102 protein-coding genes and 1 riboswitch (2 of these 103 running past the window's edge) are annotated in these 115,343 nt (G+C 45.2%); of the genes, 70 read left to right on the top strand and 32 right to left on the bottom strand.

The features are described from left to right. Positions 1-1,940, bottom strand: the 5' portion of a protein-coding gene (locus tag LYZ37_RS04465) for an insulinase family protein (protein WP_272786667.1). Its footprint begins 835 nt before the window's first position; 1,940 of the gene's 2,775 nt are visible here — the first part of the coding sequence; its start codon is at positions 1,938-1,940; the stop codon falls past the left edge of the window. 307 nt (positions 1,941-2,247) lie between these two features. Here LYZ37_RS04465 and sixA point away from each other — a divergent pair, with 307 nt between their 5' ends. The 23 genes from sixA to LYZ37_RS04580 all read left to right on the top strand — a co-directional run bounded on the left by sixA (position 2,248) and on the right by LYZ37_RS04580 (position 23,543). Continuing rightward, on the top strand, positions 2,248-2,712 hold the full coding sequence (gene sixA / locus LYZ37_RS04470) for a phosphohistidine phosphatase SixA (RefSeq protein WP_272786668.1): 465 nt from the start codon (positions 2,248-2,250) through the stop codon (positions 2,710-2,712). A 154-nt stretch (positions 2,713-2,866) separates the two neighbouring features. After that, complete coding sequence (gene flhA, locus LYZ37_RS04475) at positions 2,867-4,960, top strand: flagellar biosynthesis protein FlhA (protein WP_272786669.1); 2,094 nt, start codon at positions 2,867-2,869, stop codon at positions 4,958-4,960. Between the two features lie 29 nt (positions 4,961-4,989). After that, positions 4,990-6,468 carry a flagellar biosynthesis protein FlhF gene (flhF, locus tag LYZ37_RS04480; protein ID WP_272786670.1) on the top strand — a complete coding sequence of 493 codons (1,479 nt, stop codon included), beginning with the start codon at positions 4,990-4,992 and terminating at the stop codon, positions 6,466-6,468. Positions 6,469-6,481: 13 nt separating this feature from the next. Continuing rightward, entirely contained in the window at positions 6,482-7,369 is an 888-nt protein-coding gene (locus LYZ37_RS04485) for a MinD/ParA family protein (protein ID WP_272786671.1), read from the top strand. Further along, positions 7,362-8,096, top strand: a complete 735-nt coding sequence (locus LYZ37_RS04490; protein ID WP_272786672.1) for an RNA polymerase sigma factor FliA — start codon at positions 7,362-7,364, stop codon at positions 8,094-8,096. The genes LYZ37_RS04485 and LYZ37_RS04490 overlap by 8 nt, the downstream gene beginning before the upstream one ends. A 45-nt stretch (positions 8,097-8,141) precedes the next feature. Continuing rightward, positions 8,142-8,510, top strand: coding sequence for a chemotaxis response regulator CheY (cheY, locus tag LYZ37_RS04495; RefSeq protein ID WP_006879571.1), 369 nt, complete (start codon positions 8,142-8,144; stop codon positions 8,508-8,510). 39 nt (positions 8,511-8,549) lie between these two features. Continuing rightward, entirely contained in the window at positions 8,550-9,269 is a 720-nt protein-coding gene (locus LYZ37_RS04500; protein ID WP_272786673.1) for a protein phosphatase CheZ, read from the top strand. A gap of 9 nt (positions 9,270-9,278) precedes the next feature. Continuing rightward, positions 9,279-11,522 (top strand): chemotaxis protein CheA, encoded by a 2,244-nt coding sequence (locus LYZ37_RS04505; RefSeq protein WP_272786674.1) that lies wholly within the window; start codon positions 9,279-9,281, stop codon positions 11,520-11,522. A 24-nt stretch (positions 11,523-11,546) separates the two neighbouring features. Continuing rightward, positions 11,547-12,668, top strand: a complete 1,122-nt coding sequence (locus tag LYZ37_RS04510) for a protein-glutamate methylesterase/protein-glutamine glutaminase (protein ID WP_171322517.1) — start codon at positions 11,547-11,549, stop codon at positions 12,666-12,668. Positions 12,669-12,677: 9 nt separating this feature from the next. Continuing rightward, a complete protein-coding gene (locus LYZ37_RS04515) occupies positions 12,678-13,454 on the top strand; it encodes a ParA family protein (RefSeq protein WP_171322519.1) in 777 nt (258 codons plus the stop codon). Further along, complete coding sequence (locus tag LYZ37_RS04520) at positions 13,447-14,460, top strand: chemotaxis protein CheW (protein WP_272786675.1); 1,014 nt, start codon at positions 13,447-13,449, stop codon at positions 14,458-14,460. Before LYZ37_RS04515 ends, LYZ37_RS04520 begins: the two co-directional genes overlap by 8 nt. A gap of 37 nt (positions 14,461-14,497) precedes the next feature. Next, the gene (locus tag LYZ37_RS04525; protein ID WP_004413313.1) at positions 14,498-14,992 is read left to right on the top strand and encodes a chemotaxis protein CheW; all 495 of its coding nucleotides are present in this window, start codon (positions 14,498-14,500) and stop codon (positions 14,990-14,992) included. After that, the gene (locus tag LYZ37_RS04530) at positions 14,992-15,486 is read left to right on the top strand and encodes a DUF2802 domain-containing protein (protein ID WP_272786676.1); all 495 of its coding nucleotides are present in this window, start codon (positions 14,992-14,994) and stop codon (positions 15,484-15,486) included. The genes LYZ37_RS04525 and LYZ37_RS04530 overlap by 1 nt, the downstream gene beginning before the upstream one ends. A 189-nt stretch (positions 15,487-15,675) precedes the next feature. Beyond that, positions 15,676-16,296 (top strand): cytochrome c biogenesis heme-transporting ATPase CcmA, encoded by a 621-nt coding sequence (ccmA, locus tag LYZ37_RS04535; RefSeq protein ID WP_004748645.1) that lies wholly within the window; start codon positions 15,676-15,678, stop codon positions 16,294-16,296. Between the two features lie 2 nt (positions 16,297-16,298). After that, positions 16,299-16,967, top strand: a complete 669-nt coding sequence (gene ccmB, locus LYZ37_RS04540) for a heme exporter protein CcmB (protein WP_272786677.1) — start codon at positions 16,299-16,301, stop codon at positions 16,965-16,967. Positions 16,968-17,070: 103 nt separating this feature from the next. Next, positions 17,071-17,823, top strand: a complete 753-nt coding sequence (locus LYZ37_RS04545) for a heme ABC transporter permease (protein WP_004748647.1) — start codon at positions 17,071-17,073, stop codon at positions 17,821-17,823. A 2-nt stretch (positions 17,824-17,825) separates the two neighbouring features. Beyond that, the gene (gene ccmD / locus LYZ37_RS04550) at positions 17,826-18,032 is read left to right on the top strand and encodes a heme exporter protein CcmD (RefSeq protein ID WP_004748648.1); all 207 of its coding nucleotides are present in this window, start codon (positions 17,826-17,828) and stop codon (positions 18,030-18,032) included. Beyond that, positions 18,029-18,514, top strand: coding sequence for a cytochrome c maturation protein CcmE (gene ccmE, locus LYZ37_RS04555; protein WP_171322526.1), 486 nt, complete (start codon positions 18,029-18,031; stop codon positions 18,512-18,514). Before ccmD ends, ccmE begins: the two co-directional genes overlap by 4 nt. Then, positions 18,511-20,469: a heme lyase CcmF/NrfE family subunit gene (locus LYZ37_RS04560; protein WP_272786678.1), complete on the top strand. Its 1,959-nt coding sequence runs from the start codon at positions 18,511-18,513 to the stop codon at positions 20,467-20,469. The genes ccmE and LYZ37_RS04560 overlap by 4 nt, the downstream gene beginning before the upstream one ends. Continuing rightward, positions 20,469-21,023, top strand: a complete 555-nt coding sequence (locus LYZ37_RS04565; RefSeq protein WP_004748651.1) for a DsbE family thiol:disulfide interchange protein — start codon at positions 20,469-20,471, stop codon at positions 21,021-21,023. The genes LYZ37_RS04560 and LYZ37_RS04565 overlap by 1 nt, the downstream gene beginning before the upstream one ends. Further along, complete coding sequence (locus tag LYZ37_RS04570) at positions 21,020-21,505, top strand: cytochrome c-type biogenesis protein (RefSeq protein WP_272786679.1); 486 nt, start codon at positions 21,020-21,022, stop codon at positions 21,503-21,505. Before LYZ37_RS04565 ends, LYZ37_RS04570 begins: the two co-directional genes overlap by 4 nt. Further along, a complete protein-coding gene (gene ccmI / locus LYZ37_RS04575; RefSeq protein ID WP_272786680.1) occupies positions 21,505-22,722 on the top strand; it encodes a c-type cytochrome biogenesis protein CcmI in 1,218 nt (405 codons plus the stop codon). The genes LYZ37_RS04570 and ccmI overlap by 1 nt, the downstream gene beginning before the upstream one ends. A 65-nt stretch (positions 22,723-22,787) precedes the next feature. After that, entirely contained in the window at positions 22,788-23,543 is a 756-nt protein-coding gene (locus LYZ37_RS04580) for an MlaA family lipoprotein (RefSeq protein ID WP_272786681.1), read from the top strand. A gap of 71 nt (positions 23,544-23,614) precedes the next feature. Here LYZ37_RS04580 and LYZ37_RS04585 read toward each other — a convergent pair whose 3' ends face one another. From LYZ37_RS04585 to LYZ37_RS04600, 4 genes are all read right to left on the bottom strand, one after another. After that, positions 23,615-24,919 (bottom strand): outer membrane protein transport protein, encoded by a 1,305-nt coding sequence (locus tag LYZ37_RS04585; protein ID WP_272786682.1) that lies wholly within the window; start codon positions 24,917-24,919, stop codon positions 23,615-23,617. Between the two features lie 332 nt (positions 24,920-25,251). Further along, positions 25,252-26,559 (bottom strand): outer membrane protein transport protein, encoded by a 1,308-nt coding sequence (locus LYZ37_RS04590; RefSeq protein WP_272786683.1) that lies wholly within the window; start codon positions 26,557-26,559, stop codon positions 25,252-25,254. 266 nt (positions 26,560-26,825) lie between these two features. Next, positions 26,826-27,554, bottom strand: a complete 729-nt coding sequence (locus LYZ37_RS04595) for a DUF3379 domain-containing protein (RefSeq protein WP_272786684.1) — start codon at positions 27,552-27,554, stop codon at positions 26,826-26,828. After that, the gene (locus LYZ37_RS04600) at positions 27,547-28,053 is read right to left on the bottom strand and encodes a sigma-70 family RNA polymerase sigma factor (RefSeq protein WP_253649379.1); all 507 of its coding nucleotides are present in this window, start codon (positions 28,051-28,053) and stop codon (positions 27,547-27,549) included. The genes LYZ37_RS04595 and LYZ37_RS04600 overlap by 8 nt, the downstream gene beginning before the upstream one ends. A 646-nt stretch (positions 28,054-28,699) precedes the next feature. On the opposite strand from LYZ37_RS04600, the gene fadI reads away from it, so the two are divergent. From fadI to LYZ37_RS04615, 3 genes are all read left to right on the top strand, one after another. Further along, positions 28,700-30,007: an acetyl-CoA C-acyltransferase FadI gene (gene fadI / locus LYZ37_RS04605; protein ID WP_272786685.1), complete on the top strand. Its 1,308-nt coding sequence runs from the start codon at positions 28,700-28,702 to the stop codon at positions 30,005-30,007. After that, on the top strand, positions 30,007-32,130 hold the full coding sequence (gene fadJ, locus LYZ37_RS04610; RefSeq protein WP_272786686.1) for a fatty acid oxidation complex subunit alpha FadJ: 2,124 nt from the start codon (positions 30,007-30,009) through the stop codon (positions 32,128-32,130). Before fadI ends, fadJ begins: the two co-directional genes overlap by 1 nt. 93 nt (positions 32,131-32,223) lie before the next feature. After that, a complete protein-coding gene (locus LYZ37_RS04615; protein ID WP_069665855.1) occupies positions 32,224-32,772 on the top strand; it encodes an NAD(P)H nitroreductase in 549 nt (182 codons plus the stop codon). 50 nt (positions 32,773-32,822) lie between these two features. On the opposite strand, the gene LYZ37_RS04620 is transcribed toward LYZ37_RS04615, so the two are convergent. Next, positions 32,823-33,698 (bottom strand): LysR family transcriptional regulator, encoded by an 876-nt coding sequence (locus LYZ37_RS04620; protein WP_272786687.1) that lies wholly within the window; start codon positions 33,696-33,698, stop codon positions 32,823-32,825. Between the two features lie 241 nt (positions 33,699-33,939). Between LYZ37_RS04620 and LYZ37_RS04625 the strand changes: the two genes are divergently transcribed. The 6 genes from LYZ37_RS04625 to recR all read left to right on the top strand — a co-directional run bounded on the left by LYZ37_RS04625 (position 33,940) and on the right by recR (position 39,689). Then, on the top strand, positions 33,940-35,040 hold the full coding sequence (locus tag LYZ37_RS04625) for a response regulator (protein ID WP_272786688.1): 1,101 nt from the start codon (positions 33,940-33,942) through the stop codon (positions 35,038-35,040). 364 nt (positions 35,041-35,404) lie between these two features. Beyond that, a complete protein-coding gene (locus tag LYZ37_RS04630; protein WP_038197396.1) occupies positions 35,405-35,797 on the top strand; it encodes a YbaN family protein in 393 nt (130 codons plus the stop codon). A 168-nt stretch (positions 35,798-35,965) separates the two neighbouring features. Continuing rightward, positions 35,966-36,511 (top strand): adenine phosphoribosyltransferase, encoded by a 546-nt coding sequence (gene apt, locus LYZ37_RS04635; protein ID WP_272786689.1) that lies wholly within the window; start codon positions 35,966-35,968, stop codon positions 36,509-36,511. Between the two features lie 29 nt (positions 36,512-36,540). Next, positions 36,541-38,670, top strand: coding sequence for a DNA polymerase III subunit gamma/tau (gene dnaX, locus LYZ37_RS04640; protein WP_272786690.1), 2,130 nt, complete (start codon positions 36,541-36,543; stop codon positions 38,668-38,670). A 72-nt stretch (positions 38,671-38,742) separates the two neighbouring features. Further along, on the top strand, positions 38,743-39,072 hold the full coding sequence (locus LYZ37_RS04645; protein WP_004748326.1) for a YbaB/EbfC family nucleoid-associated protein: 330 nt from the start codon (positions 38,743-38,745) through the stop codon (positions 39,070-39,072). A 14-nt stretch (positions 39,073-39,086) separates the two neighbouring features. Then, the gene (recR, locus tag LYZ37_RS04650) at positions 39,087-39,689 is read left to right on the top strand and encodes a recombination mediator RecR (RefSeq protein WP_004748325.1); all 603 of its coding nucleotides are present in this window, start codon (positions 39,087-39,089) and stop codon (positions 39,687-39,689) included. Between the two features lie 93 nt (positions 39,690-39,782). Here recR and LYZ37_RS04655 read toward each other — a convergent pair whose 3' ends face one another. Further along, positions 39,783-40,424 (bottom strand): outer membrane beta-barrel protein, encoded by a 642-nt coding sequence (locus tag LYZ37_RS04655; protein ID WP_272786691.1) that lies wholly within the window; start codon positions 40,422-40,424, stop codon positions 39,783-39,785. Between the two features lie 92 nt (positions 40,425-40,516). After that, the gene (locus LYZ37_RS04660; protein WP_272786692.1) at positions 40,517-40,765 is read right to left on the bottom strand and encodes a YkgJ family cysteine cluster protein; all 249 of its coding nucleotides are present in this window, start codon (positions 40,763-40,765) and stop codon (positions 40,517-40,519) included. 592 nt (positions 40,766-41,357) lie between these two features. Between LYZ37_RS04660 and LYZ37_RS04665 the strand changes: the two genes are divergently transcribed. From LYZ37_RS04665 to LYZ37_RS04755, 19 genes are all read left to right on the top strand, one after another. After that, positions 41,358-41,642 (top strand): type VI secretion system PAAR protein, encoded by a 285-nt coding sequence (locus LYZ37_RS04665; protein WP_272786693.1) that lies wholly within the window; start codon positions 41,358-41,360, stop codon positions 41,640-41,642. After that, positions 41,626-42,630 carry a sel1 repeat family protein gene (locus LYZ37_RS04670; protein WP_272786694.1) on the top strand — a complete coding sequence of 335 codons (1,005 nt, stop codon included), beginning with the start codon at positions 41,626-41,628 and terminating at the stop codon, positions 42,628-42,630. Before LYZ37_RS04665 ends, LYZ37_RS04670 begins: the two co-directional genes overlap by 17 nt. Before the next feature lie 331 nt (positions 42,631-42,961). Beyond that, entirely contained in the window at positions 42,962-43,459 is a 498-nt protein-coding gene (tssB, locus tag LYZ37_RS04675; protein WP_272786695.1) for a type VI secretion system contractile sheath small subunit, read from the top strand. Positions 43,460-43,508: 49 nt separating this feature from the next. Next, positions 43,509-44,984, top strand: a complete 1,476-nt coding sequence (gene tssC, locus LYZ37_RS04680; RefSeq protein ID WP_171322871.1) for a type VI secretion system contractile sheath large subunit — start codon at positions 43,509-43,511, stop codon at positions 44,982-44,984. Positions 44,985-44,989: 5 nt separating this feature from the next. Further along, positions 44,990-45,427, top strand: coding sequence for a type VI secretion system baseplate subunit TssE (gene tssE, locus LYZ37_RS04685; RefSeq protein ID WP_171322562.1), 438 nt, complete (start codon positions 44,990-44,992; stop codon positions 45,425-45,427). A 5-nt stretch (positions 45,428-45,432) separates the two neighbouring features. Continuing rightward, entirely contained in the window at positions 45,433-47,202 is a 1,770-nt protein-coding gene (gene tssF / locus LYZ37_RS04690; protein ID WP_272786696.1) for a type VI secretion system baseplate subunit TssF, read from the top strand. Beyond that, a complete protein-coding gene (tssG, locus tag LYZ37_RS04695) occupies positions 47,166-48,182 on the top strand; it encodes a type VI secretion system baseplate subunit TssG (RefSeq protein ID WP_272786697.1) in 1,017 nt (338 codons plus the stop codon). The genes tssF and tssG overlap by 37 nt, the downstream gene beginning before the upstream one ends. A 2-nt stretch (positions 48,183-48,184) precedes the next feature. Beyond that, positions 48,185-49,666: a type VI secretion system-associated FHA domain protein TagH gene (gene tagH, locus LYZ37_RS04700; protein ID WP_272786698.1), complete on the top strand. Its 1,482-nt coding sequence runs from the start codon at positions 48,185-48,187 to the stop codon at positions 49,664-49,666. A 2-nt stretch (positions 49,667-49,668) separates the two neighbouring features. Next, complete coding sequence (tssJ, locus tag LYZ37_RS04705) at positions 49,669-50,148, top strand: type VI secretion system lipoprotein TssJ (RefSeq protein WP_171322570.1); 480 nt, start codon at positions 49,669-49,671, stop codon at positions 50,146-50,148. Positions 50,149-50,153: 5 nt separating this feature from the next. Further along, complete coding sequence (gene tssK, locus LYZ37_RS04710; protein ID WP_272786699.1) at positions 50,154-51,488, top strand: type VI secretion system baseplate subunit TssK; 1,335 nt, start codon at positions 50,154-50,156, stop codon at positions 51,486-51,488. 3 nt (positions 51,489-51,491) lie between these two features. Beyond that, on the top strand, positions 51,492-52,265 hold the full coding sequence (icmH, locus tag LYZ37_RS04715) for a type IVB secretion system protein IcmH/DotU (RefSeq protein WP_272786700.1): 774 nt from the start codon (positions 51,492-51,494) through the stop codon (positions 52,263-52,265). A gap of 113 nt (positions 52,266-52,378) precedes the next feature. After that, positions 52,379-54,904 carry a type VI secretion system ATPase TssH gene (gene tssH / locus LYZ37_RS04720; protein WP_420794626.1) on the top strand — a complete coding sequence of 842 codons (2,526 nt, stop codon included), beginning with the start codon at positions 52,379-52,381 and terminating at the stop codon, positions 54,902-54,904. Between the two features lie 2 nt (positions 54,905-54,906). Beyond that, the gene (locus tag LYZ37_RS04725; protein ID WP_272786702.1) at positions 54,907-56,502 is read left to right on the top strand and encodes a sigma-54 interaction domain-containing protein; all 1,596 of its coding nucleotides are present in this window, start codon (positions 54,907-54,909) and stop codon (positions 56,500-56,502) included. Then, positions 56,499-57,143 (top strand): type VI secretion system-associated protein VasI, encoded by a 645-nt coding sequence (gene vasI / locus LYZ37_RS04730; RefSeq protein WP_272786703.1) that lies wholly within the window; start codon positions 56,499-56,501, stop codon positions 57,141-57,143. The genes LYZ37_RS04725 and vasI overlap by 4 nt, the downstream gene beginning before the upstream one ends. 2 nt (positions 57,144-57,145) lie before the next feature. Further along, entirely contained in the window at positions 57,146-58,558 is a 1,413-nt protein-coding gene (tssA, locus tag LYZ37_RS04735; protein ID WP_272786704.1) for a type VI secretion system protein TssA, read from the top strand. Positions 58,559-58,618: 60 nt separating this feature from the next. Then, the gene (gene tssM / locus LYZ37_RS04740) at positions 58,619-62,116 is read left to right on the top strand and encodes a type VI secretion system membrane subunit TssM (protein ID WP_272787143.1); all 3,498 of its coding nucleotides are present in this window, start codon (positions 58,619-58,621) and stop codon (positions 62,114-62,116) included. A 59-nt stretch (positions 62,117-62,175) separates the two neighbouring features. Beyond that, on the top strand, positions 62,176-63,432 hold the full coding sequence (locus tag LYZ37_RS04745; protein WP_272786705.1) for a type VI secretion system ImpA family N-terminal domain-containing protein: 1,257 nt from the start codon (positions 62,176-62,178) through the stop codon (positions 63,430-63,432). A 125-nt stretch (positions 63,433-63,557) separates the two neighbouring features. After that, on the top strand, positions 63,558-63,995 hold the full coding sequence (locus LYZ37_RS04750; RefSeq protein WP_004748671.1) for a YcgN family cysteine cluster protein: 438 nt from the start codon (positions 63,558-63,560) through the stop codon (positions 63,993-63,995). A gap of 140 nt (positions 63,996-64,135) precedes the next feature. After that, positions 64,136-65,806 (top strand): mechanosensitive ion channel family protein, encoded by a 1,671-nt coding sequence (locus LYZ37_RS04755; RefSeq protein WP_272786706.1) that lies wholly within the window; start codon positions 64,136-64,138, stop codon positions 65,804-65,806. A 79-nt stretch (positions 65,807-65,885) separates the two neighbouring features. Here LYZ37_RS04755 and LYZ37_RS04760 read toward each other — a convergent pair whose 3' ends face one another. The 7 genes from LYZ37_RS04760 to gap form a co-directional block, all read right to left on the bottom strand. Continuing rightward, positions 65,886-67,778, bottom strand: a complete 1,893-nt coding sequence (locus LYZ37_RS04760; protein ID WP_272786707.1) for a BCCT family transporter — start codon at positions 67,776-67,778, stop codon at positions 65,886-65,888. Positions 67,779-67,895: 117 nt separating this feature from the next. Beyond that, positions 67,896-68,252, bottom strand: coding sequence for a hypothetical protein (locus tag LYZ37_RS04765; RefSeq protein WP_272786708.1), 357 nt, complete (start codon positions 68,250-68,252; stop codon positions 67,896-67,898). Positions 68,253-68,428: 176 nt separating this feature from the next. After that, the gene (locus LYZ37_RS04770; protein WP_272786709.1) at positions 68,429-69,370 is read right to left on the bottom strand and encodes a ChaN family lipoprotein; all 942 of its coding nucleotides are present in this window, start codon (positions 69,368-69,370) and stop codon (positions 68,429-68,431) included. Between the two features lie 75 nt (positions 69,371-69,445). Next, entirely contained in the window at positions 69,446-70,273 is an 828-nt protein-coding gene (gene rlmA, locus LYZ37_RS04775) for a 23S rRNA (guanine(745)-N(1))-methyltransferase (protein WP_272786710.1), read from the bottom strand. Between the two features lie 128 nt (positions 70,274-70,401). Continuing rightward, entirely contained in the window at positions 70,402-72,438 is a 2,037-nt protein-coding gene (locus LYZ37_RS04780) for a methyl-accepting chemotaxis protein (RefSeq protein WP_272786711.1), read from the bottom strand. 243 nt (positions 72,439-72,681) lie between these two features. Further along, positions 72,682-73,566 (bottom strand): D-hexose-6-phosphate mutarotase, encoded by an 885-nt coding sequence (locus LYZ37_RS04785; protein ID WP_272786712.1) that lies wholly within the window; start codon positions 73,564-73,566, stop codon positions 72,682-72,684. A gap of 108 nt (positions 73,567-73,674) precedes the next feature. Beyond that, positions 73,675-74,670, bottom strand: coding sequence for a type I glyceraldehyde-3-phosphate dehydrogenase (gap, locus tag LYZ37_RS04790; protein ID WP_004748683.1), 996 nt, complete (start codon positions 74,668-74,670; stop codon positions 73,675-73,677). Positions 74,671-74,981: 311 nt separating this feature from the next. Between gap and msrB the strand changes: the two genes are divergently transcribed. Continuing rightward, positions 74,982-75,410 (top strand): peptide-methionine (R)-S-oxide reductase MsrB, encoded by a 429-nt coding sequence (gene msrB / locus LYZ37_RS04795; RefSeq protein ID WP_420794622.1) that lies wholly within the window; start codon positions 74,982-74,984, stop codon positions 75,408-75,410. 47 nt (positions 75,411-75,457) lie between these two features. Here msrB and LYZ37_RS04800 read toward each other — a convergent pair whose 3' ends face one another. Further along, positions 75,458-76,282, bottom strand: a complete 825-nt coding sequence (locus tag LYZ37_RS04800; RefSeq protein ID WP_272786714.1) for a DUF2989 domain-containing protein — start codon at positions 76,280-76,282, stop codon at positions 75,458-75,460. A gap of 105 nt (positions 76,283-76,387) precedes the next feature. On the opposite strand from LYZ37_RS04800, the gene LYZ37_RS04805 reads away from it, so the two are divergent. After that, a complete protein-coding gene (locus LYZ37_RS04805) occupies positions 76,388-76,669 on the top strand; it encodes a YeaC family protein (RefSeq protein ID WP_272786715.1) in 282 nt (93 codons plus the stop codon). A gap of 46 nt (positions 76,670-76,715) precedes the next feature. Here LYZ37_RS04805 and LYZ37_RS04810 read toward each other — a convergent pair whose 3' ends face one another. From LYZ37_RS04810 to LYZ37_RS04825, 4 genes are all read right to left on the bottom strand, one after another. Next, positions 76,716-77,225 (bottom strand): YchJ family protein, encoded by a 510-nt coding sequence (locus tag LYZ37_RS04810; protein WP_272786716.1) that lies wholly within the window; start codon positions 77,223-77,225, stop codon positions 76,716-76,718. 11 nt (positions 77,226-77,236) lie between these two features. Next, a complete protein-coding gene (locus LYZ37_RS04815) occupies positions 77,237-78,454 on the bottom strand; it encodes an EAL and HDOD domain-containing protein (RefSeq protein WP_004743694.1) in 1,218 nt (405 codons plus the stop codon). 82 nt (positions 78,455-78,536) lie between these two features. Continuing rightward, complete coding sequence (gene lpxH, locus LYZ37_RS04820; protein ID WP_272786717.1) at positions 78,537-79,265, bottom strand: UDP-2,3-diacylglucosamine diphosphatase; 729 nt, start codon at positions 79,263-79,265, stop codon at positions 78,537-78,539. A gap of 43 nt (positions 79,266-79,308) precedes the next feature. Next, positions 79,309-79,803: a peptidylprolyl isomerase gene (locus LYZ37_RS04825; RefSeq protein ID WP_004743696.1), complete on the bottom strand. Its 495-nt coding sequence runs from the start codon at positions 79,801-79,803 to the stop codon at positions 79,309-79,311. 203 nt (positions 79,804-80,006) lie between these two features. Between LYZ37_RS04825 and cysS the strand changes: the two genes are divergently transcribed. Both cysS and LYZ37_RS04835 read left to right on the top strand, forming a co-directional pair. Beyond that, positions 80,007-81,389: a cysteine--tRNA ligase gene (gene cysS / locus LYZ37_RS04830; protein ID WP_272786718.1), complete on the top strand. Its 1,383-nt coding sequence runs from the start codon at positions 80,007-80,009 to the stop codon at positions 81,387-81,389. A gap of 79 nt (positions 81,390-81,468) precedes the next feature. Then, entirely contained in the window at positions 81,469-82,047 is a 579-nt protein-coding gene (locus LYZ37_RS04835) for a thymidine kinase (protein ID WP_171322612.1), read from the top strand. A 215-nt stretch (positions 82,048-82,262) separates the two neighbouring features. On the opposite strand, the gene infA is transcribed toward LYZ37_RS04835, so the two are convergent. The 3 genes from infA to aat form a co-directional block, all read right to left on the bottom strand. After that, positions 82,263-82,481, bottom strand: a complete 219-nt coding sequence (gene infA / locus LYZ37_RS04840; protein WP_001040192.1) for a translation initiation factor IF-1 — start codon at positions 82,479-82,481, stop codon at positions 82,263-82,265. An 80-nt stretch (positions 82,482-82,561) separates the two neighbouring features. After that, complete coding sequence (locus tag LYZ37_RS04845) at positions 82,562-83,260, bottom strand: arginyltransferase (RefSeq protein ID WP_272786719.1); 699 nt, start codon at positions 83,258-83,260, stop codon at positions 82,562-82,564. Next, the gene (aat, locus tag LYZ37_RS04850) at positions 83,260-83,979 is read right to left on the bottom strand and encodes a leucyl/phenylalanyl-tRNA--protein transferase (protein ID WP_272786720.1); all 720 of its coding nucleotides are present in this window, start codon (positions 83,977-83,979) and stop codon (positions 83,260-83,262) included. The genes LYZ37_RS04845 and aat overlap by 1 nt, the downstream gene beginning before the upstream one ends. 20 nt (positions 83,980-83,999) lie before the next feature. On the opposite strand from aat, the gene LYZ37_RS04855 reads away from it, so the two are divergent. Then, positions 84,000-84,455, top strand: a complete 456-nt coding sequence (locus tag LYZ37_RS04855; RefSeq protein ID WP_272786721.1) for a glycine zipper 2TM domain-containing protein — start codon at positions 84,000-84,002, stop codon at positions 84,453-84,455. 155 nt (positions 84,456-84,610) lie between these two features. After that, positions 84,611-85,891 (top strand): 3-phosphoshikimate 1-carboxyvinyltransferase, encoded by a 1,281-nt coding sequence (gene aroA / locus LYZ37_RS04860; RefSeq protein WP_004744346.1) that lies wholly within the window; start codon positions 84,611-84,613, stop codon positions 85,889-85,891. Positions 85,892-86,128: 237 nt separating this feature from the next. Here the strand turns inward: aroA and LYZ37_RS04865 are convergent, their stop codons facing one another. Further along, on the bottom strand, positions 86,129-86,377 hold the full coding sequence (locus LYZ37_RS04865; protein WP_004744345.1) for a YciN family protein: 249 nt from the start codon (positions 86,375-86,377) through the stop codon (positions 86,129-86,131). Positions 86,378-86,786: 409 nt separating this feature from the next. Here LYZ37_RS04865 and topA point away from each other — a divergent pair, with 409 nt between their 5' ends. The 5 genes from topA (at position 86,787) to LYZ37_RS04890 (ending at position 95,307) form a co-directional block, all read left to right on the top strand. Further along, positions 86,787-89,420, top strand: coding sequence for a type I DNA topoisomerase (gene topA / locus LYZ37_RS04870; RefSeq protein ID WP_272786722.1), 2,634 nt, complete (start codon positions 86,787-86,789; stop codon positions 89,418-89,420). A 194-nt stretch (positions 89,421-89,614) separates the two neighbouring features. Beyond that, entirely contained in the window at positions 89,615-91,285 is a 1,671-nt protein-coding gene (locus LYZ37_RS04875) for a GGDEF domain-containing protein (protein WP_272786723.1), read from the top strand. 385 nt (positions 91,286-91,670) lie between these two features. Then, a complete protein-coding gene (gene glgC / locus LYZ37_RS04880; protein ID WP_272786724.1) occupies positions 91,671-92,888 on the top strand; it encodes a glucose-1-phosphate adenylyltransferase in 1,218 nt (405 codons plus the stop codon). Then, positions 92,878-94,341, top strand: coding sequence for a glycogen synthase GlgA (glgA, locus tag LYZ37_RS04885; RefSeq protein WP_272786725.1), 1,464 nt, complete (start codon positions 92,878-92,880; stop codon positions 94,339-94,341). The genes glgC and glgA overlap by 11 nt, the downstream gene beginning before the upstream one ends. 153 nt (positions 94,342-94,494) lie before the next feature. Then, positions 94,495-95,307 (top strand): alpha/beta fold hydrolase, encoded by an 813-nt coding sequence (locus LYZ37_RS04890; protein ID WP_004744340.1) that lies wholly within the window; start codon positions 94,495-94,497, stop codon positions 95,305-95,307. Here LYZ37_RS04890 and LYZ37_RS04895 read toward each other — a convergent pair. The 5 genes from LYZ37_RS04895 to torD all read right to left on the bottom strand — a co-directional run bounded on the left by LYZ37_RS04895 (position 95,304) and on the right by torD (position 99,273). Then, on the bottom strand, positions 95,304-95,609 hold the full coding sequence (locus LYZ37_RS04895; protein ID WP_272786726.1) for a putative signal transducing protein: 306 nt from the start codon (positions 95,607-95,609) through the stop codon (positions 95,304-95,306). The two genes, LYZ37_RS04890 and LYZ37_RS04895, sit on opposite strands and share 4 nt — an antisense overlap. Continuing rightward, complete coding sequence (locus LYZ37_RS04900) at positions 95,609-96,301, bottom strand: TVP38/TMEM64 family protein (protein WP_171322628.1); 693 nt, start codon at positions 96,299-96,301, stop codon at positions 95,609-95,611. Before LYZ37_RS04900 ends, LYZ37_RS04895 begins: the two co-directional genes overlap by 1 nt. Before the next feature lie 149 nt (positions 96,302-96,450). Next, positions 96,451-97,041: a TfoX/Sxy family DNA transformation protein gene (locus LYZ37_RS04905; RefSeq protein WP_272786727.1), complete on the bottom strand. Its 591-nt coding sequence runs from the start codon at positions 97,039-97,041 to the stop codon at positions 96,451-96,453. 134 nt (positions 97,042-97,175) lie between these two features. Next, positions 97,176-97,262: riboswitch (cyclic di-GMP riboswitch) on the bottom strand. Between the two features lie 144 nt (positions 97,263-97,406). After that, positions 97,407-98,414, bottom strand: coding sequence for an HTH-type transcriptional repressor PurR (gene purR, locus LYZ37_RS04910; RefSeq protein ID WP_272786728.1), 1,008 nt, complete (start codon positions 98,412-98,414; stop codon positions 97,407-97,409). 211 nt (positions 98,415-98,625) lie between these two features. Continuing rightward, positions 98,626-99,273, bottom strand: coding sequence for a molecular chaperone TorD (torD, locus tag LYZ37_RS04915; protein ID WP_272786729.1), 648 nt, complete (start codon positions 99,271-99,273; stop codon positions 98,626-98,628). 237 nt (positions 99,274-99,510) lie between these two features. On the opposite strand from torD, the gene torR reads away from it, so the two are divergent. Continuing rightward, positions 99,511-100,224: a two-component system response regulator TorR gene (gene torR, locus LYZ37_RS04920; protein ID WP_004744334.1), complete on the top strand. Its 714-nt coding sequence runs from the start codon at positions 99,511-99,513 to the stop codon at positions 100,222-100,224. Between the two features lie 107 nt (positions 100,225-100,331). Here torR and elyC read toward each other — a convergent pair whose 3' ends face one another. Continuing rightward, positions 100,332-101,135: an envelope biogenesis factor ElyC gene (gene elyC, locus LYZ37_RS04925; RefSeq protein ID WP_272786730.1), complete on the bottom strand. Its 804-nt coding sequence runs from the start codon at positions 101,133-101,135 to the stop codon at positions 100,332-100,334. Positions 101,136-101,248: 113 nt separating this feature from the next. On the opposite strand from elyC, the gene cmoM reads away from it, so the two are divergent. From cmoM to mukB, 4 genes are read left to right on the top strand one after another with little or no spacing between them, the layout of a single operon-like run. Next, a complete protein-coding gene (gene cmoM / locus LYZ37_RS04930) occupies positions 101,249-102,040 on the top strand; it encodes a tRNA uridine 5-oxyacetic acid(34) methyltransferase CmoM (RefSeq protein ID WP_272786731.1) in 792 nt (263 codons plus the stop codon). 2 nt (positions 102,041-102,042) lie between these two features. Next, complete coding sequence (gene mukF / locus LYZ37_RS04935) at positions 102,043-103,377, top strand: chromosome partition protein MukF (RefSeq protein WP_004744331.1); 1,335 nt, start codon at positions 102,043-102,045, stop codon at positions 103,375-103,377. After that, a complete protein-coding gene (mukE, locus tag LYZ37_RS04940) occupies positions 103,358-104,083 on the top strand; it encodes a chromosome partition protein MukE (protein WP_272786732.1) in 726 nt (241 codons plus the stop codon). Before mukF ends, mukE begins: the two co-directional genes overlap by 20 nt. Then, a complete protein-coding gene (gene mukB / locus LYZ37_RS04945; protein ID WP_272786733.1) occupies positions 104,080-108,537 on the top strand; it encodes a chromosome partition protein MukB in 4,458 nt (1,485 codons plus the stop codon). Before mukE ends, mukB begins: the two co-directional genes overlap by 4 nt. Before the next feature lie 43 nt (positions 108,538-108,580). Here mukB and LYZ37_RS04950 read toward each other — a convergent pair whose 3' ends face one another. Then, on the bottom strand, positions 108,581-109,615 hold the full coding sequence (locus tag LYZ37_RS04950; RefSeq protein WP_272786734.1) for an AraC family transcriptional regulator: 1,035 nt from the start codon (positions 109,613-109,615) through the stop codon (positions 108,581-108,583). 174 nt (positions 109,616-109,789) lie between these two features. Here LYZ37_RS04950 and LYZ37_RS04955 point away from each other — a divergent pair, with 174 nt between their 5' ends. Genes LYZ37_RS04955 through LYZ37_RS04965 form a run of 3 tightly spaced genes read left to right on the top strand, consistent with a single transcriptional unit; the run spans position 109,790 to position 114,484 of the window. Beyond that, complete coding sequence (locus tag LYZ37_RS04955; RefSeq protein ID WP_420794627.1) at positions 109,790-111,259, top strand: coniferyl aldehyde dehydrogenase; 1,470 nt, start codon at positions 109,790-109,792, stop codon at positions 111,257-111,259. A gap of 38 nt (positions 111,260-111,297) precedes the next feature. Beyond that, positions 111,298-112,863, top strand: a complete 1,566-nt coding sequence (locus LYZ37_RS04960) for a long-chain-fatty-acid--CoA ligase (protein ID WP_272786736.1) — start codon at positions 111,298-111,300, stop codon at positions 112,861-112,863. Next, complete coding sequence (locus LYZ37_RS04965; RefSeq protein ID WP_272786737.1) at positions 112,850-114,484, top strand: GMC family oxidoreductase; 1,635 nt, start codon at positions 112,850-112,852, stop codon at positions 114,482-114,484. The genes LYZ37_RS04960 and LYZ37_RS04965 overlap by 14 nt, the downstream gene beginning before the upstream one ends. A 57-nt stretch (positions 114,485-114,541) precedes the next feature. Here the strand turns inward: LYZ37_RS04965 and LYZ37_RS04970 are convergent, their stop codons facing one another. After that, on the bottom strand, positions 114,542-115,343 hold the 3' portion of the coding sequence (locus tag LYZ37_RS04970; RefSeq protein ID WP_004744325.1) for an alpha-L-glutamate ligase-like protein. 188 nt of this gene lie beyond the right edge of the window; the window shows 802 of its 990 coding nt (coding positions 189-990); the start codon falls outside the window, past its right edge; its stop codon occupies positions 114,542-114,544.

Genomic DNA, 115,343 nt, shown 5'->3' on the forward strand with positions numbered 1-115,343 from the left:
ATTGATTCTAAGGCTTCAACTAAGACGGAGTAAGGAGGATTGTTGGGTTGTAAAATACCCGTCAGTGCATTGAAAAGCTGTGAAATTGGACGATCCTGAGCTGAATTGCGCCAGTTTCTTAGCAGCTGCTGCTTGATGGTATTAAATCGCTGGCTACTAAACTCACGTTTAGCGAACCTCTCTAAAATCTGCTTCATTAACTCAGGCTGCTTTTGGCTAAAACCTGATATTGTCAGTGTGACACCACCTTGATGGGCATACATGTTGTAACCCATCCCGGCAATCTCTGCTTGATAGGTGTCAGCAGCGAGGCTGTCTAGAAACATCTCTACACAAAGGCGCGTTTTGACGATGTTTCTAGGGGTTTCTACCGCATGTGGGCTATCTATTGCGATATAAACGACGCCCTTCGGTACGCGAAACTCATCATCTTGCAGATGCCATAGCTTAAATCCTGGCAGCTCTTCTAACACTTGAGGGGTCGCATGGGAAATCTCTAGCTCTTTAGGGTCAAGGTCATAGCAAATGAACGGGTTTTTTTCAGGCAGTTTAAAGGCTAATGGACTTGGCTCAAGGTAGTGCTCCCTTTGTTGTTGAGTAAACTCTGTCACTGAGTAAGGGGTGAAGTACCATTTGGCCGTTTTATCATATTCATAGCCATGCGCGATAAGCGTTGTGCGCAGATTCGCCGGAGAAAAGTAGTCAAGCAGCGACTTTAGCAGTGTTTCATCGTAGTGCTTCATCATGAAATCACCGTAGACGATGTCTTGCTCTTGATAGTGCTGCATATTGACCACTAAGTGGCTCACCAGATCGAGAGGGCGAGTTGGCTCTTGGAAGCGAAATGCGGATTCTAGAACCGCTTGTTTTTCTAGATAACGCCACTCATCTAATCCGCTTTCTGCGATCAAAGAGATATAGCTGAATACTGCTTGAGTAATATCGTCTACGTAATCAAGACCAAGTGGAGTAAGTGCGCAGCTGACCGTAAACTCACGATAATTGCTACCACTAGTTCCGCCCCCGGCAGATAAAGAGGTAATCCAGCCTTGATCTTTGAGCACTAACATTAAGCTTCCGGCACCTTCGTAACCGAGTAGGTGGGCAAAGTAAGACAAGGGTTTAGATTGGTAGTGCTCATCCATGCTCGGCATTGGGAAAGTTAGAATGAGTTTACGGATCTCTTTGACCGGCTCGACATTAACCAAGATTGAGGTCGATTGCTTGTCGGTATAAGGTGCAGTAATACACTTCCCTGATAGCTCATGATTGGGAATGGCCGAGAATTTTTCGTGGCACCACGCTTCTAACTCATCTAGCTCTTGAGGACCAATCACTGTGAGCGTCATTAAGTCGGCGGAGTATTGATCATAGTGGAAGCTGACAATCTCATCTCGAATCGATTGCCCATCTCTATCAGCTAAAGTCTCTAAATTACCGACTGAAAATTTGCTGAAAGGGTGGGCAGGATTAACCAGCTCTTTATGGACTTGATACAACCTTCTTGAGTCATCGTTGAGTTTTAGTTTGTATTCAGATTCGACCGCTTGGCGCTCTTTATCTAGTGCTTCTGAGTTAAAAAGCGGCGCGGTAAAAAATTGACTAAAACGATCGAGACTTGGTTCAAAAGCGCTCGGCGAGACATCAAAAAAGAAACAGGTATGCTCAGTGCCCGTCCATGCGTTATTGCTGCCACCGTGTTGATTAATATAGCTTTGAAACTCACCCACTTTAGGGTATTTTTCTGTGCCCAAAAATAGCATGTGCTCTAAATAGTGGGCGAGACCCTCTCTATCGATAGGGTCGTCGAAGTGACCAACATTCACTGCCAATGCAGCTGCGGACTTTTGCGCACTGTGATCGTGAATTAGTAAAACCCGCACACCGTTAGCTAAGGTGAGGTAACGGTACTGGTTCGTATCATTTGGACTAATGTGCACAATACACTCTCCGAACTTATGAAGTGGTCTTATAGACAATAGAGTAATTATGACTCGGATATGGGCGACTGCAAACTATCTGTTTGAGAAATATGAGCAAAATGGGTTAACGATAGTTAACAATTTGACTTTAAATAGTGTTAAGAAAGTCAGGGTCTTTGCTCAAAGAATTGATATAATTATTTACAGTTCAACGAAAATTTAGCGGTTTTATAATTTTCCGCTCAATAATAATTACGCTGTAGATAAACAGTGAGACAACAATATTCCGCATTAAAACGACAGCGGATAGTATTAGGAATATGCCATGAAAATTTTCATCATGCGTCATGGAGAAGCCGAGCATTTTGCCCAATCAGATGCCGAAAGAGAGCTCACTCAAAATGGTAGGAGTGCCTCTGTCGCGGTAGCCCGTGCTTGTGCGGAGAGAGGTTTTTCACAGTTCGATAAAGTGCTAGTTAGCCCCTATGTCCGCGCGCAGCAAACGTGGCAAGAAATATCGAGCTGCTTTCAATCTGAGCAAGTAGAAACGTGCGAAGACATTACGCCTTACGGTGAATCAGAGCAGGTTGCGGATTATGTATCGGCGCTTATCGATGTTCACAATTATGAAAGTGTACTGTTGGTGTCGCATTTACCGTTAGTCGGCTACCTGACGGCAGAGTTCGTACCTGACATTCATCCGCCTATGTTTCCAACTTCAGGTTTAACCTGCATTGAATATTCGCCAGAAGAATGCTCTGGTGAGATTTTGTTTAATATTCAACCCTAATTGCTGCGGTTGGCAGGGAAAGCTTACCTCCCTGCTAAGCCACTCTTCACTATGCTGAATCCTCAGTCAGCCATTAATTTGACAGAGTAGATGGACTAGATATTGCATAGCTAGTCCAAGTTCTTCTTTTTCCGACTATTGTAGCTACTCAACTATGAAGTTTTCTTTGCCGTTTGCGGACAAGTTACCACCAATTCCTCAAAGAGCGATGCCTGCGATTGGCGCGCCAATCATGGTATTGGCTACATTGGCAATGGTTATCTTGCCAATTCCAGCACTCTTGCTCGACTTATTCTTTACCTTCAACATCGCTTTAGCCATGGTTGTCTTGTTGGTGACGGTATACACCCGCAGACCCCTCGACTTTGCAGCATTTCCTACCGTACTGCTGATATCGACACTTTTACGTCTGGCGCTAAACGTAGCGTCAACGCGTGTGGTACTGCTTTATGGCCATGAAGGTTCAGGAGCGGCTGGTAAAGTAATTGAAGCCTTTGGTAGCGTCGTTATTGGTGGTAACTATGCCGTGGGCCTTGTGGTGTTTATGATCTTGATGATCATTAACTTCATGGTTGTGACCAAAGGTGCAGGACGTATCTCTGAAGTAAGCGCACGTTTTACCTTGGACGCTTTACCGGGTAAACAGATGGCGATTGATGCCGACTTAAATGCCGGACTGATTGATCAAGACCAAGCGAGAACGCGTCGTCAAGAAGTGACCAAAGAGGCGGATTTCTACGGCTCGATGGATGGTGCTTCAAAATTCGTAAAAGGTGATGCCATTGCCGGTATCCTGATCCTATTTATCAACATCATCGGTGGTCTATCCATCGGTATGGCCCAGTATGACCTTGGCTTTCAAGATGCACTCCAAATTTACACCCTGTTGACGATTGGTGATGGCTTGGTAGCTCAAATCCCATCGTTATTACTTTCAATCGGTGCGGCGATCATGGTAACTCGCCAAAACACTGATGAAGATATGGGTCAGCAGGTTGTCTTCCAAATGTTCGACAACCCGAAAGCCTTGATGATCACCGCAGCTATTCTTGGCGTAATGGGCTTAGTTCCGGGAATGCCACACTTTGCGTTCTTGTTGTTAGCCATTATTGCTGGTGGCGGTGCTTACTGGATTTACCGCAAGCAGAAGAAAGCAGCAGAGCAACCAGCGACTCCTGCAACGACCGAACAAGAAACGGCGACACCCAAAGAGCTTTCTTGGGATGACGTTCAACCGGTCGATATCATCGGTTTAGAAGTGGGCTATCGACTTATCCCTCTGGTTGATAAAGACCAAGGTGGCGAGTTGTTGGAGCGGGTCAAAGGGGTACGTAAAAAACTATCGCAAGATTTCGGATTCTTAATTCCAGCAGTGCATATCCGCGATAACCTAGAGCTCACACCAAATAGCTATCGTATTACCCTGATGGGGGTGGCAGTCGGTGAAGCCGAAATTCGACCAGATATGGAACTTGCCATTAACCCGGGGCAGGTCTATGGGATGATTGAAGGTGAACCGACAATCGACCCTGCATTTGGCCTTGAAGCGGTTTGGATACGCGAAGAGCAACGTGAGCATGCGCAGGCGCTCGGTTATACCGTGGTCGACTCATCGACGGTACTAGCAACCCACTTAAGCCAGTTGCTGACCAACAATGCTTCACAGCTAATTGGCCATGAAGAAGTGCAAAATCTGCTAGAGATGCTGGGTCGAAGCACACCTAAGTTGGTGGAGAGCTTTGTGCCAGATCAGCTTCAATTGGGTGTGGTAGTGAAAGTGCTGCAAAATCTGCTTAATGAAGCGGTACCAATCCGAGATATCCGAACCATTGTTCAGACCTTGTCCGAGTACTCAAGTAAGAGTCAAGAACCCGACATTCTAACTGCTGCGGTTCGTATCTCGCTTAAACGCTTAATTGTTCAGGAAATCAATGGGATAGAGCCTGAGTTACCAGTAATTACTCTTATTCCTGAGTTGGAACAAATATTGCATCAGACAATGCAGGCTTCTGGCGGGGAATCAGCGGGAATTGAGCCAGGCTTAGCAGAACGACTACAATCATCATTAAGCCAAGCGACTCAAGAGCAAGAGCTAAAAGGTGAACCTGCGGTGCTTCTAACATCTGGTGTGTTACGTTCTACGCTTGCCAAGTTTGTTAAGAACACGATTCCTTCACTAAGAGTTCTCTCTTATCAAGAAGTCCCTGACGAGAAACAAATTCGCATTGTTCAGGCTGTCGGAAACTAAGTCTAATGCGTTGATATACGGTACTTAATTTGAAGATTAAACGATTTTTTGCCAAGGATATGCGCACCGCCTTACTCCAAGTGAAAGGGGAGTTAGGCGATGATGCGGTGATCATGTCAAACAAAAAAGTCGCGGGCGGTGTGGAAATTGTCGCTGCGGTTGATGGTGCTGAAGGAGCAAAACGTCAAAGCAACGGTTATAACTCTAACCCTCGCCACAATAATACTCGCCAGGCACCTGCTAGTATTCCTACTCCGAATCAACGCGCACTGGATGATGACCGTGTGAGCTTGCAATCCCAAGCAGATTCAGGTCGCTCTATGACCAAGCGTTTCGCTAACATGCTTAAACAGTACAGCAATGGCGCAGACGGTTCTGAGCAAGAGCGCGAAGACAACCCTGATTCACTGTCCGCGTTACTCAAAAGGCAGTCGGCGACACGTGACCCATCACGTGAAAACGTCCAAATTAAAGAAGATTCCCCATTAGCGCGTTTAATTGCTGAAGATCGCCGAGTTGAAAGGCCAGCAGCCAAACTCGATCCAACGCGTTATGAGCGTCAACGCCGTGAAGACCCTGCAGTGTCGAATGAAGACCTAGAAGAGATGAAAGAAGAGATGACGTCGATTCGTCAGCTTCTAGAACATCAGGTTTCAGGCTTAATGTGGCAAGAGGTGGAGCGTCGTGAACCATTGCGCGCGATGCTTATCAAGCGCCTAGAGCGTATGGGGGTCTCTTCTGACCTCGCTGATCAGCTCGCCTGTTATATTCCTGAAGATACGCCACCGACAAAAGCATGGAAAGCGCTGCTTGGCTTGGTTTCAGACCAGATCCCTATTTCTCGCCAAGACATCTTAAAACGTGGTGGCGTGGTTGCACTGTTAGGCCCAACAGGAGTGGGTAAAACCACAACGGTTGCGAAACTGGCGGCACGTGCGGCGATGGAGTACGGATCAGACAACGTAGCACTGGTTTCGACGGATACCTATCGTATCGGTGCACACGAGCAATTGGCGATTTACGGAAGAATTATGGGATGTCCTGTAAAAGTCGCTAAAGATTCCAATGAGTTAGCCGATGTAATATATCAATTAAGAAATCGTCGCCTAATTCTGGTTGATACCGCAGGTATGGGACAGCGTGATGTAAGGCTGTCTGAACAATTAGATACGCTTATGCATGAAAGTGGAGAAATGATTCACAGCTACTTGGTTTTGCCTGCAACCGCGCAACGAAAAGTACTGCAAGAGACCATAGATCACTTTAAACGCATACCGCTATCAGGGTGCATTATGACTAAACTGGATGAATCGCTGAGTCTCGGTGAATTTGTCAGTGTCGTTGTACAGAATTCTCTGCCCGTTGCTTACATAGCGAATGGACAACGAGTTCCGGAAGATATTGTAATAGCGCAACCGAAGTACATGGTCGCTAAAGCAAACGAATTATTAGAGAAGTCGACAGATGATGAACCTCACTACTGGAATAGTGAAGCGGAGAGGTTCTAGGCGGCGGACGATTATGACTAAAGATATGATACAAGACCAAGCAAGCGGATTACGCCGCTTAACACAGCCATCATTGACCAAGGTTATTTCTGTAACCGGTGGTAAAGGCGGTGTTGGTAAATCAAACGTAACGTTGGGTATGGCTATCTCAATGGCTCGCCAAGGCAAAAAAGTCATGGTACTAGATGCTGATTTGGGATTGGCAAATGTCGATGTAATGCTCGGTATTCGGCCAAAGCGTAACCTAGGCCATGTGCTCGCAGGCGAATGTGAACTTAAAGATGCGATTGTAGAAGGTCCGCATGGTATTAGGATCATTCCAGCGACGTCGGGAACCCAGTCGATGACCGAGCTATCGCATGCTCAGCATATCGGTTTGATCCGAGCGTTTGGCAGCTTAGAAGATGAAATGGACGTTTTGCTGATTGATACAGCGGCGGGTATTTCAGACATGGTTGTGAGTTTTTCTAGAGCTGCGCAAGATGTTGTTGTCGTAGTTTGTGACGAACCTACGTCAATCACTGATGCATATGCTTTAATTAAACTGTTAAGCAAAGAACATCAGGTGCAACGTTTTAAAATCGTTGCAAATATGGTCAGAAGCTATCGAGAAGGCAGAGAATTGTTCGCAAAGTTGACCTTGGTCACAGAGCGATTCTTGAATGTGAGCCTAGAGCTCGTAGCATGTATTCCGTTGGATGATAAAGTTAGACAATCTGTTAAGAAACAAAAGATTGTTGTAGACGCGTTCCCAAGATCTCCGGCGGCTCTCGCGATTGGTTCCTTAGCGAATAAAGCGCTTACGTGGCCAATTCCGAAAACACCGAGTGGACATCTGGAGTTTTTTGTCGAACGCTTACTCAATAGACCTGAGATTCTAGAGGAACCATTTGGTGAATAAGGCTTTGACCTATGAACAGTATGCGAATCAAGATAGCCAACGAGCGTTTCTAGAGAAATACTCGGTGTTGGTGAAGCGTATTGCTCATCATTTGCTAGGGCGTCTCCCGCCTAGTGTACAAGTAGAAGATCTTATTCAGGCAGGTATGATTGGCCTGCTCGAAGCACAAAAAAACTACGATGGTAGTAAAGGTGCGAGTTTTGAAACATATGCGGGTATTCGCATCAGAGGTGCTATGCTTGACGATATACGTCGAGGAGATTGGGTACCCCGTTCGGTACACAAACATAATCGTGAGGTGAGCCAAGCAATCTCTACTCTCGAAGGTGTACTAAATCGAGATCCTACTGATGCAGAAGTTGCACAGCACCTTGGGATCAGCCTAGAGCAATATCATACAATTTTAACGGATATTAACTGTTCACGTTTAGTTGGAATCGAAGATCTCGGTGTATCAGAAGATGCGATTTCCCCTGAGGATACAGATCAAGAGAATCTTCCATTTCAGGGTGTGGCAGACGAATTTTTCCGAAAAGCGCTAGTAGATTCAATTAAATCGCTTCCAGAACGTGAAGCTCTAGTACTTTCGCTTTATTATGATGAAGAGTTAAACTTAAAAGAAATCGGCGAGGTGATTGGTGTTAGCGAGTCACGCGTTAGCCAAATACTAAGCCAGTCAATGCAGCGTCTACGCACAAAGTTAAGTGCTTGGACAAATAACGAGTAAAAATCACTGATCTCGAACTCAGTGGAGGCAATTTTGAATAAAAACATGAAAATCCTTATTGTTGACGATTTTTCAACAATGCGTCGTATTGTTAAGAACCTACTGCGCGACCTTGGGTTCAACAATACTCAAGAAGCGGATGATGGCTTGACGGCGTTACCTATGCTTAAGAAAGGTGAGTTCGACTTCGTCGTGACAGATTGGAATATGCCAGGCATGCAAGGTATCGACCTTCTAAAGCATATTCGTGCTGACGATGAGCTAAAGCATCTACCTGTTTTGATGATTACTGCTGAAGCGAAACGCGAGCAGATCATTGAAGCGGCTCAAGCAGGCGTTAATGGCTACATTGTCAAACCATTTACTGCTGCAACACTAAAAGAAAAACTAGATAAAATTTTTGAACGTTTATAAGTCAAGGTATTGACTTAAGGCGCTAAAGGCCAATTCAGAATGATTTCATTAGAACAGGCAAAGCAACTCGTAGAGATGTTGGAAGCAGATCAGCAGCAGGAAGCGGATCTTCTTGTGAAAGACATCTACCAAAACAACTCAAATCCAATGTTTCAAGAAATTGGGGAGTTGACTCGTGACTTACATGAGTCAATCAAACATTTCAGCATGGATGACCGCATGAGTGAAATTGCCAATGACGAAATCCCAGATGCAAGGGATCGCCTCCAATACGTCATTGACAAGACTGAGGTTGCCGCCAATAAAACTATGGATGCAGTTGATCGCTGTATGCCTATTGCGGATAACCTCCATGAAGGGCTGCTGCAAGTTCGCCCTCAATGGAATGAGCTTATGCATGGTCGAATTGAACTCGCTGAGTTTAAAGCACTCTGTCACCGCATCGATGATCTACTTGGTGAGGTTGAAGGAGACAGCTCAGAGCTTCGCGGGCAATTGACTGAGATTCTAATGGCTCAAGACTTTCAAGATCTGACCGGTCAAATCATTCGCCGCGTGATTACCTTAGTCGACGAAGTCGAAGGTAGGTTAGTCGAAATACTAACAGCGTTTGGTTCGAGTCAGTTGGAAGAAAGCACGAATAACAAGAACAAAGCATCTACGGATCCTGAAGGTCCGATCCTTAACCCTCAAGAAAGGGATGATGCCGTTTCATCACAAGACGAAGTCGACGACTTACTCTCAAGTCTTGGGTTTTAGAGGTAACATATGAGCTACGATTTAGACGAAGACATCCTACAGGACTTTTTAGTCGAAGCAGGAGAGATATTGGAACTTCTCTCTGAGCAGTTGGTCGAGCTGGAAAACAATCCTGAAGACAAAGATCTCCTCAACGCCATTTTCCGTGGTTTCCACACGGTAAAAGGTGGTGCGGGATTCCTTGCACTCACCGAACTCGTTGACACCTGTCATGGTGCAGAAAACGTGTTCGATATTTTGCGAAATGGACAACGCTCAGTTACTGCAAGTCTAATGGATACCATGCTCCAAGCCTTAGATACGGTTAATGAGCAGTTTAGGGCCGTCCAAGATCGTGAGCCGCTTCCTCAAGCAGAACAATCTCTTTTAGATGAATTACATAGACTTTGTAAGCCAGAATCTGAAGATGAAGCCGTAGCAGATGCCCCAGCCGCTGAAGCGCCTGTGGTGGAAGAACCTGTCATCGAAGAGCCCGCGCCAGTTGAAGCACCTCAAACGGAAGTTTCAGCAGGTTCTATTGATGAAATCACCCAAGACGAATTTGAGAAGTTACTCGATGAACTGCATGGTTCAGGCGCGGCGCCAGGTGCTAGTCAAGCTGCTCCTGAAGCCGTCACGCCACCGCCGGCCGCAGCACCTGCTGCTGACCTCGATATGAGCGGTGATATTACCGATGATGAGTTTGAAAAACTTCTAGATGAACTGCATGGTGCAGGGCAAGGTCCGGGCAAAGGCGATGCCGCGCCAGTGGCTCCATCTGCGCCTGCGGCACCATCTACACCAGCGCCAACGGCTCCTGCAGTCGGTGCTGGCGACAGTGATTTAATGACTGATGAAGAGTTCGAGAAGCTTCTCGATGATCTTCATGGGTCAGGTAAAGGGCCTTCTATTGAAGAGCTAGACGCGGCGACTAAGCCTGCTGCGACTAACCCAACGCCGCCTCCGGCTCCTGAGCCAAAGGCTGCGCCTGCACCAAAACCGGCTCCAGTGGCTAAAGCCGCACCAAAAGAAGAGCCTAAGCCGCCAGCGAAGAAAGAAGCCGCTGTCCCGGCAGCGCAAGCTAAGAAGCCGCAAGCAGAAGCGACGGTACGTGTTGATACTTCAACACTTGATACCATCATGAACATGGTTGGTGAGCTTGTACTGGTTCGAAATCGACTGCTTAGCCTAGGGTTAAACAGCAACGATGAAGAAATGTCGAAAGCGGTCGCTAACCTCGATGTTGTTACTGCGGACCTTCAAGGCGCGGTAATGAAAACGCGTATGCAGCCAATCAAAAAGGTATTTGGCCGTTTCCCTCGCGTTGTTCGAGACTTAGCACGTAGCTTGAAAAAAGACATTAACCTTGAAATGCGCGGTGAAGATACCGACCTAGACAAAAACTTGGTTGAAGCGCTTGCCGATCCATTGATTCACTTAGTTCGTAACTCGGTTGACCATGGTATTGAAATGCCTGACGCTCGTGTCGCAGCAGGAAAATCCAAAACGGGTAAAGTGATACTTTCTGCTTCGCAAGAAGGTGACCATATTGAACTTGCCATTGTCGATGATGGTGGCGGTATGGACCCAGACAAGCTTCGTGGTATTGCGGTTAAACGCGGTATCATGGACGAAGACGCGGCTTCCCGATTAACAGACAAAGAGTGTTTCAACCTGATCTTTATGCCTGGTTTCTCTAGTAAAGAGCAAATTTCAGACATCTCTGGTCGTGGTGTTGGTATGGACGTTGTTAAGACAGCGATCAACACGCTAAACGGTTCAATCGATATTGACTCTGAAATGGGTAAAGGCACCAAGATAACCATCAAGGTACCACTAACGCTCGCGATTTTGCCAACACTTATGGTTGGTGTAGCGGGGCACCCATTTGCGCTTCCATTGGCAAGTGTGAACGAGATTTTCCACTTAGACTTGAGCCGTACTAACGTAGTTGATGGTCAGCTGACCATTATCGTACGTGAAAAATCGATTCCACTGTTCTATCTACAAAACTGGCTAGCGCCTCAAGCAGGTCAAGTCGAGTTACGTAAAGGACATGGTCACGTCGTGATTGTGCAAATCGGCAGCCAACGTGTTGGTTTTGTCGTCGATACACTCATTGGGCAAGAAGAGGTGGTGATCAAGCCATTAGATAACTTGCTACAAGGTACACCAGGTATGGCTGGTGCAACCATTACCAGTGATGGCCACATCGCACTGATACTAGATGTGCCAGATTTGCTTAAGCAGTATGCCGCTGCTTCTCGAATCTAAATCGCGAAATATAGAAGGACAAATATGGCGATCAAAGTATTAGTTGTCGATGATTCGAGTTTTTTCCGCCGCCGAGTGAGCGAAATCATTAACTCTGAAGCGCGATTAGAAGTTATTGATGTTGCGACTAACGGTAAAGAAGCGGTAGATAAAGCCCTGCGTATCAAGCCTGATGTCATCACCATGGATATTGAAATGCCGGTTATGGACGGCATTACCGCAGTTCGCGAAATCATGGCAAAAAGCCCTGTGCCTATCTTGATGTTTTCTTCGCTTACCCATGATGGGGCGAAGGCAACATTAGATGCGCTCGATGCAGGTGCGTTGGACTTTTTGCCAAAGAAATTTGAAGATATCGCGCGTAATCGCGATGAGGCTGTAACCTTACTTCAGCAGCGCGTGATTCAAATTGCATCAAAGCGTGCAATGATGCGCCGCAGTATGCCAAAACCTGCGGCACCAAGTCGTCCAGCATCACAACCAGCGACAACTCGCTCGTCTCTTCGTCCGGCGCCAGCGGCTCCTACTGCTAAGCCTACGGTAGCCACACGTTTTAAATCGAGTGGTAAAAAGTATCAACTGACCGCTATTGGCACCTCTACCGGTGGGCCAGTAGCGCTACAGAAAATTCTCACTAAGTTACCTGCAAACTACCCTCATCCGATCGTGCTTATTCAGCATATGCCAGCTACATTTACGGCGGCATTCGCAAGTCGATTAAATTCCTTGTGTAAGATTCAGGTTAAGGAAGCGGCTGATGGTGATCCATTGAAACCTGGCGTGGCTTATTTAGCTCCGGGTGGCAAGCAGATGATGATTGAAGGTCGTCCCGGTTCGGCAAAACTGCGCATTATTGATGGCGGCGAACGCATGAATTACAAGCCGTGTGTTGATGTTACTTTTGGTAGTGCAGCGAAAATCTATTCTGATCAAGTCTTGTCAATGGTACTGACCGGAATGGGCGCAGATGGTCGAGAAGGGGCACGTATGCTCAAAGGTGCCGGCTCAACGATATGGGCTCAAGACGAAGAAAGCTGTGTTGTTTATGGCATGCCACAAGCAGTCGCAAAAGCGGGGATCTCAACAGAGGATCTGCCGTTAGACAGAATTGCTGAACGTATGTTAGTCGAAGTCGGTCTAGCATAGAGGTAAACCATGATTGTTTGGAGCATCGCAAACCAAAAAGGTGGGGTTGGAAAAACCACCACAACGATTACTTTAGCTGGATTGCTAAGTAAGCAAGGTAAGCGTGTTTTATTGGTGGACACAGACCCTCATGCTTCGTTGACGACTTATCTCGGCTATGACTCTGACAATGTACCATCGAGTTTATTCGATCTTTTCCAGCTTAAGGAATATACCGAGCAAACCGTGATGCCGCTTGTGATGCAATCTGATATCGAAGGGATTGATTTGATCCCTGCGCATATGTCACTGGCGACACTAGACAGAGTGATGGGCAACCGAAGTGGTATGGGATTAATTCTCAAACGTGCGTTGATGGCGATTAAACAGCGCTACGATTATGTTTTGATCGATTGTCCACCTATTCTTGGCGTAATGATGGTCAACGCGTTGGCTGCAAGCGACCGAATTTTGATTCCAGTGCAGACAGAATTCTTGGCGATGAAAGGTCTTGAGCGAATGATCCGCACCTTGGCTATCATGCAGAAGTCTCGTAATAAATCGTTCAATGTCACGATCGTTCCGACGATGTACGATAAGCGAACAAGAGCGTCATTGCAGACCTTACAACAGCTTAAGAAAGATTATCCTAATCAGGTGTGGTCATCTGCGGTACCAATCGACACTAAATTTAGAGATGCAAGTTTAAAACATTTACCTGTATCTCATTTTGCGTCGGGTAGCCGAGGCGTCTTCGCTTATAAGCAGTTGTTGATTTATCTAGAGAGGTTAGCGATAGATGACTAACCAATCTTTGCTTTCAAGTGAACAAGCGTTAGATGATTACTTCTCTGCTTTGTTAGAGGAGTCACTTGAAGCTGAAGTCAACGACCTTGAGCAAGATCAAGTTCCTGAATTGGAGTTGGTTGCTGAAGCTCACGACGAACATGAGTTAGAACCTATGGTTCAATCCGTCGCTGAGAAGAGCTATTACCAAGCACCAACAACAGAGATTGAAGTACCCAATTTAGAAGATGTTGAGCGTCTTCTAGAGCAGTTAGAAAGCACTAACCCAGTTGCAGAGCTTGAACTGGAAGAGGTGATGGAGCAAAACACAGCTGATATTGCTCAAGTTCAGACTCAAACTGCCGTTGAAGAGATACAAGACTGGGTAGTTGAAGAACCTGAAATATTGGTCGAAGAGCCCGAGCTTAAGGTTGAAGTTCCCGAGCTTGATGAAGTCATCACTGAACCAGCGATTGCTGAGCCTGAAGTAGAAATTGATACCAGCATCGAAACCGAGCCAAGTCTAGAGACTCAAACTGGTGGCAGCGATATTGGCATTTGGCACTCAACGCAAAGAGATGTCGAGTTTCAAGTGCTCTATTTTGATGTCAATAGCGTGACGTTTGCCGTCCCGCTTGATGAGCTTGGTGGTATCCATAGAATCGCCGAGCTAAACCATTTAATTGGTCGACCTGATTGGTACTTAGGTTTACAAACCAGTCGTGAAGCTCAGCTTGATGTCGTTGACACCGCTAAGTGGGTGATGGCAGAGAAGCTGCAAGATGACAGTTACAAAGAGCAGTACCAGTATATTGTCATGTTAGGTGCAAGTATGTGGGGCTTGGCTTCCACGCAGCTAATGGGTACTGAAGCATTAAATCCAGAAATGGTACGCTGGCGAGAAACGGCAGGGAAACGCCCTTGGCTTGCTGGTATGGTAAAAGAAAAAATGTGTGCTTTGATCCACGTTGAAGCATTGATAGCTATGCTTAATGCAGGACTTGATGTTAAAGCATTAGATAAATAGAACATTTGTGCCGATTTTGGCTTAGAGAGGATAAGGTATGTCTCAAACAAATGAAGTAGAAGTAAGAAAAGAGCAGTCGAACGACGAAGTGCTTCAGTGGGTGACGTTCCAGCTAGAAGAAGAAACTTATGGCATCAATGTAATGCAGGTTCGCGAAGTACTTCGTTACACTGAAATTGCGCCAGTTCCTGGAGCTCCTGACTACGTACTCGGTATCATCAACCTGCGTGGTAATGTCGTGACGGTTATCGATACACGCTCGCGCTTTGGTTTGATGGAAGGTGAAATCACTGATAATACTCGTATCATCGTGATTGAGTCTGAACATCAAGTGATCGGTATCCTAGTTGATAGCGTTGCAGAAGTGGTTTACCTACGTTCATCAGAGATCGATACCACACCGAGTGTGGGTACCGACGAGAGTGCTAAGTTTATCCAAGGTGTTAGTAACCGTGATGGTAAGCTACTTATCTTGGTTGACCTTAACAAGCTACTGACTGATGAAGAGTGGGATGAGATGGCTCACCTATAATGGACAGTAGTTGGATGACCAGTGCTCCAGTTATCGCTGGAGCAGTCGCGTTAGTTTTTTTGTTTATCTGCTTAGCCTTGTTTCGACTCAAACGAGGTCAGATCCGTTCAGCAGAGCATTTACGCCAACAAAACCGTCATCTAGACAAAGAGCTACAAAAAGCGAATAAACAATTACTTGAAGTACGCTCAGTGGTTGTTGGGCTTGGTCAAAAGGTCAGTGAGCAGCAAGATATCATTCAGCATTTAAATGAGCGCATTACAGAACTAGAACAAGCTGATAGTGATGGTCGCCTTTACTCAAGGGCAAGTAAGATGGTTCAGCTAGGTGCTGACGTCAACGAGCTTATTCAAGAGTGCGAGTTACCTAAAGCTGAAGCTGAGCTGATGATGTCTTTGCAAAACAAAATCTCTGGTAAAGAGAAAGTCCCTCCTCTAGAAACTCGTCCTCCGCAGCAAAAATTTGCTGCAAAAAAACGAAGTGCCAAAAGATAGGTTGCTTAAAAAGTGTCTTCGGACACTTTTTTTATTTTTGAATGTAACCATTTAGTGGTAGTTAATAAGATTTATGTTTGAATATTAACAGATTCTTACTTAGTTTCGTGATTCGTATAGGTCTAATTCTATTTTGTGGTTAAAAGGCTGTGGTAAGATACTAGCTCGAAGTTTATCTAGTGATAGCAAATGTTAGAAGTATCTCAACTGACAGCAATAAGAGATGAAAGAATTCTCTTTGAATCCCTTTCTTTTACTATAGATTCTGGTGAATTAGTTCAAGTCGAAGGACGTAACGGAACAGGTAAAACCACGCTACTACGCATCATCACTGGGCTTGGTGACCGCGACAATGGCGAGATCTACTGGAACGGTGAGAACATTGAGTCCAACCGAGATGCTTTCCACCAAGACCTTTTATTCCTTGGTCATCAAACTGGTGTGAAACGTGAGCTTACCGCTTATGAAAATTTGCGTTTCTATTTAAGCATCCATTCACGTAAGCCTGTCGACAAACAAACCATTTATAACGCATTGACTAAGGTAGGGCTTGCAGGTCGTGAAGACGTACCCGTGGCTCAGTTATCTGCGGGGCAGCAGCGTCGAGTCGCTTTAGCACGTTTGTGGCTAAGTGATCACAAATTGTGGATTCTTGATGAGCCTTTGACTGCAATTGATAAGCAAGGTGTGAAAGTACTTGAGTCGCTGTTTCTTCAGCATGCAGAAAACGGTGGCATTGTCATGCTTACCACGCACCAAGATATGTTTGCGGATAACCCTAAACTCAGAAAAATTAAACTAGGTAACTAATCATGCTCGGCACCATAAATAGTATTATAAGACGCGAGCTGCTGATTGCCTTTCGTCGTCAAGCCGATATTTTTAACCCTCTGTGGTTTTTTATTATTGTTATTACGCTGTTTCCATTAAGTATCGGTCCAGAGCCCAACTTGCTGGCTAGAATCGCAGCAGGGATTGTTTGGGTTGCAGCGTTACTCTCTGCTTTATTGTCTCTTGAACGTCTGTTCCGTGACGATTTTCAAGATGGCGCATTGGAGCAGATGATGCTTATGCCTGTCCCTTTGCCGATTGTGGTCATTTCAAAAGTGATTGCGCACTGGCTTTTGACAGGTTTGCCATTGATTCTGATAAGCCCACTGTTGTCCATATTGCTGTCTTTAGACTTCAATACTTGGTTAGCCGTGGTATTGACGCTACTTGTTGGCACGCCAACACTCAGCTTTATTGGTGCTATTGGTGTTGCGCTGACAGTAGGGTTGCAAAAAGGGGGCGTGTTGCTTAGTTTGCTCGTTTTACCGCTATATATCCCAATTTTGATTTTTGCGACGTCGGCGATTGATGCTGCGTCACTGGGGATGGCGTATAACGGACAGTTAGCAATTCTCGGCGCTATGTTTATGGGGGCAATGACCCTCACGCCGTTTGCAATAAGTGCTGCACTGCGAGTAAGTGTCAATTAGTTGTTTTTGATCAAGCACGAAAATTCCCCTTTCTATAAATTACAAAACTAATAATTGTTTAACGAAAAAGTTAAACGAACTTGAAGTAAGAGTGAGAACGACGATGTGGAAATGGCTCCATCCTTATGCCAAGCCCGAATCAGCCTACCAGCTTTGCGGTAAGCTTTTGCCCTGGTTCTCTGTACTGGCGCTGGTGTGTTTAACCGTCGGCACAGTATGGGGGTTAGCTTTCGCACCTTCTGATTATCAGCAAGGTGATAGCTTTCGAATCATCTATATTCATGTGCCTTCTGCTATTTGGTCTATGGGCGTTTATATGTCTATGGCTATCGCAGCTTTCATTGGTATCGTCTGGCAAGTTCGTTTGTCAGATATGGCAGCGTCTGCCATGGCACCTATTGGTGCGGTCTACACCTTTATTGCGCTACTAACTGGCGCGATCTGGGGTAAACCAATGTGGGGTACATGGTGGGTATGGGATGCGCGTTTAACTTCTGAACTTATTCTTCTTTTCCTCTACTTGGGTGTTATTGCTCTTTACCATGCGTTTGATGACCAAAAAACAGCAGCAAAAGCGGCGGGTATTTTGGCAATCGTCGGTGTGGTGAACTTACCTATCATTCACTTCTCTGTAGAGTGGTGGAATACCCTTCACCAAGGCGCAACCATTACTAAGTTTGAGAAACCATCTATCTCAAGCAATATGTTGTGGCCTTTGCTACTGAACATTTTTGGCTTCGCTTTCTTCTTTGCTTCCGTCACCATGATTCGTTTCCGTAACGAAATTATTAGCAAAGAGAGCCATCGCCCTTGGGTGATCAAGTTAGCAGCAGATAAGTCTCAGAGAGGGAGTTAAACATGCATTTTGAATCTTTGAGTGATTTCTTTGCCATGGGCGGCTATGCCGGTTATGTCTGGACAGCATTTGGTGTCACGTTCGGTGTGATGATTGTCTTGTTGGTATTGAGTGTGAGAAGAGGTCAATCTCTCCTCGGCGAAGTACAAGCGAAAATAGACAGACAAGCGCGAATTGATGCGGCGAAAAATTTGGAGAACACATTATGAACCCAAGACGTAAAAAGAGGCTCGGCATTGTTCTTGCGATCTTTATCGGTATCAGTGCCACAATTGGTTTGATGCTGTATGCATTGAACCAGAACATGGACCTTTTCTACACCCCGACAGAGCTTGTTAACGGTAAACCGGATGGGACTAAACCTGAAGTCGGTCAGCGCCTTCGCATTGGTGGCATGGTTGTGGTTGGTTCCGTTAAGCGTGACTCTGAGTCTCTACGTGTATCGTTCGATCTACATGATGTCGGTCCAACAGTAACGATTGTTTACGACGGCATTCTTCCAGATTTGTTCCGTGAAGGGCAGGGTATTGTTGCTCAGGGCGTTTTAAAAGATGCGACAACAGTAGAAGCTTTTGAAGTATTGGCTAAGCACGATGAAGAGTACATGCCGCCAGAAATCGCAGAAGCAATGAAGAAAACCCATGAACCATTGCAATACACAGAACAACAAAAACAAGGAAGCGGTCAATGATTGCTGAAATTGGTCACTTTGCACTGATCATCTCACTGGCATTAGCGGTACTGCTAAGTATTCTGCCTTTGGTTGGTGCGTCTAAAAACAACACTTTACTTATGAATAGCGCCAGACCTTTGTCTTGGGGCATGTTCTTGCTACTTGCCGTTTCATTTGCAATTTTGCTATGGGCTTTCTATACCAACGATTTCACGCTTAACTATGTTGCGAGTAACTCGAACAGCCAGTTGCCGTGGTATTACCGTCTAACCGCGGTCTGGGGCGCGCATGAAGGCTCATTGCTACTTTGGGTATTGATCCAAGCAGCATGGACGGTCGCGGTTGCGACGTTCAGTCGTGGTATGCCACAAGAATCGGTTGCACGTGTACTTGCAGTTATGGGCATGATCACAGTGGGGTTCCTACTGTTTATCATTCTAACCTCGAACCCATTCCTGCGTACTTTACCGTTCTTCCCGGTTGATGGTCGCGATCTAAACCCACTGCTTCAAGATCCGGGCTTAATCATCCACCCGCCAATGCTGTACATGGGTTATGTTGGCTTCTCGGTTGCTTTCTCATTTGCGATTGCTTCTCTGATGACAGGTCGTTTAGATACTGCATGGGCACGCTGGTCTCGTCCTTGGACAACCGCAGCTTGGCTATTCCTAACCTTAGGTATCGCGCTTGGTTCTTGGTGGGCGTATTACGAGCTTGGCTGGGGTGGCTGGTGGTTCTGGGATCCAGTAGAAAACGCCTCATTTATGCCTTGGCTTGCGGGTACCGCTTTGATGCACTCATTAGCGGTTACCGAAAAACGCGGTACATTTAAAGCGTGGACAGTATTATTAGCTATCTCTGCATTCTCGCTGAGTTTGTTAGGCACCTTCTTGGTACGTTCAGGTATTTTAGTATCGGTACACGCGTTTGCTTCCGATCCATCGCGAGGCATGTTTATCCTTGGCTTCCTAGTCTTTGTTATTGGCGGCTCATTACTTCTATTCGCACTAAAAGGTGCATCGGTAAGAGTACGTGGTAATTTTGACCTCGTGTCACGTGAAAACGCATTGTTGGCTAACAATGTTCTGTTGATTGCTGCGCTTGTGGTGGTGCTAGTTGGTACACTTCTACCTCTTGTACACAAGCAGATTGGTTTAGGCTCCGTATCCATCGGTGCGCCATTCTTTGACATGCTATTCGCGTGGTTGATGATCCCATTTGCATTCCTATTGGGCATCGGTCCGCTTATCCGTTGGAAGCGTGACAACCTATCAGCGCTTAAGAAGCCAATGCTAATTTCAGGGATTATCTCACTGGTACTAGCCGGTGTGTTTGTGACTATCTTCTCTGAACACTTCCTATTTATGGCTTACCTAGGCTGGCTAATGTCACTGTGGATCATCTGCTTACACGCTTTCGAATTGTACGAGCGTGCGACCCACCGTCATCCATTTATGGAAGGTGTTAAAAAGCTACAACGCAGTCACTGGGCAATGATGTTAGGCCATCTTGGTTTAGCGGTGAGTGTTATCGGTATTGCGATGGTGCAAAATTACAGCATCGAGCGTGATGTTCGTTTAGCGCCAGGTGAACATATCCAGATTCAAGGCTACGATTTCCACTTTGAAGGTCTTCGTGACAAAGATGGTCCAAACTATGATGGTTACATCGCGGACTTTAAGATCACGCGAGAGGGTAAATACATCAACACTCTGCATGCAGAGAAACGTTTCTACACCACAGCGCGTTCTATGATGACGGAAGCGGCCATTGATCGTGGTGTCACTCGTGACCTATACATCGCAATGGGTGAGCGTCTTGATGACAACAAATCATGGGCGGTGCGTATTTACCACAAACCGTTTGTTCGCTGGATTTGGGCTGGGTCATTGTTGATGGCACTAGGTGGTGCAATCGCAATCAGTGACAAGCGCTATCGCTTTAGAAAAAGTGCTAAGAAGCAGGAGGCATAATGAATAAGAAGTTTTTATTTATCCCCTTAGTGGCATTTTTGGGCTTGGTCGCAGTTTTTGCGACCCAGCTAGTTAAAAACCAACATGGCGACGATCCAACGAAACTTGAGTCGGTGTTAGTAGGTAAAGAGGTTCCAGAGTTTCGTTTAGAAGACTTAGCCGAACCGGGTAAGCTTTACGATCAAGCGATCTTTAAAGGTGAGCCGCTATTACTTAACGTATGGGCGACTTGGTGTCCGACGTGTTATGCCGAGCACCAATACTTAAATGAACTGGCAGACCAAGGCGTCAAAATCATCGGCTTGAACTACAAAGATCAACGCGATAAAGCCGTTGGTTGGTTGACCGATCTTGGTAACCCTTACCTGATTAGTTTGTTCGATGGCAATGGCATGTTAGGCCTAGACTTGGGTGTTTATGGCGCGCCAGAGACCTTCCTTATCGATGCCAATGGTATTATTCGTTACCGTCACGTCGGTGATGTTAATGATCGCAACTGGAATGAAACGCTTAAGCCGATGTACGAAGCGATGCTAGCGGAGGCGAAATCATGAAGAAATGGATGATTGCGTTAGTGGCAAGCTTAAGCTTTGTAATGTCAGCGCATGCAGCGATCGAAATTCACGAGTTCGATTCTTTAGAGCAAGAGCTTCAGTTTAAAGAGCTCGGCGATACACTGCGTTGCCCTAAGTGTCAGAACAACACCATTGCTGATTCCAACGCTGAACTTGCGGTTGATTTACGCCAGAAAGTCTACGAAATGACTAAAGAGGGTAAATCTAAGCAAGAGATCATTGATTATATGATTGCTCGCTACGGCAACTTCGTTACCTATAATCCACCATTCACGATTGCGACGTCTATCTTATGGATTGGTCCGATTGCCGTCGTGCTATTTGGGTTTGGATTTATCCTAGTTCGTAGTCGCAAACGCAAAGTAGACGTTACAGAAGACGACGAACAGCAGTGGGATTCAGAAAAAGAAGCACGTCTAAAAGCGTTGCTTGATGAAAAGAATGATGGAGATAAGCAGTAATGACACTATTTTGGATAGCTTCTGTCATTCTAGTTGCGGTGAGCGTTTTGCTGATTGCACTACCTTTTATCAAGAAGAAATCAAACAACGATGAGCAGCTTCGTGACGAACTCAATAAGGCGTTTTACAAAGACCGCTTAGAAGAGTTAGAAGAAGAGACAGATGAGGGCTTAGTTGAAGACCAACAAGAGTTGATCGAAGATCTTAAACAGTCGCTGCTTGATGATATTCCAAGCCAAGAGAAGCAAAAACAAGAGAGCAGCATCTCTGCAATGGCAGTGCTTGTTCCTTCAACGCTATTGGTCATTGGTCTGTCGTATGGCTTGTACTTCAAGTTTGGCGCGTCTGAAGATGTGCAGCAGTGGCAAGAAGTTAGTGCTAACTTACCTGCGTTATCTAAAAAGCTAATGTCACCAGATGGGACGGCTCTTAGTGATGATGAAATGCAGGATCTTACTCTGGCGTTACGTACACGTCTTCACTATCAACCAGATGATTCAACTGGCTGGCTATTACTAGGTCGTATTGCATTGGCTAACCGCGATGTCGGCACAGCAGTGGGTGCGATGAAGAAGGCATACAACCTTGAGTCGGACAATCCTGATGTGATGTTGGGCTATGCTCAGGCGCTAATGCTATCGCAAGACGATACCGATCAAGATAAGGCTCGCCGTTTATTAGGTCAGCTAGTACAGCAAGATTATGTTGATTTGCGAGTATTCTCACTTTTGGCATTTGATGCGTATGAGCGAAAAGATTATCCTGCAGCGGTCCGTTACTGGAGCGTTATGCAGCAAATGATTGGCCCGCAGGATAGCCGTTACGAAATGCTATCGAGAAGTATCGAGAACGCACAGAAGCAAATGGGTCAGCAAGTCGGCACAGGTAAATCTGTATCGGTAAGCATCACACTCGGTGATGCGGTTAACGCTGATCCTAACTCTTCTCTGATTGTTTCGGTTCATACTGCTGATGGTTCGCCAATGCCAGTAGCGGCAGCAAGATACCCGCTAGGAACTTTCCCACGTACCGTTGTCTTAGATGATGGCAATAGCATGATAGAAGATAGAAAGCTCTCTTCACTTGAATCTTTGATGGTGCGCGTACGTATAGATAGTGATGGCAACGTTGCAACCAAACAAGGGGACTGGTTTGGTGAGAGCGAAGCCGTTAGAATGGGCGAACCAGTTGAAGTTATGATTGATAGTCAATATTAATAGTTATTGATTATGAGTTGACGAAGGCCGGTAACATTACCGGCCTTTTTTATGGATTAATAATAATGAGAAAAATAAAGCCGCAGATATGGATATTGTTGCTAACCCTTGGGCTAGCCGGGTGTGCGTCAGTGCCCGAAGACGAATCTGCATTTAGCGAACCTGAAGTCTATGACCCTATGGAGAGCTTTAACCGCTCAATGTGGGCAATTAACTACGAATACCTCGATCCTTATTTTGTACGACCTGTCTCTTTAGCGTACGTAAATTATGTCCCTTCGCCGATTCGAACTGGTATTAGCAACTTTTTAGGTAACCTCGATGAACCAGCGAGCATGGTCAACAATCTGATTATGGGTAATGGTGAAAAGGCGCTCGATCACTTTAATCGCTTTTGGATCAACTCCACTATCGGTGTTGCAGGTTTAATCGATATTGCTTCTGAAGCGGGTATTACCGATCACAACGAAAAATCATTCAGTGATGCTATTGGACATTATGGCGTTGGCAATGGTCCTTACGTGATGGTGCCCGGATATGGTCCTTGGACTGTGCGTGAAACCGCTGATTTAGTGGACAAAACCTATGTGCCACTCTCTTTACTTAACTTCTGGGCAGGTCTAGGTAAGTGGGCATTAGAGGGGATGGAAACTCGCGCCGCTTTAGTTAATCAAGAAGCTTTACTCGACAATTCTCCTGACCCGTATTCAGTGGCTCGTGACGCTTATCTTCAGCGTCAAGACTACAATGCTGAGATAGAGAAAGATGATTACAATCATGAAGAAGAAGAGTACTTGGACGAATATTTGGAAGAGTTTTAATCGTCGATAGATTGATAGAAGAAAGGCTTGGGTTAAACCAAGCCTTTTTGCTTTCTATAGTGTTCTTTTGATTAGAAAGTGTAGTTCGCTTGTAGGCCGATTAGCCATACATTGCCCGAGACTTCACCGTTGAATGCACCACCAATTGCCGCGGCGGTTTGGTCAGATGAGTCGCGAGGTTCGTTAATTGGCGCATCTTTAGCAATGATGTAAGTAAAGCCTGCATCAAGCGTAAGAGCCTTAGTCGCTTGGTAAGTTGCACCTAAACTCAGCCATGTACGATCGGTTTCTGGAATGGTCGCAGTACGGTTTTTATCAGACACTGCTGACATATCGTAGGCAATACCAGAACGTAGCGCTAGTTTTGAATCTAGCTGATAGGTGGTACCCAAAGCAAAGCGGTAGTTGTCTTCCCAGTTTTCAGATTTAATTAGGTCAGAGCTACCATCGTTAAACTGAGCATTAAGTTCCTTGAAAGAGCTCCAGTCTGTCCAGTTAATACTTGCATGAATCGCAAGTTGCTCAGACAGTTGGTGAAAACTAGCGATCTCGGCAGTGGCAGGAAGAGCGATCGCTAGCTTACCTGGTTTGTGGTTGCCAAAAGTCAGACCTTTCGCGTAGCCTTCAAAGTCCATCATCACTTCTGATTTGTAAGCAAAACCTAGGCGGTGAGCATCATTGATCTGCCAAGCTGTACCGACTTGCCAACCCCAAGACGTATCGTCACCTTCCATATATTTGAGTGTTGTACCTTGCGGAGCTGAAATTGGTTTGTTCGAACCTTGTTCTATACCTACAATATTTTTGCTAGGCGCAGTGGCACCGAAGCTACCTTCACCCATAACATAGCGAACGCCACCACCCACACTCACGTCGTCATTCAGTTTGTAAGCTAGGTTTAGGTTCGCTTCCATTGTGGTAATGCTGGCTTCGTTACCAAAATGAGAGGCCGCGAAATCAGTGCCTAAATTGGTTTCCATACCGTAGTTAGTACCTAAAGCGAAACCAACAGCCAGTTTGTCCGAGTAGCGATGAGAAATGTATAGGTTTGGAATGATTGCATCGTTAGCAAAATCGTTCGCCGAAGCTGAGGTGCTTCCTAGCGCCTGATGAGATACTTGGCCATTAACATCGATGTTCGGGTTTACATAAATCGCACCAGTAGAGATCTGTGTACCTTCTAGGTAAGTCAGCATAGCAGGGTTGCGCCACTGTGCGCTTGCGTTGTCTGCCATCGCAGCTTCACCAGCGTAAGCACGGCCTAGACCTGTTGCTGAGTATTCTGCTAGCTGAAAGCCCGCTGCGTTTACGCTTGTAGAGGTAGCCACTAGGCCACATGCAACAGCAAGTGATAGAAGAGTCTTATTTGTTTTCATTGTAATGTTCGCTGAACTGATTGTATTTGTGTCGAGCGATCATAGAGTTAGAGCTATTACTTTAAAAATTAAAAACACTGTACCGACGCTTTTTGGAGCTTTATATAGGTATTGCGTGGCTTTGTAGTGGTAAATACTGGATGTTAACTTAATGTTTTGATTTTTCAGCGAACATTTGTAGTGCCAATAGCGCTTATGGAGTACGGGTGTAAGCTAAAATTTTGGGATTGGTACAGCTATTCAAACTGAGAAAGATCAGAGTGTAAAGCGAGTTAACTCTAAAGAAAAAGGCCAGCAAGCGCTGGCCTTTGGGTAGGTTTTGTAAGCTGAGCTTAGAACTTATGAGTGTATTGAACACCGAACAGCATCGCTGTTGCTTTAGTCGTAGTGTCAAGCTTAAGCGTCGTTGCACCACTTGTGATAGTGTCATTAACTTGCTTGTCTTTACCTACTAGGTATGTAAAGCCAACATCGATCGCTTGGTCTTTGTTGATGTGGTAAGTTGCACCTGCAGAGAACCATTGACGGTCAGAATCTGGTACAGATACTGAAGTTAGCTCATCCTGTACACCTTCATCAAACATGTAGCCTACGCGCGCTTCCCAGTTCTCATTGACGTAGTAAGTACCACCGATTGAGTAGTGGAAAGTATCCTTCCATTTGTACTCTTTAATTTCAGTACCGTTTGTAGTTACTAGGCGGTCAAATGCGCTCCAACCGATCCACTGTACGCTGTAGTGAACAGCAAATTTAGTGTTTTCAATACGGTGGTAACCAGAGAATTCAAACATATCAGGCAGTGGGATCTTTAGATCGCCAATATTTGATTGGGTATTGTAAGTCACAGTACCACTTACTTCTTTTTCTGGGCTGTAGTGGTAGCTTAAACCGAAACGGTTGTTTTCATCCATTTCAAATACAGTACCTAGATTGAAGCCAACTGCCCAACCAGAAGCATCAATATTCATTAGCTCGGCATCTGTAGTTCCGCCTAGAATAGTATTGTTCATCGTGGTAGTGCGTTTTAGCTCACCTTCACCATAGATAATATCTAGACCACCACCAACACTCCATTGCTCGTTGATACGGTATGAGCTAAGAAGAGCAATATTAGTCGTTGTTACGTTAGTGATACCACCAAATGCATCAGCACCAGGAACCGGAGTAGGAGTTGAACCTTGTAATACGACAGCACCTGTTTTTGAGCCCCAGTTGCTATCGAACTCGTTGGTTGTACCAAAGTTTGAGTAAATACCTAGGCCAACAGCAAATTTGTCGTTAACTGGATGGACCAAGTAAAGGTTTGGTACTACTGAAGTAGCATCGTTGGTAGTGTCGGCGACAGATTGAGAACCTAGAGGAGAAGTATAAGTTGAATCTGAGATCTTAACTTCAGAGTCAATTACGTTAAAACCAACAGAAATTTCAGTACGATCAAATAGCGACATTGCAGCTGCGTTGCGCGACATAACTGAAGCGTTATCAGCGATAACAGCATCACCTGCAAATGCACGGCCTAGGCCCGTTGCTGATTGAGAGTTAAGTTGGAAACCGGCAGCGAGAGCTTGCTGCGAAGCTAGAGAAGTTGTTGCGATTGTCACTGCTAATAGTGATTTTTTAAACAGACGCGTCTTGTTCATTTTTGCTTTTTCCTTTTTGTTCGTCTCTAAGTGGACGATAAAATTTGAGCAAAAGCTCAGTGGTGGCTGATACTAGACTCAAGTATAAGATATAGAAATCCGACCATTGCCGATTAGGGTGATAAAATTATGGAAATGATGGTTATCTGGCAGGAAAATGCTGCAAAAAACGTCTTTTTAGAGTCTTGACTCTAATTTTGTGCTAAAAAAATGGCTCAAACAGATTGTTCAAGCCATGACGTGGGTCACAAATTGTTGCGGTTTTGTTAAATCATCGGTTTGATGATTTTAGATATGCTTTCAGCGATCTTAGCCACATCTTCACCTTCGTCACCGACGATGATCATGCTGGTATCTCCCATTGGTTCCACAACTCCAGCCATACCGTCTTCATTGAAGTCGACCGTTTGGTTAGATGGAATCCCGGTTAAGAACAATGTAACTTTGCCTTTTTCGCCTCTGAATACCATATGTAGCGCATTCGACTTGCCGAAACCGCAGTGATTTAAGTAATACACATGGTACGGAAAGGTTTCCGAAAGCTGGTGATCAAACGGCATCATCTTAGCGTTGATTTGCGATGATTTAACCTGCTCGTCAAGATTTTGGATAAACGGCTTCTCATCAACAACATGCTGAAGCGCCGTCGTTGCCAAGCTCGCTTGCGCTGGAGACACCACCAGATTACTCCAATTTAGCTGGCCAACCAGTAAACCTGCTACAAAGGCTACCGAAGCTGCCATTGCCATCGCTTTGCGAGCAAAGTTAGGTCGCACGACGTTATCTCTGGCAACGGACGTCTGATTAAACAAAATCTTATCAGCCAGATCTTCAGGTACATCGACTGCCATTGCTTTTGCAATCTGCTTGTCGAGATCAAGGATTTCATCAGCGAACTGTGCGTTTTGTTCACTTTCTTTTATCGCCGCACTTATCTCACTATCTCTTTGTTTAGGATCGGACATGATGCGTCGGCGAAATTCTAATTCATCCATTTTGCTGCCCCCTATGTGTATTCTCTGAATCTAACATCTCTTTCAATTGGTTCCTCGCTCTAAACAGTCGAGTCATTACCGTATTTTTATTAAGACCGAGTATCTCACCGATTTCTTCGCCGCTGAATCCGCCCACAACTTGAAGGAACAGTGGCTCTCGGTAATCTTCCTCAAGCTTCATGATCTGAGCTTGAACCCATTGTGTTTGGTGGTGAGGATCATCCGAAACCTTAGCATCGTTGCCATGGTCGTCGATATCTACCAGATCAAACTGTTTGCGTTCAAAACGGCGCGCATTTTCTCGTCTTAATATGGTGATAAGCCAAGATTTAGCTGCTTTTTCGTCTTGCAAGCTATCTAGAGATTTCCATGCACGTAGGCAAGTTTCTTGTACAAGGTCTTCTGCAATGGTTGGATCTTTACACAACCAATAGGCGTACCTGTATAAGTCTCTGTGATAAGCTCTGACAAGCGCTTCGTATTTTCTTTGTCTGTCCATATCCGAGTTGACCGGATCATTGGACTTTTTCTTTCCAAAAAAATTGATGATTGACACAGGAGCCTCCCTCGTTGCTCTGTGAATTTATTGTTGTTGTCACTGCGATAAGTGGAGCAGTGGTACTCATTCATTTCTTAGCAAGCTAAAGTTATCGCTTGAATAAAAGCGTAGCAATTGATGTTGTGAATAGTTGAAGTGAAATATAACAGCATCTGTTCGCCAGTATTCCACTTAAAATTGATCTATTTCAAAATCTGGCCAACTCGAAAGGTTATAGTAACACCTGTCATCTAGTCGGTGTTTACACTGACAAGTTGAGCAAGATGACACTTCCTTTTGAAGGCTGACTTTACTTTCTCCTAATCAGGAAACTGATTATTTCAATTGGCGTAAGTTAATTGCTTTATATATTCCAACCACACAGCTTTGTGTGGTTTTTTTTTGCCTGCAATCTCTACGACAACCATTCTACCTATAAGTTACACCTATTTTATCAAGTTATCTCTTAGTCCAGTGTTATTTATCGCTATTGGCTGATAAGCAGCGTAATCTGTTGTAAGTCACGTTTATTCAAACGACTGTTTGATTGAATTAACATTCTCGTTACAATGATTCTGGTCAGACCTCTATCTATTAAGGAGCAACAATGGGCAAGCTGGAAGTGAAAACTCGCTCAGGAGAACGTGTAGCGATTGTCGCAGGATTGCGAACACCGTTTGCACGTCAAAGTACAGAATTTAGTCAAGTCCCGGCGGTAGACCTCGGAAAAATGGTCGTGAGTGATATGCTTGCTCGCACTGAAATCGATCCAAAACTGATTGAGCAGGTTGTGTTTGGTCAGGTTGTACAAATGCCTGAAGCACCAAACATTGCGCGAGAGATCGTGCTTGGAACGGGGATGGACATTAATACCGATGCTTACAGCGTGACTCGTGCTTGTGCGACGAGCTTCCAATCAGCCGTAAACGTTGCCGAAAGCATTATGGCGGGAACTATTGATGTCGGTATTGCTGGCGGTGCGGACTCCTCTTCTGTTCTGCCAATTGGTGTTTCGAAGAAACTAGCGGCAAACCTACTAGCACTGAGTAAAACCAAGACGCTCAGTCAAAAGCTCAATATTCTTAAAACTCTGTCATTGAAAGATTTGATGCCAGTACCGCCTGCAGTCGCTGAGTATTCTACTGGCTTATCAATGGGTCAAACGGCGGAGCAAATGGCGAAATCGCATGGCATTACTCGTCAGGCGCAAGATGAACTTGCTCACCGCTCTCATACGCTTGCTGCTCAAGCTTGGAATGATGGCAAGATAGAAGGGGAAGTGATGACGGCATTCCCTGAACCTTATAAGAAGTGGATCGCTAAAGATAACAATATTCGTGAAGATTCGACGATTGAGGGTTACGCAAAACTTCGTCCAGCATTTGACCGCCAGTACGGCAGTGTCACTGCGGCCAACAGTACGCCTCTTACCGATGGTGCTGCGGCAATCATGTTGATGCGCGAAGGCAAAGCGAAGGAGCTGGGATTAGATATCATGGGTTACATTCGCTCTTACGCTTTCTCTGCAATTGGTGTAGAGAAGGACATGCTTATGGGGCCTTCTTACGCGACACCGATGGCGCTCGATCGCGCGGGTATCGAGCTATCAGATCTGACGCTAATCGATATGCATGAAGCCTTTGCGGCGCAGGCGCTTTCAAACGTTAAGATGTTCGCAAGCGATAAGTTTGCCCAAGAGAAGCTGGGTCGCTCCAAAGCGATTGGCGAAATTGATATGGATAAATTCAACGTATTAGGTGGCTCGATTGCGTACGGTCACCCATTTGCTGCTACAGGTGCGCGCATGATCACTCAAACGTTGCGTGAACTGCAACGAAGAGGTGGTGGTTTAGCATTGAATACAGCCTGTGCCGCAGGCGGTTTAGGCGCAGCTATGGTACTGGAGGTAGAGTAATGAGCGACAAAACTGCATTTAACTTATCTATTGATGATCAAGATATCGCTTGGCTCTCTATTGATGTTCCAGGCGAGAAGATGAATACCCTTCAAGCCGCTTTTGCTGAAGAAATGGAAGCGATCTTCGCTCAACTTGCGGAGAAAGGTGCGTCAATTAAAGGTTTGGTGGTTCATTCATTGAAACCAGATAACTTCATTGCGGGTGCCGACGTACGTATGCTTGATGCTTGTACCAGTGCTAAGGAAGCGCAAGCATTGGCGGAAAAAGGTCAGCAAATGTTCCAGCAGCTTTCAGACCTGCCTTATCCTGTCGTTGCCGCTATTCATGGCCCTTGTCTGGGTGGTGGACTAGAACTCGCACTGGCTTGTGATTACCGAGTGTGTAGTGATTCAGATAAAACCCGTTTAGGCTTACCAGAAGTACAGCTCGGCCTATTACCAGGCTCAGGCGGTACCCAGCGACTGCCTCGTTTGATTGGTTTGTTGCCATCACTAGATATGATTCTTACTGGCAAACAGCTTCGAGCAAAGAAAGCGAAAAAACTGGGCGTGGCAGATGCGGTCGTTCCTCACACGGTTTTGCTTGATGTTGCGAAAAGCTTTGTCGAAAAACATGCGGGTAAGAAGAAAGGTAAGCGAAAAGTTTCGACTAAAGAAAAACTTATTTCTAATACTGGCTTAGGCCGCAAAGTGATTTTTGAACAGGCGGCTAAAAAGACAAATGAAAAGACTCGTGGAAACTACCCAGCAGCTGACGCTATTTTGCAAGTGATTCGCTATGGTCTCGAAAAGGGCTTTGAAAAAGGTCAGAAGAAAGAAGCAGAGCGTTTTGGCGAGCTAGTGATGACCTCTGAGTCAAAAGCACTACGTTCGATCTTCTTTGCAACCACAGAGATGAAAAAAGAGCACGGCAGTGATGCTCAACCTAAACCTATTGCAAGAGCAGCGGTACTAGGTGGTGGCCTTATGGGCGCAGGGATCAGTCACGTCAGTGTGGCTAAAGCAAAAGTACCTGTTCGAATCAAAGATGTATCTAACGACGGTGTACTTAACGCGCTCAAATACAACTACAAACTGTTTGAGAAGCAAAGAAAACGTCGAATCCTCTCTAAAGCGCAACTACAAAGCAAAATGTTGCAGCTTTCTGGTGGGACAGATTTTACTCGCTTTAATCACACTGATATTGTTATTGAAGCGGTATTCGAAGATCTCAACCTTAAGCAACAAATGGTGGCAGATATCGAGAGTAACGCCAAAGATAGCACCATTTTCGCGACTAATACTTCGTCTCTGCCAATCCATCAGATTGCAGAGAAAGCGGAGCGCCCGGAAAACGTCGTCGGCTTGCACTATTTCAGTCCAGTAGAGAAAATGCCATTGGTTGAGGTCATTCCTCATCAAGGCACTTCAGATGAAACGATTTCAACGGTAGTGGAATTTGCGCGTAAGCAAGGCAAAACCCCAATTGTGGTTAAAGATTGTGCTGGCTTCTACGTAAACCGAATCTTAGCGCCTTACATGAATGAAGCGGCGCAAGTTCTGTTGACCGGAGAGCCAATAGAACAGCTTGATACCGCGCTGCTTAATTTTGGCTTCCCTGTTGGTCCAATCACCTTACTGGATGAAGTCGGCGTTGATATTGGTGCCAAAATTATGCCTATCTTAGTCGCTGAGCTTGGTGAACGTTTCCAAGGGCCAGATGTGTTTGACAAACTGCTCAATGATGACCGTAAAGGGCGTAAGAGCGGTAAAGGTTTCTATACCTACAAAGGCAAAAAGAAAGAAGTCGACAAGTCAGTGTATAAATTACTGAGCTTGAGCCCAGAGTCTAAGCTTGCTGAGAAAGACATCGCTATGCGTTGCGTTATACCAATGCTCAATGAAGCGGTTCGCTGTTTAGACGAAGGCATCATTCGCAGCCCAAGAGATGGTGATATTGGTGCTATTTTCGGTATCGGTTTCCCTCCATTCCTAGGTGGTCCATTCCGTTATATGGATCAAATTGGAATCGAAAAATTGGTGGAGATCATGAACGAACATGCGCAGAAATATGGCGATCGATTTGCTCCATGTGATGGCCTACTCACGCGAGCAGGCATTGGCGCTAAGTTCTACGACTAAAACCAAAGCTCTACTAAGGCGAACCAATGGGTTCGCCTTTTTCGTTTATGGGCGTTATTATCAAGAAAAACAAGACACTAAAAAGGAAGTCTCATGGATGCTCTAGATTTATTGTTGAACCGTCGCTCAATAGCAAAGTTATCTGAGCCTGCTCCTGAAGGAAAAGCGCTGGAAAACATTATTCGCGCAGGACTAAGAGCGCCAGATCATGCAGGTTTGACGCCGTGGCGCTTTGTTATTGCGCAAGGTGAGGGGCTCAACAAGTTGTCTGACATTCTAGTCAAAGCAGCACAAGCTGAGGACAGTGAACAAGCCGTTGTGGACAAGGTGAAAAATGCGCCGTTTCGTGCCCCGATGGTGATCACAGTTATAGCTAAAGTGACCGAACATGAGAAAGTGCCGGCGCTAGAGCAATACCTTTCAGCAGGTTGCGCGGTTCAAGCGATGCAGATGGCAGCGGTTGCTCAAGGTTTTCAGGGATTCTGGCGTTCGGGCAAGTGGATGTTCCACCAAGAAGTGCACCAAGCGTTTAATCTCGAAGGTGACGATGAAATTGTTGGTTTCCTTTATCTTGGTACGCCAGGTTGCACACCAATGAAAGTACCAGAGCGGGATTTGAGTAAGTTCGTCGAGTATCTGTAAGAATTAAAAAAGCTTGGTGATTACCAAGCTTTTTTACTTTTGGCGATTGTTTAGTGAAGATTGTAAGCAATAACAAAATCAATAAACAAACGTACTTTTTCTGGTAGATGATCTTTATGGTTATAGAGCATATAGATATCGCGTGGGTTAGCACTCCAGTCTTCGAGAACGCGAACTAAGCTACCATCCTCAATGTACTCCCTCAGCATGACATCAGGCATTAGAGTGATGCCTAAACCAGAAGAACAAGAGCTTCTTACCACGTCTAAGGTGTTGGCTTGAAAGCGGCCTTTATCGTTATTGATCACGGTTTCACCGCTATTGTTCGATAGCTGCCATTTAAGCAGTGGCGAGCCTTTAAGCAAAGAGTGGTGATGCAGATCTTCTGCGTGCTTAGGAGCTGGATTTATTTTTAAGTACTCAGGGCTGGCAACCAGAATATCAGCCACTGAGCTGATTTTACGCGCGATAAGACTTGAGTCACGCTGCGGACCAACGCGAAAAATGACATCCCACTCAGTTGGGTCCAACTGATCGGCGTGGTTGCTGGTCGTTAGCTCAATATTGATGTCTGGGTACTTTGCCATAAAGGCGTTGTACATAGGCATCATCATGCGCTTAGTCAGGTTTGAAGGTGCGGTAATACGAATTTTACCCGCAGCACCACGGCACTCATCAGTTAACTCCTCAGCGGCTGACGCTAAACGACTAAGCAGAGGAGAACATTCATTGTAAAAACGTTCACCTGCTTCTGTAAGGGAGAGTTTACGAGCATGGCGATTGAGAAGGCGTAGGTTCAAAGAATCTTCTAGAGCCTGAATACGTCGCGTTATAGTAGCCACAGGAATCATCGTTTTACGAGAAGTTGCGGTATAACTCCCGTTTTCGACTACCAGTCTAAATAGGTTTAGATCATCTAATTTCATTGTATCAGACACACATTTTTACGAATTTGGTTAATTTATATGTATATCAAACGTCAAAGTTTGAGTCACATCAACAAGTTTATCGAAATTTGCTATTCCATACATATAGTATGCAACAAGGCTTCAAAGTGGAAGATTTGTATAAATCGCAGTTCGAGACTACTTTTTAAGGAGTGTGTAGAACTAAATACAAGAATAACAATAAAGAGCAGTAACATTAGTTTGTGTGAGGCAAAGATTTATGCATAAAACAGTTGAAGTTGGAACCAGTGCGGCTCTGCCTGTCGCCGCTGGGCAAAAGGTGATCATGCTGGTGGATGACGATCCTATCTTCCGCCGCATCACTCTCGGTTTTCTAGAATCTCAAGGCTACAAGGTTGTAGAGGCAGAGAATGGACTCGATGGGTTACAAAAACTGCGTTCAAATGAACCGGATTTGATTCTGTGTGATCTGTCGATGCCCATTTTAGATGGTATCGAATTCGTTGAAGAGGTGAGCCTCGAATACCCCTCATTGCCGCTTATCGTCGTTTCTGCCACCGATGAAATTTCAGATGTGGCGAAAGCGCTACGTTTTGGTATTAAAGACTTTCTGCCTAAACCCATCAGTAATCATGAGCACCTAGCGTGCGCTATTGAAAACACCCTCGATGACTCGGATAACCATTTAAGCGATCAACGTGATTTTTCCAGTCAATGGTTCAGAGTCGATAGCGGTGATATGCCAGAAGAGCAAGAATTGCATTGGCATTTAGAGTACCTTGACGAGAATCCAAGCGCGGCTAAAGATTTGCTACATGCTCTGTTACCAGACAAAGATACTTCTCAAGGCGACTGGAAATGCAGCTATCGTTTGCTTCAGTCAACGGATGTGATGCCACTTGTCTTTGATTACGCATGGCTCATTAACGGGCAGTTTGCTTTTTATCTCGTTGATTCTGACAGTGAAGGGCAGCATGGAGCCGCCACCACCTTATTGGTTCGCGCGCTTTTCCATGATTATCTACGTAACCTCAAGTGCTTTAATGCCGATCTTAAAGACATAGCAAGTCTGCTAGAGAAGGGGATTAAGTGCTCCGATTGCAGTACACCTGTTAAAGCCATATTTGGGATTGCTGATTTATCAGAGGGGACGTTATCACTTCTCCCAGCAGGGTTAGACGCTCAATGGGCTAACGGGTATTTTTCTCAGCATATTCCGGCAGGAGTTATGCTAGGAGAAAATTGCGTTAAAAACTTTATTACCACTGACTTGCCCATTCAGTCAGCTTGCCATTTAACGCTAAGTCGTTTGGGCTCAAGCAGTTTTAGCTTAGATATTTATCGTGGCAGCAACGCCTAGCCACAATAGCTAGAATCATTAGCAGAGCTTGACTCATCCCGATGATGGGTATAGGGCTCAACAGACACATTTCAAATAACCCTTTTGTTAGTCGGTGTTTGTCGACTAACGATTAGGGTATAGTCCGCCATAAAACAAAAACAACCCAAGTTATTAACATTTGATTAATCTCATGGGAGTAAAGTCAACACCTATAATTAGAGAAGCAAGCTCATGGCAGACAAAGATTTTAAAGAACCTTATAATATTTACTACTTTCTTGGATTCATAGCAGTACTGCTTATCCCAACGCTACCAGCAACCTTGACTTGGATTCGCGTGCTTAATGGATATGCAGGCTTCTAAATAGCGTTCGGAGCATACCATCTTAATTCGCAGACTCTTTCTTAATTTTGTTGGTGTGCTCAGCCTAATTCTGGGCTTTATAGGTATTTTTTTACCACTCCTACCGACCACTCCGTTTATTCTTCTTGCTAGCGCTTGCTTCATGCGCAGTAGCCCCAAATTTCATCGTTGGCTGCATCAGCACAAAACCTTTGGTCCTATTCTCACTAATTGGCATCAAAATGGTGCAGTGACCGCTAAGGTCAAAAAGCGTGGTGTGATATGCATACTCATCAGTTTTGCCTTTTCAATTTGGGTCGTCCCCCACTTCTGGTTAAAGATTGCTCTTGTATTGATGCTCATCATTTTACTCAGTTGGTTTATTCGTCTGCCTGTGACTGAGTACCTTGCCGATAGAGAAGAAAATCACTAAGATTGTGAAGAAGTGTGCCCGCTTTTGAAGTGGGCGTTTGTTTTTTAGGCACAATGAACCGTGGCAGTTACTTTAGTCATTTCCAGAGGTTAGGTTGTGCTCAGAATTACGCTAGCAAATGGTAAGCGTTTAGAAAAATGCGCCAACTAGCCAATCTAAGAATGAATTATGACTACTGAAACAATCTCACAGATCAAATCAAGCATTAAAAGCATCCCAGATTACCCTAAGCCAGGCATTCTATTTCGTGACGTAACAAGCCTAATGGAAGACGCAGCGGCTTATCAAGCAACGATTCAGCTGTTAGTTGATAAGTACAAAGATATGGGCTTTACCAAAATTGTTGGTACTGAAGCTCGCGGTTTTCTTTTTGGCGCACCATTGGCACTAGAGCTTGGTCTTGGTTTTGTACCAGTACGTAAACCGGGTAAGTTACCACGTGCAACTGTTGCGCAGTCTTATGAGCTAGAATACGGCACAGACACGCTTGAAATCCACGTTGACGCGATCAATGAAGGTGACAAAGTGCTTGTTGTTGATGACTTACTTGCTACAGGCGGTACGATTGAAGCAACAACCAAGCTGATTCGCCAACTTGGTGGTGAAGTTGAGCACGCAGCTTTCGTTATCAACCTTCCAGAGATTGGTGGTGATAAACGTCTTGAAGGTCTTGGCCTTAACGTTTACAGCATCTGTGAATTTGAAGGTCACTAATCGGGTAGGTTATTTATAGGTATCGTTTCATGAGTTATCTTGCCTTAGCGCGAAAGTGGCGACCAACCAAATTCAACGAAGTGGTTGGTCAAGCCCATGTTCTCACCGCGCTTGAAAATGCGTTAGCGCAAAATCGTCTTCATCATGCCTATTTGTTTAGCGGCACTCGTGGTGTGGGTAAAACCACTATCGGTCGTCTGTTCGCCAAAGGTTTGAATTGTGAAACAGGCATTACCGCATCACCTTGTGGAGTATGTGATACCTGTAAAGAGATCGATGAAGGTCGTTTTGTTGACTTACTAGAGATCGATGCGGCATCTCGAACTAAGGTTGAAGACACTCGTGAACTTCTCGACAACGTGCAGTACAAACCTGCACGTGGTCGATTCAAGGTCTATCTGATCGATGAAGTTCACATGCTCTCACGCCATAGTTTCAACGCCTTATTGAAGACGTTGGAAGAGCCTCCTGAGTATGTGAAATTCTTACTGGCCACCACAGATCCACAAAAACTTCCCGTGACTATTTTATCTCGCTGTCTTCAGTTCCATCTGAAACCAATCAGCGTCGATAATATTCATGAGCAGCTTGATCACATCCTTCAGCACGAGAGCGTTAATGCTGAAGCGAGAGCTTTAGGTATGATCGCACATGCGGCCGATGGCAGTATGCGTGATGCGCTAAGCCTGTCTGACCAAGCAATTGCCCTAGGGAATGGTCAAGTGCTGACGGACAGCGTCGCACATATGCTCGGAACCTTAGATACCGATCAAGCTTTACATCTACTTGAAGCTATCAGTTCTAAGCAGCCACAAACGGCGATGGAGTGTATCGCAACTCTCGCTCAAAATGGTGTCGAGTGGGATGGTTTGCTCCAACAGTTAGCGACACAACTGCATAGACTTGCTATGTATCAGGCATTGCCTGCGACATTAGACCAAAACCAGCCAGATGCGGAAAAAGTTGAGCTGCTTGCGCGTGCATTAAGCCCACAAGATGTTCAGCTTTATTACCAAATTGCGTTAAAGGGACGACAAGATCTCCCTCTATCTCCTTCGGAAAGAGTGGGGTTAGAGATGGTTATCTTGCGCATGATGGCGTTTAGACCTGTCTCCCAGCCGCAAGCGAATGTCATTAGCACTCAAGTTGAAGCATCTGCTCCTGTTGAACCTAACCCTGTGAACACGGTTCCTGTGGTCAACCCAGCCCTGCGTACTCAACCTAAGGCATCAACTCCTCAACCTCAGGCTTCTCAACCTGCTCCAAGCGCGAACGCAGTGCCTCCTGTTGCGGATTATAGCTATGAGCCACCGCAATATGATGAGCCACCGATTGAGCAATACATGCCACCAAGTGAGCAGTTTGTTCCCCCTCAGCCAGATATGGGGCAGCCAGCAGCTCAACCGCAAAGACAGCCATCATCGCAGCCGAGTGAACGAACTTCTTCACCTTTGAGTGGTCTACGTCATCAGTTACGTTCGCAAAGAAAAGGGTTAAACCCTGGGCAAGGTAATGCGCCAAAAAAGGCTAATGCGACATCTGCAAAACCAGAGTCTGTTCTTGACCGTGTAGCAAAAAAACACGGTGGTTCAGCGCAGGTGTCGCCATTGTCACAACCTAATTTCAATGCAGCACCTGAGCCAGCTAAGGATGAACCATATCAATGGAAACCGACCTTACCTCAGACTCAGAAAGAATCGATAGAACTAACGCCAACGTTACTCAAAAAGGCGTTAGAACATGAGAAAACACCAGAAATGGTGCAAAAGCTTGTAGATGAAAGCTTAGAAAAAAATGAATGGGCGAAACTGATTAGCCAGCTAACAACTGCGAAGCTAACGGAGCAGCTTGCGCTAAACTCATATTATGAGAAAAGTGGCGCGTCTATCTCATTGACGCTAAGAGCGACACAGGCGCATCTGAATACCGACAAAGCGCAAAGTGAACTGCTTGGTGAGCTCAATCGCGTACTCGGAGAAGAGTGCCACCTAAGTGTCGAAGTAGGAGAGAGTGGTGAAACGCCACTGGAGCTGCGAGATAAGCTCTATCAAGGGCGTTTAAAGCAAGCTTTCACTAGCCTAGAGCAAGATCAGAATGTTCAGTTTATAGAGAAGCGCTTTGCTGCTCAGCTCGATAAAGAGAGCGTGAGACCAATATAATTGTCGGGGTTGAGTTTTACTAATTGAGCCCCATCTAATAACGAAACAAGCTAACTAACCAGAGAGATAAACATGTTTGGTAAAGGCGGTATGGGCAATCTAATGAAGCAAGCCCAGCAAATGCAAGATCGCATGCAAAAGCTTCAAGAAGAAATCGCTAATATGGAAGTAACAGGTGAGTCTGGTGCTGGCCTAGTGAAAGTGACTATTACGGGTAGCCACAGTGTTCGTCGCGTTGACATTGACGAGAGTCTAATGGAAGACGACAAAGAAATGCTTGAAGATCTTATTGCAGCAGCCTTCAACGACGCAGCACGTCGTGTTGAAGAAACTCAAAAAGAGAAAATGGCTGGTGTAACTGGTGGTATGCAACTTCCACCAGGCATGAAGATGCCTTTCTAATAGAGTAAGAATTAATGCGCACCAGTCATATGCTGGAGCAATTGATGGAGGCCTTACGTTGTCTACCTGGGGTTGGCCCCAAGTCGGCGCAGCGTATGGCCTTTCATTTGTTACAGCGTGATAGAAAAGGCGGCTTGCAGCTCGCAGATGCGTTAAGCCATGCGATGACCGAAATTGGTCACTGTAGCGAGTGCCGTACTTTCACTGAAGAAGAAACTTGCCATATCTGTACCAACCCTAAAAGACAGGAAAATGGTCAGATTTGTGTGGTAGAAAGCCCTGCTGATATTGCAGCGGTTGAGGCAACTGGCCAATTTTCCGGTCGTTACTTCGTGCTGATGGGACACCTTTCACCGCTAGATGGGATTGGTCCGAGTGATATTGGTTTAGATACGCTGGACTTCCGCCTTCGTCGCGGAGATATAAGCGAAGTGATTCTTGCCACTAACCCGACAGTTGAAGGCGAAGCAACAGCTCATTACATTGCTGAGCTTTGCCGAGAGCATCAAGTTCAAGCGAGCCGTATCGCTCATGGCGTTCCTGTCGGAGGTGAGCTAGAGCTCGTTGATGGCACAACGCTATCGCACTCTTTACTTGGTCGGCAGAAACTTTCTTAATCAAATGATAAGACCGCGGGAAACTGCGGTTTTTTTATTGGAATAAATGTTTGATAGCAATCCATCCCTAGATTGCGCGTGAGAAATAACCCGTTAGAAGCGGTAGTCGAATGAGAGGCTGATCTGATTGTTGTATGGGATTGAAACCTTGGTTGTTTCACCACTTTCCCAGTTGATGGTGTTGTCGTATGATTCAAACATATGACGGTATTGTAAATCAGCAGATAAATTATCAAGAATTTGGTATTGCGCACCAACTTGTAAACCGTAAGTGAAGTCAGTATGACTGGCTTTGTGAGAAGCGCCATCCCCTGTATCACGATTGTAAATCGACATTTCAACTCGGTTGTTAACCAACCCAACCGTAGCCCCCCCAAACAAAGATAAATCTGAAGTTAGTGCATGAAGGTAATCATAAGAAATCAGGTACTCTGTTTGAGCAAGATCGATACCTGAACTTACGTGCTCAGGTTCTTCATTTAGACGGTTACGATAGAGCGAAGAGTCAACCATGTGGTTAATCGTGGCAGTAAATCGGTGGTTCTCCTCTAAATATAAGCCGGCTCTTATATGGAATGCGCCACCCTTAGCATTATCGCTGAACGTACCGAACTCGCTATCGCTGACTTCTCCCTTTACTCCTTGATAACCACCACCTGCACCGATGAAGAACTCAGTGGCATAAACCGAACTAGAAAGGCTAGCAATCACGAGTAAACTAAGCTGTTTTTTCATTTTAACCTCCAAAGAAATGAGGCATTCATTATCTTTGGAGCTAAATTAGAGAACTAATTAATAGGCCTTATAACGCTGATAAGTCTTACTTATCAGGTTAGACTTTCAAGCTCTGTGATGTTGTCTAATGCTTGTTGATTTGATGAGCCACACACAACAGGGCATGGTTTAAATTGGTGACAGACTTTTGGCCGCCCTGGCTTCCCAAATAGTTTGCAAAGATTATCTTCATTTAGCTGAATACAGCGTTGTCCCGCGGGTTTACCATTAGGCATTCCAGGTATAGGTGAAGAAATACTTGGTGCTATGCAGCATGCACCGCAGCCTAATCGACATTCCATTCATCACCCCTTAGTGTAAGTTTTTTCGCATGTTAGCAGGGTGTGTGATCTATATCACTAATTTTTTTCAGAGTTGAACCTAGGTAGCTATCACTGAACTATACGATATGAAAAAAAATATTGTGCTCGTTTTTCTGCTCTGTTGTGAATTTTTCCCTTAGAATCCTAATTCCGTACGCTTTAATAACTAGCTTATTTAATGATTACTAATTTAGAGTTTCGTTAATAGTTATTGCTTGATTGTTGTCAAATAGGCTTGTTTATCGGAATGAGTGTATCTATTTTTCGTTATTTAAATAACAATAAAATAAATTAAATTAGTATCAGATCTATAAATAACATTTAGGATTCCAAACGGTATTTGTAGGGTGTTATTTATTTATTACTTTATCAAAATACTAATGATAATTTTAAAGCTTAATTGGTGAGCAAAATATTGCTTGATCTATGGACAATTAATTGCCTAGAATTCGCAGCTACTTGCTCAAGTAACTATTTATTGGGCATATGATTCGGTATTTAAAGGGTTGTGACTTTGGTGCAGTAATTGCTTATAGGGTTACTTTTAAATTCTTATATAAAGTGAGGTTTTATGGGAAATGGAATTATTGTCGGACACATAGGAACCGAACATGATGGATTTCCACCGACGCCTATAACCGCTGGCTCAGGTACTGTGAAAATTGATGGTATTCCTGCTGCACGACAAGGCGATCCTTTGGAACCTCACGATAAGCCTAAGCACCCAAAACATGACCGCGCCATTGCTGCAGGTTCAGGCACGGTAAAGATTGACGGAAAGCCAGCGGCGAGAGCTGGGGATCCCGTAAGCTGTGGCGGTGTATTGCAAGGTGGTAGTAGTGTCAATATCGGTTAGATTGCTAACGATTATTATGATGGTTGCGTTAAGCAGTGCAGCCCACTCAAGCGATAATTACGACGTCGAGAAGATGTCTGCCGAAGAGGCTTATAAGCATGGAAAACTACTTCGTGCGCAGTTCAAAAACACAGAGGCAAGAGCGTACCTTAAGTATTCCGCAGACAATAATTACCCCGACGGAGCCTATGCCTATGCGATGGAGACGATGGGTAACCACGATAAGGTTCGAGCAACGGGTTACGCGAGAGAATATTTGGTAAAAGCTGCAGAAAGCGGTAATAGATCCGCGCTTAAATACCTGTATCGCAACGGAGATTGGTTAACTCATGCCAAGCGTAATAAATATAAGAGTGACTACTACAACAGCCTGATAGAGTTGGGCGCTGTCTCTCCAGGCTTAGCCTATTTGCACTTATCCGACTATTTTCATAAGTCAGATCGAAAACTTTCTGAGTATTACTTAGATAAGGCAATGGAATTCGAACTTCCCAGTGCTTATATGACAAGCGCTGAAAGATTAGAAAATGGCGAGGGGGATTATTTCTTTGAAAGTGAAAGAGTTGCTTTGTCGCGCGAGCGATATAAGCATGCTGCCGTAGAAGGGTATATTCCTGCAATCAAGAGATTCGTCGCCATTTTAGAGTCGCGAGGCAAGTTTCAAGAAGCATTAGAGTGGAGAGAAGTCGGTGTTGTTCAAGGTGACATCACATCTTTGGTTACCCTAGGCAATATCTATAGTGGCAACAGCCCTAGATATCACTTTGTTAAGACGGATCTGCCTAAAGCTAAAGCATATTTTGAGCTCTATCTTGAAAATGCAGGGCAAGACAGATTGAGCAGCGTGTACCAGCAGGCTGAAACCAATTACAAAGAGACAGTAGATAAAATAGCAGAGGTACAACTACCTCAATCTCAAGCGTTGAAGGATGAGTTATCAGAAGTCTCTTACTTCTATAACCATGATTATCTTTGGAACACCTATTGAGCATTAACAAAGTATGAAATCCGAACCCCATTTTGTGGTCAGATTCATACTGTTCATTATTTATTATCGGTCTCAATAATAGAACGTATTAAATTAGACTTATTAATGATGTTAATCATTTAAGTGTGACATTGATTCAAGAGAATAATATTTTCAAATTATAAATTTCTATTCTTTATTAATTGAACGTTTAAGAATTACTAGAAAAATCTAGAAAGTATATCTGACAATAAAGTCAATTAACCCTTACTCTCGCGGGTAATAGGGGCGTTGTTTTATTATCAATATAAACACCATCCTGTTTAAATTTAAATATCGGAGAACTTTGATTATGTCTAAGGAAGGAAGCGTTGCTCCTAAAGAGCGGATTAATATTAAATATATTCCTGCCACTGGCGACGCTCAGGCTGAAGTTGAATTACCACTAAAAACTTTAGTGGTTGGAGACTTTAAAGGTCATACCGAAGAAACCCCTGTCGAAGAGCGTAGTACCGTTTCAGTTGATAAAAACAACTTTGAATCTGTGATGCGTGAAAGTGAACTGAGCCTATCTACTTCAGTGAAAAGCAAATTAACTGAAGATGAAAACGCAGAGCTACCAATTGATTTGCGCTTTAACTCTTTAGCTGACTTTTCACCAGACTCAATTGCGAACCAAGTTCCTGAGCTCAACAAACTTATTGAGCTTAGAGAAGCCTTGGTTGCGTTGAAAGGTCCACTTGGCAACATTCCAGCGTTCCGAGATCGCTTGCAAGAGCTACTTAACTCTCAAGAATCTCGTGACAAGCTTCTAGAAGAGCTAAACCTTGTCAGTGAAGACGCGAAATAGAACAAAATACTGACTAATAACATTCGTCATTTAATGGATTAGGAAAACCCTGATGTCTACAGAAACGGTACTTGAAAGACCCCAGCTGGCTGAAGGCGGCTTACTGGATGAAATCATGGCGCAGACGAAAATCGCGCCAAGTGAAGATGGCTATGATATCGCCAAAAAAGGTGTAGCAGCCTTCATCGAGAATTTAATTGGCTCTGAGCAAGCTGAAGAAGCGGTGAACAAATCTCTTGTTGACCAAATGCTGGTTGAGTTAGATAAAAAAATCAGTGCGCAGATGGATGAGATTCTGCACGATAGCAAATTCCAACAAATGGAATCTTCTTGGCGAGGTCTTAAGCTACTTGTTGATCGCACTGACTTTGGCGAAAACAACAAGATTGATCTTCTCCATGTGACCAAAGAAGAACTATTAGAAGACTTCGAGTTCGCACCAGAAACTACTCAGTCTGGTTTATACAAGCACGTTTACTCTTCAGGTTATGGCCAATTTGGTGGTGAACCTACGGGAGCAATTGTAGGTAACTTCGCATTTACCCCTTCTACACCTGACATGAAGCTACTCCAATACATGGGAGCGTTAGGTGCGATGGCTCATGCACCGTTCCTTTCTAGTGTTGGTCCTGAGTTCTTTGGTATTGACTCTTTTGAAGAGCTTCCAAATATCAAAGATGTTAAATCTATCTTCGAAAGCCCTAAATACACTAAGTGGCGTTCACTGCGCGAGTCAGAAGATGCACGTTACCTTGGCCTTACAGCGCCTCGCTTCCTTCTGCGTGTACCTTACGATCCAACAGAAAATCCAATCAAATCGTTCAACTACTCAGAGAGTGTGGCTCAGTCACACGAGCACTACCTATGGGGCAATACAGCGTTTGCGTTTGCGACTCGCTTGACTGACAGCTTTGCCAAATACCGTTGGTGTCCAAATATCATTGGTCCACAAAGCGGTGGTGCAGTGGAAGATTTACCTGTGCACGTATTTGAATCTATGGGTGCGCTGCAGGCTAAGATTCCTACTGAAGTTCTGATCACCGACCGTAAAGAATTTGAACTTGCTGAAGAAGGTTTCATTGCACTTACGATGCGTAAAGGCAGTGACAACGCGGCGTTTTTCTCTGCTAACTCTATCCAGAAGCCAAAAATCTTCCCGAATACTAAAGAAGGTAAAGAGGCAGAAACCAACTACAAACTGGGTACTCAGCTGCCTTACATGATGATCATCAACCGCTTAGCGCACTACATCAAAGTATTGCAGCGTGAGCAGATTGGTTCGTGGAAAGAGCGTCAAGATCTGGAGCGCGAATTAAATACTTGGATCAAGCAGTTCGTTGCTGATCAAGAGAACCCGCCAGCAGATGTACGTAGTCGTCGCCCACTTCGCGCAGCGAAGATTGAAGTTGCGGATGTTGAAGGAAACCCAGGTTGGTATCAGGTTTCACTTTCTGTGCGTCCTCACTTCAAGTACATGGGTGCGAACTTTGAGCTGTCTCTGGTTGGTCGTTTAGATCAGGCTTAATTGATATGACGTACTTTGCACCAGAAGAAAGTACGTTTGGCGTTGGCTTCTTTGAACGCTTAGAAGCCAATTCCAATAACGTTTCTTTAACTCAAGGCCCAGATCCGAGGGATGTGCTGGAGTCGATTAAGCTTAACGTCTCTAAAATACTCAACACTCGTGTAGGTGGATCTCAAAGCTCACCGGAGTTAGGGCTAATCGATTTTAATGATGCGACGCTAGATACGCTTGATTTGTCTCTTAAGGTCAAACTTGCCATCCAAGATTGCCTATCTAATTTTGAGCCAAGGTTGAAAAACATCGAAGTTGCTGCTCATACCGATAGCTTCAGCCCCTTGTCTTTGCAGTTCAAAATTACAGCGCAAATTAACAGTGAAGCGATACATGATCGCGTTCAGATCAGTTTGTTACTGGATCAAAACAGAAAATATCGAGTGATTTAGGGATTATGACTCAAGATAAGTACTTCAGAGAGGAGCTCGCATTTTTAAAGGAGCAGGGGCGTGAGTTTACTGAAATTCACCCACAGCTATCTCGCTTTCTCCACGGCAGAACCATGGACCCAGATGTTGAGCGTCTACTCGAAGGCTTTGCTTTTCTGACCGCCAGGCTCAGAGAAAAAGTAGAAGATGAATTCCCTGAGCTCACTCACTCAATGATCAACATGTTGTGGCCCAACTATCTAAGGCCAATTCCAAGCATGAGTATTCTGGCGTTTTCTCCAGATAAAAGTGTCAGTGAGAAACAGGTTATTCGCAAAGGAACGCAAGTAGATAGTAAACCTGTTTTTGGTACTAAGTGTCATTTCCAAACATGTCGTGAGGTAGAGCTCTACCCCCTGAGCTGTAACGACGTGAAAGCACAACATACCCGTGAAGCGACAACCATTGATCTTAGCTTAGATTTGCATGGTGATATCAATATTGGCAGTTCACTGCTTGATAACCTTCGCTTCTATTTAGGAGGGGACAAGCACAGCTCTCAGATGCTTTATCTATGGCTAAATCACTACCTTGATAAAGTCAGTATTGATGTCAATGGTACGGAATTCCCGTTAGCGGAAGGCAACTTTAAGACCGTGGGGTTTGATAGTGAAGACGCGTTGCTTCCTTATCCGAGCAACGTTTATGAAGGTTATCGCATCCTACAAGAGTACTTGTCATTTTCTGAGGCGTTTCATTTCTTTGACTTGTCAGGGCTTGATAAAGCGATTCCAAAAAGTGTAACTGGGCGCTTCACTCTTAAACTTCATTTTTCCAAGACTCTGCCTGTCGATGTGCGAGTAACCAAAGAGAACTTCCAGCTCTACTGTGCGCCCATCATTAACTTGTTTGAGCACGATGCCGATCCGATCTCGCTCTCTGGTCGTCAGTCAGAGTATCGAGTTGTTCCTTCAAGCCGTTATCCATCTCACTATGAAGTGTTCAATATAGAAAGTGTGACCGGCTGGCAAGATACCGCTTCACAAGGCAAGCGAATTCGTGGCTCAAAGCGTGTTTACTCCTCGTTTGAAAGCTTCCAGCATGAAGTTGAAAGAGTCAGAAATAGAACCGCACTTTACTACCGAGCGAGAGTAAAGCAGAGCATCCGAGGTGATGGTTTTGAATCTTTTATCTCCTTTGTCCGAAGTGATGAAACAACTTCCGTTGATGTTGATGAAGCCGTATCCATAAAGCTGAACTGTACCAATCGACTGCTTCCGTTGGAGTTAGGAGTGGGAGATATTTGTGAGCCAACGGATACTTCACCGCCGTTCGCGACATTTGTGAACATCTCAGTGCCTTCTCAGTCGCTTAGGCCCGTTTTGGATGGCAGCTTGCTATGGACATTGATTTCTAACTTGTCGCTCAACTATTTGTCACTGTTATCAAAAGATGCCCTTAGCAGCGTACTTAGAGCCTATGACTTTAAGGCTCTGGTTGATCGACAAGCTGAAAGAGTCTCTAGGCAGCGTCTTGAAGCGATTCAAAAAATCGAATCGAAACCCGTGGACAAAATTCTTAGAGGTCTCCCCGTACGCGGTCTTCAATCGACTCTATACATCGATCAAGCAGGGTTTGGCTCTGAAGGTGATTTGTTTCTATTTGGTACGGTTTTAAGCCATTTCTTTGCGCTGTACGCGAGCATTAACTCATTCCATGAATTGAATGTGGTCAATGTCACTAATCAAGAGAGGTATACATGGGGTACTCAGGCGGGGATGCAGCCACTGATTTAGTGGACCAAGCAGAACAACCAGAGGAGGTTGTTATGCCAAGTGACGTCCATGAATACAATTTTTATCAACTGGTTGAGCTACTGCAAAAACTCAATGAGATGAACCCAGAAGGTGACGATTGGGAACGCCAATGCAGATTGGTGTTTAGTGCTAACCCAAGCTTAGGTTTCTCACCATCGGATGTGAATCGCCTAGATACGCTTAACGACGAGAGAATGGTCATGATGACCAATTTCTTTGGTTTGTCAGGGGCGCAGTCACCGTTGCCAGGTTATGTGGTCGAGCAGCTATTAAATGAAGAGCCTGGTGGCTTCAAGCAGCCGTTTTTTGATTTCTTCAACAATCGATTGATTAACTTGGTTTATCGAATCTGGCGTAAGTACCGCTACTTTGTGCGTTTTCAGCCGGACGCACAGGATGATTTTTCAGCGCAGTTGCTTTCGTTAGTCGGTTTGGGCTCACCAGAATTGCGCGGAGATACCCCGATTAACTGGTGCAAGATGTTGGCTTATTCGGGAACGTTGGCGGGGCGTAGTCGTTCTCCGCAGGTGGTATCGGGGATCATTGCGCACTGTTTTGATCTCGAAGAAGTAGAAATTCGCCAATGGACGAGACGCACAGTAAAGATTGATCCTTCGCAGCAATCTCGCGTCGGAGGGGCAAACTCTCAGCTTGGAGTGACCTCTATGGTTGGGGAGTCAGTAGTCGACTGTAATGGCAAGTTCACTATCTGCATCAAGCAGTTATCGAGAAAGAAGTTCTCTGACTTCTTACCGTCGGGCCAAGAGTACGGACCTTTGTGCAAATTGGTTGAATTAATTTTACGTGAGCAAATGGCTTATGACCTAGAGCTGACGATGGACGACAACGAAGCGCCAGATTTTGTATTAGGCAGTTCGGCGGAGATTGCCCTTGGGTGGACATCATTCCTTGGCACCAGTGATCAACAAAAAAGCGTATTAATTCAGGTAAGGCAGTAAAGATGGAAACGACTGAAACACTCAATTTAAACCTTTTGGTTATCAATGCGCAAAAGTTGGAGTCTGGATTGACTGCGCTCATGCAGTGGGATGCTGAAGGTGGCGTAATAGGTTCGTCCTCAGCTTCTACATGGACGCTGAAAGATTCCAGCGGACGTATTTACCCACAACATTGTGAAATTGTCATGTTCGATGGTGCCTTCTGCCTAAGAGATTTGTGTGGTGAAACCTATATCAATGGTACAGAAATGCCAGTCGGCAAAGGCCTACTTGCCAAACTGGTTCACAAAGATCAAATCCAAATAGGCCCTTACGAAATCCGTGTCGCGCTGGGTGATCTCGAAGATGACAGTGCTACAGGTTCATTAACGAGCTTATTCGAAACCACTAACTACGACCTGCTTTCAGATCAAGAGCTCGATATCGAACAAGATGACAATAATGAGCAGGCTGAAAACGCAGAACCTTTGGCGGCATTAGACGAGTTGATGGCGACAAACGAAGAAGAGTCGCTGATTGATGATGACACCTCTAGAACCGTTGAAGAGCTAGAGCCGCAAGGGTTAGTCCCGGAAGAAGATCTCACGCTAAGAGACCCAAATTTTACCGTGCAAGCAGACAGTGATAACGAGATTTCATCGTCCATGACACTAAAACGAATTCTCAGCTTTGGCTTTGGTAGCAAAACGCAGCCCAAGCAGAAAAGTGAAAAATCACAACAACAAGTATTCAATTCAGACCGAGCAGTAGAGCTTGAGTCTCAACAAACAACAAACAACGATTCAGAGGGCTTTCAAATGGATGAGCAAACACTAGATTTGCTAGAGGAAGAAGTAGCGAAGAGTATTCAACCAGAGCAGGCGACTGTTAACAGTCCTGCGACAACAGGTGGGCACCTGCTAACGGGGCCAATGCTGCATGGCTTAGGAGCCAATGTTAACCATACCGACGACATTGAGCGTATGCATATGCTGTCGCAGGAAATGGGCGAATCACTACAAGCTTGTATTCAAGGGATTCTGGATCTTCATCAACAGGTAAGCAAAGGGCGTTTTGGCACCTTAAATCGCAACCTTCAACCAATAGAAGACAATCCTCTTCGCCTTGGTCTGTCTTATGAAGAGACCATTAAAACCCTCTACGACTCCGAGAAAAGTGCCGTACACCTTTCTGCTCCTGCTGCAATTGAAGAGAGCTTGAAGAATGTACAGGCTCATAACGAAGCGATGCAGCACGCGACAGGTGAGGCATTGACTCAAATTCTAGGCGCATTCTCACCACAGGTTCTTCTGCGTCGATTTCAAAACTATAAGCGTTCACACCAAGACATCTCACAAAACAGTGATGAGTGGGCGTGGAATATGTACTGCAACTACTACCAAGAGCTTACGTCACATCGTCAACAAGGTTTTGAAAAGTTGTTCTGGGAGATTTTTGAGCAAGCTTACGACAAAAAAATCCGCGAGAAACAGTTGGAGTTTTAAACGTGAGAAATTTGCTATGGATGTGCTTTCTCTCGATTTTTCTTAGTGCTTGTAGTAGTGAGCCTGAACCCTATGACCCGACTCAACTGCCAACAAAAGTGACCTTCAGCATCGTTGCTCAAGAGGGGGTGAATCCAAGTATTTGGGGGCAAGCTTCTCCGGTCGAGATTCAGGTGTTTGAGCTGGTAGATGATTCGATGTTTATGTCATCGAGCTACGACCAGATGAAAGAAGATTATAAGAAAGCGCTCAAAAGTAACTTTGTCAAAAGTTACGACTATGTTTTGACCCCAGGTCAGTTCAAGTTCGTTAACCAAATCGAAGTCGATGAAGAGACCAACTACATCGGGATTATGGCTAATTTCTCTGATATCGAACTGAGTGAATGGAAAAAAGCCGTCAAAGTGTTGAATAAAGGCAGAGAGTATCACCTGTTGATGCTTCTTAGCGACTACGACGTCAAGTTGGAAAAGGTGGAATAGACAAGATGTTTTCACGAAATCGTGTTATTTGGAACGAAGGTTTGTTCATCAAGCCACAGCATTTCCAGCAACAACAACGCTATACAGAATACTACATAGATGAGCGCTTAAGTTCTGTCAGCCGTTACCTGTATGGTGTTTCAGAGTTTTCTCTCAACCCGGAATATTTGTCGTTCGGTCGTATCGCTATTGAGCGTGCCGTTGGCATCATGCCTGACGGCACGGCTTTTCGTATTCCCCAAGAAGATACGCTACCTGACGCGTTAGAAATTGATGATGCCTCTTTGGCTAACCAGCTAGTTTATTTAGCGATTCCTCTGCGCAGTGAGTCGCTAATGGAAATCAACTGGCCAGATACGCAAGGCACAGGTCGTTATGAAAGCCGCCGCCTTGAAGTGCGCGATGTCCATACCGTGCAAGGTGATATGACGACCATAGATGTGTCACCAATGCGAATCCAACTCATGCTGGAAAAAGAAGACAGAAGTGCTTATGCATCAATGGCAGTGGGGCGCATTCTAGAGAAGCGCCCAGATGGAAGCGTGGTCATGGATCCAGATTTTATTCCATGTCATCTCAATGTCGTTGGCAATTTGGCTTTGCACCGCTTTGTTAATGAGATATCTGGTTTGATGCGTGAGCGAGCCAAAAACATCGCTCAACGTATTAGCTCTCCTTCTCAAGGCGGTGTTGCTGATGTGTCTGACTTTATGTTGCTGCAAGCGTTAAACCGTTTACAGCCGCAAATCCAGCATTTGGCAGAGCTTAGAAGCCTGCACCCAGAACGTCTGTTTGAGTGCTTGTCTACCATTGCGGGTGAGTTAGCCACCTTTACTGATGAAAGCCGTTTGCCACCTAAAGCGATAAGTTACAACCACGACATGCCGACAGAGTCTTTCTGGCCGCTAATCCGTAATTTGCGTCAGTCCCTAAGTGTGGTTCTTGAGCCAAGAGCGGTATCGATTCAGTTAGATAAACGTAAGTACGGCTTAATGGTAGCGCCGATCCAAGACCCTCAGCTAATGGAGACGGCAGATTTCATTATTGCTGTTAAGGCGCGTATGCCAATGGATGAGTTGCGCCGCCAGTTTACTCAACAAACGAAAGTGTCTTCGGTTGAGAAAATTCGCGAGCTTATTTCACTGCAATTACCGGGTATCCCTTTGGTGGTGTTACCGGTTGCTCCTCGTCAATTGCCATACCACGCTGGCTACACCTATTACCAACTTGATAAGTCGAGCAGTGAGTGGGAGATGTTAACGCACTCTAGTGGATTTGCTTTCCACGTTGCTGCCGCCTTTGATGAACTAGACCTTCAGTTCTGGGCGATTAGGAGTTAATCCATGGATATCAATAAAAAAGAGAGTAAGTACAGTAGCTTACTTTTCGATGATGTAGAAAAAATAAACCACGACCAGGATTATTGGTTTCAACTTAGAGGGAGCTTATCTAACCCTTTAATTGATGCGGCGACGCCTCTACTTGGCTTGTCACTGCGTGTTCGACAGTTGTCTGAGTGCGAAAACATTGAAGCGATTTACGATCAAACGATTGAAGAGATTAAAACCATCGAGATTGAGCTCACTGAGCAGGGCTTCGAGCATGCAGTATTGATGGCTTACCGCTACATCTTATGTACGTTTCTAGATGAAGCGGTAATGGGAACAGAGTGGGGCTCTTCCACGGTGTGGGCTGAGCACTCTATGCTGTCCCGCTTCCATAATGAAACATGGGGTGGAGAAAAAGTGTTTACCATCCTGAAACGATTGGAAGCGGAACCGCAACAATATAAACCACTGCTTGAATTTATCTACCAGTGTCTAGTTTTGGGTTTTGAAGGCAAGTATCGCGTCATCGAGTCAGGCAAGTTAGAGCGAGAAAAAGTCATTGCTCACTTACATAAACTGATCAATCAAGATCAAGAAGTCGATATCGCTCATTTAACCAGTGCGACTGAACACGTTGTGCGTTCGAAATACAAGCTAAGCAAGCAAATCCCACTATGGTCGATTTTTGCTGGTTTTGTATTGCTTTGGGTCGGGACTTTCCTTGGTTATAGCTACCTACTGCACGTCAAGACCAGTGACGTTATCGAACAACTAAATCAAATCTTATAAATAGAATAATTAAAGGCTAGGTGATTGCCGTGATACGTATTGAACTACCGACACTAATCTCAAAACTAAATGAACAGAGTAAGCTTGCACTAGAACAAGCGGCGACCGTGTGTATGGAGCGCCAGCACAGTGAAATTACGTTTGAACATTACCTTGAGGTTCTTCTAGACAATCCTCTCTCTGATATTCGAGTCATATTCAAGCAGTCTGAACTGGCGATAGACGATGTTAAGCAAACCATATCCAGTAGCTTTGTGCGTGATCAGTCTTTAGATAGCTACCCAGCGTTTTCTCCATTACTTGTTGAACTTCTTCAAGAAGCTTGGTTGCTTTCAACGACAGAACTCAATCAAACAGAGCTTCGTTCTGGCGCAATTCTGCTTGCTGCTTTAACCCGAGCGGATCGCTACATGGAGCACAAGTTGGTTCGTCTATTGGATGTGATTAACCGAGAAAGTTTGAAAAAGCACTTCGATGTGATTCTGTCAGAATCTTCAGAAACCCAAGTGGTTGAACAAACCAAGGGTGCTTTGCCTTCAAACGCCAATGCAGATACCTCTGTTTTAGCAAAGTACTGTACAAATGTGACCGAACAAGCGCGTCAGGATGAACTAGACCCTGTTCTCTGCCGTGAAAGTGAGATCAATCTGATGATTGATATCCTCTGCCGTCGTCGTAAAAACAACCCAATTGTGGTCGGTGATGCAGGTGTTGGTAAAAGTGCCATGATCGAAGGATTAGCACTTCGTGTCGTAGCCGGAACAGTACCTATGCAGCTTCAAGGTGTTGAGCTTTACTCATTGGACTTAGGTTTACTCCAAGCAGGCGCGTCAGTGAAAGGCGAATTTGAAAAGCGCTTAAAAGGGGTGATTGATGCCATTAAGCACTCTCCAAAGCCCATCATCCTATTTATCGATGAAGCGCATACCTTGATTGGTGCCGGCAACCAAGAAGGTGGTGGCGACGCGGCGAACTTGCTTAAGCCTGCATTGGCTCGTGGTGAGCTGTCAACCATTGCTGCTACCACATGGAAAGAGTACAAGAAGTATTTTGAAAAAGACCCTGCGTTAACGCGTCGATTCCAATTGGTTAAGCTTGATGAGCCAAGTGTAGAACAAGCGGTGGATATACTGCGTGGGTTGAACTCGGTATACGAGAAAACCCATGATGTTCTTATTACCGATGATGCGTTAAAAGCTGCTGCTGAGCTTTCTGTACGTTATATCTCAGGCCGACAGTTACCGGATAAGGCGATTGATGTACTTGATACGGCATGTGCACGCATTGCTATTAACCTAACGGCACCGCCAAAACGTTTGGCATTTATTGAAACTGCGTGTCATCAGCGCCAACTCGAAATCGATATGCTCGAACGCGCTCAGCTACTGGGCAAAGATGTGAATCAACAAAGACTTGATGAACTCAAAACAGAAGAAGTCGCCGATGAGCAAGAGCGTGAACGTTTAACCGAGCAGTGGCAGCAACAAAAGCAATTAGTTGAAGAGATAATTGGACTTAGAGCGTCACTCAATGATGTCAACGAAGAAGAGCCACTTACTGACGAGCAGCGTAGTGAAACTCTGGCTCAAATTCGTACTAAGTATGAAGAGCTAGAAGCGATTCCTCATGATGAGCGTTTGATCCATCCTCAAGTGGACGCCCAGCAGGTGGCAGAGGTGATCGCTGACTGGACGGGTGTGCCTGTCGACCAGATGAACAGTGATGAGCTACACAAGATCACTCACCTGACTTCGATTCTTGGTGAAGCGATCAAAGGGCAAGATGTCGCGATTAAACGTGTTCATAAACATCTTCTGACGGCTCGTGCTGACTTGCGTCGACCAGGTCGTCCGAAGGGCGCTTTCTTACTTGTCGGGCCAAGTGGGGTTGGTAAAACCGAAACCGTTGTGCAACTTGCTGAAAACCTGTACGGAGGTAAGCAATTCCTAACGACGATTAATATGTCTGAGTACCAAGAGAAGCATACTGTCTCACGCTTGATCGGTTCTCCTCCGGGTTATGTTGGATATGGTGAGGGTGGTGTACTCACTGAGGCAATCCGCAAGATGCCATATTCTGTCGTGCTGCTTGATGAAGTTGAGAAAGCGCATCCAGAAGTACTCAATCTTTTCTATCAAGCGTTCGATAAGGGCGAGCTTGCCGACGGCGAAGGTCGCTTAATTGATTGTCAAAACATTGTCTTCTTCCTCACCTCAAACTTAGGTTTCCAGACGATTGTTGATCATGAAGAGAAGCTAGATGAACTCGATGATGCGCTTTATCCAGAGCTAGCAGCCTTCTTCAAACCTGCATTGCTTGCTCGTATGGAAGTGATTCCTTACATGCCACTTAACCCAGAAGTTCTGGAGCAAATTGTGCGTGGCAAACTGACTCGTCTAGAGAAGCTGTTTAAAGAACGTTACGACGCTGAAGTGGTAATCGAAGATTCGTTGATCGATGAAATCTTGTCGAGAGCAACGCGCTCAGAAAATGGTGCTCGCATGCTTGAAGCCATTATCGAAGGCCAACTGCTTCCGCCAATATCACTGGCTCTATTGAACAAGCTTTCTGAGCAGCAACCAGTCACGAGGATTTATCTAGCGGCTCAAGATGGTGAGTTTATCGGAGAGGTAGAGTAGCTATGTCTAATTGGCTAGAACGAGTGACTGATCTCATCGGAATCAAAACTAAACATGAGCTTACGGCGAAGTTTGCTTTGATTCTGCGTGACGAACTCAGTCTATCACAATGCTTGATTCTAATGCCGACATCGGATGGTCGTCGACTTGTGCCACACGATGGGCAAGTCGACGCGTCTTGGGCTGTGAATGACCTAAACAATCCCTTTGCACACGTACTACAAAACGCCAAGAGCATGTCTCTTAGTGCCGATGAACTTCTGTTTTGGCAATCTGACCGAGCATTTGCTGAACTAGTGTCAAATGTTGGCATGTTTGAGAGTGTCTGTATTCAACCTTTGCCACTACGTTCTAATCAGGTTCAGCTCGTATTGTTTATGTTAGGTGAGGAGAGAGCAGTATCGAAAGCGTTTAACAGTGCTGATGGCATTAAGTTTATTGATGTGTTTACTAAGCAGTGGAATTTGCTGGAAGAGATGGAGCGTGAGCAACGAGATATTCAAGTGCTTACCGAGTCATTGAATGATATGCAGCGAGATACCAAGCAAAGAGATCAAGCGAATAAGCTGTCTCATTCTTTAATTGGTCAAAGCCCTGTGATGCAGAGGCTACGTCAGCAGATAGTCAGTGCGGCAGAGTCTCAACTGTCTGTGATGGTGCAGGGGGATACAGGGACAGGTAAAGAGTTAGTTGCTCAAGCCATCCACCAATTATCGAGCCGCAATTCAGAGCCTTTAGTGGCTATCAACTGTGCGGCTATTCCGGAAAATCTGCTCGAAAGTGAACTGTTTGGATACTGCAAAGGGGCGTTCTCTGGGGCAGAGTCGGATAGGAAAGGCTTAATTGCGCAGGCCGATGGTGGAACACTGTTCTTGGATGAAATTGGTGATATGCCGCTGTCTCTTCAGGCGAAGTTACTCCGTGTTCTGGAAACTAAACGGTTCAGACCGATTGGCGGCAAAGAGGAGCTAAGCTCAGACTTTCGCCTTGTTTCTGCAACTCACGTCAACCTGCTTGCTCAGGTGAGAAATAAACAGTTTAGGCAAGACCTCTACTACCGCTTGTTCCAGTATCCGTTGACGTTACCTAAGCTATCTGAGCGTCTAGAGGATATTGATCTCTTGAGCCAGCACTTTGTCAAAGAGTTCAACACACAGCATGGTACGCAGATTCGTGGTCTGCACTATCGAGCGTTAGATTGCCTGAAGCAATACACTTTCCCGGGCAATGTGCGTGAGCTAAAGCATTTAATTGAATTTGGCTGTGCTCAATGTCGCGATGAGCTTGAAGTCAGTGAAGGAAGCTTTGCCAATCGCATTGCTTGCCTCAATTTTGAATTACAAAGTGCGGAGCAGCCAGTCATGCCGCAAGCCCTTTCTCAACCAACGTTTATTGCTGACAACCCATACCCAACACAACAAGGTGATTTCTCGGCTATCAACGATTTGAAACAAGCCATGAATGACTACGAAGAAAGTATCATTCGCGAGCGTTTAAATCAGTTCTCTGGAGATAGAGGTAAGGCTGCAAAGAGTCTGGGTATTCCCAAGCGAACACTTGCATATAAATGCCAAAAGCTGGAGATCAAAGCCGTATGACTAAGCTGAACTCGCTGGCTTTAGTATTTACCGCCAGTCTCTTTGTAACAGCAGCTAGCGCTACGGATACTACCACTAGCATGCAGTTGGAAAAAGCTCAGCAATGCACCTCAGTATCGGAGCGATTAGATCGCTTGAGCTGTTTTGACGAGGCATTCCAAACGCCGACAGTGTCGAATCTTGCGGTTAAGTCTGATGATAGACCGCCCGCTTGGCATACCGCGTTTGATAGCTCGAAAGGGAATGGGCCTTTGAATGTTGTTGAGAAGGGCACCGAGAAAGAAGGGGATGCTTGGGTCACTGTAACGGCTAAGCATTCTGATGGAGTACCTTCCCCCGTTCTGATGATGAGTTGTATCAACAAAATTAGTCGTATCGAACTGGCGCTTCCTCAAGCAATGGAAGATGCTCGAATTAGAGTCTCTGTGGCTGGTGGTCCTAATCAAAGCTGGAGAAGTGATGATATTGGTGTGTTGTTCTCTTCGGCACGAGGAGTTCCTGCGATATCGATGATGAAGGTGATGGCTAGGGAATCAAGACTGACTTTGCGCTCAAACTCACCGGTAGTTGATGGATTGCAATTCGATACCACAGGGTTAAGCCAAGCTTTAAAACCATTACGTTCAAGGTGTGGGTGGTAGCGATGGAATTGACCCAATACCGAACAAGCATAGTTAGACCGATTAGTAGCGAATCTCCAGTGGGCGAAAGGCTACTAGATGAGCCTTTGTTTGACTTTGTTGAAGACCAAATGATGAAGGTGGGCTCTCTTTCTCATGCCAGTGTTCAATGGCAAGAAGTAGAGCACAGCGCAATTACCCTTCTAAATGAGAAGAGTAAAGACATTAAACTGCTGGTGTATTTACTTCAGTGTTTGCATAACCAATTGACACCTAGCCGCTTTATTACCTCATTTGGAGTGATGAGCGACTTTATTGAGCACTACTGGAATGATTGCTTTCCAGCGCCAGGCAAAAGAGGCAACTTACCACGCAGAAAATTCTTCAGCCAAATGTGTCAGCGATTCTCAATGGCCGTCGATAAATTTGATTTTGCCAGCCTAGATAGTCAAGACAGAGAAGAGCTTCAGCAAGCCGTCGAATGTTGGCAGAAAACGATAGAAGTCAATGAGCTCTCTTCTGACGTCGCTGAGTCTGTTGCGCTGACGATAGTCAATCAGCTCAAACGAGCTCAAGAGCGAGAGAAGCAGCAACAAAGCACGGCACAAGCGGCTTCGTCTCATTCTGCTTCATCACAAACGCCTGCAGCCACTGCACCTGCTCTATCCGTTGATAACTCAAGTGATAAAGCGGCGAAACAAACCTTATTGAAAGTGGCTGAGTATCTGTCTGAACAAGAGTCGGGAAGCGCTTTGGCAATTCGAGTTCGTCGGCACGCTCTATGGGGCGCTATCACAGCCTTGCCTGACCATGACACCCACGGCAAAACCTTACTTCGCGGCATGCAAACGGAGCGAGTGAAAGAGTATCAAGAGCAATTGAAGCAACCCGACCTCGCGTTATGGAGAAAGGTCGAACAGAGTTTGACGATTGCGCCGTATTGGTTTGATGGTCAGTTAATGAGTCACGATATTGCTAAAGCGCTCGGTCAAGAGAGCTGGTGTCAGGCTATTCGTGAAGAAACTCAATCATTTGTCGAACGCTTTCCAAGTGTCTCTGAGCTCAAATTTAAAGATGGTGCGCCATTTTTGACTGACTCAGTACGTGATTGGTTAGGTAGCAGTGAGGTGGCTTCTTCAGGTAGCAGCGTTTCAGGGAGTTGGCAGGAACAGCGTGAAGAAGCCTTCAGTCTTGCTAAGGAGGGCGGGATTGCGGTTGCGATGTCGATGCTCAATGACGGGCTTGTCGCGGCGACTGAGCCTCGCGACCGTTTTTACTGGCGTTTGTTGAGCGCAGATCTTCTGCAACACAACCATTTAGATGCCATGGCTACAGAACAGTATCAAACTTTGAAACAAGAAATTATGCAGACGAGCGTCACCGATTGGGAGCCGTCTTTAATAGAACAACTAGAACGAAATACAGCGTCAGATTAAGCAAAGGGACTATCCATGTGGAAAAGTATCATTGGGATTGTTAAGAAATTGAAGCCGGGTATAGCAGCTGCCCTTCCTATTTTGCTGTTCACTCTATTTATACTACTCAACGTTGCCATTTGGTGGGCGGGTCCTTGGCTAGAAATTAGAGGCACCAAACCGCTTGAAACGCTGATGGCTCGCGGTATGGCGAGCGCACTATTTGTCTTGCTTTCCTTGTCTGGGTGGGGCATTTGGCAGTGGCGTAAGCTGCAAGGTTTCAAAAGTCAGCAAAAGCGTGAAGAGCAGCTAAAACTCGACCCAATCACAGTATATGAAGAGCGTCAGGAAGCTGAGCTTAATGATGTGATGCAAGAGATGAAGCAAAGTCTCAATACTCGCAATTACCTCTATTCCTTGCCTTGGTATCTGGTGCTTGGCCTAGAGAATGCGGGCAAAACGAGTTTGATCAATCGCTCGGGCCAGAACTTTGCCCTTTCGTCCGTTATGCGTGCGTCTGGGCAGAAGAGCGAGAATCCGTATTCTTTTGATTGGTGGATTGGTGACGAGTCAGTATTGATCGATCCTGATGGCGAACTGCTTACTCAGGGAAATCGCAACGAAGACAATGATGGTGAACTAGAGCGTCGCCTATGGCTAAACTTCGTTAACTGGTTAGAAAAAACGCGCAGCAGAAGACCGTTAAACGGTATTGTTCTCGCGCTAGATGTTTCTCACTTAGCCACGTCAACTGCATCTGAGCGTAAAGCTTACGCGAACCTGCTGCGCGCGCGTATTCGTGAGCTGATGGAAACACTAGCAACTCGATTGCCCGTCTATATTACTTTGACCAAGCTTGATTTACTGTATGGGTTTGAACCTTTCTTCAAACATTACTCAAAGTCACAGCGCGATGAGGTGTTGGGTTTCACTTTCTCGTTGGAATCGGTTGATAACTTAGATCATTGGTTAGAAGAGTTTTCGAAAGACTACGGGCAGTTTGTATCAAAGATAAACGAGCTTTTCCCTCATGCCGTCGCTGAGCCGTTAGAACAAGAAGAGCGTGATGCCATCTATAGCTTTACGCGTCAGATGTCTGGTTTACAAGATATCCTTAAAGAGTTTTTCCAAGACGCTTTATCGAGTGATCAATTCTCTACTTCTGCATTGGTCCGTGGTGCTTATTTTACATCGGTATATCAGCAAGGGGTGCCAAGCAATGCATTTGGTGATTCTGCATCACGCCGATACGGCTTATCACACGCGGTAAATAAAGCGCAAAATGCTAAAAATTCGACCGTTTATTTTACTCAACAACTGTTTAGTAACATCATCTATCCGGAAGCAGGTTTGGCTTCGGACAACTTCCGTGTTGCCAAACATAAACGTCGGTTAATGGGGCTCTCATTCACGGCTTGTATGGTGGCAACTGTGCTATTAGTCGGCACTTGGCACCGTTACTACTTGGCCAACGTCAACCAATCAGATGCCGTATTGGCCAAAGTGAATGAGTATAAAGCCCAGTACCCGTCGAACCTTTCTTTGGCTTCTCAGAAAGACATTCTTGAGCCGTTAAATAAGATTCGACAGGCGACGTTGGAATTTGGTTTCTTCCGCGAAAAGCCTCGTTACATCTCCGATTTTGGTCTTTATCAGGGGCATACGATCGGCCCTATGGTTGAAGATACGTATCTGAATCTACTAGAGAATCGATTCTTGCCTCTGCTGATGGCTGATGTTGTTGTTGCTCTTGAGCAGGCGGACAATGAAGAAGAGAAACTCGCCGTTCTGCGTGTCTACCGAATGATGGTTGATAAGAGCGGTCGCTACAAAGACTATGTATTGGATTATTTTGGCAAGTACTGGCAGAGCGCGTTTGCGGGTCAAAAACAGGTGCAAGGTGAGTTATTAGATCACTTAGATTATGCCATGCGCCACACGGATCTAGCTGGTGCAAGAGATCAAGGTGATGAGTTCGCAGAGCGAGTGATGAAACCTTACGATCGTACGATTGCGAGTGTCCAAGCTGAGCTAAGTACTATGCCTAACGATCAACGTGTTTATCGAAACCTTAAGTTGAATGCACAAACGGTACTTGGTCCTGCGATTAGCATTCGTAATCTTGTCGGTCCTATCTTTGATATCGTCTTTGAAGAGCGAGTCGCGAACAGCAGTTTGTATATTCCACAGATGCTGACCAAAGAAGGTTTTGAAAGCTACTTTATGCCACGTTCAGAGTCAGTCTCTGAGCTAGCCCTGATTGATAGTTGGGTATTAGGTCAGTCGAAAACGGCGCAGTTTAGCGAAGCAGATAAACAAGTACTGCGTGAAAAGATCCGTAATTTGTATGTCGCCGACTATGTGAATACGTGGAGAGCGGCATTGAATGATATCGATATGAAGTATTTCGGTGATATTAACGATGCGGTCATGGTGTTAGAGAACCTAACCGGTAACGTTGAGCCGATGCAGCGCTTACTCAGAACGCTAGAGAACAATACTCAGGTCATCGCAGGTCTAGACCCTGATAGTGACGCAGGTGAAGAACTACTAAAGAGCGCTAAGTATAAAGTGGCTTCAAGCATTCAATCTCCGTTTGCGGAACTGAACTTAATGTTGAAGCCAGTGGGAGACCAACCGGCTTACATCAATGAAGTGCTCGCATCTGTCGATGAGTTGAAAACATACTTAAAAGCGATTCAAGAATCGCCGGATGTGGGAATGGCAGCGCTTGATGCGACCAAGGCTCGGGTCAAGTTAGTCAGTGCTGACCCAATCTATACGCTGAAACGAATTTCTTCTGGTTTACCAAGGCCACTCGATAGCATGGTCGCTAAGCTTGCGGATGAGAGCTGGTATGTCGTGAAGCAAGAGGCGATTAAACACCTAGAAGTTCGTTGGTATGAGGATGTTTATAAACCTTACTACACTAAGTTGGCGAGTCGTTATCCGTTTAACACGCAATCGAAGAAAGATGTTGCACTGGAAGATTTTGAGTCCTTCTTTGCGCCAAAAGGGACGCTAGATAACTTCTACAACAACCAGTTGAAGGTGTTTATTGAAGAAAACATTGCGGTTGATGAATACGATACTGCTCAATCGATCATTCGCCCAGAGGTCTTGGCGCAGATCGAACAAGCACAAAGAATTCGTCAGGCATTCTTCAATCGCAAAGGGATTTTGGACGTCAATTTCTCGGTTGAACCGCTTCAGTTAAGTGGTAATAAGCGTCGAAGTGTTTTGAATGTTGACGGCCAGTACCTCACATACAGTCATGGTCCTCGTGAAGGTGTGGAGTTGATTTGGCCAAATACGTTGCGTGACTCTGCGGTGTCTAAGGTGACCTTAGTGCCGACTAAGTCTAACTTGTCGCCTAGAAGCATCAATATCAAAGGGCCTTGGGCATTCTTCCGTTTGTTAGAAGAAGGCAACGTCATGTCGGCAAGCAAGACGTCGGTTGATTACCGATTTGCCGTGGATGGTGGTGACATGATCTATCGCATCAACGCAGAATCAGATGCTAACCCATTCACTGAACGTCTATTTAAATCGTTCAAACTCTCTAAGACTCTTTATTAAAACATTATAATAATCAAAGGAGCGAGGTGACTCGCTCCTTCAATCGGGACGAAGTATCTATGCCCAATTCAGTTTTGCTTGACCAAGTTATCTACCATATTACGTCTGATTCTGACTCAATCAGACACCTAGAAAGCTACCAAAAAGTCAGAGACGAAATTAACAGTCGTTTCAACCCCTTGTCTGGAGGCACTAACTGGCAAGAGGTATACGATGCATGCGAGCTACTTGCTAAAGGGCCGGGCGTTGATTTACTCATGAGCAGCTATCTCACTATTGCCAAACTTAAAATTGAGGGCTTACCCGGTTATGCCAATGGCCTAGAGCTCATAATGCACAGTTTGAGTTTGTTAGCTAAGCCTGACTCTAAGTCGGCGAAAATGCGTAAAGAGGTTTTGGATTGGCTCAATAGCAAGGCAATTCCTGAACTAAAGAAGATGAAACCTTCTCAGGAGCAGCTACGCGACCTTTATCGAAGTGAAAGGATATGTGAAAGAATCCACCACTGGATAACGCTTCAACAACCAGAAGTTGACGTAGATTTTGAAGGGGTTGGGTTTGTTTTGTTTGAACATATTGATCAAATTGAAACCCGCTATCACACCGCGATAAAGCGTCAAGAAAAGCAACGTGAAAGTGAAAACAGAGTGACAGTTAAGCGCCACCGTTGGAGCTTGGCTGCTGTGTGCGTTTCGACTGCTATCGTGAGTCTGACAAGCTTGTGGCTTTACTATAATCCGAGCGTACTCAATCAGTATCAATTCAAGCAATCAATAGAGGTGCCAGTGCTGACAGCTGGCAACCTCAGCAATTATGTAGAGCATATTAAACCTTCTAAGCTGGCTTCTATTCAATCTGAACTGGTGCCTATGTATCAGTCATCGATTGAGGAGAAAATGCACGTATCGATTGAGCAACCTTACCTAGAAGCGTTAGAGCAGCTCGATGTCTTGCATAAACTCTATTCTGAAGATGAGCAAGTTCTTCAAATTGGTCAGACGTTACATCAAGACCAACAGCTTGCGCTTGAACAGGCCGATGAGTTTGTTGCTCGGTTTAGTGAAATTCGAACCAAGATGGCGAATATTGCACTGCTTGCTAAAAAGCGTCGCTGGACACAGGTCGCCAATGAAACCAAATCGTTAGAGGACTTTGCGGTTAGCTTGTCGCCTATTTATGGACGTGTTGGTTATGTAGAAAACTTGATTGAGAAGAAGCAGTACGAACAAGCACATGAAGAGTTTGAAGAGCTAAAAAGACGCCTTAACAATTTGAGTTGGAAAGTTGCTCAGTTAAATCAGATGCTTGAAGAGTAAGGAATGCGTTGAGCTCATTTTAATCGGGGAACCTCTTGTAGAATCACTTGCACTTTGGATAAAGGATCTATATAAATTCGGCTTTCCTTTTTCCACAATGATATTTGAACACTTGGGGTTACCACATGACGCAGTTTTGGCAGCAAAAAGCTCTCGAAGAGATGACCGAAGACGAATGGGAATCACTTTGTGACGGTTGTGGTAAATGTTGCTTGCACAAGCTGATGGATGAGGACAGCGACGAGATCTATTACACCAATGTTGCATGTAGTTGGCTAAACAGCAAAACATGCTCGTGTAAGGATTACCCAAATCGTTTTACCTCAGGAGAGGAATGCACCAAGTTAACTCGTGATGATATCGATGATTTTACTTGGCTACCGCACACCTGTGCTTACCGCTTGCTAGCGGAAAAGCAGCCTCTACCAGAGTGGCACCCACTCATTACAGGCTCAAAGTCAGCCATGCATGCCGCTGGCGAAAGTGTTCGCAACAAAGTGGTATACGAAATCGATGTTGTGGATTGGGAAGACCACATCCTCAATCACCCTAATCGAGCTTAATCTCAAACAGTCGCCATTGGCGACTGTTTTTGTATTTGCGCTTAGTTAACACTCAATATGCAAACGTTTGAGTTTTGTGGTGTACAATTAGGGCATCAATTTAAGAAACAAAGACTTGTACCCATTCTTCTGAGGTCATCATGGACTTAATGTCTTGCAAAAACCTGCGTATGTTTGTCGTAGGGTTAGTTATCTCTTTTGGATTTCTTTTCGCAACCAGTGGTTATGCTTCTCAAGAGGCTGAACAGCTTTCAAAGCAGGAAAGAGAAGTTGAAAAGATCACCAGTGAGTTTACTGAGTTAGTCGATTCTATCGAAACAGCGACGGGCGGGGCAAAAGATGCTCTGCAACTTAAGCTTTTCCAAAAAAATGAAAGCTTAAGAGCGGCGCTTCAGGCTGCGGTAAGTAAAGGGACGATACCCACAGACAATCTTATTGCCCACATCAAAATGCAGCAGACTTATGTCAACGGGGCGATGTCCTATCTTGAAGAAAAGATTAAGTCTCTGAATGCCGAAATTGACTCAGCAAAAAATGAAGAAAAGCTCGCATTATTGAATGACTTTCAGGAGCTACAGCATTACTTCGATAATGTCATGGAGTCTGCTTGGGAGAACATCGAGTGGCTTAACAAGCTTGGTCAAGACGAGTCAATTGCTCAAGCTCAGTTTAGAGATTCATTAAACAAACGCCTGCGCTTGACGTCTGCATCGGTAGAGTACTTTAACCAGCAGATCAGTGTGGTAGGGCGTCAGCTAGCCGTGAGCCCGGAATCTGAGCTGGCCACTTTACAGCTTGGTCAATTGATCATTCAGCAGCGCATGAATATTACGGTTGATAGTCTTAAATCATTGATTTCTATTGCCGATCAAGTCGGGATAGATACGGCAGAATACAAACGCCTAATCTTTGAGGTGACAGGGAGTATCACTCAAGACTTGCTTGAAGGCAGAGTTATCTTCTCTATCATCTCGCATTGGTCAGACAAACTTTGGGACTGGGTTGCTAACAATGCTCCTCAGCATATCTTCCACTTATTTATCTTTGCTCTGATCATTTTTTCGACCAGCTTACTCGCTAAGCTAGTGCGTAAGATCGTGAGCAAAACCGTTGTATCGAAAAACCTTAAGTTATCGCAGTTGATGCAAGACTTTTTCATCAGCATGTCAGGCAATGTTGTGTGGGTCATCGGTATTTTGGTCGGTTTGTCGCAGATAGGCTTGAATCTCGCTCCTGTATTGACAGGTTTTGGTATTGCGGGTGTGATTATCGGTTTTGCACTGCAAGATACCTTATCTAACTTTGCTGCGGGCATGATGTTGTTGATTTATAAGCCTTTTGATGTCGGTGATTTTGTCTTCGCTGGTGGCGTAGACGGTAAGGTTAGCCATATGAGCTTAGTGAATACCACGATTAAAACCTTCGACAACCAGATCATCATTATTCCTAACAGTAAAATCTGGGGAGATGTGATTAAGAATGTGACACATGAGCGGGTACGACGCGTTGATATGGTCTTTGGTATTGGTTATAGCGACGACTTACTCAAGGCAGAAAGCATTCTTACCGAAATTGTCACCACGCACCCAGCGGTACTGCGCACACCTGAGCCTAATATTCGTGTCCATACACTGAATACTTCTTCAGTGGATTTCATTGTTCGTCCTTGGGTTAAAACAGACGACTATTGGGATGTGTACTGGGATGTGACTAAAGAGGTGAAACTCAGGTTTGACCGAGAAGGCATCTCGATTCCATTCCCACAACAAGACGTTCATCTGCATATGGTTAAGCAGCAGTTAGAAGATTAAATCGCTTCTGCTAGCAATGAATAAAAAAAGCTCACCGTAAGGTGAGCTTTGTCTTAGAGGAAGGAAGAGTAGGCAAGGATTAATAACTTGGTACAGAGGAAACTGCTTGGTTGAATTCGCTACGCGCTGCCTGAGCTTGCTCTGACGCTTCTTGTTTACGATCTTGAGCTTTTGCGACAGCATCGAGTGCCGCTTGCAGCTCATTTTGTAGGTCTTGTGGAATGTGGTGGTCGCCGAACTCTTCTTCACCATCGTGCTCTAGGGCAAAGGCGCGAATGCGCTTCTTCACCTTGTGTAGTTCGGCGAACGCTTCACGCTCTAATTCTGCGGCTTCTTGTGCGGCGTCACGACTGCGTTCGAACCTTGCCAGTGCAATACCTTCAGACGACCAAGGATCCATTTCGGGTAAGTCTTCAATGTTGATCGTCGGTTCAACGTAGTCCTCTTGGTGGCGCAGATCTAGACTGGTGGCGCGAACCGCTGAAATCATCAACATCACTGAAATCACCAATAAAGGTAAACCTCCAACAATAGCAGCAGTTTGTAATGTGCTTAGACCGCCTAGGAACATTAATACGGTTGGCAGGAACGATAGGGTGAATGCCCAGAACATACGGTTCCAACGCATTGGCTCTTCGGTCACATTGTTTTGGACCACAGAGGCCAAGATGTAAGAGATGGAGTCAAAAGTCGTGGCGGTAAAGATCACACATAAAATGGTAAACACGGCAATCACTAATGTGCCCATAGGTAGAGCGCTGAGCATCGAGAAAATCGCCTTGGTGGCACCTTGTGTATTAAGAATGCCTACGATATCCATTTCGCCAGAGAGTTGCAGTGAGAGGCCGTAGTTACCGAGAATCATAAAGAAAAGGAAGCAGCCTAGCGAACCAAAGAAGATCGAACCTGACACCATTTGTTTGATTGTTCTTCCGCGTGAGATACGTGCAACAAACAGCCCCATGCTTGGCGCAAAGACGAGCCACCATGCCCAGTAGAAGATGGTCCAATCTTGTGGGAAGTGAGTATTCTCAAAGCTGCCGTATCCACCAAAAGGTTCCGCCCAAGTTGCCATCACGAAGAAGTTAGACAGCATACGACCGATTGAATCTAAGCCCGTCTCAAGCATGAAAATGGTAGGGCCAGCGATAAGGACAAAAGCCAAAAGCCCCATTGCACCCCAAAAGTTGATATTGCTGAGTACCTTGATACCTTTTTCCATCCCCGCGTAAGAGGAGTAAGCAAAAATGGCGGTACAAACCAACAGCACCGCTACCTGACTTAAGGTTGATTGCGGGATGCCAAACAAAAAGTTCAACCCTTCGCCAATAAGAGGAGCGGCCAAGCCTAATGTTGTTGCTGCTCCGCCTAGTAGACCGAAGATAAACAAAACGTCGACGATTTTGCCAGCCGCTCCTTTGGTGCGTTCTTCTCCGAGCACTGGCATTAAAGCACTAGACACCTTAAGCACTGGCTGCTTTCGTACATAGAAGAAGTAAGCGATAGGGAGTGCAGGAATGAGGTAGATAGCCCAAGCTATCGGGCCCCAGTGGAAAATCCCGTAAGTGGCTGCCCATCGTACCGCTTCTTCACTACCAGGCTCTAGTTGAAAAGGCGGGGATTGATAGTAGTAGGCCCACTCGATGCATCCCCAGTAAAGAATACTCGCGCCAATACCACCGCAAAATAGCATTGCCGCCCAAGACGAAGTGGCAAACTCGGGCTTTTCATCTGGGTCACCAAGTTTGATTTGACCCATATCGCTGAACACGACATAAATCATAAAGAAGAAAGCACCAAGGCCAAGAGCAAGGTAGAGGAAACCGAGTTTATCGGTCATAAAGCTTTTAGCAATTGCTATCCAATCTGCCCCTTGTTGGGGGAACAAAATCAAAGGGAACACAATGGCAACAAGCAGTGCGATAGCGCCAAAAAAGGTAGGCTTATCGATAAGTGAAAAGGTGTTTCGCACAGCGTAAAATCCATAATCTTGAAAGCCAAAATTATGGAATGCGTAGGCTATCTACGACAAATGACGTCCTTTGTCGTGAGGAGAAAAGGTGTCTATTGTCGAGGCGTTACTAGAAAACTAAAGGATAGCTAAAAGAATGCCGCCGACAGTTGCCGCTGCGGAAAGATATTGCCCCGCCGAATATGAGCCATCTTGCTCTTCTTCAATTTTATCAGGGTGGTCAATACCTAATGCACCGTGAGCGAAAGATTCGACTTTATCACCAACGGTTTTATCCCCTTCTTTGGGTGCCTTGCTTTCTTTTTCTATTTCTTGAAGCGCTGCCAATAGCGCTTTTCCTTCATCTGAAAGCGTGACTTTATTTTGTTCAACCTTAAGTGGGGCTTGACCCGCATTCGATTCGGGTGCCGTTGCTTGAGGCTTTACCTGCTGGGTTGGTGACAGCTTTGCCGTCTCCATTCCTACTGGTGTCATAATGCTCTCCTTACATCATCCTCAGACAATATATCGACCGCTTAGTTAAAAACTTGTGCAAATTATTTAAAATTTGAATTAAAAATAACAAAGCATAAATCATGCCCAATTTATAACTTTCAATCTATCCTTTCTCATTTGATGGGACTTGATAGTAAGAAGAGCAATTACAGTGCCTATTTACACGCTAAATCATCGTTTCGCTTAGATAGATGTTTATAAGCCGCCATTCTATTTTCCATTTTTACATAGCGAACAGGTGGCGCTAAGACTTCAAGTGGGTAGTCTTGCCCCTCTAACTCTACTGGTGATTCTGTTGGAGTGATGACGACGACATTAAGATTCGGGCTGCGCTTAAGAATCGACGCCTTTGTGCCAAAACCTTGCTCTGTATGAAATTTACCTGCGATGTGGATAACTTGTTTACTTGGGTTACTTGCCAAGTAATTAACGATGCTTTCCGCCATGGTTTCATCCCAAGTCACTTGAGCGGCAAATTGGCGTTCAGTTTGCTCTGGCTTGCCATGGTGCATAGAGGCCATGAACTTCTCTTTATAGGCGCTGTTGGATGTATCTATGGTTGCAGCCAATTGCTGTCGTTCGCTGGAAGTTAGCTTGTCGAGGTAGCCAACCCCTTGCCTCCCGATGCAGCGCACGATAGGTTTAGGGGCATTCACTGCGATGACATCGAGCTGATTTGCTTTAGCAAACTCAACTAAAGGGCGGTAGTCACTTTCATAGTTTGGCCAAGCAGCGCCTTGTTTGATCAGTACTTGTTCACCAATCTCACTTGCTAGATAAGAATCAACAACGTTTTGTTTATCGCGTGAGAATTGCTCCATGGAAAGCGCGATATCTTTGCTTTGCTTGACGAGTTGCCTAAGCAGATCAACTTGGAAGCGATGGATACCTGCATGGGTGTGCCATTCACCAACAAGAATGACATCGGCAGTTTTCAGTGGTTCTGGAAGCGAATCAATAGAAACGACTTGTTTTTCAGGTGTGTAGAGCTGGTAGTCGTAGTAACTGCTAATTGATTGTTGCTCGGGAGAAAGAGGGGAACTTGAACAAGCAGCAAGAGCAAAGCAGCTTAGAGAAGTGGCAATGAGCCTAAACATAAATGGCCTCCATTAGATTGTTCGGCAATAGTAATGGAGGCCAGAATAGAGTTCAATAAAAATGAGAATTATTATCTATTGAGGTGCTTTCTTGCGATATATGCGGATCATAAAATCAGCCTCACACTCAAAAAGTGTAGCTGACTTTAGCTTGTCACGAAGAGTGTCAGACGCTTTCCACGCAAATGGCGTCATCTGCAGCAGATCGTAACCATCACCATCGCTGAGCTGCATTACGTATGACAATTTTTCTTGCTGTTCTAACTCAAAACCAGCAATGATTTCAGCTTCTTCACTGTGAAGCCTAACATCAGGATAGATTTCGTCTCTAAGTTGGTAGAGGTGGCGTCCTGCAGGGGTTACAGTGACAACAAAACCTGAATCAGCAACCACGCGAGACAGTTCTTCTGCTTTGCATGGCGCGTAGATACGCAGTACCGCATCTAGGCTGCCGTTTTCAAACGGTAAGCGATGGCTTGAAGCAACCGAAAAATGACAGTTTGAGTAGCGCTTAGCGGCGTAGCGAATCGCAACTTTAGAGATATCTAATCCGTAGGTTTTGGATTGCGCATATTGGTTTGCTAGATGGGAGGCCACTTCTGTCGTGTAGTAACCCTCACCGCAACCAATATCAAGAAGCCGATGCTGTGAGCCTGAAAGGAGCTCAGCACATAACTGAGCCACACGCTCTTTAAGTGGGCGATAGTGATCTATTTCAAGAAAGCGACGACGCGCCTGCATCATGTCTTTATTATCGCCGGGATCTTTAGAACGCTTGTGCTGAACAGGCATTAGATTGATATAACCTTCCTTCGCTAGGTCAAAGGCGTGATTGTTCTGACAACGATATGTGCGCTCTGAAAGCGTAAGGTTCTCGTGACATAAAGGGCAGGTGTAAGACATAACAGGCTCTGGTGAAAACTAACAAGGCGGAGTTTATCAGGAAGCGTAAAGTCAAACTAGCAAGCAGAGGGCTGACTCAACAAAAAAGCAGCGCCGCGGCGCTGCTTATGATTGCAAAAGCTAGAAACTTAGTGGAAGAAGTCCACTTGTTGTTTCAATGACGCCGCTTGCTTAATCAAATGATCGGCGCTTTGGGTCGTTTTAGCGCTTGTCTCACGACTTTCTCGGTTTAACTCACTGATAGAATTTGCGTTAGAGGCGATCTCTTGGGAGACATTGGCCTGCTCTTCGGAAGTCGCGGCAATGGTATCCGCCTGACCTGCAATAGACTGAACTTGAGATGCAATCGTTTCGAGTGCTATGCCCGCTTCTTGTGCCTTGTCTAACACTTGATTGGCATTGACTTGGCTCTTGTTCATCATATCCACCGCATTACTGGTTGAGCCTTTAAGCTTATCAATGATAGACACCACGTCTTTTACTGAAGTCTGAGTTCTGTGGGCCAGAGTTCGCACTTCATCAGCAACGACTGCAAACCCACGACCTTGCTCGCCCGCCCGAGCTGCTTCGATTGCCGCATTAAGCGCCAGTAGGTTAGTTTGTTCGGCGATCTCATCGATCATTTTAGTCACGGTTTGAATCGCTTCACTGTCAAGGTTGACTTGCTCAATCGCCTTCGCTGAGTTGTCTAACTGGTCGTTAAGCTGGGCGATATCGATGCAGACATTTTCCACAACATCGAGCCCTGATTGACTGTCCTGATTGGTCAAGCGAACATTTTCTGCAATCGCTTCCACCTGCTGAGCAACCGCCTGTGCAGAAGAGGCCATCTCTTCGATTGCTGTGGCCACTTGCTCTACTTGTTGCTGTTGAATATCAGATTGGCTTAAATTGTGTGCGGCGTCGCTAGACACGCTTTGAGATGCTGTCTGAACGGCGTCACTGGTCGAACGGATTTCACCGACTAAGGTGTTGAGCTGTGTTGCCATATTCGCAACCCCATTGCTGAGGTTAATAATCTCGTTGTTTGACGCTTTACCCGTCGAAGGGATATCTAGGCTAACTTCTCCTTTTGCCAGTCTCGTCATATAGCTATTTAATACGGTCAGTGGCTTTAGATTACGATTTAGGAAAACGGTTAGAATGATAAACGTCGCGATCGCAACAATTGTGGCAATGGTAATAATGAGCTTAAGTAGCGTGTCACTTCCTTTGGTTACTTCCTTAATGAAGGTGCCGCCTAGTAGCTTCCAGTTCCAGCCAGGAACTTCGGTATAAACAAGATATTTCTCCCCAACCGTACCTTGATATTCATAAGGGTAACGAATCAAGCCACTTTTTTGCTCAAATATTTGATGGAATGGTTTGTTGCCATCGTAGTCAGCCACCTCAATGATTGACGGGGCACTTTCATCATGAACAGGATGCAGCAAGTATTTACCGAGATTATCTTCTCGGTTGTCGACCACAATGGTGTATCCCGTCTCACCCCATGTTATGGATTCCAGAGACTTATAGAGATCTTGAGTCGCTTGTTCGACCGGCAGTCCAATGAATGAGAGACCGTTTACTTGTCCAGAAGCGTTTTTGATTGGAGCGTAGTAGGTGATGTAACTTTCACCAAACAGTTTAACTTGCGCGTAGTATGGCTGACCGTTGATTAATTGGTTATAGCCAGGATGGTCCTTACCTAGAGTTGAACCGACAACGCGTTGACCAGAAGGATCTTTTAAAGAAGTCGCAACGCGAATGAAATCACCGTTCAAAGGAGCAAAGATAGTGGCTACCGCGCCAGTATCACGAGTAAAACTATCTACAAGTTTCGTATCACCAATTAAGCTCTCGCCATATTGGGTAATGTTAGGGATCGACTTACCGTTAAAATCGACGCTGTAATCCTCGACATAAACACCGGCGAGATAGCCATTTCTAAAGGTAGATTCGAGTACTTTAGCGGTATGTAAATAGGCATCAAATTGACCTGCGATGGTCATCGCCATGGCTTCGACTTCGGCTTGGTGTCCTTTCAGTGTGGTATCGAGCAGTACTTTGGAAGCATTGCGATAAACGAGGGTTGCTGTACCCGCAAACGAAATTAGCAAACAAAGCAATATGACCAGTTTTAGCTGAAAACCGACGCTTTGATTTTTGAGTTTTTCGAACATTTCTAGTTATCCTGTCTTTTATAGACTCTTGTTATCATTGAAAAATGAATCTTTCAGCAGCAAAAAATCAGGAATAATAATAGCGATTTATAAAATGTCTATAATTGATTCGTATTAATGATTTTAAAGATAACGGAGTCGAAGGTGCAAAGGCTGCACGCCTAGAAGCAAAAGACCGGACGGAGAATGAAGAAATTTCGGCGAAAAGCAAAGCCGCAGGTATAGTGACCCGCGGCGAATGATTTACTTGTTGGAAATCTTGGTGATCAATTGATAACTTTCATTGGGTTGCAGTGTTTGACCTTGCTCGATTGAAGGCGCATGCAGGGTTGACTCAACACACAGGAAGGTCTTGTAACCGTCGTCCTGCATATCAGCCATTCCTTGAGCGCCTTCCGACCATGGATTCCACAGTACAGCGGAATTGTGACCTTGGTTTTCAACCACTACTGAGCGATTTAGGACAGGGTCTTCAACGACAATCTGTTCTAACGGTTGTGTGTAAACACGGTCAATGGTGTCAGTCAGTTGCAGTATATCGCCACCTTGGCAAACTTCACCACCTTTCAGGCTATCAATGTACTCTGCGCCCATGCCAGTTGTTTTCGTTTGCTCAATATCGCCAACGGTTAAGTAGGTGTGCAGAGCGCCAGAGAACGTCCAAGGTTGGTCATCGGTGTTAATCACATCTAAGGTGACTTTAAGCTCATCGCCAATTTCAACCAGTAGATGAGCTTGGAATTGGTGAGGCCACACTGCCAGTGTTGATTCGGATGGCAATAAACCAAGCTCAATGATTACCCCATTTTCATTCTCACGATGTTCAAGCAGTGTCCATTCACTGTTACGCGCAAAACCATGAGCAGGTGCAGCGATACGGCCAAACCATGGCCAGCAAACTGGAATACCACCGCGTAGTGCTGCTTTACCATCAAAGACAGCTTGCTCGCTCATCCAGATGAGGTCTTCTTGACCTTGGGGCTTAAATGAAAGGACATGTCCACCATGAAGGGCAATGCCCGCGCTGGCTTTATCATGTATTACGCGAACGACCTTCACTTGATCGATTTCTACGATTGTGACGTTATCAGAGAGAACAGTAAGGGCAGGGAGAGTGGTTAAATCCATGTTCTGTTTCCTAGTTCAATTAGAGACTCAAAATTCAGATACAAAAAAGGCGACTCGAAAGTCGCCTTTTACAAGATTCTGCGCTAAACGCTAATCTTTAAGTAATGATTACTTAGAGATGTGTGCGATTAGGTCTAGAACTTTGTTTGAGTAACCGATTTCGTTGTCGTACCAAGATACAACTTTAACGAAGTTATCAGTTAGAGCGATACCAGCTTTAGCATCGAATACTGAAGTTTGAACTTCACCGATGAAGTCTTGAGAAACAACTTGGTCTTCAGTGTAACCTAGAACACCTTTAAGAGCGCCTTCAGATGCTGCTTTCATAGCTGCACAGATAGCTTCGTAAGATGCACCGTTCTTAAGGTTAACAGTTAGGTCAACTACAGAAACGTTAGCAGTTGGTACGCGGAAAGCCATACCAGTTAGTTTGCCGTTTAGTTCTGGAAGAACAACGCCTACAGCTTTAGCAGCACCAGTTGAAGATGGGATGATGTTCTGAGAAGCACCACGACCACCGCGCCAGTCTTTAGCAGAAGGGCCGTCTACAGTTTTTTGAGTTGCTGTAGTAGCGTGAACTGTAGTCATAAGACCAGATTCGATACCGAACTCGTCGTTAAGAACTTTAGCGATAGGCGCTAGACAGTTAGTAGTACAAGAAGCGTTAGAAACGATGTCTTGACCAGCGTAAGTGTCTTGGTTAACGCCCATTACGAACATTGGAGTAGCGTCTTTTGAAGGACCAGTTAGAACAACTTTCTTCGCGCCAGCAGTGATGTGCTTACGAGCAGTCTCGTCAGTTAGGAAAAGACCAGTAGCTTCAGCTACAACGTCAACGTCGATAGCATCCCATTTTAGATCTTCTGGGTTACGCTCAGCAGTAACACGTACAGTCTTACCGTTAACGATTAGGTTACCACCTTCAACTTCAACAGTACCGTTGAAACGGCCGTGAGTTGAGTCGTACTTAAGCATGTATGCCATGTACTCTACGTCGATAAGGTCGTTAATACCTACAACTTCGATGTCGTTACGCTCTTGCGCTGCACGGAAAACGAAACGGCCGATACGGCCAAAACCGTTAATACCTACTTTGATAGTCATTATAGTTGCTCCACAACTTAATTTCTGATTAAAGATAACTGGTAGTAAAATTACAGAATCCAGTCAAAATCTGCAACAGATAATCGGACTTAACTTGTTTAAAGTCAAAAAAAAGCGTCGCTTTTTTTCACAATTAGTCTTAATTGGCGATGTTTTGAACGGAAAACTGATTTTTTCCCTAACCAGTTGACGTAAAATAGTTCAGATGTCGACAGCGATGCTGAAAGTTTAACCATCCTGTTATGGTTTCAAAGTATGTGCTACAAAAGTAATTGAGTGCAAGTTTTTCAAAAAAAAAGTCATAATTAAAAATGAGAATATGGAGATTTGTTGCCGTGGAACAAAACAAAGAAAAAATGATGAAGCCTGATGAGTACTGGCGTGAAGTGCTATCGGATGAAGAATATAGGGTGTGTCGAAAGCAAGGGACAGAAGCGCCTTTTAGCGGTAAGTTGTTGCATAACAAAGAGACGGGTATTTACTCATGTACCTGTTGCCAAGCGCCTCTTTTCAGCTCTGATAACAAATACGACTCTGGGTGTGGTTGGCCGAGTTTTGATGCCCCTGCATCGAGTGAGGCTATTCGTTATTTAGAGGATCTGAGTCACGGAATGGTGCGTACAGAGATAAGGTGTGCAGCCTGTGATAGCCATTTAGGTCACGTTTTTCCTGATGGGCCAAAAACAACAGGTGAAAGGTTCTGTGTTAACTCTGTGTCGTTAATTTTCAACAATTCATAAAAAAGCGGTGATTTAATCACCGCTCTCTGTTTCATCCTTACATTTGTCTAAGATTGCTTAAATTTAGGGATCATCGCTGCGTTGAAGGTGCCGCTCATGATGGCATCTTCAAACTGGTCAGCAATTTCATCAAGTTGGTCGTAAACACTCTTATCAAATCCATACAGCAGCTGAAGTTCACTTTCCGACGCAATAGGAACCTCAAATTTTTCTGCGACCATCGTCCAAACGTAAGCTTCTTTCTTCATTCCTAACCGATAAGTGGTGCTAGCTAGGGATTTGAATACTTCATTGTTGATATTGCTTTGATTAGTTAGCTCTAGGGTGTGGATCAGAAGTTGGCGCGTCTTTGCTTGGTCTCGGCTGGTGTAAAAGGTCGCGAGGGCATACTGCATTTCTGCTGTTTCTAATGCTTTCGTCCCTTCAAGCTGAAGAAAGCTTCGACGCGCATCGTCACTGCCAATCTGGCTCCACAAAAAGTAAAGTGCTTGGGGGGAGTCTGACTTCTTAAGTATCGCTACAATGCTATCTAAATCTTCTCCGGAATTAACCAGAGCGGTAAAACGCTGCTGTTTGACCCCTTTTTGGTCTAGCGGCTGTATCTGAGAAGCTAACTCTAAACATTTTTTGTATTCAGCTACGTACTCATATTCTTTAATTCGATTACTGTCGGTTGGGTTTTTTAACACTTCAAATCGATGCCATACCAAATCAGTCCGGGGAACTCGACACTGACCATCGCCCATGTTTAGACGTTCACATTGCAGAGCAGGTTGGCTCTCACATAGTTGTTCGGTATTTTTGTTGCCTTCAAAGCACCCGACTAAGGTGACACTGAGACCGAATAGAGTAAGTAGCTTGATTGATTTCATACTGTCGTTGCTTGTGATCCGTTACACTTATTTATTGTAGTTTTCTTGACTGAGTCTACTGGCCAGTTAAGGTTCGCTTATCGCGACTGATTTTAAGGATAAACCATGGACGCAGAGCAGTTAATTAACGCCATCACACCTGAGGCTTATGAGCGTCTACTTTTTGCTGTAGAAACAGGTAAGTGGCCTGAGGGTACCCCACTTTCTCAAGAGCAGCGAGACTCTTGTATGCAAGCTGTGATGTTGTATCAATCTAAGCATAATGCAGAAGCGCAGCATATGACAGTTGCTCAGGGCGGAGAAATTAGCTTTAAGTCGAAAGCTGAACTAAAAAAACAGTTTCAGCACGGGCAAGAAGATATTGTTCGAGTGAATCCAAACGATTAACTTAAGATGTAAAAAAGGCAGGTTCGAATCCTGCCTTTTCTTTATCTTAACCACAGCACTTTTTAAACTTCTTACCACTGCCGCAAATACAAGGGTCGTTGCGACCCACTTTTAAGTTCTGAACAGGTTGTGACAGTCTTGGTTCAAGTGGTTGCTCAGCTTCCTGACTTTGCGGGAAAGAGCCATCAATGTAGTACCAAAGCTCTTGCTCCTTGAGAAAGCGCGAGCGCTCTTCAAGACAATACTCTTGTCCATCCTGCTTAAAGTAAGCTTTAAAAGTGACAAACCCTTCGTTGTCATGGCTACCAGGCTCTGCGCCGAGCACTTCTAAGCCACACCAGTCGCTATCGATTGAGTCTGTGATGGCTTCACGTTCTTGCTCTGCATGGCAACTTGGGTGGTAGGTATTGATCACGTAATCGACCAAGCCCTTTACGTGAGCTGAGTAACGAGAACGCATCAGTTGTTCAGGTGTTTTAGCCTTTGAGTGGTCGTGATGGATTGGCTCGCAGCACTCACTGTAATCCTTTGGGTTTCCACAAGGACACGAATTCATAAAAACTCCGATTAGTTCGTTTTTACAGAAAGAAGATCAGCCGTCCATTTAACAGATGAGTCATAACATTCACTCAAAACGATTTCATCAACACCGATTGAGTCACAGTGGCGGCGAACTTCTTCCCATTGGGCTTGTTCGTATGCTTTAGTCAGCATCAAAATTTCGCCTAGTATGCCTTCATTCTTTGTGATTGCGAGTTTTATTGACTCATCGACAGAGATTTCTTCAACGATTTGCTCTAGTGGCCTATCCAACAAGCTATCAAGCAGTGAGAACATACCCGTTAAAAATGCTTGCCCTGACTCAAACTTGGCGTCTAATCGTGAGGCAAGTAACTCACAGTATCTTGCTCTTTGGATCGATAATCCATAAAGATAATCTGGCTTGCTCTCTTGGCTCGAAGCGAGAGAGACAAGAGAAATGAACTTGCGTAGTTTGTCTTCACCTAGGTAAACCAAGGCTTGCTTGAAGGATTGGATCTTGGTTTGAACTATCGAGGATGAGTTAACAAATGTCAGTAGCTTATAAGAAAGGGTAACGTCTTTGCTGATTAGCGACTCAATCGACTCATAATCCATATCTTGCTTGGAAATTTCGGTTAGCAGTTGAATAACTGTCATAAACGATGGTTCAAGAGACTTGCGCGTTATCATCTCAGGTTTACTAAAGAAGTACCCCTGAAAATATTCGAAGCCGGCTTGCTTCGATTGTTCAAACTCTTCGTAGGTTTCCACTTTTTCCGCAAGAAACTTTATGTTGGTGCCCGCTAGGCGAAGGATAAAGTTGCGTGCCTTTTCTATCGGGACGAGGCGAATATCAAATTTGATGATTGAGATATAGGGTAAGAAGGCGCGCCACTCTTTACTTGGAATAAAATCATCTAAAGCAATTTTATAACCGGCGGCAGCCATCTCTTTGACAACATCAAGTAGCTCTTTTGTCGGCGGGCAATCTTCTAAGATCTCGACAACGAGGTTATCGGCAGGGAATAGGGTTGGTACCTTATTTAACAGGCTTTGATAAGGAAAGTTTACAAAGCCCAGTTTATCGCCCAGTGTCTCGTAGTGTGTCGAGAGAAAATGATCTGATAGCAAGCGGCTTGTTGCATGCTCAGGATCGATTTCTGGAAAAGTATTTTGCGGCCCATCTCTAAAAAGAAGCTCATACCCAACAGTTTGCTTATCTCTATTGAGTATCGGTTGCCTAGCTATATATGAGTAAGTCAAGATCTATACCACGTTCCGTGTTCAAGTTGAGGAAAATTAGTCTTCATTAAGAATGAACTAAATAACGTGAAAAATAAGTGACTTAACCTGCAAAAGGTCGTTGTTGTAATTCAAACCCATTTTTATCGTACACCAAGACTGAGCCTTGCGTGTACCAGTCACCTAGCACAATTCTAGTATAGTCCGTTTCTAGAATTTGGAAGGAATGAACCTTAGGTCGATGTGTATGCCCATGTATCATTAAATCAACATTGTGATGCAGCATAACGTTTTCGACTTCAGATTGAGTCACGTCCATAATATCGAGTGATTTAGTCTGTTTATCCGTTTTGATATCAGACTGGACTTTATTGACAATTTTCTTTTTAACGAGCATTGGAATACGATTGAATACCCACTGCAACCAAGGTTGGTGAACTTTAGCGCGATATTCGAGGTACTTCACATCTTGGGTACAGAGCGTGTCTCCATGTAGGACAATAGCCTTACGTCCATAAAGGTCTATGACGGTTTCATCGCCCAGTAATGTGACTCCTGTTTGTCGGCTGAATCGCTTGCCAACAAGAAAGTCACGATTGCCTTGAGTGAAAAAACAAGGGATACCTTTGTCCGTGAGGGTTTTAAATTCAGCGCGGATAGATGAAGCGAAATCCGAGCGGTCATCATCGCCAATCCAAAACTCGAACAAATCGCCAAGGACGTAAAGTGCATCGGCATGGATTGCTTCTTCACGCATAAAACGAACAAAACACTGAGTGATGTCGGGAGTTGTCGGGGAAAGGTGTAAATCAGATATAAAAAATGTGGTCATAGTTAAATAGCAAAAGAGCGCATAATGCGCTCTTTTTTATAGATTATTCTTCGATTGTTGTACCAGTGATTAGTACATCTTCTAGTGGTACATCTTGGTGCATGCCGTAAGAACCAGTGCTTACGCCTTTGATCTTGTTCACGATCTCCATGCCTTCGATAACTTCACCGAATACACAGTAACCCCAACCGTCAAGGCTTTCGCTACGGAAGTCTAGGAACGTATTGTTGTTAACGTTGATGAAGAACTGAGAGCTAGCAGAGTGCGGCTCCATTGTACGCGCCATAGCAAGCGTACCTACTTTGTTGCTTAGGCCATTGTTTGCTTCGTTTTTGATTGGTGCACGAGTTGCCTTCTCTTTTAGGCCAGACTCCATGCCACCACCTTGAATCATGAAACCGTCGATAACACGGTGGAATAACGTGTTGTCGTAAAAACCATCACGGCAGTACTGTAGGAAGTTTGCACTTGTTTCAGGTGCTTTCTCTTCGTTTAGTTGAATTTTGATGTCACCAAAATTTGTGTGAAGGGTGATCATGATTTTTTCCTTTAGCTGTGTTTTTTGCTTTGAGCCCAAGATTCTAACTTAACTTTTCAGACATTAATACGTGAAAAGTAAGGGTTGAGACCTGAGTATAGGTGTTAATGATGGCTTTTTGCTCGAATCGGGGATTACCTAATAGAGCGTGACTTGATATACTGAGCCACTATTTTGTTTCACCCAAATATTAGAAAGAGATCATGTTAAAGATATATAACACACTCACAAGACAGAAAGAGGAATTCAAACCAATCAATGCTGGCAAAGTTGGCATGTATGTCTGTGGGGTAACCATCTATGATCTCTGTCATATTGGACACGGTCGTACATTCGTTTCTTTTGACGTTGTTTCACGTTACTTACGCTACTTAGGCTATGACTTGACCTTTGTTCGCAACATCACTGACATCGACGACAAGATCATCAAGCGCGCGAATGAAAACGGCGAAACTTGTGATTCACTGACTGAGCGCTTAATCGGTGAAATGCATGCTGATTTTGATGCTCTGAACATGAAGCGTCCTGACATCGAGCCTCGTGCGACGGAATACATCGCTGAGATCATTGAACTGGTTCAAAAGCTTATTGAGCGTGGTTTTGCCTACGTTGCTGACAACGGTGACGTTATGTTTGAAATCGCGAAATATGATGATTACGGCAAACTGTCACGCCAAGATCTAGAGCAGCTACAAGCGGGTGCTCGTGTAGAGATTGAAAGTGCTAAACGTAGCTCATTAGACTTTGTACTTTGGAAGATGTCTAAGCCAGGTGAACCAACATGGGAATCACCATGGGGCCCAGGCCGTCCTGGTTGGCATATCGAATGTTCTGCGATGAACTCTTCGATTCTTGGTAATCACTTTGATATTCACGGTGGTGGTTCGGACCTACAGTTCCCACACCATGAGAATGAAATCGCTCAATCATGCTGTGCGCACGGAACAGATTATGTGAACACCTGGATGCACAGTGGCATGGTTATGGTTGATCGCGAGAAGATGTCGAAGTCACTCGGTAACTTCTTCACTATTCGCGATGTGCTTGGTCATTATGACCCAGAAACTGTACGTTACTTCCTGATGTCAGGTCACTACCGTAGCCAGCTAAACTACAGCGAAGAGAACCTAAACCAAGCACGCGCATCTCTAGAGCGTCTGTACACTTCTTTGCGTGGTCTTGACCTATCAACACCAGCTGCTGGTGGTGAAGAGTATGTTCAACGTTTCACTGAAGCGATGAACGATGATTTCAACACACCAGAAGCCTACTCTGTGCTGTTTGACATGGCGCGTGAAATTAACCGCGTGAAGACAGAAGATGTCGCTACCGCAAGCGCACTGGGTTCGCTAATGCGTGAACTAGCAGATGTGATCGGTATTCTTCACCAAGATCCAGAAGCTTTCCTAAAAGGTGATTCTGGCAGCGACGACGAAGTGGCAGAAATCGAAGCACTGATTAAGCTACGTAATGACTCTCGCGCAGCTAAAGATTGGGCAAATGCAGATATGGCGCGCGATAAGCTGACAGAAATGGGCATTGTTCTTGAAGACGGCCCAGAAGGGACAACGTGGCGTCGTAAGTAAGCGATACGAATACAAATATTAAGGGCTGTTAATTCAGCCCTTTTCTTTAAATTTATTATTTTTATACGGGTAACAAACAGTGGCACAGATGTACTTCTATTACTCAGCAATGAATGCGGGTAAATCAACCACTCTTCTTCAGTCTTCTTTTAACTATCAAGAACGCGGCATGAACCCAGTGATTTTCACCGCCGCCCTAGATGACCGCTACGGTATTGGTAAAGTGAGCTCACGTATTGGTTTGCAGTCAGATGCTCAGCTATTCAATGCCGAGACAAATCTGTATCAAGAGATCTCTGCGTTAAATGAAATTGAAAAACGTCACTGTATTTTGGTCGATGAATGTCAGTTTTTGAGTAAAGAGCAAGTTTACCAACTGACCGAAGTGGTAGATAAACTGCATATTCCTGTGCTTTGTTACGGGCTGAGAACAGACTTTCTCGGTGAGCTGTTTGAAGGGAGTAAATACCTACTGTCTTGGGCAGACAAATTGATCGAGCTAAAAACCATTTGTCACTGTGGACGTAAAGCCAACATGGTGATTCGCACTGATGAACATGGTGTGGCGATTAAAGAGGGTGACCAAGTCGCGATTGGTGGCAATGACCGCTATGTATCTGTTTGTCGCGAGCATTATAAAGAGGCATTAGGCAAGTAGTTGACGGATTTGCTAGCTAAAAAGCCTTAATTGGTGTTACGAAACACGCATGCGCATGTATTAGATACGTCTCAACAATTGCTGGATTTGGGTGCGCGGCTTGTGTAGTCACACCGATTAAGGCGATGCTAATAATGAAAACAAAAAAGCGAAGCCATGAGCTTCGCTTTTTTGTCTGTATTCGAATAATTCGGAATGCGCTAGGCAGTCAGAGATTAACGAGCACGGAAGACGATGCGACCTTTTGATAGATCGTATGGAGTCATCTCTACAGTTACTTTGTCACCAGTAAGAATACGGATGTAGTTCTTACGCATTTTACCAGAGATGTGAGCAGTAACTACGTGACCGTTTTCTAGCTCAACACGGAACATTGTGTTTGGTAGAGTATCAAGGACAGTGCCTTGCATCTCAATTACGTCTTCTTTAGCCATTTAATCCTCTTTTAAAAATGGACGATTTCAACCGGCGCATAATGCCGATAAAAATGAATTAAGTAAAGTTGGGGCGTATTCTACCCTTGCCAACGCTGATTTACTAGCCTTTGATGACGCTGAAATCGGACTTTATAGTTCATCGCTGGGCATTCATCGATTTGATAGCCTAGGTAAAGCCATTGTTTACCTTGATCTTGGCAGTATTGGATTTGAAACAATACCGCCAGTGTACCGAGAGAAAGCGCATAATCCGGGTCAAAATAGGTGTAGAAAGCACTCACGCTGTTGGAAAGAATATCGGTGACCGCGATGGCAATGAGCTTGTCTTGGTCGTAGATATGTAAGTATTGAGTATTAAGCCAAGCACATTGAGAAAACTGAGCGAACTCTTTTTGCTTGGGTGGGTACATAGTCCCATTTCGGTGCCTAGCTTCTATGTAACGTGAATAGAGTTCAAACCAGTTATCATCCATCTGCTCTTTTAGCTGCCATGAGAAGGCTTTTGCTTTATTCAGCAGTCGTTTCTGGTTGCGAGATGTAACAAAATCAGGGATAGACACTCTAATAGCTTGGCAAGCACTGCATAGATCGCAGTGCGGTTTGTAGATGGTATCGCCACTGCGTCTGAATCCATTGGCGAGCAAGACCTCGTAGCTCGAACCGCAATGCATCGTCGGATCGAGAGCGACCGCAACGCGCTCTTGTCTATCTGCCAGATAGCTACAAGGGTGGCAATCGGTTAATCCAATGCGTATTTGTTGCAGATCCGAACTCATTATTCTCCCCATGATTCACTGGTTAATTGCTGTTTTGAGAAACAGTTCTCCAGTAGCGGTTCATTATTATAGGATAGCAGTGTTTGAATAAAGTCTTCACGATTGAGCTCAATTGCGCCAAGAGAAGCAAGATGAGGGTTTAGCACCTGACAATCGATTAGCTTACCGCCATGCTGTTCAAAATGGCGGCAAAAATACCATAGTGCGATCTTAGATGCGTTCGTTTCTAAACTAAACATCGACTCACCACAAAAAACTTGTCCAATTGAAATCCCATACAGACCGCCAATCAATTTATCAGCGTGCCACACCTCAACTGAGTGACAGTGTCCTTGCTGTGCCAAGGTTTTGTAGGCACAGCGCATTTCTTCATTTAGCCATGTCTCTTCTTTGCTTCGGGTCGAGGCGCAGTAGTCGATGACTCGTTCAGTCGCATGGTTAATCGTCACGCGGTAAGCCAGTTTTCTTTGAAATTTTTTGAGACTTTTGGCCGGTTGAAATGTCTTAGGATCAAAGACAGCGCGTGGCGATGGACTCCACCAAAGAATAGGCTCTCCGGGGCCATACCATGGGAAGATGCCATTTTGATAGGCGAGTATTAGCCTTTCTGCACTGAGGTCTCCACCAAAGGCGAGTAAACCGTTGGGGTCAGATAACGCATCAAAGGTGGATGGAAACCAAAGTTTGTCGGGATCAAGTTCAGTGAGATAAATCGCCATGAATGAAATGAGGAAAGAAAATGAAGAAGTTACTTTGGATCATATTGGTTTTTCCTTTGATTGCCAATGCAGCCTACCAAAGAAATACGGCTCGCCCAGTCAACGAAGTGGTGTTTGGTCAGGTAGAGACAGTGAGATACATCACCCAGCAAGATATTATTAAATCGAAAGGTTCAGGATGGGAAACGCTGTTAGGTGCCGTTGTGGGTGGGTTAGTTGGCAACCAGTTTGGCGGTGGTAGCGGCAAAGAAGTGGCAACAGCAGTTGGAGCCGTTGCAGGAGCTGGCATCGCGCGAAGCCAAGCCAATCAAGAGTATTCAGTGGAGTATAAATTGGTAGAAATACTGATTGAAACAGAAAAGGGTAAGCTGATTGACGTTATCCAAGATGTCGATAACACCATGTTATTTGAGCGAGGGGACAAAGTTCGTATTCTCTATTTCGATGATGGAGTTCGTGTCGATAAGGAATATTGATAGGGTTTGTTAGCAGCGGTTGGGTGAGATAATTATTCAGCGCTATTCGTGATTTGGGTCTGGTTTTACACAGGGAATTTAGATAGGCTGCAAGTACGAAGAATTTTTCATCGTCCCGCTTAGGAAGGCGGGGTGAGCAAGGAATATCAATTTTAATGGAAAGCCTTACGTTACAACCTATCAACAAAGTCAATGGTGAGGTCAACTTACCTGGATCAAAAAGTGTTTCTAACCGAGCTTTACTGCTTGCAGCACTAGCAAGTGGGAAAACTCGACTCACTAACTTACTCGACAGTGACGATATCCGTCATATGCTGAATGCACTGACCCAACTTGGTGTGTCTTATTCACTGTCTGAAGATAAAACAGTATGTGAAGTTGAAGGCTTAGGAAAGCCATTTGATGCGCCACAAGCGTTAGAACTCTTTTTGGGTAACGCAGGTACTGCGATGCGCCCACTTGCTGCCGCTTTATGTTTAGGTGGTGGTGAATATGTTCTGACGGGTGAACCGCGCATGAAAGAGCGCCCAATTGGTCACCTAGTCAATGCTCTGCGTCAAGCCGGTGCCGAGGTTGAATACCTTGAAAACGAAGATTACCCACCACTCAAGATTTTAGGTACAGGCCTCAAAGGCGGTACCGTTGAAATCGACGGTTCTATCTCAAGTCAATTTTTAACTGCGTTTCTAATGTCTGCGCCGCTCGCGCAAGATGATGTAACGATTAAGATTATCGGTGAACTGGTTTCGAAACCATACATTGATATCACGCTGCATATCATGGCTCAGTTTGGTGTAGAAGTAGAAAACAATGACTACCAAGAGTTTGTGGTTCGTAAAGGCCAATCGTATGTTGCACCAGGAGATTTCCTAGTTGAAGGCGATGCTTCTTCAGCATCTTACTTCTTAGCGGCAGCAGCGATAAAAGGTGGCGAAATTAAAGTAACCGGTATCGGTAAAAAGAGTATCCAAGGCGATATTCAATTTGCAGATGCACTGGAGAAAATGGGCGCACAAATCGAATGGGGTGACGACTACGTTATCTCTCGCGTCGGTGAGCTTAAAGCGGTTGATATGGACTTTAACCACATCCCTGATGCAGCGATGACGATTGCCACTACCGCACTGTTTGCAGAAGGTACTACAGCGATTCGCAACGTATACAACTGGCGTGTAAAAGAAACGGACCGATTAGCAGCAATGGCGACCGAGTTACGTAAAGTCGGTGCAGAAGTTGAAGAGGGTGAGGATTACATTATTGTCACGCCGCCAGCTAAACTTACCCACGCTGCGATTGACACTTATGACGATCACCGTATGGCAATGTGTTTCTCGCTTGTTGCGTTAAGCGACACGCCTGTGACCATTAACGATCCTAAGTGTACCTCAAAGACGTTCCCTGACTACTTCGATAAGCTGGAAGGATTGAGCTCGTAGAAGGCGCTGCGCTTCGAGATCGGGCTGCGCCCGCGGGAATCTAGAACGGGCTTCGCCCTACGGATCGCTGCGCTGCTAGAAAACTGGAGTAGTTGATACGTTTTTGCTCATTATTCTAGTTCTCTAGTTCTCTAGTTCTCGGTAGGACAAAGTCCGTTCCCGCATCCGTCTTCCGCAGTGAAACGTCCCAAAATTAAAAAGGGTTGGCACCACATGCCAACCCTTGCTAATTTCCAGTTATCCTTCAATCGTAAACTCTTTCGACAAATGGTGCGCTAGATACTTAAACATATTAAACACGGCTGTCGTTTTTGCTGTTGGTAAGCCGTTATCATCTAGAAAGTAGTTTCCTTTAAACACCAACACGTCATCTTTCTCTTCTACGCTCTCTGCGCGCATGCCTTCGAGATAATCTTCGTGGTCTTGGATGATTTGGTTGGCGATCATTAATAATTCGAACTGAGAGATGGCCTTTTTGTCACTCATGGAAGTACCTTTCTTAAATTTATCTTCTATATAAAAGAAGCGATGAGTGGAATTGTAGGCAGTTCGCACGTAATTTCAATTGCGTTAGATCAATCGCGCAAAATCTAACGTAAGCGTGAGTGTGTGGGTTTTGTGACTGGTGGCAAAAAACATCATCTTTCATTGGCGTCAAAGATATTGTGCCGTTTAGTATGTGGCGTTTTCTGACTCGGCAATAAGCACGAAGTGTTCAGCATGCCACAATTAATTATCAGAAGTAGAAACATCGCTGAATTGTCGAGCAGTCAAGATAGAAATTTAAAAAAGATATTGATCTTCTTGTAATCTCGCTCAATAGTAAAAAAAGAAGCAAAGTATTAAGTATGTCGTGCGATATTTTCGCACTCGATAAAGGACACTTGAGTCAATTATGGGTAAGTCACTGGTTATTGTGGAGTCGCCAGCCAAAGCGAAGACCATCAATAAGTATTTAGGTAAGGACTTCATTGTAAAGTCCAGTGTAGGTCACGTACGTGATCTACCGACTGCTGGCCAAAGCACTGGTCAGAAAGCTGCTGCGGTATCAACCAAGGGCTTAAGTGCTGAAGAAAAAGCACGAATCAAAAAAGAAAAAGATCGCAAGTCACTAATCAAAAAAATGGGTATCGACCCGTACCATGGTTGGGAAGCGAACTATCAGGTTCTGCCAGGCAAAGAGAAAGTAGTGGCAGAGCTGCAAAAGCTTGCGAAAGACGCAGACAGCGTTTATCTCGCAACCGATTTGGATCGCGAGGGAGAGGCTATCGCTTGGCACCTTCGTGAGATCATCGGTGGCGATGAAGAGCGATACAAACGCGTTGTATTTAACGAGATTACTAAAAATGCTATCCAGCAGGCGTTCGAGAAACCGGGCGAGCTAAGTATGGATGGTGTTAATGCACAGCAAGCGCGCCGTTTTATGGACCGTGTGGTTGGCTTTATGGTGTCACCACTGCTTTGGAAAAAAGTTGCACGAGGCCTATCTGCTGGTCGTGTACAGTCTGTAGCGGTGAAGTTGCTGGTAGAGCGTGAGCGTGAAATCAAAGCGTTTATTCCAGAAGAGTTCTGGGATATCCACGCAGATACTAAGACTCAAGATAAAACTGACTTCCGTTTGCAGGTGGCGCAGAAAGAAGGCGTTGCGTTTAAACCCGTCAATGAAGCTGAAACCAAAGCGGCGATGGCTGTGCTTGAAAAAGCGCGCTACGAAGTGTGTAAGCGCGAAGACCGCCCGACTTCAAGTAAACCTTCAGCACCTTACATTACCTCGACACTGCAGCAGGCAGCGAGTACTCGTTTAGGTTACGGCGTTAAGAAAACCATGATGTTGGCTCAGCGTCTCTATGAAGCGGGTTACATCACTTATATGCGTACCGACTCGACTAACTTGAGTTCTGAAGCGGTAGAAGCTGCCCGTGGTTTTATCGCGACTGAATTTGGCGACGCTTACCTGCCTAGCAAAGCAATTGTTTACGGTAGCAAAGAGGGCGCTCAAGAGGCTCACGAAGCGATCCGTCCATCTGATGTAACTGTGAAAGCAGACGACCTCAATGGTATGGAAGCCGATGCGCACAAACTGTACTCATTGATTTGGAATCAGTTTGTGGCGTGTCAGATGACACCGGCAAAATACGACTCGACTACTGTGAGCGTGAAAGCGGCTGAGTACACGCTAAAAGCGAAAGGTCGTATCTTGAAATTTGACGGTTGGACTCGTGTTCAACGTCCATTGGGTAAAAACGAAGACCAGATTCTACCTGCAGTACAGGTGGGTGATGCGATTGAGCTTGTTACTCTTGATCCTAAGCAGCACTTCACTAAGCCGCCAGCGCGCTTTACAGAAGCTGCGTTGGTAAAAGAGCTTGAAAAACGTGGTATTGGTCGCCCTTCAACGTATGCGTCAATCATTTCAACCATCCAAGATCGTGGTTATGTGAAAGTCGAACAGCGTCGTTTTTATGCTGAGAAGATGGGTGAAATTGTCACTGACCGTTTAGATGGTAGCTTCGATGAGTTAATGAACTACGAGTTCACATCTCGCATGGAAGAAAAACTAGACCAAATTGCGGAAGGCGATGCCAACTGGAAAGGTGTGCTAGATGACTTCTTTAAAGATTTTACTGGTGATTTAGAGAAAGCGGAACAAGACGAAGAACTGGGCGGCATGAAGCCAAACCATATCGTCTACACCGATATCGAGTGTCCGACCTGTTCTCGTGAGATGGGTATCCGTACTGCTTCTACAGGTGTTTTCCTAGGTTGTTCAGGTTACGCACTGCCTCCTAAGGAGCGTTGTAAGACGACCATCAACCTAGGTGATGAAGATGGTGTTATCAACGTTCTTGAAGAGGATGTTGAGACGGCTGCACTGCGTGCGAAAAAGCGCTGTCCAATCTGTGAAACGGCGATGGATGCGTACTTAATCGATGACAAACGTAAACTGCATGTTTGTGGTAATAATCCGAACTGTGAAGGTTACATTGTTGAACACGGTGAGTACAAAGTTAAAGGTTACGATGGTCCAGTTGTCGAATGTGACAAGTGTGGCAGCGACATGGTGCTTAAGAACGGCCGTTTCGGTAAGTACATGGACTGTACGAGTGAAGAGTGTAAGAACACTCGTAAGATCCTGAAAAACGGCGAAGTTGCTCCGCCAAAAGAAGACCCTGTGCATTTGCCAGAGCTACCATGTGAAAACTCTGATGCTTACTTCGTTCTTCGCGATGGCGCTTCTGGTCTGTTCTTAGCAGCAAGCACATTCCCGAAATCGCGCGAAACTCGTGCACCTTTGGTTGAAGAACTTGTGCGCTTTAAGGATCGTATTTCACCTAAGTTCCACTACTTGGCTGACGCCCCTCAGCAAGACCCTGATGGTCTGCCTATGGTGGTGCGCTTTAGCCGTAAGTCGAAAGAGAACTACGTCCGCTCAGAGGTGGATGGCAAGCCTTCGGGTTACACGGCACTCTACGTGGATGGTAAATGGGAAATAACCGATAAGCGTAAAAAGCCAGCCAAGAAAAAGTAAGTCCTTTACTTGATGAAAAGCAGCCTTAAATAGGCTGCTTTTTTTATGAGCCGAATGATCATCGGTTTTCATTTTGATGAGAGGTATATAAAATTATTCGTACATTCATAGCATGAATGTAAAGATTCTCAATTGCATTTTTGACAATATAGTAAGTAGCTTCTATTGATTTAGATGACCCACGGAAGGACATCATGAAACAGAGACTCAAGCTGCTGACTTTTTTAGCCTGTGTCAGTGCTACCTTTCTATTTGCTGCGCATAGTATCTCCAAACAAGTTGTTGACGGTATCGTTAAGGAACTGCTGTGGAAATACGCACAGATCTCTGCACACCATGATGCTGAAACATTGCTCGCGCCCATTATTAAAGAAGTGAATCTCATCAGTGACCTGGCGGAACACCCGAATGTGACCTCATGGGGAATGAACAGCAATGATGACGTATACCGCGCTGTCGCTGAGGAAACCCTTGACCGATATCGCTGGCAATTAAAATCGAAAAATTTCTTTATCGTACTTGACGAAAATTTGGCCTATCACTACAACGATGTGCAAAGTGTACGTGAGCAAACCTTCCTTCGATATTATCTCGATCCTGCCTCAGTCCAAGACAATTGGTATTTTGAGCAGAGAGATAGCGGTGTAGACTTTAGCGTTAATATCGCTAGAGATGCGCATTTAAATCTAACGCGAGTTTGGATCAACCACAGTATTGTAGACGGTGGTCGCTTCCTCGGTGTTGTTGGGACGGGAATCGATACTAATCTGCTGTTTGAACGTTTCGATGAACATCACTCTCACGCATTAAAAACATTGTTTGTCGACGAAGGGCGAAGAATCCAATTTTCAGTCGATTCCCACAAATTTCATTACCCTCTAAGAGACAGTGAAAATACTAAGCCCACGTTGAGTGACTACGTTCCAAATTCTGATGAATACTCCGCGATAGAAACGTTAATGCAGCGTCAGAAATCTGGTGAAGAGGCTGAAATTTTGATGGTTCAGCAAGAGTCAGGAAAAGCCGTAGTGGCGATTCACTATATTGAAGCTTTAGGGTGGTACGAGCTGACCTTTGTCAGTATTGACGCCATGGTTCCTCGTTGGGTTGCGACAAGCCTTTATTTACCATTGATGAGCTTGGTATTTCTGTGTGCCCTGCTGAGTTATTTTTATTTGGTTAAGCATTGGATTTTACCTGTAGAACGCGTGAGCAAACGACTTGGAAAGCTCACTAGGTTTAAGTCAGGGAATCAAAGCCTTGATGAGGCAGTCGATTTGATCGAGCATGAACTCACTGCTGCGAGAACAGGGTTGGAGGAGTTAGTCACTTCGCGTACAGAGCAAATCGATAAGCTTGCCATATTCGATTTTGTAACAGGGCTACACAATCGCCGAGGGTTGGAGCGTGAACTGCGTTCAGAGCTTGCACGCTCTTCACGCGAACAGCATCAATTTGGCCTCATATGGATTGATGCTGGACTGTCGCCTCGAAATGATGAGGAGTTCGATAGTGAAAAGCATCAGAGTGCACTAAAAGCTATCGCGTCATGTTTGACTAAAGCGATTCGCGAATATGATGTAGCGGCAAGATGGGAGGAGGGGGAGTTTTTGCTCCTTGTCCGAACTGATAGTAACAAGATTTTGTTACAGATAGCTTGTCGTATCAAACAGTATGTTGAGCAAGCTCAGGCTAGTGATTCAAACCATTACCTTTCCTTCACTGAGCTTTCTGTGGGAGGGACGTTGATAAAGCCAAATGTCACCATGCAACAAGCTTTAGCGTTAGCTGACAGTTCCTTATACATTGCTAAATCAGAAGCCAAGGATGCAATCTATATCCACGAAGAATCGAATGCTGCTTAGCAGTTAGTTCTCAACTCTCTACTTATTGCTATGGTAAGTCATCGTACCTCTTTGCGAGCGAGGTCACATTAATGTAGATGTTATGTTATCGAGATGTGTCTTGGCTATGGGATTCTGTGAGCTATCGCAGGGGGCGAAAAAGTAATAAGTGTGAGCTCGATAGTACAGCATATTTTAAATTGTAATCTTGCTGAAATACGATAAGTTATAATAAACCTTTTGCACAAGGCACAATGGCGTTTAACTACCGTCACAAAAGGCGTTGGCAGAGTGACTCTTGCTGCATGGTATGCCAAATAGGAATGGCATACCTATAGAGAATATTGATAAGTCCACCCCCTAAAATCGGGCTTATCACAACAATAAATAAAATGGAGAAATATAAATGGCTGGTGTTTTGGGAATGATCCTTGCTGGTGGAGAAGGGTCACGCCTTCGTCCTCTTACAGAATCTCGTAGTAAACCCTCGGTTCCTTTTGGCGGCAGTTACCGTCTTATAGACTTCGCTCTAAACAACTTTGTAAATGCCGATTTGATGCGCGTTTACGTTCTAACTCAATTTAAATCCCAATCGCTATTCCACCACCTGAAGAAAGGCTGGAACATCAGTGGTATTACTGACCGCTTTATCGACCCAATTCCAGCACAAATGCGCACTGGTAAGCGTTGGTATGAAGGTACGGCGGATGCTATCTACCAAAACCTACGTTTCATGGAATTAGCCGAGCCAGAACAGGTTTGTATCTTCGGTTCAGACCATATCTACAAAATGGATATCAAACAGATGCTTGATTTCCACAAAGAGAAAGAGGCGTCATTAACCGTATCCGCTTTGCGTATGCCTTTGAGTGAAGCTTCAGAGTTTGGTGTTATTGAGGTCGACGCAGACGGACGTATGATTGGCTTTGAAGAAAAACCAGCGAATCCTAAATCGATTCCAGGAGATCCTGAACACGCGCTTGTATCGATGGGCAACTATGTATTTGAAGCTCAACCACTGTTTTCAGAACTGATCGAAGATGCCGACAACCCTGACTCTTCTCATGACTTTGGTAAAGACATTATTCCAAAGATGTTCCCACGTGGTGATGTGTTTGTTTATGACTTCAGCACCAACCGAATTACTGGTGAGAAAGAGGAAGTTTATTGGCGTGATGTCGGTACTATTGGAGCGTACTGGCAAGCACACATGGATCTACTTGAGAAAGATGCGCCATTCTCGCTTTATAACCGTAAATGGCCTCTGCATACATTCTACCCACCTTTGCCACCTGCGACATTTACAGACTCAGACAATGGCCGCGTGCAGATCATTGATAGCTTAGTTTGTAATGGCAGCTATGTTCGTGGTTCACGTATTGAGAAGTCAGTATTAGGCTTCCGCAGTAACATTGCTTCTGCTTGTGATATTAGTGAGTGTATTCTACTTGGTGATGTTAAGGTCGGTGATGGTTGTGTACTACGCCGTGTAATCATCGATAAAGATGTCGATATTGCACCGGGCACCCAGATTGGTGTAAACCTATCGGAAGATAAAAAGCACTTCCACGTTTCGGAAGATGGCATCGTTGTTATTCCTAAAGGAGCAAGAGTTGGCTACTAAGAATTTATCTATTCTATTTGTAGCATCGGAAGTTGAAGGGTTAATCAAGAGTGGTGGCTTGGCAGACGTTGCCAAGGCACTGCCTGAAGCACTACTCGCACTACAGCAAGATGTTCGTATTACTTTACCTGCTTACCAAAAGTTGGCGGGTATTGATCAAGCCCAAGTGGTGCTTGAAACTCAGTTAGAGCATTGGCCTCATACTGAATATCGCGTTAAACAGCTAGAGATCGTTGGCGTGCCCGTGTTTGCCATCGATTGTCCGAAGTATTTCGACAGGCCAGAGATGTATGCGGAAAACAATCAAGCGTATGCCGATAACGGTGAACGTTTTGCGTTTTTTAGTGCCGCTAGTCTAGATATGTTACCTAAGCTCGGATTCAAAGCAGATATTATCCATGCCAACGACTGGCATACTGGATTTGTCCCATACCTGCTTAAACACCGTTATCATTCACACGACTTTTTCACTCATACCAAGAGTGTATTGTCGGTACATAACGCGGTGTTTAAGGGGGTATTTAGTTACGATGAACTCCAGTCTCTGCCAGAGATGCACACCCGTTATGCACCGGATGCGGCAGTCAGTGCAACGCACATTACTATGCTAAGAGCTGGGGTAGTGAATGCGGATAAGATCAATGCTGTCAGTCCAACTTACGCTGAAGAGCTAAAAACAGAGCTTGGCAGCCATGGCATGGCGGCAGAGTTTCAACTGCGCTCAGACGATTTAGTCGGCATACTTAATGGATGCGACTACAGCGCTTGGAATCCTCAAAGTGATGCTTACTTACCTGTGAACTATAAGGCGACTCGCCAAAGTATGGTTCGAGGTAAAAAAGCCTGTAAGCGAGAGTTACAGCAAAGGGTAGGGCTAGAAACTCAAGAGGTCGCAGTCTACGGCATGGTTTGTCGCCTGACACACCAAAAAGGTGTTCACTATCTTTTGCCTATCTTAAGTGATTTTCTTAAGTATCAGGTTCAGGTGGTGATTGTCGGCACAGGTGATCCTGTTCTAGCATCGCAGCTAAAAGAGATTGCAGCGCTGCATAGCGACAAGTTTGTTTTTGTTGAAGCGTATGACAATGAGTTAGCGCATTTGGTTGAAGCCGGATCGGACTTCTTTATTATGCCGTCTGAGTTTGAGCCTTGTGGTTTGAATCAAATCTACAGCATGGCTTACGGAACGCTACCTATTGTTCGCGGTGTTGGTGGTTTGCGCGACAGTGTCAATGACTATGATGCTGAGCCTGAAAATGCAACGGGATTTGTATTTGATGAACCAAAACCAAGTGCCTTGCTTAATGTGTTGCAGCGTTCTTTACTTCTTCATGCGCAGCAACCTAACGAAGTCAAACGCGTTCAATTGTATGCGATGGAGCAGAATTTTTGTTGGAACAAATCGGCGGATGAATACCTATCCTTGTATCACAGTGCGTTGAGCAAAAATTAATATGAAACTGGGCGTCCTTAGGGCGCCTTTTTTGATGGTTACTTACACTTTTAATAAAAGAATAATTAAGAATTGAGGTAAATTGACGTAAATCCCCCTATGTTTATGGTACTCTCCGTAACCAATTTTATTGCTGAGTAAACCCTTTTCGATATGAGTGATACCTTGCTATTCCACAAAACCTTTACCCATCCTACCAGTGATGAATGGGTAGTCTTTGTGCATGGAGCAGGGGGAAGTTCCTCAATTTGGTTTAAGCAAATCAAAGCGTATAAACAGCACTTTAATCTATTGCTTATCGATCTGCGTGGTCATGGTAAGTCGAATCAATTGATCAAAGAGTTGATGGCAAACCGCTATACGTTCCAAGCGGTGACAATGGACATTCTTAAGGTGCTTGATCACTTAAAGATACGTTCTGCCCACTTTGTTGGTATGTCTCTCGGCACGATTATTGTTCGAAACCTAGCGGAACTTGCAACAGATAGAGTCAAATCGATGGTGCTAGGTGGCGCTGTAACGCGATTTAACGTCCGTTCGCAGATATTGGTTAGGCTAGGTGGCATGTGCAAACATGTCATCCCTTACATGTGGTTATACAGCCTTTTTGCTTATATTGTGATGCCGCAGCGTACTCAGAGGGAATCAAGGCACTTATTTATCCGCGAAGCCAAGAAGCTTTGCCAGAAAGAGTTTAAGCGTTGGTTTATTCTCACTTCGGAAGTTAATCCACTGATGAAGTATTTTAAGGATAGAGAACTGCCTATCCCAACGCTCTATTTGATGGGGGAAAAAGACTATATGTTTATTCAGCCTGTCAAAGAGATGGTTGCAGCACATCGCAAGAGCAAGCTACTTGAGATTGCCGATTGCGGCCATGTATGTAACGTCGAGCGCCCAGAAGAGTTCAATCACCATTCGATTTCATTTATTCAGCAGCAAATTGAAGCACCTAAAATCGGTTAAGGGGCTGCTTCTCCGCATTGCCAACATGCGCCAAATTGAGGTTCGTTCATTTCTCCGCATTGGTTGCAAAGCCAATTACTGCCAACATCCGCATTGTTAAACTGCTCGATAACCGTATTGGCGTGCTTGGCTTGATCTGGGTCGAGTAGCCAGACATAAGGTTCGCTGCTCTCGCCAAAAGGTATTTCACCTTGGAGCCCAAACACGCCTTCACCACGAACTTCACACTCAATCTGTTGAGACTTAAGAAGCTCACAAACAATGTGAGCTTCAGTAGGTGTCGATGCAGAATATATCCTCATTAAGCATTTCCATTTGATGTTGAAGGGGAGCTCTTAATTTTCGCCATGACCCATTTAGCAATCACCGGGAATAAGCCGAGAAGTGCAAAAGAGGCTAAAACGGTTGGAGAGACGATACCCGACAAGCTGTCTATTTGAGCAAGTTGTGTCCCGGCATTCAAGTAAACGGCGGTTCCTGGCAACATACCGAGTTGACTCACCAAATAGAATCGAGCCGTCGCGATAGGTGTTAGACCCATTAGCAAGTTGATGAGGAAGAATGGGAACACTGGAATTAATCTCAGTGAGAACAGATAAAATGCGCCATCTTTTTCTACACCTTGGTTGATGGCATTGAGCTTTTCACCAAATTTGCTTTGTACCCAATCACGCAACAAGTATCGGCTGCTCAAAAATGCGAGTGTTGCACCTATGGTGCTAGCGAAAGAAACCAGCAGTAAGCTCGTCCAGAAACCGAAAAGGGCAGCACCCAAAAGAGTCACGACCGCAGCGCCAGGAATAGAGAAAGCGGTGATGGCAACATAGGCGATAAAATAGCTAGCAGCTGCAATAGTAAAGTTGTCAGCGATAAATGCTGCAAGCTCTGCTTGTTGGGCTTTAGCGTTTTCTAGCGTGAGATACTGGCCAAAATTAACGCCAAGCAAAACAATCAAAGCGACGAAAACAATTCCTAGGATGATCTTTTTATTCATGTTGAGCAGCTCCATTTAATTTCATGGATATCAAATATTAGTGTTACTAGACAAGACAGGGAAAGCAAGCGACAAATTTCAAACGGCAGATAAAAAGCAATAAAAAAGTCAGCACTAAGGCTGACTTCTTCTACATATATTGTATTGGATTAGCTGACTTGCGTTAACAGCTCCTGACGTCGGCTTTGTGGGATTACCGACCAGTGTGTGCCTTTAATTGCGCCTTCTAAAGCCCAGAGAAGTTCGATGTTGACATCGGCAGAGTGTGTGGACTGTATAGCCTTAAAAGCGTGTACGGCACCCACTTCTTCTAGGTTTTCAACCGTGTCTATACCTGCTTTCTTGAGCATACGCTCAGTCGCTAACCTTAAGTTCGGCAGATCCTTCAAACGGTTCGGCTTCGCTTGCGATTGGGTTTGCTTCTCTTGGTTTGCTGCTTTTAAAGCGACAGTCGCAATGTTTAGCGTTTTGCTTGCGTCCGCTGCCCAGTCATCACAAAGTGCAAAATACTTCGTTACGACGGGAAAGCCGCGTTTCTTGTAAATATAGGGTTCTAGCCCTTGAGACTTAAATTGTTTAGCGAGAGCCGCGTCCGCGCGTACGTGAAGCTTATCGTTGACGACAAGTGCGAACATAGTGTCATCAGCAAAAATGCCAAAGCCACCAAACATTGAGCGAGACTTAATATGTCCTAGCTGCTCAAATAAACGCATTGAGTCTTTTAGTATTGGTTTATCCATGCTGTGTTTTCTCGGTGTATATGTATACGCCACCAATGCAGGTCCGAGAGATTAGCAAAATTATGCAGAGACATTGTCAGTAAGGTGTCATACGAGTGCAAGTATAAAGCGGCATGACAGTTTGCATATTCGCCATCGGCAACCCCGCTACCAGACAATAAATTGTTTAAGGCCGGAGGCTTTGCGTCCCATCCTTTCGAAATGGTTTGCCCTGTTCGTGGCATTAATCGAACACTTTAAGAATAAATAAATTCTGCGCAGAGCATCACGTTTTTATAGGATAAATGTGACATTGGTTCAATAAATAGAGGGGAGATATACGCTTAGCCAATAGAACGACGCTTAGCTAAGCGCTTGACTTTAAGTTATTTATTTAGATTACGAACGGTATTACGCTCAACAATCTCTGGGTGCATCTCAAACACGCGTTTTTCGTGCTCTTTGTCTTTAATTCGCTCAAGAAGAATTTCAAAGGCATTCTTACCAACACGACGTTTTGGTTGGTGAACGGTTGTTAACGGCGGAGAGAAGTACTCTGCCAGTTCGATATTATCGTATCCAATAACCGACATATCTTGCGGGATTTGAATGCCTTTCTGCTGTAGACGACTCATTAACCCCAGTGCCATGGTGTCGTTAAAACAGAACACGGCGGTTGGTTTTTTATCCATTGCAACAATTTTATCTGCCGCCAATACCGCTGTATCACATTCGAAGTTACCTTCAAGGATCCAGTCTTCGTTTACAGGCAATTGAGCTTCAGCCATGGCGCGCTTAAAGCCACTAATACGCTCAACACACGCAGCTTTTTCGAAGTGGCCGCTTAAACATGCGATATCAGTATGACCACGTTCGATCAGGTATTTAGTCGCTAGGTAGCCGCCTTCCTCAGAGTTATCGATGATTTTATCTGCTTGAGAACTCTCAGGGCCCCAATCCATCACCACTTTTGGAATATCTTTGTGGCGATCAAGCATTTCGCTCAGCTCTTCGGTCAGGTCTGAACACATCACTAGGATGCCATCTACACGCTTTTCAGCCAACATGCGAATGTAGTCGCGTTGTTTTTCATAGATGCCGCCTGTATTACACAGAATCAAGGTGTAACCTTGGCGGTAACAGTAGCTTTCTACGCCGTCGATAACTTCTGAGAAAAATAGGTTCGTCGATTGTGTCACTAACATACCGATTGTACGCGTAGTGTTGCACTTAAGACTACGAGCAACTGCACTCGGTGCATAATTAAGCTCGGTTACCGCTTCCATCACTTTTTCTTGTGTCGCTTCGGCAACAAAGCGTGTTTTGTTAATCACGTGAGACACAGTGGTTGTTGAAACACCAGCAAGGCGAGCAACGTCTTTAATAGTGGCCATAAATTTTGTCCTGTCGATGACTGCCACGAGAATATATTCAGTTTAGAATAAGTTGGCAGAAAGTATCAGAAACACAAAAACCGCTCTTATTTAGCGGTTTGTATTTGAATAGTTCATTTTTATCGTTTGCGGTCACGATTTTAGACCGCAATCCGACTTAGGGCAAACACATTTCTTCGAACTGACCTGTGTCAGTTCACATTGTTAGACTCTATTCACCGATTAAGTATGTGCAATCTAACTCTAAGAATGCCACGGTGAGGGAAGCGATCGCCGAGTAAAAACCGAACTCATCGAGTGTTTGACACTTAGCTGAAAATTTAGGTGTCCAGCTTAGAAGATGCTGGCGAATGAAGCCTTCTTGCTCGATCAGTGCTTCTTCAATATGACGCTCTTGCTCAAGTTCATTAGAGCGAATGATGAGATTACCGAGAAAATCGAGTTCAATGGCAATGTGGTCAGCCGGCTCATTTAAGTCTTCATCAACAGCAACGCCATGCTCTTGCATTAACGCTTCCATCTCTTTCGCTGGTTTGTCGTTAAGCAGGCCCGTCTCTCCAATGTACATTGAAGCGTAAGGTAGTGCAGAGTCGCGATCAGACTTCAAAAACAGATCACAAAAGTCAGCAGCAAGCTCTAGTTGTGCATCTTCGCGATCGATCAAGCGATTGAGTGCATCAATGACACGATCAATCGACGGCTTTAGATCGGCATTCTCGCCAAGGCCAGTAAGGAAAGAGCGGATTTGAGCTGAATGGTACTGCTCAAGGTTCTCTTCAGTTAACTCTTTGGCGTAAAGGCTTGAAAGCCACCAATAGATTTCCGCACGTTTCTCGTTGAATGCTTTGATTTCTTGCATTAGGTATCACTCCCAAAATAACTACCTATTAGTGTAACTAATAAAAATGAATAGCGGTAATGGCTTACGTGACAATAAAAGACGAATTATGAGCATTTATTAACAAAGGCGGCGGTTTTGTCTTGAATCAATAAAAAATCATCTTTCTCGTTTTTAAAGTGATAAATACTAGAAATGTTACTATTTATGAATAGAATAAATGATAGAACTATTCCCAATGCAAATTAAGTGGTGCAGATGAGTTATCACGTACTAGTAGTAGAAGACGACGTAGTGACTCGCAGCAAGCTCGTTGGCTACTTTCAGAATGAAGGTTACCAAGTCAGCGAAGCAGAAAGCGGCGAGCAGATGCGAGACATGCTACAAAGCAACGCGATTGATTTGGTGATGTTGGATATTAATCTACCCGGTGAAGATGGATTAATGCTAACTCGCGAACTTCGCAGTCAATCAGACATTGGAATTATCCTGGTAACAGGACGCACGGACAGCATCGACAAAATCGTTGGCCTCGAAATGGGTGCCGATGACTATGTTACTAAACCTTTTGAATTACGCGAGCTATTGGTTCGAGTTAAAAATTTACTGTGGCGAATTTCCGCTGCACGTAACTCGTCAGGCTCTGACAGTGCAGCAAAGCAAGATGATAATGTTGTTCGCTTTGGTGAGTGGACGTTTGACGTTCAGCGCCGTGCACTGAGTCGTAACGGTGAGCCGGTTAAGCTGACTAAAGCAGAATATGAGCTGTTAGTGGCTTTATCCTCTTATCCGAATCAGGTTCTTAGCCGTGAACGTATCTTAAACATGATCAGCCACCGTGTTGATGCGCCAAACGATCGCACAATAGATGTCTTGATTCGTCGCATGCGAGCAAAAATGGAATTCGATCCAAAGAATCCACAAATCTTTGTCACCGTTCATGGCGAAGGCTATATGTTTGCCGGTGACTAAGATCAACAGATCCTAACACCAAGCTAACAGACATAAAAATACCGAGGCTTACCTCGGTATTTTTCTATCTAGGATTTATTCTGGTTGGTATTTTGTTCAACTTGGTATCAAACTTTGCTTTCAGAAGCTTGCAGCGCTTGCTCTTCATAATCTGACGCCCAATTTCTAAGCGTTTGCCAAATTTGTCCCAAGGTTTCGTGCCAATAACGCTCGGTTTGCTCTAAATACTTCCCTTTCGGCGTGTATTTCTCCCATGCTTGAGAGATGTTGTTATGCACCAAATAATTGGTAGGTGCAGGATACGGCTTTAACCCTGCAGAGTAGAATTCATTGAGAGCACGCTCCATATGACTTGCTGAAGTCACCACAACCAGCTTTTTGGTATTAACGAATGCTGCCGCTTGTCTCGCTTCTTCCCAAGTATCTTTGGCGGTTTCTAACAGAATAATGTCAGATTTCGAGACGCCAAGGGCGAGAGCCACTTTCGCCATCATACGTGCATTGCTCACTTCAGAGCCGCCCGCATAGCCAGACAAAATCAGTTTAGAGCCAGGGTAAATACGCATGATGCGAATACCTTCGGCAAGGCGCATCAAACCAGTTCGGCTTAATTCAGAAGTGGGTGGGATCTTATCGTCTACGACATGACCACTGCCGAGCACCATAACGTAGTCGATCGATTGGTCGACCGGAAAAAAGGCAGAGTATTGGCGTTCAAGCGGCATCAACAAACGAGAAGAAACGGGTTGAAAAGCGATGAGGAAGATACCGATGAAAGAGAATAGAACAACAAAGCAGCCTGTCTTCTGTTTACGGGTAAACATGATCAACATTAAGCCGAATAGACCGATGATTAGCATCGCGGGAAGCGGCATAAGTAGAGAAGACATAACTTTTTTCAGCTCAAACATACTAAATAGTCCGAAAAAACATCAATTGATTATAATTTAAGAGAAAGCCTCTTTATTCCTGCTTTTCTTATGACAGAATAGCAGCACGATTAGACATGATAACCTAAGCTGCTGTGACTGAAGACCGCAATTTCGACGATATTGCCCACAAATTTGCAAAAAATATTTACGGTTCTGACAAAGGAGAGATTCGCCAAGTCATTGTTTGGGAAGATCTTCAACAGATACTTAATACTGTTGATGGGGCAAATCAGCAACTCAATGTGCTAGATGCGGGTGGCGGTTTGGCACAAATGTCGCAAAAACTAGCTAAGCTCGGACATCATGTCGCGTTATGTGATCTATCTTCTGAAATGTTGCTATTGGCAGAGCAGGATATTGCAAAAAATGGCCTGCTTGAGCAGTATCGCTTCATTCATTCGCCAGTCCAATCGCTTGACCAGCACCTAGAATCCCAAGTGGATGTGGTCCTGTTTCATGCGGTGATGGAGTGGTTAGCAGATCCTAAACCTGCGCTAGAGAAAGTACTAGAACAAGTAAAGCCGGGTGGTATGGCTTCGATTATGTTCTATAACCACCATGGTTTGGTCTACAAGAATGTCGTGTGCGGCAACATTCCTCATGTATTAGACGGAATGCCGCATCGCAAAAGATTTAAATTACAGCCACAAAAAGGCTTAAAACCTGACGAGGTCTACCAGTGGATTGAAGACGCTGGTTTTTCAATTTGTGGCAAATCTGGTATCCGCTGCTTTAGTGACTACATAGGAAATATGGAGTACATGGGCGATTACCAGTATGAAGATGTGTTGGCACTAGAAAGACAACTGTGCAGAGAAGAGCCATACCTCTCGTTAGGCCGATACATACATGTATGGGCACAAAAGAAAGATAAGCAGGACTAACAATGAGTGAGATGACTCTAAATGCTGAGCAGCCGATCGATGAATTGGTCGGTTGGGTAAAGCAGCATGATTTCTCATTGAACCTGACAACAGAGCGACTGGCATTTCTAATCGCTATCGCTGTGCTCAGTAATGAAAGGTTCGATGAAGAATTGGGTGAAGGTGAATTGCATGATGCGTTTACCATTGTTACCCGATTATTTGAAGAAACGGGTGACGCGTCGGCGTTTCGCGCTAACAACGCGATTAACGAAATGGTCAAACAACGACTGATTAGCCGTTTTACCAGTGAAGTGACCGATGGAGCCAGTATCTATCGCCTGTCACCACTTGCGATAGGGATTACCGATTACTACGTCCGACATCGCGAGTTCTCCAAACTTAAGCTCTCGATCCAGCTTTCAATGGTTGCAGACGAAATGTCGAAGGCGATTGAGTCTGCGCGTCAGGGCGGAACGCCAGGTCATTGGCGTAAGAACGTCTATGGTGTGCTTAAGTACTCAGTGGGAGAGATCTTCGATCAGATCGATCTGAACCAGCGTGTGATGGATGAGCAGCAGCAGTCGGTTAAGATTCAGATTGCCGAACTGTTAAACAAAGACTGGCGCGACGCCATCAACAACTGTGAAGCGTTGCTTTCTGAGACATCTAATACCCTCAAAGAGCTGCAAGATACGCTTCAAGCCGCAGGCGACGAGCTACAGACGCAAATTCTTGATATTCAAGAACTGGTTTATGGTGATGATGAGCTTGAGTTCATCGCAGAAACCCTGTTTGGTCTGCAAATGAAGCTTGATCGCATCACCAGTTGGGGTCAGCAAGCGATCGATCTTTGGATCGGTTATGACCGCCACGTTCACAAATTTATTCGAACCGCGATTGATATGGACAAGAACCGAGCATTCAGTTCGCGTCTACGTCAATCCGTCAAAGAGTATTTCGATATGCCTTGGTACCTGACTTACGCAGATGCCGAGCGCTTAACCGATCTTCGTGATGAGGCCTTGGTACTGAGAGATGATGAAGTTACCGGCCAAGTACCACTAGAAGTGGAATACGAAGAGTTCCAACAGGTCAATGATGAATTGTCAGATCGTATTGCAGGCATGCTTAAAGTTCATAAAGAGCAAGGGGCGCCTATCGATCTGGGCTTAGTGCTACGTGATTACCTAGCACAGCATCCGCAAACTCATCATTTTGATTTAGCACGAATTGTTATCGACCAAGCGGTACGTTTAGGCTACTCAGAGTCTGACTACCAAGCCATTCAACCAGATTGGCAAGCGATCAACGAATTTGGTGCAAAGGTACAAGCAAATGTCATCGACCGATATTAATGAATACATGTCAGATAATCTGGCAAAAGCAATTTCAAACCCTCTGTTCCCAGCACTAGACAGTATGCTGCGAGCAGGGCGTCATATCTCAAGCGAAGATCTTGATAACCATGCATTGTTGTCAGACTTCGAAGTTGAGTTGTCCTCTTTCTATCAACGCTACAACACGGAACTTGTAAAAGCGCCAGAAGGCTTTTTCTATCTGCGACCGCGTTCTACGTCTCTGATTGGTCGTAGTGTGCTTTCAGAGCTTGATATGCTGGTAGGTAAGGTATTGTGTTTCCTTTACCTAAGCCCAGAACGTTTGGCACATGAAGGTATCTTTACTAACCAAGAGCTGTATGAAGAGCTATTGGCCCTTGCCGATGAAGAAAAGCTAATGAAGCTAGTGACCAATCGTGCAACTGGCTCTGATTTAGACAAAGAGAAGCTTTTTGAAAAAGTCCGTACCTCGCTGCGCCGTTTGCGCCGCCTAGGTATGATCATCAATATTGGTGAAACCGGCAAATTTAGCATCAGTGAGTCGGTTTTCCGCTTTGGTGCTGATGTACGAGTTGGTGACGATATGCGTGAAGCGCAGCTGCGCCTAATCCGTGATGGTGAAGCGGTTGTGCATACTAAAGAGCCAAGCCAAGGTAGCTTACTAGAACAAACTGACAGCGACGATAGCGCTGAACAAGAAATGATGGAAGAGGGTGAAGCATGATTGAAAGAGGTAAATATCAATCGCTAACCATGGTCAACTGGAACGGCTTTTTTGCGCGTACTTTTGATATCGATGGGCTAGTCACCACACTTTCTGGTGGTAACGGTGCAGGTAAGTCGACGACTATGGCTGCGTTTATTACTGCTTTGATTCCCGATCAAACCTTGCTTCACTTCCGTAATACAACGGAAGCGGGTAGTAGCCAATCTTCTCGCGATAAAGGTCTGTACGGTAAATTACAAGCCGGTGCTTGTTACGCTGCACTCGATGTCGTGAATTCACGTAATCAACGTTTGCTGTTTGCCGTTAAGCTGCAACAGGTCGCGGGTCGAGACAAGAAAGTCGACATCAAGCCGTTTGTGATTCAAGGCTTACCAAGCCATATCAAACCGACAGATGTGTTGATCGAAAGCGTTTCAGATACTCAAGCTCGTGTTCGCCAGATCAACGAGGTCAAAGAGTCGATCGGCCAAATTGAAGGCGTACAATTCAAAGCCTTCTCTTCGATTGTCGATTACCACTCTCAAATGTTTGAGTTCGGCGTTATTCCGAAAAAACTACGCAACTCTAGCGACCGCTCTAAGTTCTATCGTCTGATCGAGGCATCGCTGTACGGTGGTATCTCAAGTGCGATTACTCGTTCACTTCGCGACTACCTCTTGCCACAAAATGGCGGTGTTAAAAAAGCGTTCCAAGATATGGAATCAGCGCTGCGTGAAAACCGCATGACACTTGAGGCGATTAAAACCACTCAGGCTGATCGCGACTTGTTTAAACATCTGATCACCGAGTCGACTAACTATGTGGCGGCGGATTACATGCGCCATGCTAATGATCGTCGCAACAAACTTGAGCAGACCTTGTCACTGCGCTCTGAGCTGTTTAGCTCGCGTGAAACTTTGCTAGAACAAAACAACCTGCTCAACCGCGTCCAAGAAGAGCTAGAGCTACTGGTTGAGTCTGAGTCGTCACTAGAGCAAGACTATCAAGCCGCTTCAGACCACTTGCAGCTAGTGCAAAACGCATTGCGTCAGCAAGAGAAAATCGAACGCTACCAAGAAGATCTTGAAGAGCTTCAAGGACGCCTTGAAGAGCAGATGATGGTAGTAGAAGAAGCACAAGAACGTGTGCTTATGGTTGAAGAACAAGCGACGGTTTCTGAGGAAGAAGTCGATAGCTTGAAGACTCAGCTTGCCGATTACCAACAGGCATTGGATGTGCAGCAGACTCGTGCGCTGCAATACCAACAAGCGGTACAGGCATTAGAAAAAGCCAAGCAGCTTTTGCAAAACGAAGATCTAACACCAGAATCAGCTCAGGCTTTGGTTGCACAGCTAAAAGATAACGAAGCGCAAAGCACCAATGAACTGCTGGCCACTAAGCACAAGCTTGATATGTCATCTGCTGCGGCAGAGCAGTTTGAAACAGCATTAAAACTGGTTAAGAGCATTGTTGGCAATGTGGAACGTAACCAAGCGTCTCAGTCAGCGAAAGCGGCCATCGCTCAAGGTCGAGAAGCCCAGCAGCTAGTTCAAAATGAACAGCAGTGGCGCGCGCAGCATCGCGATGTTGAACGTCGTTTACATAAGCAGCGTCAGACTCAAGAACTGGTTGGCGAATATCAAAAGCAGCACCATGTTGATTTGATTGATGAACTGACCTTTGAGCAAGAGCGTGAACGCCATGCGATGCAAATTGAATCACTAGAGATGTCTCAAGAAGAGGTTCGTGAGCAGCGCAGTGAACAGCGCCGCCTAGAGCAAGACGCTTCTGCAGAAATCAAAAAGCTAGAGGCTATCGCGCCAACTTGGATTGCGGCGCACGATGCACTTGAGTCTCTGCGCGAGCAAAGTGGTGCTGACCTCTACGATAGCCAGTCTGTTATGAGTCATATGCAGGTTGTGCTAGAAGAAGAGAAGAAGCAGTCTGTTGCTAAAGATAAGTTGTCAGAGCGCCGCACTCAGCTTGAAGGTGAAATTGAGCGTTTAGCTTCTCCTGGTGGCTCTAATGACCCACGTTTGAAAGGGCTAGCCGATACGCTTGGTGGCGTGTTACTGTCTGAAATTTATGACGATATCACCATTGGTGACGCGCCATATTTCAGTGCTATGTACGGCCCTGCACGTCATGCGATCGTTGTATCCGATCTATCTGGCATTGAAGAGAAGCTGGTGGAATTGGATGACTGTCCTGAAGACCTTTACATCATTGAAGGTGATGTCGATGCGTTTGATGACAGTTCGTTCGATGCAGAAGAGCTTGAAGGCGCAGTATGTGTGCGTATGAACGACCGCCAAATGCGTTACTCACGTTTACCAGAGATTCCTTTGTTTGGTCGTGCTGCGCGTGAACAGCGTTTAGAGCTACTACGTAACGAACGTGAAGAAGTGGTTGAAGAGCACGCTAAAGCGGCGTTCGACTCGCAAAAACTTCAGCGTATGTACCAAGCGTTCAACAGCTTTGTTGCGAAACATATTCAGGTGGCATTTGAAGCTGACCCTGAACAAGCTCTGGCGACCATTCGTGACAAGCGCAATCAGCTTGTACGCGTTCTGGCTGATCTTGACGCTAAAGAGCAACAGCAGCGCAGCCAACTACTTGGCAGCAAACAAGCCTTAGCGTCGCTGGATAAAATTGCACCGAACATGGCGTTGATTGAAGATGATGCACTATCGGCTCAATTTGAAGAGTTGGAACAGAATCTTGCTAAGTTAACCGAAGCCAAGTCATTCGTTACCAATCATGGCAAAGCCATTGCTGAGCTAGAGAAGATCGTTTCAGCACTGGATGCTGACCCAGAACAATTTGATGCGCTAGAAGCTGAATATCAAGCGGCTGACCAAAAACTTCAGCAGCTGAAGAAACAAATCTTTGCCCTGTCTGATCTTGTCGAGCGTCGCCACTATTTTGCTTACTCTGACTCGGTTGATTTGCTCAACCAAAGCAGTGAGCTAAGCGATCAGCTAAAAGCGAAGTTAGTTGAAGCAGAACGCGCGCGTACTCGTTCTCGTGATGAGCTTAAGCAAGCACAAGGTCAAATGAACCAATACAACCAAGTATTGGCATCACTGAAAAGCTCACATCAAGCCAAGCTAGAAACGGTTCAGGAGTTCAAACAAGAGCTTCAAGAATACGGTGTGACGGCTGATGAAGGTGCGGCAGAACGTGCTATGCGTCGCCGTGATGAGCTTCAGGAGCGCTTACATACGTCTCGTTCACGTAAGAGTGAATATGAGCGTACGATTACGTCTACAGAACTTGAGATGAAGTCGCTAGCTAAGCGTTTGAAGAAGGTTCAGAAAGAGTACGTTGAACTGCGTACTTTCGTTGTAGCTGCGAAAGCGGGTTGGTGCTCGGTGCTGCGTTTGGCGCGTGAGAACGATGTTGAACGTCGCCTGCATAAGCGCGAACTGGCTTACATGTCTGATAACGAATTACGCTCGATGTCAGATAAGTCACTCGGTGCGCTTCGCCTGGCTGTGGCCGATAACGAAGACCTACGTGATGCGCTTCGCCTCTCTGAAGATAATGCGCGACCAGAGCGCAAAGTTCTGTTCTATATTGCCGTTTACCAACATCTACGTGAGCGTATCCGTCAAGATATTATCCGTACCGATGACCCGGTTGAAGCGATTGAAGAGATGGAAGTTGAGCTGGCTCGACTCACGGAAGAGCTGACTCAGCGTGAAAACCGATTAGCAATCAGCTCAGAGTCTGTGGCGAGCATTATTAAGAAGACGATTCAGCGAGAGCAAAACCGCATTCGTATGCTCAACCAAGGTCTGTCAAACATCTCGTTTGGTCAGGTGAAAGGTGTACGTCTAAACGTGAAGATTCGTGAGAGTCACGAAGTGCTTCTCAATGGCTTGTCAGCGCAACAAGAGCAGCATAAAGACTTGTTCGAATCGCCTCGCTACACCTTCTCGGAAGCTATGGCTAAGTTGTTCCAGCGCGTTAACCCACATATTGATATGGGACAGCGCTCTCCACAGGTGTTGGGTGAAGAACTTCTCGATTACCGTAACTACCTAGAGCTGAGCGTTGAAGTTAACCGTGGTTCAGATGGTTGGCTACAAGCAGAATCCGGTGCGCTATCTACGGGTGAAGCGATCGGTACAGGTCAATCGATTCTTCTTATGGTGGTACAGAGCTGGGAAGAAGAGTCGCGTCGTCTGCGTAGTAAAGACATTGTTCCTTGTCGTCTGTTGTTCCTTGATGAGGCCGCTCGTCTGGATGCTAAGTCGATATCGACCTTGTTTGAACTGTGTGACCGCCTAGACATGCAGCTTCTGATTGCCGCACCAGAGAATATCAGCCCTGAAAAAGGCACCACCTACAAGCTAGTACGTAAAGTGTTTAAAGATCACGAGCATGTACACGTGGTAGGCTTGAGAGGCTTTGGTCAGGAGAAAAAGGCCGCTAGCGAAGTTCAACAACTCGTTGAAGAGCTATAAACACAAGCCAAATGGTAAATGCCCGCTAACTTAGCGGGCATTTTTATTTAGTGGTAATCGCTTGGTTTCGAAACTGTTTTGGCGAGTAACCACTCCATCTGCGAAACGCATGGCGGAAATTGGCACTGTCAGAAAAACCTATCCGCTCGGAAATTTCTTCAATGTTTAAGCCTGTTGAAACAAGGTAGTGTTTAGCCAGATGAAAACGAACGTGGTCGAGGAGTTGTTGGTAGCTTGTTTGTTCAGCTTTTAGGTGTCGCCTTAGTGTTCGAGATGACATACCGAGCTGGGTTGAAAGCGTTTCGATGGAGGGGTAGTTGCCCGGACTTTCGACAAACATCTGAGTAATCTTCTCTTTTAAGCTTGGTGTGCTGCTGACTTTCGCTAACATCTCATCGCAAGACTTCAAACACATCTGTAGTGTCATGGCATTCGCTGATGGTAGCGGGTCGTGCAAGCTACTCGCGTCAAACTCCCATTCTAGCTCTTGGCAATCGAATTCGATTTGGCAGCGAAACAGTTCGTTGTAGGCGTCGCCATATTCTGGTTTAGGGTATGGGAATTTAAGCACATAAGAAGGAAAGGGCTGCTGCATGACTTCTTCACACAGGTTTTGAATTGCGGCAAACCAATACTCACAGCAAAAAGGCAGCAGTGAATCGAGGTCGATCAGTTGCTCGGCGCGAAAGTAACCGCGATCTTGTTCAATCCACATTTTCTTTCTCAGCACGGGGCCGGCAAGGCGTAGATATTTGAAACCAAGCAATAAAGCGTCGAGTAAAGTGCTGCTGCTAAAGGCGGCATAACCCAGAACACCAAAGTCACTGAAACGCGCCTGTTGACCGACTTTTAAGCCCAGATCGGGCTCGTTGGATAGGCTCACTGCATTACTGAAAATGATCAACTTTTGGGCGAGGGTGATATGTGTTTCAGGGCAATAAAGCTCGGCAAGCGATATACCACTTCCTTCAAGCAGTTCCTCGACCGGGATCTGGTTTTCTAGATATCTTGTCAGTAGTTGCACGTCAAGAATACCAAATGCCTGCATGTCGGGTTCATAAACCGCGCTATACTCCATTTCCCTTCCTTAATGTGATGCGAGTTTCATGCTTATTTATAGCGCAATGATTTGACTAGGTCTGTTATTCGTGTCCGAATTTCACCGATTTATGTCTTTCTCACACCTGTGCATGATGTTAATGAAATGTTGTAATGAGCCATTGAGATAAGCGAGGTACCTCAGATGAACATGATGACAACCAATTTAGCCGAGCAAGAGACACAGCACTGCGATAGTCCGGAAGGTGAACTGACAGCTTGGTTTAATGAACTTCAACTGGGATACAAAAAAGAACCGCTACCAAGTTTAGCGGTAAGAAAACAGCGTTTAAAAGCCCTTAAGAAACAGCTTTCACGCTACCAAGATGTGTTAGCGGACGCGATGAGTGAAGACTTTGGCGGACGCAGTCATACCGAATCGATTATGGCGGATGTTCTCGCGCCGATACTGGATATTAATCATGTATTAAGTCATATCGGCAAGTGGATGAAGCCTAGCAGGCGTCCAACGGAATGGTTATTCAAAGGTAATAAGCTAGAGGTGAGATACCAGCCAAAAGGTGTGGTGGGGATTATCTGCCCTTGGAATTTCCCAATTTATCTCTCTGTTGGCCCATTGATTACCGCGCTCGCGGCAGGCAACCGTTGCATGATTAAAATGCCGCCGAACTGTCCTGCAACCACTAAAGTGCTTACTCAGCTTCTTAGTGAGATCTATTCAACCAACATCGTCCGTATTGTCGAGGGTAATCACCCTCAAGCGATGGAAATTTCGAACCTTCCGTTCAATCATCTCATTTTTACTGGTTCACCTAAGAGCGGCAAAGTCATCATGGCGAACGCGGCAGCGAACCTAACTCCGGTTACTTTGGAGCTAGGTGGCAAGTCTCCTGTTGTTGTTTTTGATGATTACGATATCGAGCAGGCAGCACAGCGTATCGCTCATGGTAAAGGGTTCAACTCTGGGCAGATCTGTATTGCACCTGACTATGCCTTTGTGCCCGAAGAGAAAGTTGACCAGCTTGTCGCTGCGGTGTCCCATGCGCACAAAGAAATGTACACCACTATTGAAGGAAATCATGACTATACCTCGCTGGTTGATGATGCTCAGACGCAACGCTTCCATGAGTTGCTAGATGACGCCCGTGAAAAGGGGGCGGTTATTACTCAGTGCTTAGAGGATGGGGAAGGGCGTAAAACACCTTTGTATATTGCTACCCAATTAACCCCAGAGATGCGCATCTGCCAAGAAGAGATTTTTGGCCCACTTCTTCCTGTGCATGGCTACCAGAACATAGAACAAGTCATTGATTATATTACGCAGCGTCCAAGACCTCTGGCTTGCTATTTGTTTAGTCATGACCAGCAACAGCGTGAAATCTTGCTTACTCGAACCCATAGCGGTGGCGTGACGATCAATGATTGGGGATGGCATGTACTGAATCACTCGGTACCATTTGGCGGAGTGGGCAACTCTGGCATGGGTAACTATCACGGTGAAGAAGGGTTCAGAGAGCTTAGCCATGCGCGCAGTGTATTTCAGATGCGTAAGTGGTTTCCAATTGAGTTGTTTGCGCCCCCATACGGCAATCCCATTCAAAAATTGGCGGTTCGATTTTTCGTTGGTAAACCGGACCCTACATTAAAAAATCAAACTAAGTAACATCGATAAGTTGGCTAACTAGCTAGAGGAGAACATGGATGCATAACCTTGCTGTCAACCTAGAGCGCAGTGCTGCGCTGTTTCCAAATAAACGTGCTTTACAAATGGGCGCACAGTCGCTGAGCTACCAAGAGTTTGATCAGCTCTCCAGTAAAGTCGCTTTCCAATTGAAACAGCTTGGGCTTGAAACTGGAGATAAAGTGGCGCTTTCGTGTCCTAACATTATCTACTTCCCAATCGCATACTATGGAATTTTAAAAGCGGGTTGTGTGGTTGTTCCTCTCAATGTGCTGTTCAAATCACGAGAAGTGGCATATCACCTACAAGATTCTGATGCCAAAGCTTACTTGTGTTTTGAAGGCACCCCAGAACTTCCCATTGGTGAATATGGTCGAGCCGGTTTTGAACAGGTGGAGTCTTGTTTGCATTTTGTGCCAATGGCAGCGACCAACCAAAGCAGCGGAGACAACTTTAATCACTGGCTGCAAAGCGAAGCCACTGAGTTCGAGTCAGTTTGCCGTGATGGAGATGATACGGCTGTCATTTTGTATACCTCAGGAACAACAGGACAGCCAAAGGGCGCTGAACTGTCTCATACCAATATGATGACTAATGCCATGTCATCGCAATACCTGCTTCGATTAGAGCATGGTGACACCACTATGTTAACCCTGCCACTGTTCCATAGTTTCGGGCAAACCGTGATGATGAATGCGGCGGTATTGACGGGTGCGGATATGGTGCTGATCCCAAGATTTGAACCAAAATCAGTGCTAGAGGAAATCGTCGAGCATGGTGTCACTATCTTTGCTGGGGTACCAACCATGTATATCGCCCTACTCAAAGCAGGAGAGCAGTTACCAGAGCATTGTGAACAAGTTAAAAACAGCTTGCGACTCAGTGCCTCAGGTGGGGCCTCTTTACCGGTAGAAGTGTTGCGCCAGTTTGAATCACGATTTGAGGTGCCAATTTTGGAAGGGTATGGGCTGTCTGAAACAGCGCCTGTGGCTACCTTTAACCATTTAGATAGTGAACGCTTACCCGGTAGTGTCGGCCAGCCTCTTTGTGGGCATATGGTTAAGATAGTCGATAGCCTAGGTCAGAAACTCGCGACAGGAGAACTGGGTGAGATTTGCATTAAGAGCCCAAGCGTGATGAAAGGCTACTACCAAAGACCTCAAGCGACCGAAGAAGCGCTAAAAGACGGCTGGTTCTTCTCTGGTGATATTGGCCGACTTGATGAGCACGGTAATCTGTTCATTGTCGATCGAGTCAAAGATATGATCATTCGTGGTGGTTACAATGTCTACCCACGTGAAATTGAAGAAGTGCTCATGTGTCACCCTGAGGTTGAAATGGTCGCCGTTGTTGGTGAGCAGGATGATGTTTTAGGTGAGGAGATTCATGCTCACGTCGTTTTACGCGACAGTTCCGATGTTCGTGGAGAACAACTGGTCGCTTGGGCAAAAGAGCAGTTAGCAGATTACAAGTATCCGCGCCGAGTCTTTGTCCGAGCTTCGTTACCAATGACGGCAACAGGAAAGATTCTTAAACGCGAACTTCACCCACTTAGTGTCGAGGAACTGGTGGATGGACAGTTATGATTTCATTATTGTTGGTGGCGGCTCCGCGGGTTGCGTACTAGCAGCTCGTCTGTCCGAAGACCCCAATACCAGTGTTTGCCTGTTGGAAGCTGGTGGTAAAGACACCAGCCCCTTTATCCATACTCCGGTTGGTATGGTTGCCATGATGCCGACAAAATACAATAACTGGGGATTCGAAACAGTAGCGCAGCCGGGGCTCAATGGACGCAAAGGTTATCAGCCACGGGGAAAAACATTGGGTGGTTCTAGCTCAATTAACGCCATGATGTATGCCCGTGGACACCGCTATGACTATGATTTGTGGGCAAGCTTAGGCAACGAAGGCTGGAGCTATGATGAGTGTTTACCTTACTTCAAAAAAGCCGAACATAACGAAGTCCATAATGATGAGTTTCATGGTCAAGGTGGACCGCTGAATGTTGCTGATCTGCGTTGTCCAAGTGAGATGCTAGAGAAGTATCTACAGGCTTGTGAGTCGGTCGGTGTGCCGCGTAACAAAGACATCAACGGCTCAGATCAGCTTGGCGCGATGGCCACCCAAGTGACTCAACTCAATGGTGAGCGTTGTAGTGCCGCCAAAGCCTACCTTACTCCCAATCTATCTCGCCCCAATCTGACGGTAGTGACTAAAGCCACGACACATAAAGTCTTGTTTCGCGATAAGCGTGCGATTGGGGTGGAGTATGGCTTAGCGGGAAAACGATTCCAGATTAGGTGCCGCAAAGAAGTGATCCTTTCGGCTGGCGCATTTGGTTCGCCACAACTCCTATTGCTTTCCGGTGTGGGTCCGAAGCAAGAGTTGGACAAACACGGTATTTATCAGGTTCATGAGCTATCTGGTGTCGGTGAGAACTTGCAGGATCATATTGACCTGATTCATTCCTACAAATGCAGTGCAAAGAAGTCGACGTTTGGTATATCACTTCAAATGGCCGCGGAGATGAGCAAGGCGCTTCCTGAATGGCGGCGTCATCGGAGCGGAAAACTAACCAGCAATTATGCTGAGGGAATAGGGTTCTTTTGTTCTGATGATGATGTGAAAATTCCGGATGTTGAATTTGTTTTCGTTGTCGCTGTGGTTGACGACCATGCTAGGAAAATCCACTTAAGTCATGGATTCAGTAGCCATATCACCTTGCTGCGGCCTAAGAGCAAAGGCACGGTGAAACTAAGAAGCGCAGACCCGTACGACTCTCCGCGAATTGATCCCGCGTTTTTTAGTCACCCTGATGATATGCCTGTCATGATTAAGGCGTGGAAAAAACAGCATCAAATGTTAGAAAGCGAGGCGTTTGATGATGTTCGAGGAGACAACTTCTATCCTGTCGATGCAATTGATGATAAGGCGATAGAGCAAGATATTCGTAATCGCGCTGACACTCAATATCATCCCGTCGGGACCTGTAAAATGGGGACAGAGCAAGACCCACTCGCTGTGGTAGACAATCAACTTTGTGTGTACGGATTAGAGGGCTTAAGAGTGGTTGATGCCTCAGTTATGCCCACTTTAATCGGTGGAAACACCAATGCACCGACGATAATGATTGCCGAAAAAGTGGCGGATAAAATTAAGTTAAAATACGGCTTGTGCAAGGAGCATACTGGCGAGTGTTTGGCTTAATCGTTGAACTAAGGCGATTAAAAAACCCGCTTGTCGCGGGTTTTTGTTATTAGAGGTTTAGCTAGTCACTTCTTTGGCGAAGATACCAAATTGCCTCGCCGCATAAGCGACACGTTCAGCAGGTTTTGGATATTCGATACCCAGACCTAAGTTTTCAATGTGATGAAGCCTTGGCAACAAACCAGCGCCATTAGCAATTTGAATTGCCAGACCCGGACGAGCATTGAGTTCAAGTACCATTGGCCCTTCTTCTTTATCGAGCACCATATCGGTACCCATATAACCAAGACCTGTCATTTCCCAAGCGCTAGAGGCCAAAGTTAATAAGCGTTCCCAGTGTGGGACTTGAAGTGTAGCAAGCTCTTTGCCAGTGTCTGGATGGTGGGTGATCGGTTGGTCAAACTGAACCGCTCTAACCGCGCGTCCTGTTGCGATATCAATACCGACACCCACTGCGCCTTGGTGCAAGTTAGCCTTGCCGTCTGAAGCGGCAGTAGAACAACGCATCATCGCCATCACAGGGTAGCCTTTGAAAACAATGATACGCACGTCTGGTACACCTTCATAACTAAAGCCGTCAAAACAGTCGTCAAACTTGATTAAGTTTTCAACCACGGCTACGTCATTTTTACCACCAAGCGAAAAAAGCCCGGCCAGTGCGTTACTGATATGGCGTTCGACATCTTCTTGATTAATCGTCGCGCCAGAAGGTTTGGTATAAACGCCATCTTTGTGTGATGTGATTACCAGAATACCTTTACCACCACTCCCTTGAGCAGGCTTGATAACAAAACCCGGCCAATCTTTAACCATCTTATGAATGGTTTTTACTTCAACTTGGCTACTGATCACGCCTATC

This window comes from Vibrio tubiashii (genome assembly GCF_028551255.1).
In the GTDB taxonomy this organism is placed as follows: domain Bacteria; phylum Pseudomonadota; class Gammaproteobacteria; order Enterobacterales; family Vibrionaceae; genus Vibrio; species Vibrio tubiashii_B.

Excerpts from the sequence above, each read along its gene's own strand:
- sixA (WP_272786668.1), top strand. The coding sequence starts at position 2,248 with ATGAAAATTTTCATCATGCGTCATGGAGAAGCCGAGCATTTTGCCCAA.
- flhA (WP_272786669.1), top strand. The coding sequence starts at position 2,867 with ATGAAGTTTTCTTTGCCGTTTGCGGACAAGTTACCACCAATTCCTCAA.
- LYZ37_RS04485 (WP_272786671.1), top strand. The coding sequence starts at position 6,482 with ATGACTAAAGATATGATACAAGACCAAGCAAGCGGATTACGCCGCTTA.
- cheY (WP_006879571.1), top strand. The coding sequence starts at position 8,142 with ATGAAAATCCTTATTGTTGACGATTTTTCAACAATGCGTCGTATTGTT.
- LYZ37_RS04500 (WP_272786673.1), top strand. The coding sequence starts at position 8,550 with ATGATTTCATTAGAACAGGCAAAGCAACTCGTAGAGATGTTGGAAGCA.
- LYZ37_RS04505 (WP_272786674.1), top strand. The coding sequence starts at position 9,279 with ATGAGCTACGATTTAGACGAAGACATCCTACAGGACTTTTTAGTCGAA.
- LYZ37_RS04510 (WP_171322517.1), top strand. The coding sequence starts at position 11,547 with ATGGCGATCAAAGTATTAGTTGTCGATGATTCGAGTTTTTTCCGCCGC.
- LYZ37_RS04515 (WP_171322519.1), top strand. The coding sequence starts at position 12,678 with ATGATTGTTTGGAGCATCGCAAACCAAAAAGGTGGGGTTGGAAAAACC.
- LYZ37_RS04520 (WP_272786675.1), top strand. The coding sequence starts at position 13,447 with ATGACTAACCAATCTTTGCTTTCAAGTGAACAAGCGTTAGATGATTAC.
- LYZ37_RS04525 (WP_004413313.1), top strand. The coding sequence starts at position 14,498 with ATGTCTCAAACAAATGAAGTAGAAGTAAGAAAAGAGCAGTCGAACGAC.
- LYZ37_RS04530 (WP_272786676.1), top strand. The coding sequence starts at position 14,992 with ATGGACAGTAGTTGGATGACCAGTGCTCCAGTTATCGCTGGAGCAGTC.
- ccmA (WP_004748645.1), top strand. The coding sequence starts at position 15,676 with ATGTTAGAAGTATCTCAACTGACAGCAATAAGAGATGAAAGAATTCTC.
- ccmB (WP_272786677.1), top strand. The coding sequence starts at position 16,299 with ATGCTCGGCACCATAAATAGTATTATAAGACGCGAGCTGCTGATTGCC.
- LYZ37_RS04545 (WP_004748647.1), top strand. The coding sequence starts at position 17,071 with ATGTGGAAATGGCTCCATCCTTATGCCAAGCCCGAATCAGCCTACCAG.
- ccmD (WP_004748648.1), top strand. The coding sequence starts at position 17,826 with ATGCATTTTGAATCTTTGAGTGATTTCTTTGCCATGGGCGGCTATGCC.
- ccmE (WP_171322526.1), top strand. The coding sequence starts at position 18,029 with ATGAACCCAAGACGTAAAAAGAGGCTCGGCATTGTTCTTGCGATCTTT.
- LYZ37_RS04560 (WP_272786678.1), top strand. The coding sequence starts at position 18,511 with ATGATTGCTGAAATTGGTCACTTTGCACTGATCATCTCACTGGCATTA.
- LYZ37_RS04565 (WP_004748651.1), top strand. The coding sequence starts at position 20,469 with ATGAATAAGAAGTTTTTATTTATCCCCTTAGTGGCATTTTTGGGCTTG.
- LYZ37_RS04570 (WP_272786679.1), top strand. The coding sequence starts at position 21,020 with ATGAAGAAATGGATGATTGCGTTAGTGGCAAGCTTAAGCTTTGTAATG.
- ccmI (WP_272786680.1), top strand. The coding sequence starts at position 21,505 with ATGACACTATTTTGGATAGCTTCTGTCATTCTAGTTGCGGTGAGCGTT.
- LYZ37_RS04580 (WP_272786681.1), top strand. The coding sequence starts at position 22,788 with ATGAGAAAAATAAAGCCGCAGATATGGATATTGTTGCTAACCCTTGGG.
- LYZ37_RS04585 (WP_272786682.1), bottom strand. The coding sequence starts at position 24,919 with ATGAAAACAAATAAGACTCTTCTATCACTTGCTGTTGCATGTGGCCTA.
- LYZ37_RS04590 (WP_272786683.1), bottom strand. The coding sequence starts at position 26,559 with ATGAACAAGACGCGTCTGTTTAAAAAATCACTATTAGCAGTGACAATC.
- LYZ37_RS04595 (WP_272786684.1), bottom strand. The coding sequence starts at position 27,554 with ATGGATGAATTAGAATTTCGCCGACGCATCATGTCCGATCCTAAACAA.
- LYZ37_RS04600 (WP_253649379.1), bottom strand. The coding sequence starts at position 28,053 with ATGGACAGACAAAGAAAATACGAAGCGCTTGTCAGAGCTTATCACAGA.
- fadI (WP_272786685.1), top strand. The coding sequence starts at position 28,700 with ATGGGCAAGCTGGAAGTGAAAACTCGCTCAGGAGAACGTGTAGCGATT.
- fadJ (WP_272786686.1), top strand. The coding sequence starts at position 30,007 with ATGAGCGACAAAACTGCATTTAACTTATCTATTGATGATCAAGATATC.
- LYZ37_RS04615 (WP_069665855.1), top strand. The coding sequence starts at position 32,224 with ATGGATGCTCTAGATTTATTGTTGAACCGTCGCTCAATAGCAAAGTTA.
- LYZ37_RS04620 (WP_272786687.1), bottom strand. The coding sequence starts at position 33,698 with ATGAAATTAGATGATCTAAACCTATTTAGACTGGTAGTCGAAAACGGG.
- LYZ37_RS04625 (WP_272786688.1), top strand. The coding sequence starts at position 33,940 with ATGCATAAAACAGTTGAAGTTGGAACCAGTGCGGCTCTGCCTGTCGCC.
- apt (WP_272786689.1), top strand. The coding sequence starts at position 35,966 with ATGACTACTGAAACAATCTCACAGATCAAATCAAGCATTAAAAGCATC.
- dnaX (WP_272786690.1), top strand. The coding sequence starts at position 36,541 with ATGAGTTATCTTGCCTTAGCGCGAAAGTGGCGACCAACCAAATTCAAC.
- LYZ37_RS04645 (WP_004748326.1), top strand. The coding sequence starts at position 38,743 with ATGTTTGGTAAAGGCGGTATGGGCAATCTAATGAAGCAAGCCCAGCAA.
- recR (WP_004748325.1), top strand. The coding sequence starts at position 39,087 with ATGCGCACCAGTCATATGCTGGAGCAATTGATGGAGGCCTTACGTTGT.
- LYZ37_RS04655 (WP_272786691.1), bottom strand. The coding sequence starts at position 40,424 with ATGAAAAAACAGCTTAGTTTACTCGTGATTGCTAGCCTTTCTAGTTCG.
- LYZ37_RS04660 (WP_272786692.1), bottom strand. The coding sequence starts at position 40,765 with ATGGAATGTCGATTAGGCTGCGGTGCATGCTGCATAGCACCAAGTATT.
- LYZ37_RS04665 (WP_272786693.1), top strand. The coding sequence starts at position 41,358 with ATGGGAAATGGAATTATTGTCGGACACATAGGAACCGAACATGATGGA.
- tssB (WP_272786695.1), top strand. The coding sequence starts at position 42,962 with ATGTCTAAGGAAGGAAGCGTTGCTCCTAAAGAGCGGATTAATATTAAA.
- tssE (WP_171322562.1), top strand. The coding sequence starts at position 44,990 with ATGACGTACTTTGCACCAGAAGAAAGTACGTTTGGCGTTGGCTTCTTT.
- tssF (WP_272786696.1), top strand. The coding sequence starts at position 45,433 with ATGACTCAAGATAAGTACTTCAGAGAGGAGCTCGCATTTTTAAAGGAG.
- tssG (WP_272786697.1), top strand. The coding sequence starts at position 47,166 with ATGGGGTACTCAGGCGGGGATGCAGCCACTGATTTAGTGGACCAAGCA.
- tagH (WP_272786698.1), top strand. The coding sequence starts at position 48,185 with ATGGAAACGACTGAAACACTCAATTTAAACCTTTTGGTTATCAATGCG.
- tssK (WP_272786699.1), top strand. The coding sequence starts at position 50,154 with ATGTTTTCACGAAATCGTGTTATTTGGAACGAAGGTTTGTTCATCAAG.
- icmH (WP_272786700.1), top strand. The coding sequence starts at position 51,492 with ATGGATATCAATAAAAAAGAGAGTAAGTACAGTAGCTTACTTTTCGAT.
- tssH (WP_420794626.1), top strand. The coding sequence starts at position 52,379 with ATGGAGCGCCAGCACAGTGAAATTACGTTTGAACATTACCTTGAGGTT.
- LYZ37_RS04725 (WP_272786702.1), top strand. The coding sequence starts at position 54,907 with ATGTCTAATTGGCTAGAACGAGTGACTGATCTCATCGGAATCAAAACT.
- vasI (WP_272786703.1), top strand. The coding sequence starts at position 56,499 with ATGACTAAGCTGAACTCGCTGGCTTTAGTATTTACCGCCAGTCTCTTT.
- tssA (WP_272786704.1), top strand. The coding sequence starts at position 57,146 with ATGGAATTGACCCAATACCGAACAAGCATAGTTAGACCGATTAGTAGC.
- LYZ37_RS04745 (WP_272786705.1), top strand. The coding sequence starts at position 62,176 with ATGCCCAATTCAGTTTTGCTTGACCAAGTTATCTACCATATTACGTCT.
- LYZ37_RS04750 (WP_004748671.1), top strand. The coding sequence starts at position 63,558 with ATGACGCAGTTTTGGCAGCAAAAAGCTCTCGAAGAGATGACCGAAGAC.
- LYZ37_RS04755 (WP_272786706.1), top strand. The coding sequence starts at position 64,136 with ATGGACTTAATGTCTTGCAAAAACCTGCGTATGTTTGTCGTAGGGTTA.
- LYZ37_RS04765 (WP_272786708.1), bottom strand. The coding sequence starts at position 68,252 with ATGACACCAGTAGGAATGGAGACGGCAAAGCTGTCACCAACCCAGCAG.
- LYZ37_RS04770 (WP_272786709.1), bottom strand. The coding sequence starts at position 69,370 with ATGTTTAGGCTCATTGCCACTTCTCTAAGCTGCTTTGCTCTTGCTGCT.
- rlmA (WP_272786710.1), bottom strand. The coding sequence starts at position 70,273 with ATGTCTTACACCTGCCCTTTATGTCACGAGAACCTTACGCTTTCAGAG.
- LYZ37_RS04780 (WP_272786711.1), bottom strand. The coding sequence starts at position 72,438 with ATGTTCGAAAAACTCAAAAATCAAAGCGTCGGTTTTCAGCTAAAACTG.
- LYZ37_RS04785 (WP_272786712.1), bottom strand. The coding sequence starts at position 73,566 with ATGGATTTAACCACTCTCCCTGCCCTTACTGTTCTCTCTGATAACGTC.
- gap (WP_004748683.1), bottom strand. The coding sequence starts at position 74,670 with ATGACTATCAAAGTAGGTATTAACGGTTTTGGCCGTATCGGCCGTTTC.
- msrB (WP_420794622.1), top strand. The coding sequence starts at position 74,982 with ATGAGAATATGGAGATTTGTTGCCGTGGAACAAAACAAAGAAAAAATG.
- LYZ37_RS04800 (WP_272786714.1), bottom strand. The coding sequence starts at position 76,282 with ATGAAATCAATCAAGCTACTTACTCTATTCGGTCTCAGTGTCACCTTA.
- LYZ37_RS04805 (WP_272786715.1), top strand. The coding sequence starts at position 76,388 with ATGGACGCAGAGCAGTTAATTAACGCCATCACACCTGAGGCTTATGAG.
- LYZ37_RS04810 (WP_272786716.1), bottom strand. The coding sequence starts at position 77,225 with ATGAATTCGTGTCCTTGTGGAAACCCAAAGGATTACAGTGAGTGCTGC.
- lpxH (WP_272786717.1), bottom strand. The coding sequence starts at position 79,265 with ATGACCACATTTTTTATATCTGATTTACACCTTTCCCCGACAACTCCC.
- LYZ37_RS04825 (WP_004743696.1), bottom strand. The coding sequence starts at position 79,803 with ATGATCACCCTTCACACAAATTTTGGTGACATCAAAATTCAACTAAAC.
- cysS (WP_272786718.1), top strand. The coding sequence starts at position 80,007 with ATGTTAAAGATATATAACACACTCACAAGACAGAAAGAGGAATTCAAA.
- infA (WP_001040192.1), bottom strand. The coding sequence starts at position 82,481 with ATGGCTAAAGAAGACGTAATTGAGATGCAAGGCACTGTCCTTGATACT.
- LYZ37_RS04845 (WP_272786719.1), bottom strand. The coding sequence starts at position 83,260 with ATGAGTTCGGATCTGCAACAAATACGCATTGGATTAACCGATTGCCAC.
- aat (WP_272786720.1), bottom strand. The coding sequence starts at position 83,979 with ATGGCGATTTATCTCACTGAACTTGATCCCGACAAACTTTGGTTTCCA.
- LYZ37_RS04855 (WP_272786721.1), top strand. The coding sequence starts at position 84,000 with ATGAAGAAGTTACTTTGGATCATATTGGTTTTTCCTTTGATTGCCAAT.
- aroA (WP_004744346.1), top strand. The coding sequence starts at position 84,611 with ATGGAAAGCCTTACGTTACAACCTATCAACAAAGTCAATGGTGAGGTC.
- LYZ37_RS04865 (WP_004744345.1), bottom strand. The coding sequence starts at position 86,377 with ATGAGTGACAAAAAGGCCATCTCTCAGTTCGAATTATTAATGATCGCC.
- topA (WP_272786722.1), top strand. The coding sequence starts at position 86,787 with ATGGGTAAGTCACTGGTTATTGTGGAGTCGCCAGCCAAAGCGAAGACC.
- LYZ37_RS04875 (WP_272786723.1), top strand. The coding sequence starts at position 89,615 with ATGAAACAGAGACTCAAGCTGCTGACTTTTTTAGCCTGTGTCAGTGCT.
- glgC (WP_272786724.1), top strand. The coding sequence starts at position 91,671 with ATGGCTGGTGTTTTGGGAATGATCCTTGCTGGTGGAGAAGGGTCACGC.
- LYZ37_RS04890 (WP_004744340.1), top strand. The coding sequence starts at position 94,495 with ATGAGTGATACCTTGCTATTCCACAAAACCTTTACCCATCCTACCAGT.
- LYZ37_RS04895 (WP_272786726.1), bottom strand. The coding sequence starts at position 95,609 with ATGAGGATATATTCTGCATCGACACCTACTGAAGCTCACATTGTTTGT.
- LYZ37_RS04900 (WP_171322628.1), bottom strand. The coding sequence starts at position 96,301 with ATGAATAAAAAGATCATCCTAGGAATTGTTTTCGTCGCTTTGATTGTT.
- LYZ37_RS04905 (WP_272786727.1), bottom strand. The coding sequence starts at position 97,041 with ATGGATAAACCAATACTAAAAGACTCAATGCGTTTATTTGAGCAGCTA.
- purR (WP_272786728.1), bottom strand. The coding sequence starts at position 98,414 with ATGGCCACTATTAAAGACGTTGCTCGCCTTGCTGGTGTTTCAACAACC.
- torD (WP_272786729.1), bottom strand. The coding sequence starts at position 99,273 with ATGCAAGAAATCAAAGCATTCAACGAGAAACGTGCGGAAATCTATTGG.
- torR (WP_004744334.1), top strand. The coding sequence starts at position 99,511 with ATGAGTTATCACGTACTAGTAGTAGAAGACGACGTAGTGACTCGCAGC.
- elyC (WP_272786730.1), bottom strand. The coding sequence starts at position 101,135 with ATGTTTGAGCTGAAAAAAGTTATGTCTTCTCTACTTATGCCGCTTCCC.
- mukF (WP_004744331.1), top strand. The coding sequence starts at position 102,043 with ATGAGTGAGATGACTCTAAATGCTGAGCAGCCGATCGATGAATTGGTC.
- mukE (WP_272786732.1), top strand. The coding sequence starts at position 103,358 with ATGTCATCGACCGATATTAATGAATACATGTCAGATAATCTGGCAAAA.
- mukB (WP_272786733.1), top strand. The coding sequence starts at position 104,080 with ATGATTGAAAGAGGTAAATATCAATCGCTAACCATGGTCAACTGGAAC.
- LYZ37_RS04950 (WP_272786734.1), bottom strand. The coding sequence starts at position 109,615 with ATGGAGTATAGCGCGGTTTATGAACCCGACATGCAGGCATTTGGTATT.
- LYZ37_RS04955 (WP_420794627.1), top strand. The coding sequence starts at position 109,790 with ATGACAACCAATTTAGCCGAGCAAGAGACACAGCACTGCGATAGTCCG.
- LYZ37_RS04960 (WP_272786736.1), top strand. The coding sequence starts at position 111,298 with ATGCATAACCTTGCTGTCAACCTAGAGCGCAGTGCTGCGCTGTTTCCA.
- LYZ37_RS04965 (WP_272786737.1), top strand. The coding sequence starts at position 112,850 with ATGGACAGTTATGATTTCATTATTGTTGGTGGCGGCTCCGCGGGTTGC.